This window comes from Streptomyces sp. S07_1.15 (assembly GCF_020739505.1).
Classification (GTDB): domain Bacteria; phylum Actinomycetota; class Actinomycetes; order Streptomycetales; family Streptomycetaceae; genus Streptomyces; species Streptomyces xinghaiensis.
Map to the genome: position 1 here is coordinate 6,258,699 of NZ_JAJBZK010000001.1, position 115,343 is coordinate 6,374,041.

97 protein-coding genes, 1 tRNA gene and 1 pseudogene (2 of these 99 cut by a window edge) are annotated in these 115,343 nt (G+C 73.3%); 64 read left to right on the plus strand and 35 right to left on the minus strand.

What is annotated here, in order from left to right:
* Both LIX60_RS26845 and LIX60_RS26850 read left to right on the plus strand, forming a co-directional pair.
* Window positions 1-1,115, plus strand: the 3' portion of a protein-coding gene (locus tag LIX60_RS26845) for a helix-turn-helix domain-containing protein (RefSeq protein WP_227961400.1). 370 nt of this gene lie to the left of the window's left edge; 1,115 of the gene's 1,485 nt are visible here — the last part of the coding sequence; its start codon lies beyond the left edge, outside the window; the stop codon is at window positions 1,113-1,115.
* Window positions 1,116-1,545: 430 nt separating this feature from the next.
* Window positions 1,546-2,031: an ATP-binding protein gene (locus LIX60_RS26850; protein WP_227961402.1), complete on the plus strand. Its 486-nt coding sequence runs from the start codon at window positions 1,546-1,548 to the stop codon at window positions 2,029-2,031.
* Window positions 2,032-2,185: 154 nt separating this feature from the next.
* Here the strand turns inward: LIX60_RS26850 and LIX60_RS26855 are convergent, their stop codons facing one another.
* Together LIX60_RS26855 and LIX60_RS26860 are read right to left on the minus strand one after the other, a co-directional pair.
* Window positions 2,186-3,028, minus strand: coding sequence for an XRE family transcriptional regulator (locus tag LIX60_RS26855; protein ID WP_227961404.1), 843 nt, complete (start codon window positions 3,026-3,028; stop codon window positions 2,186-2,188).
* Window positions 3,025-3,927, minus strand: coding sequence for a helix-turn-helix domain-containing protein (locus LIX60_RS26860; RefSeq protein ID WP_227961406.1), 903 nt, complete (start codon window positions 3,925-3,927; stop codon window positions 3,025-3,027). The genes LIX60_RS26855 and LIX60_RS26860 overlap by 4 nt, the downstream gene beginning before the upstream one ends.
* Window positions 3,928-4,258: 331 nt before the next feature.
* Here LIX60_RS26860 and LIX60_RS26865 point away from each other — a divergent pair, with 331 nt between their 5' ends.
* Both LIX60_RS26865 and LIX60_RS26870 read left to right on the plus strand, forming a co-directional pair.
* Entirely contained in the window at window positions 4,259-4,606 is a 348-nt protein-coding gene (locus LIX60_RS26865; protein WP_227961408.1) for a hypothetical protein, read from the plus strand.
* 19 nt (window positions 4,607-4,625) lie between these two features.
* Window positions 4,626-5,069 (plus strand): hypothetical protein, encoded by a 444-nt coding sequence (locus tag LIX60_RS26870; RefSeq protein WP_227962992.1) that lies wholly within the window; start codon window positions 4,626-4,628, stop codon window positions 5,067-5,069.
* Between the two features lie 225 nt (window positions 5,070-5,294).
* Here LIX60_RS26870 and LIX60_RS26875 read toward each other — a convergent pair whose 3' ends face one another.
* On the minus strand, window positions 5,295-5,690 hold the full coding sequence (locus LIX60_RS26875) for a hypothetical protein (RefSeq protein WP_227961411.1): 396 nt from the start codon (window positions 5,688-5,690) through the stop codon (window positions 5,295-5,297).
* Between the two features lie 461 nt (window positions 5,691-6,151).
* The gene (locus LIX60_RS26880; protein ID WP_227961413.1) at window positions 6,152-7,165 is read right to left on the minus strand and encodes a LacI family DNA-binding transcriptional regulator; all 1,014 of its coding nucleotides are present in this window, start codon (window positions 7,163-7,165) and stop codon (window positions 6,152-6,154) included.
* A 418-nt stretch (window positions 7,166-7,583) separates the two neighbouring features.
* Between LIX60_RS26880 and LIX60_RS26885 the strand changes: the two genes are divergently transcribed.
* Complete coding sequence (locus tag LIX60_RS26885) at window positions 7,584-8,549, plus strand: glycoside hydrolase family 6 protein (RefSeq protein WP_227961415.1); 966 nt, start codon at window positions 7,584-7,586, stop codon at window positions 8,547-8,549.
* A 106-nt stretch (window positions 8,550-8,655) separates the two neighbouring features.
* Window positions 8,656-9,231, plus strand: coding sequence for an SMI1/KNR4 family protein (locus tag LIX60_RS26890; RefSeq protein ID WP_227961417.1), 576 nt, complete (start codon window positions 8,656-8,658; stop codon window positions 9,229-9,231).
* Between the two features lie 67 nt (window positions 9,232-9,298).
* Here the strand turns inward: LIX60_RS26890 and LIX60_RS26895 are convergent, their stop codons facing one another.
* The 4 genes from LIX60_RS26895 to LIX60_RS26910 all read right to left on the minus strand — a co-directional run bounded on the left by LIX60_RS26895 (window position 9,299) and on the right by LIX60_RS26910 (window position 16,043).
* Window positions 9,299-13,834 carry a hypothetical protein gene (locus LIX60_RS26895; RefSeq protein ID WP_227961419.1) on the minus strand — a complete coding sequence of 1,512 codons (4,536 nt, stop codon included), beginning with the start codon at window positions 13,832-13,834 and terminating at the stop codon, window positions 9,299-9,301.
* A gap of 52 nt (window positions 13,835-13,886) precedes the next feature.
* Window positions 13,887-14,891, minus strand: coding sequence for a hypothetical protein (locus tag LIX60_RS26900; RefSeq protein WP_227961421.1), 1,005 nt, complete (start codon window positions 14,889-14,891; stop codon window positions 13,887-13,889).
* A gap of 89 nt (window positions 14,892-14,980) precedes the next feature.
* Complete coding sequence (locus LIX60_RS26905; RefSeq protein WP_043463492.1) at window positions 14,981-15,436, minus strand: hypothetical protein; 456 nt, start codon at window positions 15,434-15,436, stop codon at window positions 14,981-14,983.
* Between the two features lie 76 nt (window positions 15,437-15,512).
* Window positions 15,513-16,043, minus strand: a complete 531-nt coding sequence (locus LIX60_RS26910) for a hypothetical protein (protein WP_227961423.1) — start codon at window positions 16,041-16,043, stop codon at window positions 15,513-15,515.
* Between the two features lie 419 nt (window positions 16,044-16,462).
* On the opposite strand from LIX60_RS26910, the gene LIX60_RS26915 reads away from it, so the two are divergent.
* Complete coding sequence (locus LIX60_RS26915) at window positions 16,463-16,972, plus strand: hypothetical protein (RefSeq protein WP_125622724.1); 510 nt, start codon at window positions 16,463-16,465, stop codon at window positions 16,970-16,972.
* A gap of 214 nt (window positions 16,973-17,186) precedes the next feature.
* Here the strand turns inward: LIX60_RS26915 and LIX60_RS26920 are convergent, their stop codons facing one another.
* Window positions 17,187-18,146 carry a hypothetical protein gene (locus LIX60_RS26920; protein ID WP_227961425.1) on the minus strand — a complete coding sequence of 320 codons (960 nt, stop codon included), beginning with the start codon at window positions 18,144-18,146 and terminating at the stop codon, window positions 17,187-17,189.
* A 431-nt stretch (window positions 18,147-18,577) separates the two neighbouring features.
* On the opposite strand from LIX60_RS26920, the gene LIX60_RS26925 reads away from it, so the two are divergent.
* Window positions 18,578-19,300, plus strand: a complete 723-nt coding sequence (locus LIX60_RS26925) for a hypothetical protein (RefSeq protein ID WP_227961427.1) — start codon at window positions 18,578-18,580, stop codon at window positions 19,298-19,300.
* Window positions 19,301-19,423: 123 nt separating this feature from the next.
* On the opposite strand, the gene LIX60_RS26930 is transcribed toward LIX60_RS26925, so the two are convergent.
* Window positions 19,424-21,067, minus strand: a complete 1,644-nt coding sequence (locus LIX60_RS26930; RefSeq protein ID WP_227961429.1) for a ricin-type beta-trefoil lectin domain protein — start codon at window positions 21,065-21,067, stop codon at window positions 19,424-19,426.
* A gap of 738 nt (window positions 21,068-21,805) precedes the next feature.
* Between LIX60_RS26930 and LIX60_RS26935 the strand changes: the two are divergent.
* Window positions 21,806-22,723: pseudogene (locus tag LIX60_RS26935) on the plus strand (PHB depolymerase family esterase); the annotation flags it as partial.
* A gap of 168 nt (window positions 22,724-22,891) precedes the next feature.
* On the opposite strand, the gene LIX60_RS26940 reads toward LIX60_RS26935, so the two are convergent.
* Window positions 22,892-22,976, minus strand: a tRNA-Leu gene (locus tag LIX60_RS26940).
* Window positions 22,977-23,216: 240 nt separating this feature from the next.
* Between LIX60_RS26940 and LIX60_RS26945 the strand changes: the two genes are divergently transcribed.
* From LIX60_RS26945 to LIX60_RS26955, 3 genes are all read left to right on the plus strand, one after another.
* Window positions 23,217-24,554, plus strand: a complete 1,338-nt coding sequence (locus LIX60_RS26945) for a M20/M25/M40 family metallo-hydrolase (RefSeq protein WP_227961430.1) — start codon at window positions 23,217-23,219, stop codon at window positions 24,552-24,554.
* A 158-nt stretch (window positions 24,555-24,712) separates the two neighbouring features.
* Window positions 24,713-24,943, plus strand: a complete 231-nt coding sequence (locus LIX60_RS26950; protein ID WP_227961432.1) for a chaplin — start codon at window positions 24,713-24,715, stop codon at window positions 24,941-24,943.
* Window positions 24,944-25,083: 140 nt separating this feature from the next.
* The gene (locus tag LIX60_RS26955) at window positions 25,084-25,884 is read left to right on the plus strand and encodes a chaplin (RefSeq protein ID WP_227961434.1); all 801 of its coding nucleotides are present in this window, start codon (window positions 25,084-25,086) and stop codon (window positions 25,882-25,884) included.
* Between the two features lie 114 nt (window positions 25,885-25,998).
* On the opposite strand, the gene LIX60_RS26960 is transcribed toward LIX60_RS26955, so the two are convergent.
* Window positions 25,999-26,187 (minus strand): DUF5703 family protein, encoded by a 189-nt coding sequence (locus LIX60_RS26960; protein ID WP_039821231.1) that lies wholly within the window; start codon window positions 26,185-26,187, stop codon window positions 25,999-26,001.
* 47 nt (window positions 26,188-26,234) lie between these two features.
* On the opposite strand from LIX60_RS26960, the gene LIX60_RS26965 reads away from it, so the two are divergent.
* The gene (locus tag LIX60_RS26965) at window positions 26,235-26,945 is read left to right on the plus strand and encodes a hypothetical protein (RefSeq protein ID WP_043463357.1); all 711 of its coding nucleotides are present in this window, start codon (window positions 26,235-26,237) and stop codon (window positions 26,943-26,945) included.
* 51 nt (window positions 26,946-26,996) lie between these two features.
* Here LIX60_RS26965 and LIX60_RS26970 read toward each other — a convergent pair whose 3' ends face one another.
* Entirely contained in the window at window positions 26,997-29,288 is a 2,292-nt protein-coding gene (locus tag LIX60_RS26970; protein ID WP_265585832.1) for a helix-hairpin-helix domain-containing protein, read from the minus strand.
* Entirely contained in the window at window positions 29,219-30,199 is a 981-nt protein-coding gene (locus LIX60_RS26975) for an aldo/keto reductase (protein ID WP_227961438.1), read from the minus strand. The genes LIX60_RS26970 and LIX60_RS26975 overlap by 70 nt, the downstream gene beginning before the upstream one ends.
* A 150-nt stretch (window positions 30,200-30,349) precedes the next feature.
* On the opposite strand from LIX60_RS26975, the gene LIX60_RS26980 reads away from it, so the two are divergent.
* Together LIX60_RS26980 and LIX60_RS26985 are read left to right on the plus strand one after the other, a co-directional pair.
* Entirely contained in the window at window positions 30,350-31,399 is a 1,050-nt protein-coding gene (locus LIX60_RS26980) for an LLM class F420-dependent oxidoreductase (protein WP_043463361.1), read from the plus strand.
* Window positions 31,400-31,640: 241 nt separating this feature from the next.
* Complete coding sequence (locus tag LIX60_RS26985) at window positions 31,641-33,074, plus strand: nitronate monooxygenase (protein WP_227961440.1); 1,434 nt, start codon at window positions 31,641-31,643, stop codon at window positions 33,072-33,074.
* A gap of 127 nt (window positions 33,075-33,201) precedes the next feature.
* Here the strand turns inward: LIX60_RS26985 and LIX60_RS26990 are convergent, their stop codons facing one another.
* Window positions 33,202-33,816: a hypothetical protein gene (locus LIX60_RS26990; RefSeq protein ID WP_043463365.1), complete on the minus strand. Its 615-nt coding sequence runs from the start codon at window positions 33,814-33,816 to the stop codon at window positions 33,202-33,204.
* 166 nt (window positions 33,817-33,982) lie between these two features.
* Window positions 33,983-34,963 carry a magnesium/cobalt transporter CorA gene (gene corA, locus LIX60_RS26995; RefSeq protein ID WP_227961442.1) on the minus strand — a complete coding sequence of 327 codons (981 nt, stop codon included), beginning with the start codon at window positions 34,961-34,963 and terminating at the stop codon, window positions 33,983-33,985.
* A 150-nt stretch (window positions 34,964-35,113) separates the two neighbouring features.
* On the opposite strand from corA, the gene LIX60_RS27000 reads away from it, so the two are divergent.
* The 4 genes from LIX60_RS27000 (at window position 35,114) to mshC (ending at window position 38,785) form a co-directional block, all read left to right on the plus strand.
* Window positions 35,114-35,818, plus strand: a complete 705-nt coding sequence (locus LIX60_RS27000) for an MSMEG_4193 family putative phosphomutase (RefSeq protein WP_227961444.1) — start codon at window positions 35,114-35,116, stop codon at window positions 35,816-35,818.
* Between the two features lie 130 nt (window positions 35,819-35,948).
* Window positions 35,949-36,539 (plus strand): DUF3090 domain-containing protein, encoded by a 591-nt coding sequence (locus tag LIX60_RS27005; protein WP_227962941.1) that lies wholly within the window; start codon window positions 35,949-35,951, stop codon window positions 36,537-36,539.
* Window positions 36,503-37,375 (plus strand): SCO1664 family protein, encoded by an 873-nt coding sequence (locus tag LIX60_RS27010; protein ID WP_227961446.1) that lies wholly within the window; start codon window positions 36,503-36,505, stop codon window positions 37,373-37,375. The genes LIX60_RS27005 and LIX60_RS27010 overlap by 37 nt, the downstream gene beginning before the upstream one ends.
* Before the next feature lie 180 nt (window positions 37,376-37,555).
* Window positions 37,556-38,785, plus strand: a complete 1,230-nt coding sequence (gene mshC, locus LIX60_RS27015) for a cysteine--1-D-myo-inosityl 2-amino-2-deoxy-alpha-D-glucopyranoside ligase (protein WP_227961450.1) — start codon at window positions 37,556-37,558, stop codon at window positions 38,783-38,785.
* 82 nt (window positions 38,786-38,867) lie between these two features.
* Here mshC and LIX60_RS27020 read toward each other — a convergent pair whose 3' ends face one another.
* The 6 genes from LIX60_RS27020 to LIX60_RS27045 all read right to left on the minus strand — a co-directional run bounded on the left by LIX60_RS27020 (window position 38,868) and on the right by LIX60_RS27045 (window position 46,222).
* On the minus strand, window positions 38,868-40,169 hold the full coding sequence (locus tag LIX60_RS27020) for a PAC2 family protein (RefSeq protein WP_227961452.1): 1,302 nt from the start codon (window positions 40,167-40,169) through the stop codon (window positions 38,868-38,870).
* A gap of 226 nt (window positions 40,170-40,395) precedes the next feature.
* Window positions 40,396-40,884, minus strand: coding sequence for a LysM peptidoglycan-binding domain-containing protein (locus tag LIX60_RS27025; protein WP_227961454.1), 489 nt, complete (start codon window positions 40,882-40,884; stop codon window positions 40,396-40,398).
* A gap of 211 nt (window positions 40,885-41,095) precedes the next feature.
* Window positions 41,096-42,715, minus strand: coding sequence for a glycerol-3-phosphate dehydrogenase/oxidase (locus LIX60_RS27030; RefSeq protein ID WP_227961456.1), 1,620 nt, complete (start codon window positions 42,713-42,715; stop codon window positions 41,096-41,098).
* 5 nt (window positions 42,716-42,720) lie between these two features.
* The gene (glpK, locus tag LIX60_RS27035; protein WP_227961458.1) at window positions 42,721-44,262 is read right to left on the minus strand and encodes a glycerol kinase GlpK; all 1,542 of its coding nucleotides are present in this window, start codon (window positions 44,260-44,262) and stop codon (window positions 42,721-42,723) included.
* A gap of 157 nt (window positions 44,263-44,419) precedes the next feature.
* Window positions 44,420-45,211: an MIP/aquaporin family protein gene (locus tag LIX60_RS27040; protein ID WP_227961460.1), complete on the minus strand. Its 792-nt coding sequence runs from the start codon at window positions 45,209-45,211 to the stop codon at window positions 44,420-44,422.
* Window positions 45,212-45,457: 246 nt separating this feature from the next.
* Complete coding sequence (locus tag LIX60_RS27045; protein WP_227961462.1) at window positions 45,458-46,222, minus strand: IclR family transcriptional regulator; 765 nt, start codon at window positions 46,220-46,222, stop codon at window positions 45,458-45,460.
* Window positions 46,223-46,458: 236 nt separating this feature from the next.
* On the opposite strand from LIX60_RS27045, the gene metH reads away from it, so the two are divergent.
* The 4 genes from metH (at window position 46,459) to LIX60_RS27065 (ending at window position 54,609) form a co-directional block, all read left to right on the plus strand.
* On the plus strand, window positions 46,459-49,968 hold the full coding sequence (metH, locus tag LIX60_RS27050; RefSeq protein WP_227961464.1) for a methionine synthase: 3,510 nt from the start codon (window positions 46,459-46,461) through the stop codon (window positions 49,966-49,968).
* Window positions 49,969-50,216: 248 nt separating this feature from the next.
* Complete coding sequence (locus LIX60_RS27055) at window positions 50,217-50,921, plus strand: HAD family phosphatase (RefSeq protein ID WP_227961467.1); 705 nt, start codon at window positions 50,217-50,219, stop codon at window positions 50,919-50,921.
* Window positions 50,922-51,363: 442 nt separating this feature from the next.
* Window positions 51,364-52,962, plus strand: coding sequence for an ABC transporter substrate-binding protein (locus LIX60_RS27060; protein WP_227961469.1), 1,599 nt, complete (start codon window positions 51,364-51,366; stop codon window positions 52,960-52,962).
* A gap of 63 nt (window positions 52,963-53,025) precedes the next feature.
* Complete coding sequence (locus tag LIX60_RS27065; protein WP_374117925.1) at window positions 53,026-54,609, plus strand: ABC transporter substrate-binding protein; 1,584 nt, start codon at window positions 53,026-53,028, stop codon at window positions 54,607-54,609.
* Between the two features lie 88 nt (window positions 54,610-54,697).
* Here LIX60_RS27065 and LIX60_RS27070 read toward each other — a convergent pair whose 3' ends face one another.
* Entirely contained in the window at window positions 54,698-55,369 is a 672-nt protein-coding gene (locus tag LIX60_RS27070; protein WP_019708863.1) for a response regulator transcription factor, read from the minus strand.
* Between the two features lie 15 nt (window positions 55,370-55,384).
* Window positions 55,385-56,401 (minus strand): PD-(D/E)XK nuclease family protein, encoded by a 1,017-nt coding sequence (locus LIX60_RS27075; protein ID WP_227961471.1) that lies wholly within the window; start codon window positions 56,399-56,401, stop codon window positions 55,385-55,387.
* 125 nt (window positions 56,402-56,526) lie between these two features.
* On the opposite strand from LIX60_RS27075, the gene LIX60_RS27080 reads away from it, so the two are divergent.
* The 3 genes from LIX60_RS27080 to LIX60_RS27090 all read left to right on the plus strand — a co-directional run bounded on the left by LIX60_RS27080 (window position 56,527) and on the right by LIX60_RS27090 (window position 59,580).
* Window positions 56,527-57,762 carry a site-2 protease family protein gene (locus LIX60_RS27080; RefSeq protein WP_227961473.1) on the plus strand — a complete coding sequence of 412 codons (1,236 nt, stop codon included), beginning with the start codon at window positions 56,527-56,529 and terminating at the stop codon, window positions 57,760-57,762.
* A 91-nt stretch (window positions 57,763-57,853) separates the two neighbouring features.
* Complete coding sequence (locus LIX60_RS27085; RefSeq protein WP_227961475.1) at window positions 57,854-58,762, plus strand: tRNA (adenine-N1)-methyltransferase; 909 nt, start codon at window positions 57,854-57,856, stop codon at window positions 58,760-58,762.
* Window positions 58,763-58,953: 191 nt separating this feature from the next.
* Window positions 58,954-59,580, plus strand: a complete 627-nt coding sequence (locus LIX60_RS27090; protein ID WP_227961477.1) for a hypothetical protein — start codon at window positions 58,954-58,956, stop codon at window positions 59,578-59,580.
* 4 nt (window positions 59,581-59,584) lie between these two features.
* Here LIX60_RS27090 and LIX60_RS27095 read toward each other — a convergent pair whose 3' ends face one another.
* Window positions 59,585-59,908: a ferredoxin gene (locus tag LIX60_RS27095; protein WP_227961480.1), complete on the minus strand. Its 324-nt coding sequence runs from the start codon at window positions 59,906-59,908 to the stop codon at window positions 59,585-59,587.
* Between the two features lie 241 nt (window positions 59,909-60,149).
* Here LIX60_RS27095 and arc point away from each other — a divergent pair, with 241 nt between their 5' ends.
* The 16 genes from arc to LIX60_RS27175 all read left to right on the plus strand — a co-directional run bounded on the left by arc (window position 60,150) and on the right by LIX60_RS27175 (window position 77,161).
* Window positions 60,150-61,916: a proteasome ATPase gene (gene arc, locus LIX60_RS27100; protein WP_019708858.1), complete on the plus strand. Its 1,767-nt coding sequence runs from the start codon at window positions 60,150-60,152 to the stop codon at window positions 61,914-61,916.
* A gap of 215 nt (window positions 61,917-62,131) precedes the next feature.
* Entirely contained in the window at window positions 62,132-63,643 is a 1,512-nt protein-coding gene (gene dop / locus LIX60_RS27105) for a depupylase/deamidase Dop (RefSeq protein ID WP_374117926.1), read from the plus strand.
* Window positions 63,644-63,788: 145 nt separating this feature from the next.
* Complete coding sequence (locus LIX60_RS27110) at window positions 63,789-64,007, plus strand: ubiquitin-like protein Pup (protein WP_019708856.1); 219 nt, start codon at window positions 63,789-63,791, stop codon at window positions 64,005-64,007.
* A gap of 350 nt (window positions 64,008-64,357) precedes the next feature.
* Window positions 64,358-65,203: a proteasome subunit beta gene (gene prcB, locus LIX60_RS27115; RefSeq protein ID WP_019708855.1), complete on the plus strand. Its 846-nt coding sequence runs from the start codon at window positions 64,358-64,360 to the stop codon at window positions 65,201-65,203.
* A 57-nt stretch (window positions 65,204-65,260) separates the two neighbouring features.
* Window positions 65,261-66,025: a proteasome subunit alpha gene (gene prcA, locus LIX60_RS27120; RefSeq protein ID WP_043463404.1), complete on the plus strand. Its 765-nt coding sequence runs from the start codon at window positions 65,261-65,263 to the stop codon at window positions 66,023-66,025.
* A gap of 237 nt (window positions 66,026-66,262) precedes the next feature.
* Window positions 66,263-67,624 (plus strand): Pup--protein ligase, encoded by a 1,362-nt coding sequence (pafA, locus tag LIX60_RS27125; RefSeq protein WP_019708853.1) that lies wholly within the window; start codon window positions 66,263-66,265, stop codon window positions 67,622-67,624.
* A 123-nt stretch (window positions 67,625-67,747) separates the two neighbouring features.
* On the plus strand, window positions 67,748-68,653 hold the full coding sequence (locus LIX60_RS27130; protein ID WP_125624555.1) for an FKBP-type peptidyl-prolyl cis-trans isomerase: 906 nt from the start codon (window positions 67,748-67,750) through the stop codon (window positions 68,651-68,653).
* 64 nt (window positions 68,654-68,717) lie between these two features.
* On the plus strand, window positions 68,718-69,092 hold the full coding sequence (locus LIX60_RS27135) for an FKBP-type peptidyl-prolyl cis-trans isomerase (protein ID WP_019708851.1): 375 nt from the start codon (window positions 68,718-68,720) through the stop codon (window positions 69,090-69,092).
* 126 nt (window positions 69,093-69,218) lie between these two features.
* Complete coding sequence (locus tag LIX60_RS27140; protein WP_043463410.1) at window positions 69,219-70,172, plus strand: YafY family protein; 954 nt, start codon at window positions 69,219-69,221, stop codon at window positions 70,170-70,172.
* Window positions 70,173-70,208: 36 nt separating this feature from the next.
* Window positions 70,209-71,171 carry a YafY family protein gene (locus LIX60_RS27145; RefSeq protein ID WP_043463413.1) on the plus strand — a complete coding sequence of 321 codons (963 nt, stop codon included), beginning with the start codon at window positions 70,209-70,211 and terminating at the stop codon, window positions 71,169-71,171.
* Complete coding sequence (locus LIX60_RS27150) at window positions 71,168-71,425, plus strand: hypothetical protein (RefSeq protein ID WP_227961482.1); 258 nt, start codon at window positions 71,168-71,170, stop codon at window positions 71,423-71,425. Before LIX60_RS27145 ends, LIX60_RS27150 begins: the two co-directional genes overlap by 4 nt.
* Before the next feature lie 43 nt (window positions 71,426-71,468).
* Window positions 71,469-71,672 carry a hypothetical protein gene (locus tag LIX60_RS27155; protein WP_227961484.1) on the plus strand — a complete coding sequence of 68 codons (204 nt, stop codon included), beginning with the start codon at window positions 71,469-71,471 and terminating at the stop codon, window positions 71,670-71,672.
* 274 nt (window positions 71,673-71,946) lie between these two features.
* On the plus strand, window positions 71,947-72,246 hold the full coding sequence (gene tatA, locus LIX60_RS27160) for a Sec-independent protein translocase subunit TatA (RefSeq protein WP_227961487.1): 300 nt from the start codon (window positions 71,947-71,949) through the stop codon (window positions 72,244-72,246).
* 62 nt (window positions 72,247-72,308) lie between these two features.
* Window positions 72,309-73,271, plus strand: a complete 963-nt coding sequence (gene tatC / locus LIX60_RS27165) for a twin-arginine translocase subunit TatC (RefSeq protein ID WP_227961489.1) — start codon at window positions 72,309-72,311, stop codon at window positions 73,269-73,271.
* Between the two features lie 99 nt (window positions 73,272-73,370).
* Complete coding sequence (locus tag LIX60_RS27170; protein WP_227961491.1) at window positions 73,371-74,261, plus strand: diacylglycerol kinase; 891 nt, start codon at window positions 73,371-73,373, stop codon at window positions 74,259-74,261.
* A gap of 80 nt (window positions 74,262-74,341) precedes the next feature.
* On the plus strand, window positions 74,342-77,161 hold the full coding sequence (locus tag LIX60_RS27175) for an RNA helicase (RefSeq protein WP_227961494.1): 2,820 nt from the start codon (window positions 74,342-74,344) through the stop codon (window positions 77,159-77,161).
* Window positions 77,162-77,254: 93 nt separating this feature from the next.
* On the opposite strand, the gene LIX60_RS27180 is transcribed toward LIX60_RS27175, so the two are convergent.
* The 4 genes from LIX60_RS27180 to LIX60_RS27200 all read right to left on the minus strand — a co-directional run bounded on the left by LIX60_RS27180 (window position 77,255) and on the right by LIX60_RS27200 (window position 81,981).
* Window positions 77,255-78,160 carry a 5'-3' exonuclease gene (locus LIX60_RS27180; RefSeq protein ID WP_265585840.1) on the minus strand — a complete coding sequence of 302 codons (906 nt, stop codon included), beginning with the start codon at window positions 78,158-78,160 and terminating at the stop codon, window positions 77,255-77,257.
* A 315-nt stretch (window positions 78,161-78,475) separates the two neighbouring features.
* Window positions 78,476-79,186 carry a gamma-glutamyl-gamma-aminobutyrate hydrolase family protein gene (locus tag LIX60_RS27185; RefSeq protein WP_227961498.1) on the minus strand — a complete coding sequence of 237 codons (711 nt, stop codon included), beginning with the start codon at window positions 79,184-79,186 and terminating at the stop codon, window positions 78,476-78,478.
* Between the two features lie 192 nt (window positions 79,187-79,378).
* Window positions 79,379-80,878, minus strand: a complete 1,500-nt coding sequence (gene eat, locus LIX60_RS27195) for an ethanolamine permease (RefSeq protein ID WP_227961500.1) — start codon at window positions 80,876-80,878, stop codon at window positions 79,379-79,381.
* 320 nt (window positions 80,879-81,198) lie between these two features.
* Entirely contained in the window at window positions 81,199-81,981 is a 783-nt protein-coding gene (locus LIX60_RS27200; protein WP_227961503.1) for a FadR/GntR family transcriptional regulator, read from the minus strand.
* Between the two features lie 133 nt (window positions 81,982-82,114).
* On the opposite strand from LIX60_RS27200, the gene LIX60_RS27205 reads away from it, so the two are divergent.
* The 4 genes from LIX60_RS27205 to LIX60_RS27220 all read left to right on the plus strand — a co-directional run bounded on the left by LIX60_RS27205 (window position 82,115) and on the right by LIX60_RS27220 (window position 87,009).
* Complete coding sequence (locus tag LIX60_RS27205) at window positions 82,115-83,482, plus strand: glutamine synthetase family protein (RefSeq protein ID WP_227961505.1); 1,368 nt, start codon at window positions 82,115-82,117, stop codon at window positions 83,480-83,482.
* Window positions 83,483-83,620: 138 nt separating this feature from the next.
* Entirely contained in the window at window positions 83,621-84,982 is a 1,362-nt protein-coding gene (locus tag LIX60_RS27210; RefSeq protein WP_227961507.1) for an aldehyde dehydrogenase, read from the plus strand.
* 119 nt (window positions 84,983-85,101) lie between these two features.
* Window positions 85,102-85,884, plus strand: a complete 783-nt coding sequence (locus LIX60_RS27215; RefSeq protein ID WP_227961509.1) for a 3-oxoacyl-ACP reductase — start codon at window positions 85,102-85,104, stop codon at window positions 85,882-85,884.
* Between the two features lie 96 nt (window positions 85,885-85,980).
* Complete coding sequence (locus LIX60_RS27220) at window positions 85,981-87,009, plus strand: DUF2510 domain-containing protein (protein ID WP_227962944.1); 1,029 nt, start codon at window positions 85,981-85,983, stop codon at window positions 87,007-87,009.
* 39 nt (window positions 87,010-87,048) lie between these two features.
* Here LIX60_RS27220 and LIX60_RS27225 read toward each other — a convergent pair whose 3' ends face one another.
* Entirely contained in the window at window positions 87,049-88,254 is a 1,206-nt protein-coding gene (locus LIX60_RS27225; protein WP_227961511.1) for an amino acid deaminase/aldolase, read from the minus strand.
* Between the two features lie 421 nt (window positions 88,255-88,675).
* Here LIX60_RS27225 and LIX60_RS27230 point away from each other — a divergent pair, with 421 nt between their 5' ends.
* The 4 genes from LIX60_RS27230 to LIX60_RS27245 all read left to right on the plus strand — a co-directional run bounded on the left by LIX60_RS27230 (window position 88,676) and on the right by LIX60_RS27245 (window position 92,657).
* Window positions 88,676-89,704 carry a hypothetical protein gene (locus tag LIX60_RS27230; RefSeq protein WP_227961513.1) on the plus strand — a complete coding sequence of 343 codons (1,029 nt, stop codon included), beginning with the start codon at window positions 88,676-88,678 and terminating at the stop codon, window positions 89,702-89,704.
* Window positions 89,705-89,862: 158 nt separating this feature from the next.
* Window positions 89,863-91,053, plus strand: a complete 1,191-nt coding sequence (gene mycP / locus LIX60_RS27235) for a type VII secretion-associated serine protease mycosin (protein ID WP_374117993.1) — start codon at window positions 89,863-89,865, stop codon at window positions 91,051-91,053.
* A gap of 65 nt (window positions 91,054-91,118) precedes the next feature.
* On the plus strand, window positions 91,119-91,859 hold the full coding sequence (locus LIX60_RS27240; protein WP_227961518.1) for an SseB family protein: 741 nt from the start codon (window positions 91,119-91,121) through the stop codon (window positions 91,857-91,859).
* 57 nt (window positions 91,860-91,916) lie between these two features.
* Window positions 91,917-92,657: an MIP family channel protein gene (locus tag LIX60_RS27245; protein ID WP_227961520.1), complete on the plus strand. Its 741-nt coding sequence runs from the start codon at window positions 91,917-91,919 to the stop codon at window positions 92,655-92,657.
* Between the two features lie 37 nt (window positions 92,658-92,694).
* Here LIX60_RS27245 and LIX60_RS27250 read toward each other — a convergent pair whose 3' ends face one another.
* Complete coding sequence (locus tag LIX60_RS27250; RefSeq protein WP_019708839.1) at window positions 92,695-93,081, minus strand: DUF1844 domain-containing protein; 387 nt, start codon at window positions 93,079-93,081, stop codon at window positions 92,695-92,697.
* 362 nt (window positions 93,082-93,443) lie between these two features.
* On the opposite strand from LIX60_RS27250, the gene infC reads away from it, so the two are divergent.
* The 10 genes from infC (at window position 93,444) to LIX60_RS27305 (ending at window position 105,247) form a co-directional block, all read left to right on the plus strand.
* Window positions 93,444-94,079, plus strand: a complete 636-nt coding sequence (infC, locus tag LIX60_RS27255) for a translation initiation factor IF-3 (protein ID WP_095757635.1) — start codon at window positions 93,444-93,446, stop codon at window positions 94,077-94,079.
* A 150-nt stretch (window positions 94,080-94,229) separates the two neighbouring features.
* On the plus strand, window positions 94,230-94,424 hold the full coding sequence (gene rpmI, locus LIX60_RS27260) for a 50S ribosomal protein L35 (RefSeq protein WP_019708837.1): 195 nt from the start codon (window positions 94,230-94,232) through the stop codon (window positions 94,422-94,424).
* A 116-nt stretch (window positions 94,425-94,540) separates the two neighbouring features.
* Complete coding sequence (rplT, locus tag LIX60_RS27265) at window positions 94,541-94,927, plus strand: 50S ribosomal protein L20 (RefSeq protein ID WP_071267962.1); 387 nt, start codon at window positions 94,541-94,543, stop codon at window positions 94,925-94,927.
* Between the two features lie 151 nt (window positions 94,928-95,078).
* Window positions 95,079-95,933 carry an RNA methyltransferase gene (locus LIX60_RS27270; protein WP_227961522.1) on the plus strand — a complete coding sequence of 285 codons (855 nt, stop codon included), beginning with the start codon at window positions 95,079-95,081 and terminating at the stop codon, window positions 95,931-95,933.
* A gap of 66 nt (window positions 95,934-95,999) precedes the next feature.
* Window positions 96,000-97,100: an ATP-binding protein gene (locus LIX60_RS27275; protein WP_227961524.1), complete on the plus strand. Its 1,101-nt coding sequence runs from the start codon at window positions 96,000-96,002 to the stop codon at window positions 97,098-97,100.
* A gap of 126 nt (window positions 97,101-97,226) precedes the next feature.
* Window positions 97,227-98,351 (plus strand): phenylalanine--tRNA ligase subunit alpha, encoded by a 1,125-nt coding sequence (gene pheS / locus LIX60_RS27280; protein WP_227961526.1) that lies wholly within the window; start codon window positions 97,227-97,229, stop codon window positions 98,349-98,351.
* On the plus strand, window positions 98,351-100,879 hold the full coding sequence (gene pheT, locus LIX60_RS27285; protein ID WP_227961529.1) for a phenylalanine--tRNA ligase subunit beta: 2,529 nt from the start codon (window positions 98,351-98,353) through the stop codon (window positions 100,877-100,879). Before pheS ends, pheT begins: the two co-directional genes overlap by 1 nt.
* Window positions 100,880-101,540: 661 nt before the next feature.
* Entirely contained in the window at window positions 101,541-103,043 is a 1,503-nt protein-coding gene (locus LIX60_RS31835) for a PP2C family protein-serine/threonine phosphatase (protein ID WP_308101860.1), read from the plus strand.
* A gap of 265 nt (window positions 103,044-103,308) precedes the next feature.
* Window positions 103,309-104,649 (plus strand): transcriptional regulator, encoded by a 1,341-nt coding sequence (locus LIX60_RS27300; RefSeq protein ID WP_227961531.1) that lies wholly within the window; start codon window positions 103,309-103,311, stop codon window positions 104,647-104,649.
* A gap of 58 nt (window positions 104,650-104,707) precedes the next feature.
* Entirely contained in the window at window positions 104,708-105,247 is a 540-nt protein-coding gene (locus LIX60_RS27305; RefSeq protein ID WP_227961533.1) for an NUDIX hydrolase, read from the plus strand.
* Window positions 105,248-105,735: 488 nt separating this feature from the next.
* Here LIX60_RS27305 and LIX60_RS27310 read toward each other — a convergent pair whose 3' ends face one another.
* A complete protein-coding gene (locus LIX60_RS27310; protein ID WP_227961535.1) occupies window positions 105,736-106,596 on the minus strand; it encodes a 3-hydroxybutyryl-CoA dehydrogenase in 861 nt (286 codons plus the stop codon).
* A 187-nt stretch (window positions 106,597-106,783) separates the two neighbouring features.
* Between LIX60_RS27310 and LIX60_RS27315 the strand changes: the two genes are divergently transcribed.
* Window positions 106,784-108,034 carry a glycoside hydrolase family 10 protein gene (locus LIX60_RS27315; RefSeq protein ID WP_227961537.1) on the plus strand — a complete coding sequence of 417 codons (1,251 nt, stop codon included), beginning with the start codon at window positions 106,784-106,786 and terminating at the stop codon, window positions 108,032-108,034.
* 160 nt (window positions 108,035-108,194) lie between these two features.
* Here LIX60_RS27315 and LIX60_RS27320 read toward each other — a convergent pair whose 3' ends face one another.
* Together LIX60_RS27320 and LIX60_RS27325 are read right to left on the minus strand one after the other, a co-directional pair.
* Window positions 108,195-108,398 carry a DUF1918 domain-containing protein gene (locus LIX60_RS27320; protein ID WP_227961539.1) on the minus strand — a complete coding sequence of 68 codons (204 nt, stop codon included), beginning with the start codon at window positions 108,396-108,398 and terminating at the stop codon, window positions 108,195-108,197.
* Window positions 108,399-108,515: 117 nt separating this feature from the next.
* Window positions 108,516-109,607, minus strand: coding sequence for a DMT family transporter (locus tag LIX60_RS27325; RefSeq protein ID WP_265584944.1), 1,092 nt, complete (start codon window positions 109,605-109,607; stop codon window positions 108,516-108,518).
* Between LIX60_RS27325 and LIX60_RS27330 the strand changes: the two genes are divergently transcribed.
* The 3 genes from LIX60_RS27330 (at window position 109,606) to lepB (ending at window position 114,736) form a co-directional block, all read left to right on the plus strand.
* Window positions 109,606-111,099: a PLP-dependent aminotransferase family protein gene (locus LIX60_RS27330; RefSeq protein WP_227961544.1), complete on the plus strand. Its 1,494-nt coding sequence runs from the start codon at window positions 109,606-109,608 to the stop codon at window positions 111,097-111,099. The two genes, LIX60_RS27325 and LIX60_RS27330, sit on opposite strands and share 2 nt — an antisense overlap.
* A 438-nt stretch (window positions 111,100-111,537) precedes the next feature.
* On the plus strand, window positions 111,538-113,847 hold the full coding sequence (locus LIX60_RS27335; RefSeq protein WP_227961546.1) for a SpoIIE family protein phosphatase: 2,310 nt from the start codon (window positions 111,538-111,540) through the stop codon (window positions 113,845-113,847).
* A gap of 223 nt (window positions 113,848-114,070) precedes the next feature.
* Window positions 114,071-114,736, plus strand: a complete 666-nt coding sequence (gene lepB, locus LIX60_RS27340; RefSeq protein WP_227961548.1) for a signal peptidase I — start codon at window positions 114,071-114,073, stop codon at window positions 114,734-114,736.
* Window positions 114,737-114,772: 36 nt separating this feature from the next.
* Here the strand turns inward: lepB and LIX60_RS27345 are convergent, their stop codons facing one another.
* Window positions 114,773-115,343, minus strand: partial view of an RNA polymerase sigma factor gene (locus LIX60_RS27345; protein ID WP_374117927.1) — the final stretch only. Its footprint extends 695 nt past the window's final position; the window shows 571 of its 1,266 coding nt (coding positions 696-1,266); the start codon falls outside the window, past its right edge — the gene reads right to left on this strand; the stop codon is at window positions 114,773-114,775.

Genomic DNA, 115,343 nt, shown 5'->3' on the forward strand with positions numbered 1-115,343 from the left:
TCGGCGCCGTGATGGAGGTATTGCGACGTGCCCGGCGGGCCGACGAGCTCGCCCTCCGCTATCAGCGGGCGGCAGCACGGCTCCGCCTGGCGATTCTCGCAGCCCTGATGACCGGAGAACCGACGCTGGCCCGCCGGATGACGGCAGGCGCCGTTCCGCCGCTGCTGGACGCCGAACGTCTGCGCGTCCACCTGCTGCGCTGCCCGCCCGCGGACCGCGGCAGGCTCACCGACGCCTACGAGGACGAGTCCGGCTATCACGGACGCGGCCTGATGGTGCGGTGCCCCGTCTACGACGACCACCTCATCTGCCTCCTGCCCCCGGACGACGACGCCGGCCGTGCGGACGGCGGCCTGGCCGCGCCCCTGCGGGCACTGGTGCGGGACAACCCGGACTACGCGCTGGGCATCAGCGCCCCCGTGCCCCTGCCGGCCACCGCGCAGGCCTACGACCAAGCCCGCCACGCCCTGGCCGTCGCCCGCCACACGCCCGAACGGGTCGCCGACTACCACGGCCGGCCGCCACTGGCCGGGCTGCTCCCTCGTCAGCAAGCCCACGCCTGGGCCGGCGCCTTCCTGGAGCCGATCAGGGCGGCCCCCCGGCTCACCCTCGACATCGTCAGCCTCGCCCTCCACTTCCCCCGCTCCGGGGTGGCGCGGCTGCTCGACGTCAGCCGCAACACCGTCACCGCCCATCTGGGACGGGCCCAAGACGCCCTCGGCCTCGACCTGCGGGACCCCCGCGGCCGCGCCGAACTGGCCCTGGCCCTGGCGATCAGCGATCTCCCGCCGCCCGACGGCGGCGCCGTGGCCGAGCCGCCGCCGGCGCCCTCGGTGGACGGTCTGCTGTCCACCGAAGCGGCCGTCACCTGGGCCCATGCCTTCCTCCAGCCCCTGCGGTCCGGCACGGACGGCGCCCTGCACCGGACGCTGCGTGCCTGGGTCGAGGCCGGCACCGATGCCCAGCGGACGGCTCGGGACCTCGGCATCAGCCGCACCACCGTCCGCGCCCACCTGCGCACCGCCGAACAGCTGCTGCAGCGCACCCTTCTGACCCCGGGCCCCGGCACCCACGACCTGGTCCACGCCTTCCGCATCGCCGGCCGTGCACCGTGAACAGCCGCACCGCCGGGACTGCGCACCGTGCGCATTGCCCGCCGTCCACGACGCTTCCTAAGGTCTGTCCCACCCCGTCCGGTGTGACGCCGGACAGCGGGGAACGGGGGAGGGCGGGCCGTCGCCACGGGGGGAAGCGGCGCGGCCCGCCCTGGGCCCGGGGCGCCGGCCGGGCCCGCCGAACCGCCACCGGGGCAGCGGCGCATCACGGCGGCCCGCGCCCCGGCGGCGCACGCGCCGTCTGCCGTGGTCTCCTCAAGCGCCGGGCGCGAGCCGGGAGTTCACCGCCGGGTTGAACGCGGGCCCCGCGCACCCGCGACCCGGGTTACGGGACACCGTCGCACGGTCCACCCCGGGTGACCGTACGCGCACGCCGGTGTACGGGGATCCCGGCTCGCCTTCGAGCGGATCCGGCGCCCACTCTGGCGTCATGAACCACGCGCTACCCCAAGTCGGCTCGCTCACCAGTACGTTCACGCAGCTTCTGTCGTCCACGCGGCGCGGCGCCCGGCTCGCCAGGCTCCTCGCCGTGACCGAGCTGCGCTCCTGGGGCGTTCCACAGGAGCTCACGGAGCGTGCCGAGACCGTCGTCGCGGAACTGGCCAACAACGCCGTCCTGCACGGCCGTCTGCCCGGCCGCTGCTTCCGGCTGACGCTCGTCCTCGACCCGCCGTCCGGCCGCCTCCGGGTCGAGGTCTCCGACGCCCGCGGGGAGCTCCGCCCCCAACTCCTCCCGAGGGACAACGAACCGGACGCGCTCAGCACCGGCGGCCGCGGCCTGGCGCTCGTCGCCGCCCTCGCCGACCACTGGGAGACCGTCCCCCACCCGCCCAGCGGCAAGACCGTCCGCGCGGTGCTCCTCGCACCGGCACCGGCACCGGCACCGGCATCCGCGCCCGTGCCCGCGCCCGGGTGAACCGCCCCGGCCGGCGGAACCCCTCGCCGGTGCCGGGGGACCGCTCCCGTCCCGGCGCCGGCAGCGGCGAGCGGAGCCGCGTCCGGGGCCGCCGGCGCCGGGACGACCCCGCGGTGCCGCGGGACCGCCGTACACGCCTCCGCCCGCGTTCGTGTCACGCCGGATAGCACTCGCGGGCCGTGCCGCCGGCCGGCAGGAAGCAGACGCGCAGACCGGTCCGGTCGACGCCGCCCAGCATCGCGGTGAAGCGGTAGACGCGCGTGTCCGCCGCGGTCCGGATGACGGCCCGGCGCGGCGTCGCGCCGGGCACCGAGACCTCGACCGCGTCCCCGACCCGCGTGTGCCAGGCCCGGCCCCACACCGCGTCGCACACCGTGCTGTACCGGATCTCCACCCGTGCGCCGGTGCTGGTGCGGCGGGGCGGACCGAGCGCGTCGGCCCGGCCGGGCAGTCCGCAGGCCATGCGGTCGGGGTCCTGTCCGTCGCAGGCCTCGCCCCGGCAGCCGGGGGCCGGATCCAGCGCCGGGGAGGCTGATGCCCCCGGACGGCCGGAGGGCTGGCCCGGCAGCCACAGCGCGGCCGTGATCACGGCGGCCGCCACGGCGGCTCCGGCGCCGAGAACCGGCAGCCGCCGCGGCCGGGGCCGGGTGGCCGTCCGCCCGGCTCCCGGCGGGGCGGGGCCCGGGGCGGCCGGCGGCGCCGGTGTTCCCGGACCGGGGGTGGCCGGTGGCGGAGCGGCGGAGCGGGCGCGTCCGCTCCACTCGGCGTCAGCCAGCTCCCACAGCGCCAGCAACCGCCCGGGAGGCTCCCCCGCCATCGCGCAGAGCGCCTCGACGGCCTGCCGGGGAGCCGGCAGCTTGCCGTTGAGATAGCGCTCCCAGGACGACTTGCTGTACGGAGTGCGCCGCGCCAGGGCCGCCAGGCTCAGGCCCGTGCGGGCCCGGACCGCCCGGAGCCCTTCGGCCAGGGCTGTGCACTCGGGTGCGGGGGTGGTCATCCGCGCAGCACCTGCCAGGTGTGCGGGCCCACGACACCGTCGGCCGGCAGCCCCGCCTGCTTCTGCAGCCGCATCACGGCCGCGATCGTCTGCTGACCGTAGACCCCGTCGACGATGCCCGGGTCCATCCTGCGGTGCTGGAGCAGGCACTGGGCCTCCACGACGTCCCAGCCCGGCCCGGCGAGGACGGCGGTGCGTGTTGAGCTGTACCCCGCGACCAGGGCGCCGCCGTCCCGGCCGCCGGACCTGCGGACCTCGCAGGGGTAGGACTTGCCCGGCTCGAAGACGTACCGCCCCCGCCCGTTGCCGGCGGACGAGGCCGGGGCGGGGGAACTCGGCTGCGCGGTCGGTGTGCCGAGCGCCGTGCCCGCCGCCCCGCTGTGGCGGTCACCGCTCAGCGGTGTGCCCAGCAGCAGTCCAGCGCACAGCCCGGCGAGCGCGGCGGCCGCGACGGCGGCCGCGGCGGCGGGCCTGGAGATCCCCGGCCGGCGCCCGTCGCCCGCCGGGGCGGCCCGGCCGCGGCGCGTCCCGTTCTGCCCGTTCCGCGCTTCCCGCCCGTCCGGCCCGTCTTTCCGCCCGTCCTCCGCGCCGGTTCCGTCCTCCGTGCCGGCCGACGGCGAGGGCGCGGACCGCTCCTGCCACGCCTTCTCGGCCACCTCGTGCAGGACCAGCAGCCGGGTCGGCTCCGTCCCCGTGATCCGTGCCAGCTTCTCCAGCGCATGACGGGGAGGCAGCGCCTTCCCGTTCAGACAGCGCTCCCACGACGACCGGCTGTACTCGGTCTTGGCCGCGAGCGAGGCGAGGCTCAGCCCGCTGCGGTCCTTCAATCTCCTCAGCTGTACGACCAGTTGCCGGACCCTCTGATCCAGCGAATCCGGCAGTTCCTTCCAGCGCCGCATGGCTTGCTCCGTAGGCGTCGTCCGGGCCCGAGGGCCTTCACCGCCTTCCATGTTCCGGCGGCGGAGAGCCCCGGCGCAGGCTTCCGGCCCACGGTCACCCACGCGCCCATGCCGGTTCGGCCACCCCCACAGCGTTCCGGCGTCCCGGCGATCCGGCGTCCCGCCTGACATCTCCGCAGGTTGGCACCGGGGACGTCCCACGGTGTCCCGGCCGGCCCGGCGCTGCTGACCCGCATCCGGATTGTCCGGCAATCTCGGTGGAGCCGAGCCGGACGGCGGGCGGATCCACCGCCCGCACCGCTCTCCGGCCATCACCGACAAGGGGGAAACCATGAACAGGATGACGTCTGTCGTCGCCACAACGGCCGCGGTGGCCGCGCTCACCGCCGGCCTCACGGGCGGCGCCACGGCCGCGGACCGGGCCGCCGCCGGCCAGGGCGCCGGCGCCGGGCTGGTCACCGCCGCCGGGACCGCACCCGCGTGCATCGAGCGCACGAGTGTCACCAACAATCCCGATGGCGGAGTCCGGGTCCACCTGCGCAACTTCTGCGGCAAGACCATGCGCGTCAAGGTGGTCGTCAAGTACTGGTCGGACAGCGGGTGCACGTCCATGCGGAACGGGTCCGGCTGGCTCTTCCGGACCGTCGGCGGCCGCTACGACCGCACCGTGGTGTGCTGAGCGGGGCGGGGGAGGACTCATGACTGTCACCACCAGGACGTTCCTCGCCGCGGCCACGGCCCTGGCGGCCATGGCGACCCTGGCCGGCACGGCGCAGGCCGCGCCGGCCGCCACCGGCGCGCCCTCGGCCGCCGCGGCGCGGTGCCCGGTCACGGCCTGGGGCCACCAGGGCTACTACAAGTGCGGCACGGACCTGAAGGCCGGCTACGTCGACTGGAACGAGGACGGCCGGACCGACGAGGTCTTCGTGATCGCTCCGAACCGCACGATCTGGCACACGTGGAAGAACGCCGGCGGCTGGAGGGAGATGCCGGGCAACGGCCGTGCCGACAACATGCTGGGCCACAACGGTACCGGCGACCGGCGCCGCTGCATCGTCGTCTACGTGAACAACGCCGACTACCACTACTGGCAGAACTGCCACTACAACGGCCGGTGGCACAAATGGACCACCAGCGGCTGACGCACCGTCATCCGCCCGCCGCGGCCTGCGAAGCGCCGGGCCCCGGAGCTGTCATGACAGCTCCGGGGCCCGGCGGCATGGTGCGGCCATGCGAGGTATATCCGGGTCGTGCGGCACGGCACGCTCGACGGCTTCGCGCCGCGCCCCGGCCGGCCGCCGCCCGTGCCCCTTCGTTCTGGGTTTCGGCGCCGGTCGGGCACGACTCCGGGCGATGACCGGGAGCGGTCAGGCCGACGCCAGTCCCGCGCTGTAGCTGGAGAACTGCAGGATGTAGGAGGTACCGTCCAGGACTCCGGTGGCGGCCTCGATCCAGGTGCTGCCGTAGGCGGTCTTCCAGGAGTTGCACCGGCCGGTCTTGCGGAAGCAGACGCGCACGTCGGTCATGAAGTTGGCCTTGACGTTGATGTCCGCGCAGTACCGGCTCGTCGTCGCCCAGCCGGTGCGCGGCCACCGGTGGAGCTCGCCGCTCCGGACCGTCTCGTAGCCGACGCTGTGGTCGTAGCACGCCTCGGCCCGTGCGGGGGCGGCGGCGGCCGGCACGGCGGTCGCCGCCGTCATTCCCCCGGCGGCCAGAGTGACGGCCAGCAGAGAACGGAGCACCCGCGAACGTGTGTGTGTCACTTTGTCTACCTCTCGTCGAATCCCATGGTGGACGGACACGGGGCGATGCAGATCCGGTCGCCGGAATCCCGCGCCGGCCGGCTGGTCGCCGGTGGTGCGGTGCACCACCCCCGTTCCGCTGTCCCCGGGGCGGTGCTCCTCGGTGCGCTCGGAGATCTGTTCCCGCCGTGTACGGCCGGAGGTGCGACGCGGGTGACCACGCCGCCGGACCGGCACCACAGAGACTGCTGGGCGACCCGGATCGCGGCCAGTGCTGCTCGGCGGGCCGGGAGATCCTGGTACGTCTCCGCGCTGACCTGGTGGGATGTTCGGCGCGATGAGGCATTGCCGGGACGCGGGCCTCGCGTGACCCACAGGCCGACGGGGCCGCACCTTCCGGTTCGTGCTGTCCGGCGCAAGAGGTTCACCACCGGGCGTGAACCCGACGGCGGCGGCACCCCGCTCCGGCGGCTGCCCGGCCGTCAGGCGCTGGCGCGGACGACCAGGCGGGTGGGCAGGATCAGCGGGGTGGGGGCCTGCCCGTTGACGAGGGCGGCGAGCATGCGCGCCATCTCCCGCCCGAGGGCCTGTATCGGCTGATGCACGGTGGTGAGGGGCGGATCGGAGGCCCGCGCGGGGGCCAGGTCGTCGAAGCCGACCACGGCGACGTCGTCGGGGACCCTCCGGCCGGCCCCGCGCAACGTGCGCAGCGCTCCCACCCCCATGTTGTCGTTGGCGGCGAACACCGCGTCCACGTCGGGGTGTTCCGCCAGCAGCGCGGCCATGGCGGCGGCCCCGCTGCTCTCGGTGAAGTCCCCCTCCCGCGGCGGGAACGGGTCGAGACCGGCCGCCAGCATGGCGTCCCGGTACCCGCGGTACCGGGCACGTCCGGCCTCGGTGTCCATGCGCCCGCAGAGCGCGGCCACGCGCGTCCGGCCGAGGGAGACCAGGTATTCGGCCGCCTCGCGCGCCCCGCCGGTGTTGTCGACGTCCACGTACCAGCGGGGCACCGCACCGACCGGCCGGCCGCCGAACACGACGGGCACCGCCGCCTCCTCCGCCATCCGGGCCAGCGGATCGTCCTCGCGCAGTGCCATCAGCATCACGCCGTCGGCGACCTTGGACCGGAAGAGCTCCTCCACCCGCTTGCGTCCCCGGTCGGAGGCGGCCAGACACAGCATCAGATGCAGGTCGGCCTCCTCCAGGGCGGCCGACGCCCCGACGATCACCTGGGCGTAGAACGGATCGGCGAAGATCGAGGGATCCTCTCCGGAGACGACCAGGGCGGCCGCCCCTGTCTGCCGGGTGGCCAGCGCCCGGGCGGTCGGGTTGGGCACGTAACCGAGCTGCCGGACGGCCCGTTCGACGGCCTCGCGTTTGGCCCGGCTGACGTGCGGGGCGTTGTTGAGGGCCCGCGAGGCCACGGAACGGGACACGCCGGCGAGTCCGGCCACCTCGTCAAGCGTCGGCTGCCGACGCGGCGCATCCTCTGCCATGGCCTCGATTCTCTCCCTGCCGACCGGACGGCGTCCCATCCTCGCCCATGCGGGCGCTCCCGTCTCGCGGAGGGGGGCCGGACCCGGGGAGAAGGCCCCGAGGGGCGAAAACTGGGACCGCTTCCAGTCTCGTGCCCTTCCCCTTCGGCCGCATCGCCGGTCCTCGGAGCAGGACCCCTTGACAGGGGAAACGGAGCGGCACAACGATACCGGTCACATGCCGGGGTTCGGCGTTGAAAGCGCTCCCAACTGGAAGCGCTTCCAGTCTTGTTGCCGCATCTCGCGCATGTCGTCCCCGCCGGTCGGCCCGGAAAGCCCGTCGCCGTGCGGGGCCGGCGCACCACCGCACTTCCTTCAGCGCGCCGCACGCTCGGGACGAGGGCGGGCGGCGCATCCCCCACGAAACCGAGGTACAGACATGCGCCGCAGACTCCGCACCCTGGCGGCAGCGCTGTTAGCCCTGCCGCTGGCGCTCACCCTCGCCCCGTCCGCCCACGCGGCCGACCCGACCACCATGACCAACGGGTTCTATGTGAACCCCGAGTCCAGCGCCAAGCAGTGGGTCGCCGCCAACCCCGGCGACGGCCGGGCCGCCGAGATCGACTCCGCGATAGCCAACACCCCGATGGCCCGCTGGTTCGGCTCCTGGAGCGGTGCCATCGGCCCCGCCACCGGCGAGTACGCGGGCGCCGCGGGCAGCCGGGACAAGCTGCCCATCCTCGTCGCCTACAACGTCTACAACCGCGACTATTGCGGCGGGCACTCCGCGGGCGGCGCCTCCTCGCCGTCCGATTACGCGAACTGGATATCCCAGTTCGCCGGCGGTGTCGGGGACCGTCCGGCCGTCGTCATCCTGGAACCGGACTCCCTCGGTGACTACGGCTGCATGAACCAGGCGCAGATCGACGAGCGCGAGGCCATGCTCAGCGGCGCCCTCTCCGAGTTCAGCCGCCGGGCCCCCAACACGTGGGTCTACATGGACGCCGGCAACCCTGGCTGGACCGACGCGACCACCATGGCCCGCCGGCTGCACGAGGCCGGCCTCCCGCAGGCCCACGGCTTCTCGCTGAACGTCTCCAACTACTTCACCACGGGCGAGAACACCGCCTACGGCAACGCCGTCAACCGTGAACTGAGCGCCCGCTACGGCTACACCAAGCCGTTTGTCGTGGACACCAGCCGCAACGGCAACGGCTCCAACGGCGAGTGGTGCAACCCCTCGGGCCGCCGCATCGGCACGCCCACCCAGCTGGGCGGGGGCGCCGAGATGCTGTTGTGGATCAAGGCGCCGGGTGAGTCCGACGGAGACTGCGGCGTCGGAGGCGGCTCCTCGGCCGGCCAGTTCCTCCCCGAGGTGGCCTACAAGATGATCCACGGCTACTGATCCCGGCCGGAGCCCGTACGACCGCCGGACGTGCGGGCTACCGTGGCACGAGGAACTGACGGCTCGGCTGTTGGGCGCGGGAACCACAAGGGACGGGACGAACATCATGCAGGAACTGTGGCGCCGATTCGAGGAGTGGCTTCGGCGGAACGCGCCGGGCGATTATTCCGCACTCCGCCCGGGAGCGTCGGACGCCGAGATATCCCGTCTGGAGAGCGAAGTCGGTTTCCCGCTCCACGGTGAACTGAAGGCGCTCCTCTCGGAACACAACGGTGTCACACCCCGCAGATCCAGCACGGAGCCCGGCGCCTTTCTCCTCGGGTACAGCCTTCTGGATACCGGGGGAATCCTGGAAGGGCATCGGCACCTCTCCTCGATGGCGGGCGAAGCGGTCGAGGAAGGTTACGAGAAGCAAGTGGTCGGGCGCATCGCGCACACCCGGTGGGTTCCGTTCGCCCAGGACCTCACCGGTGATCTGCTCTTCGTCGACCACCGCGCGGGCCACTACGGAGAAGTCGGCGAGATGTCGTTCGGCGACCCCGAGTACGTGCCGCTCTGGCCGTCCACGGCTCTGATGCTGACCGATCTGTGCGAAGCGGTGGAGGGATCGATCCCGCTGCCGACCGCGCGGTACCGTCCATCGGTCCATGAGGGGCGCATGCTGGAATGGGTCACCGGCTGACGCCGGCAGCGAGACGTCCCGCCGGATCACCGTGATCCGGCGGGACGTCTCGTGCGCGGCGCCGCTGTCAGCTGAGGTCGCAGACCGACGTGATGTCGCAGTACTCGAAACCGGTCTGAACGACATACGGGTCACGGTCGAGCAGGCGGATCTCGGAGGTGAACCGTCCGAGGTCGCCACCGGCATCCGTGTTCTGCTTGGCCGGGACCGCGGCGCGGCCGCAGATCTCGTTCCACGTCGGATACGGATAGTTGTTGTCGAGCTTCAGCATCCAGCTCCCATTGGACTGCTTGTCCGCGTAGAACTGTGCGCAGTACTTGCCCGAGGACAGTGTCATCCCGCCGCTCTCACGGGATTTGGCGAACGGGTACTCGTCGCAACTGGTGCCGTCCGCGTTCGGATGGGGGTTCCATTCCGCGACCGCGAGCCTGCACATCTTGCCCCGGTTCTCCTTGGCCTTCGCATCGTCCGCCAGGCGGTGCAGTGGCTTGTTGCGCCGCTCGCTGCCGGGGTGAGAGGCCAGCTTCTCCATGAGCACCCAGTAGTACGCGGCGGCGGCCGGGTACTTCTTGGTGTTCAGCTGAAGCGTCGGCGTGTACCGGGGGAATACGCATCCGGTGTTGCCGCCCACCTTGTTGTCGCAGCGGATGTCGAAGGCGCTGTTGGTCCACTTCGGGACGGCCTGAACACCGGCGCTCGGTGTGGACCAAGCGGTGTCCCACGTGAAGTCCAGTTTCGATTCGCCCCCGGTGGTCTTCTTCCAGGTGTAGGTGTTGGTCCGGGTGGCGACGTGCGTGTCACCGGGGGTCCACGTCGTGCCGCCGGTCCAGGGCCCGGTGCTTTCGGTGCAGTCGCCCGTCGGCCAGCAGTCCTCCGCGAACGACGTCAGCGTGGTGGAGGTGAGCCCCGTCATGCTGACCAAAGACAGTTGGGTCCACGTGGTGAACTCGTTCGACTCGGGATCGAGGTCGATCTCCTGGACGACCTTCATGGTCGCGTTGCCGACAGGGGCGCCGTTGCGGGTCGCCGTCAGCGGAAGCAGGCCGCGCAGACACCCCTGCGTCCTGCTCTGCATGGCCGCGCCGTTGACGTTCGCGCACCAGCCGACGGGGCCCGCGGCCGCTGCTGCGCGCCCCTCCCTCTTCAGGGAGGCGGCCTTCTTCTCGTCCAGCGGCACATAGGAGCCGCACCAGCGGATCCCGTCGCGACCGGTCGCGCACTTCTGGCTCTCCCGCGCGGCGGCCGCCGACGACTTCAGAGCGGCTCCCGCGGGCACTTCCTCGGCATCCTGAGCGGCCACGAAGTCGACCTCGGGTGCGTCCGGGTCCGCCTCGGGGAAGACGATGTCGTTCAGACCGTCGTAGTCCCCGGGTACGAAGGCGATGGCATCGTAGGCGATGTCCTTGGAGCCGTCGCCGCCGTTGAAGTTGTCCAGACTGACCTCGGGCACGCTGTCGTTGAATCGGTACGCCCCCAGGTCCACCCACTTGTTGGACTGGTTGGCGTCCTGGGAGACCGCCTTGACGGTGGTGCCGTGCGCGTGCTTGATGCGGTATTCGGCCTTGGAGGTCTGCGCCCCGTGGTCGGGTATGTGCGCGTACACCTTGGCCTGGCCGTCATGGGAGGTGATCCGGCTCCCGAGCTTCCACGTTCCCGTCACCTTCATGCGGTCGCCGGGCTCCGGGAAGGACTCGGGGGAGCGGGTGTGCGTGAACCAGAAGTGGTTGCCGTACGCCGCGCCGATCTGATGCGTATCGATCTTCCCCGGATAGGTGGTGACCGTCTCCCCGGTATCGGCATCGATGATGTCGGAGGGGCGGTAGGTGAAGGCGAACGTGCCGTCCGACTCGACCGCCCCGCAGCCGCGTGAATCCGATCCCGCCGGGGTCGTGCCGTCCGGCAGTTCGTCCACGATCAGCGCGTTCGAGGGCAGGCCGCTGCTGCAGCGCGGCGGGTAGGAGTTGGCGTCCGGCTGTTCCGGATACGAGGTGTTGAAGCGGTGCACCTGGTGGCCGCACTCGGCCCCGGTGTCGCAGTTCTTCCACTCGGCCGGTTTGTCCCACCAGCAGTGCAGCCAGTGCGGGTTGCTCTTGGAGTCGCCCGCGTCGAGCTTGCAGGCGCCCAGGCCGGGATCGTTGGAGTCGTCGTCACCGATCTTGGACGGCTCGCAGTCGTTGGAGGCGTCGCAGAACAGGTCGAGCGGCGGCTTGACGGTGCTGCGGTCCGCGTTGGTGTTCCACCAGGCGGCCAGGTAGCCGGGCCGGAAGTCGCCGGGAGCGAACATCGCCGAGATCGGGCGGGCCGCCCAGCCAAGGACCTTCTCCTCGTAGGGCCAGTCCTGCGGGTGCGCGGCATGGCTGTAGTCGTCCCCGGCCGGGTTCGTGGCGCTCTGCAGGAAGGGCACGCGGTTGGCCTTCCACAGCGGGTTGGCCGGGTTGTTGGTCCAGCCCAGCCCTTTGTGCCCGCTGGAGTCGGCGGTCGGGTAGAAGCCGGAGTTGTACGCCCACAGGGCGAAGAACCAGTTCTCGATCCACTGCGGATGGCCGTCGTTGACCTTCATGCCGGCCCGGTAGGTCTGGTTCCACTTGTCCGAGAGGATCCGCACGCCGTAGGCGATGTTGGCGGTGTAGTCCAGCGCGACGGCCTCCTGGGTGTAGGTGGACAGCGCCGTCTCACCGTCCTTCTCCTTGCCGGACAGCCGCATGCCGTCCGTGGCCTGTGTGATGCCGTAACCGCAGTCGGCCTCGGAGAAGTTGATGCGCCACGGGTCGGCCTGCGTGCCGTCGGAGGTGTACTGGGTGCCGTAATAGTTGCCGATGAGGCTGTTGGCGGTGACACCCGGGACGGCGAACCGCGTGGCCTGCCACATGTTGGACTCCTGCGCGGTGACGCCGAGCATCACCTGCGAGGGTATGTGCCAGCGGTCGGTGACGTCGGGGTCCTCGTTGTCGAGGGTGCCGTTGGGGTCACCGGCCAGCACCGTCGCCGGGAACAGGCCGCCCTGGGGCTGGTAGCCGCCCATGCCGGTGTTCTTCCAGTTCGGCGAGCGGTAGAAGTTCAGTTCACCGACGACGGCCTGGTCCACGGCCCACTCCACCTGCCGGGGGGTGGGCTGGAACGCCTGCTTCCTGACGTCGTTGCGGGCGACCGCGCAGTAGCGCTCGTCCGTGCCCTCGGACGGGCTGTCCGCCCTGCCGGCGAGGGGCTGGGTGCGCACCGTCTGCGCGGACATGCCGCCCTCGGCGAGCGGCGCTGCGCCTCCCTGCGGCTTCGTTCCGCTGTGCGCCTTCGGCCCGCGCTGCGACGCCACTGGGAGCCCCAGGGCCGGTGAAGGGGCGCGTCCGGTGCGGGCGTTGCCGCCGGCGGCCTTCGGGGTGACGTCCAGGGTGACGGTCTTCCCGGTGGCGAGCACGCGCAGCGTGGTGCGGGCGTCGCGGACCGCGTCGGCTTCGCTGGGGGTGATCAGGCTGGTCTTTCCGTCCGCCCAGGTGGTGGAGACGGCGGCGTGGCCGAGGCTGGACATGCGGGCGCCCTTGGCGAGGCGGCCCGGGTTCTTCACCGTGTCCGGCAGGCTCCCCTTCTCCGCCGCCTTGCCGGTGATGAAGACCTGGCCCGACGGGGTGCCCGTCAGGTCCCAGTCCCGCAGGTGCCCGGAGGCGACGGTGACCGGCGTGGCCTTCTCGCCGGCCTTCACCTGCGGGCGGGCCAGGTGCTTGGCCCAGCTGACCGTCTCGGTGTCCGTCTTCTCCGGCTGCCGGTCGATGAAGGTGACGCCGCCGTCGCTGTCGGCCGTGATCTGGAACGGCACCGCCGTGGTGGCGGCGAGCACCCGCTCCCTGCTGCCGTTGATCCGCACCAGCTTGTCGCCGTGCGCCGCGACGATGCCGTCCCGGGTGGGGACGGCGGAGGTGACCTGCCCGGGAAACGACACCGGCCGGGAGGGCTTGCCCGTGGCCGCGTCAACGCTGATCAGCCGGGTCTTCTGCTCGGCGTCGCCGTCCCAGGAGAGCTGCGTGAACACCGTCTGCCGGCCGTTGCCGCAGCCGGGGGAGAAGTGGGCCAGGGACGCGGTGAAGGGCAGCTTGGTGACCTCGCCGCTGCCGAGATCGACGATGGCGGTGAACGCTCCCCGCACCATCAGCTCGGGCTTGTTGGTGAAGGTGCGGGGCGCGTACGCGACGGCCGCGTACTTCCCGGACCCGGTCAGACAGGCGTTGCCGATCCAGGTGTCGGCGTCGAAGCCGTCCTCGGAGAGGGTCGCGGCGGTCTTCCACGTGTAGCCGCCACGCTCGTCGGCGACGAGGAGATGAAAGCCGGTGCCGTCACCGGACGTGGTGAACGCGGTGTCCTTCGACGATGCGTGGCCCGAACCGAGAACCGCCGCACGGTCGCCCTTGGCGACGGAACGCGGCTTCGGCTTCGGCTTGGACTCCGGCTTGGATTTCGACTTGGCGTCGGCTTGCCCGGCCCAGCCCTGGGCCGCGCCGTCCGGCGGTGTGGGGCCGGCCGCTTGCGCGGGCAGGCTCAGGGGTAACGCCAGCGCGATCGCCATCACGGTGGTGACGGGAACACGCCAGTGCTTGTACGCGTGTCTCACAGACATCCTTTGTCGTCTACTGCGGGGTCTCTACTGCGCGGTGTCCATGCCGCGTTGGCTACTGCGCGTCGGCCTCGGCGAGCACGGCCTTCTTCGACTTCTTCGCCGAATCCAGCTGCGCCCTGTTGTCCTCGATCTGCTGTCGCTGGATCTTCGACTCCTCGTCGAACCAGACCTTCACCAGGTCCGTCTTCTCCTTGCAGGCGATGTCGTCCAGGGCCATCCGGATGGACTCGGCGGTCGCCTTGCCGTCCTTGTCGAGGGCAAGGCCCGCGTCCATCGCCTTGTACGGGTCGGCCAGGCCCGCGTGCCCCTTGGTCTTCATGCACGACGACCAGTCCTTGAAGACGTTCTGGACCGGCTCGGACTGCTGGGACCGAACCAGGCTGTCGCCGTTCAGGTCGCTCACGGTGAACGCGTCGGCCTGCTGCTTGGCCGCGCCGAGCTGCTCGTCGCTCCAGCCGGCGCAGCCTCCCTCGCGGAGCTTCTTGCCGTTGTGCTCGGCCCGCGCGGGCTTCGTCCTGGGTGCCGCGGCGAAGTACGGCTCACCCGCCTCGGCATCCTTCGGCGGCGCGGCCTTCTCGGGCTTGGTGTGCCCGGTGAGCACCTCGACCTCGACATCCGACAGCTCCTGCATGCGCTGGTCGGTGTGGTGAGTCAGCTCCTCGGGGATGCCGTAGCCGTACGTCTTGGCCACCGTCTCGTCGGTGATGCCGTAGCGGCGTTCGATGTTGGCGTCGTTGTTGCTCGGCGGCGGGTTCGCGCCGGGCGCGGGGAAGTCGACGGTGAACCCGTACTCGGCCATGCACTGCTTCTGAAGGGCGTTCTTGGCCTCGTCGATGGCGACGGTGTCCGCGTAGGAGAGCATGTAGTCCTCCAGCGGCAGTTTCAGACCCTTCGTCAGGCCTCTGACGGGGGTCTCCTCGGGCCAGATGCTCTTGTCGACGATCTGTCTGTCCGCCCCTGCCGGCGAGGCGTCCGTGGTCGCGTTCGAGGAGCAGGCGGATATCAGGCCGGTGGCGGCGACGGCCACGACGGCGAGTGCCTTCTTGGTGGGAGTCATGCAGTCTCTTTCCAGGCGGGTTTCCGGGCCCGGGCGGATTCCCGGGCGGGTTTCCGGGCGGGTTTCCGGGCGGGTTTCCGGGCCGATGTCTAGGCGAAGTGCTGGGACGCGTTGTTGTTCTTCAGGGCGGATATCAGGTCGGTGTGGTTGCAGTCCCCGTACGGGCCGTTCTTGCCGAAGTACTGGGAGGTGCCGCCGTAGCCGGAGTTGTAGTAGACGCGGTAGTTGTCGGCGGGGGCGCAGTTCATGACGGATGCCGCGTTGTTCTTCATGTACTGCCAGGAGCCGCTGCCGTTCCCGTTGAACACGTAGCGGTAGGTGCTCAGGCTGGAGCCCTGGTACCGGCTGGTGCCCCAGTAGTCGCTGACGTTGCCGTAGAAGATCGACCAGCTCGTCACGTAGCGCGAGCCGTCCGCGTTGTACGAGTACGCCTTCGAGTTGTAGAAGAGGAAGATGTCCCCTTCGGTGCAGTTGATCCACGGGACATCGCAGTTGTCCGTCACCTTGTACTCCGCGGCCTGCGCGGGAACAGCCGCTGCCAACACGGCGGAGGCGGAAACGAGGACGGCGCAGGAAGCCCTGTAGGCAGGGCGAAAGGAAAGGTTCTTCACCGGTTCCTCTTCAGTAGGTCGGGATTCTGTCGATGGAGATCTTCGGTCGCTGCGGAATGGGTCCGAGATGCGTTCCTCCCACGGTTGAGGCTTCGCTCTCGCTGCCGTGGGCGGGGACGCCATGGATACGGAAGGTGCCGGTTGCGACCCAGTCGATGTCGTTGCCGATGTGGACAACGATGTCGTAATGCGCGGATTCATCCGTGTCGTTGTGCACGGTGACCGGGGTGACGGCGCCGTTCTCCTTGGGGGTTGCCTTCACTTCCACATCGCCGTACCGCGGAATCCGCGTCGTGCCGTCCTGGGAGAAGGACGGCACCGGATCCGGATCCGGTGGCGGCGCGCCGGGCGTCTCCCCCGAAGGCGTGACAGCCGCCTCCGCGGACCCGGTCGCCGCGGGGGAGGCGCCGGGAGTGCCGCCGTTCCCGCCCTCCGTGCTGCACCCTGCTGCCAGTAGGGTCAGCGGCAGCGGCGACTTGAAGCGCGGTACGTAAGTGCACGGATCCCCCGGTGTGTTTGAGCAGTCCATGCCAAATCGCACGACCGCTGCACTCTAGCCACGGGCCGACACGGCTTCAACGCATTATCTGCCGCGGGGGATCAATTCAGGACGCCGGTCCGAGGGCGGCCCCGCGGCGCCGGTTGGCCGGTTGGTCCGTGCCCGGCGGGTCAGCGGGTCGGGGGGCGAGACTGAGGTGGGAGACGACGCGGCGCGGTCTTTCGGCCACAGGACGAGGCGCCGGGGAGCGGCCGGTGCCGGTGTTCGGGGCAACGGCGCAGGCCGGTGTCCACTTCGCGACCGGCCGATCTTCGACGGTGGCGGGGGAGGGGCACTTGCCGGTGGACGGTGCGCCTGCGAGCATCCCATCGCGTTGCGGCGGCCGGAGCACAGGACGGACTCCGGTCGGCCCCCCACCCGTTGGTTCTGTCCGCAGGACGACCAACCAGGAGTGCTGTTCCATGCTGCGATCGAGACTCCGCTCCCTGCTGCTCGGCGTCGGCTCCGCCGTCGTCATGCTGGGCGCCGCCCTGGCCCCGAGTACGGCGTCCGCCGCGCCGCCCGCCGCCCCGGCTCCGGCGGCGGCCGGGACCGCGGCCCCGGCCGAGAACTCTGCCGCCGCCGGGTACTGGTCCTGCACGATCCCGCCCGGCTATACGTACACCAACACGCAGAACACGCTGAGCTGTTCGACCAGTGGCGGCTTCCGCACCATGTACTACGTGCAGCCCCCTGCGGACGGCCTGTGGGCGTGCACCACCATGCCCGGCTACACCTACAGCAACACGCAGAACACGCTGAGCTGCTCGACCAGTGGCGGCTTCCGCACCATGTACTACCTGCGCGCCCCCCGGACAGGGCTCTGGGCCTGCACGGTTCCGCAGGGCTTCACGTACACCAACACGCAGAACACGCTGAGCTGTTCGACCAGTGGCGGCTTCCGCACCATGTACTACCTCCGGGAACTCTGACGGGCTGACACGCTTCGCGCCCGCCCGGCCCCGGGCGGGCGCGACGACGCCGGGGCCGCGCGGAGGGCCGGACGGCCGGAAAAGGAGCCCCTGACCCCCCGACCGTGAGCAGGTGACCGCCGGTGCGGCGAGTGGCGTTCGCGGCAGACGATCCCCGGGCCGCCCCGGCTGTTCCGTGTCTTGAAGTCCGCATGTCAGAGCTCCGGCGCCCACCTCACCTCCGCCACCCGGGCTGGTCGAGCCCGCGCACGGCATCGCCGTACAGCAGGCGCAGGACCGCCACACCGCGCTGATCGTCGGCGCCCGCGGCGTTGATCGTCCGCACCGCCGGATAGCCGCGCAGGCCGACCTCGGTCGGCCGCCCCGCGGCGATGATCGTGTAGATCTCGCGGACCGGGTACGTGTGGACGGCCGTGACGTGTTCGGCGAGTTCATCGGCGACCGCGCCCCTCAGGAGATCGCCGGCGACGCCCTCGTCGCGCACCGCCAGCTCGATCCAGCCGAGATAGGTCTCGTCCGCCGGCCACCGGTGCGGTACCCCGGGCGAGCTCATGGCCGAACGGCCGTACGGGGGCAGCGGCTCGACACGCAGACGCAGGACGCCCGGATGCCCGCTCCAGGGGCGCGCCACACGCTCCGTCAGGTGGCGGTGGAACGCCCCGGCCGGCGCGGCTCCCGCTCGTGGGACGAAGCAGAGCACGAAGGTCGGCACCGCGGGAGCCCCCTGCGGGGCGGGGTCGTTGACGCGGTCGACGAGCGTGCGGCCGCCGCCGGGAGGCGAGAGCTGGGCGCCGATGCGGCTGATGAAGGTGCGGGTGTCGTGGGGGATGGTCTCCCTCGCGAGCGGATGACTGCCGAACGCGGCCAGATCGGCCTCGGAGAGGAAGAGTCCGTGCGGCATGCCCTGGGGCTGTGCTCCGTCCGGCGCGTCGAAGGAGACGCCCGGGACCGCCGGCCAGAGGTCGGGACGGTTGGCGGCGAGCCGAAGCTGCCGGTACTGCCAGAGGCCCGGAGCGCGGGCGAACATGATCCCGTGCACATCGCGCCAGTAGTCCTCGCACACGTCCTGCGGGAGGTCGGTGCGCCACCAGCAGAACGCCGTCAGGGCGATCTCCGCGGCGTTCTCGACGAGACCGTCCGCGTCCGCCACATCACCCGATCGCCTGTTCTCCATCGTGGTCCCTGCCCTGCCTCGCCCGGTTCGCTCTCTCTCGCCGCCGCACCGCTTCGGCCGCGGAGCCCGCGCCGATGACATGACCGCTCTTCAATCGACGGTAAGCATTCCCACGCCATCTCCAGGACTCGCAGGGCGGCTCATGGCGGCTCACGCCTTCCGCGCGGACATCGCGGCGTGTCCTCTGCTGGTGGATGAGCAGATGGCCTGTCCCGGTCCGAGCGACTCGGCCGACGGCCGCACGGGCGGCAGGTGCCCGCGGCTTTCCGGGGAAGGAGCCCATGGGATGACCCGGCCGGGGGAGCCCTGATGGATCACTCCGGACGTCCTGGGGTTGAGGTCCGGCAGGTGTTCCGGTGTCGTGGTGAAGTGGTGACGTGGTGGGTCCCGTCGCGCCGCGCGGGGCGGGTTCGCAGCGGAGGTGGCTCAGCGTGGTACGGCGCCGTCCGGAACGGTGGGATGCCGGCTCCCGTGATGTGCTGGCGCACGACCTGCTGGAGCGCCTCACCCCGGTGATGAGCGGCCTGGGGCTGCTGTTCCTGCTGGTCGTCGTCGGCGAGCGCATGGCGGAGCCGGGGAGCGGGGCGGCCACCGCCCTCTCCGTGGCCGGGTGGCTGCTGTGGGGGGCCTTCGCCGCCGAGTTCGCGGCCCGGCTCGCGCTCGCCTCCCACCGCGGCCGCTTTCTGCGCAGGAACGGGTGGCAGATCATCTTCCTGGTACTGCCGTTCCTGCGGGTGCTGCGCCTGCTGAAGTCGTTGCGGCTGCTGCGCACCGGCAGAGTGCTCTCCTCCACCCTGCGGTCCTCCCGCTCGGCCGGGCGGATCCTCGGCGACCGGGCGGTGTGGCTGTCCATGGTGTCGCTGATCGTCGTCGTCGCGGCCAGTGAGCTGCTGTGGGAGTTCGACGGCGCCCACGGCTCCTACGCCGCCACGCTGCACGCGACCGCGCTGATGACGATCAGCGGCGAGCCCGTCCGCACGGTGAGTGCCTACGGCAGGGTCCTGCAGGTGCTGCTGGCGATGTACTCGGTGGTGGTCGTCGCCGCCCTGGCGGGCACCTTCGGCGCCTACTTCGTCGAGAAGCGCGCCACGGAGGCGTCGCGTGAAGGCGCCCCACCGCCGGTACCGGGGGCCGGGCCGCCCGGCACCGGCTGAGGAAGCGGGCCGGGCGGTGGCCGGACCGGCGTGCGGCAGAAGCCCCTCCGTCCATCCGGGACGGCGCGACCGTACCGCCGGTACGCATTCACCGGACGGGCGGGCTCAGGACCCGCCGGATGCTCACACGCGGGTCCACCGCTGGCCGGCCCGGCCGTCGCAGGTCCACAGGACGAGCGGAGTCCCGTTCGCCGTGCCGGCCCGGTCGGTGTCCAGGCACAGCCCGGCGTGGACATTGCGGATGGATCCGTCGGGATCGAGAGTCCACTTCTGGTTGTCCTGCCCGTTGCAGGGCCAGGTGACGACGCGGGTGCCGTTGGCCGTGCCCTGCTCGTAGGCGTCCAGGCACTTGTCGCCGAAGACCCGGATCTCGCCGCCGGCCCAGGTCGTCCAGAGCTGGTTCGCGGCCGTGTGGCAGTCCCAGATCAGCGCCGTCGCCCCGGCCGCGGTGGAGGCGTTGGCCACGTCGAGGCAGCGATCGGATCCGGCGGTGCGCAGCCGGGAGGTGGTGGCGGTGAGCGGGCTGCCGCCGGTCACCCGGTACACGGCCACCCCGTGTGCGGGAACGCTCGCCGAGATCCGGCCGGACGTGCTCGACGTGCCGCCGGTCCACAGGTCGGTGAGGGTGAACGACCCGCCGGCCAGACCGGCTTCCGCGGCCGTGGTGGTGACGGTCGTGGCGCCGTTCCCCCGGTTGAACAGGCCCACGGCGACCGATCCGTCGGACAGGGCCTTGGCGAACACCTCGGTGTCGCCGTCGTCGCGTACTCTGCGGCCGCCCGCGCCCAGTGGGTCCTGGTTCACCGCCAGCAGGCGGGGGTTGCGCAGGATTTCGCTCACGTCGGCGGACATGGTGCGGATGTCGTTGCCCGCCATGAGCGGGGCGGCCATCAGTGCCCACAGGGCGAAATGGGAGCGGGACTCGGTCAGGGACAGGCCGGGGCGGCCGACGACGAGCATGTCGGGATCGTTCCAGTGGCCGGGGCCCGCCTGGGCGGCCAGGGGCGCGGTGACGTCCAGGACGTTGCCGACGCCCATCGGGTAGCTGTTGGTGTTGCCGTTCTGCCAGATGTCGAGCAGGTCCTCGGTCGTCCGCCACAGGTCGGCGACCTCGCCCCAGTTGTACGTGTCGCCCGTGATGGCGTGGAAGCTGTTGGGGTTGATGCTGTAGACGATGGGGCGTCCGGTCGCGCGCAGGGCGTCGCGCATGAGGGTGAACCGTGCGACCTGTTCGTCACGGGTGCCGCTGGAGGAGCACCAGTCGTACTTGAGGTAGTCCACTCCCCACGAGGCGAACGTGGCGGCGTCCTGGCGCTCGTGCCCCTTGCTGCCCGTGGATCCCGGGTAGGTGCCCACGCCCTGCGCGCAGGTCTTCTCGTTCGGCGCCTGGTAGATGCCGAACTTGAGGCCCTTGTCGTGGATGTAGTCGCCGAGCGCCTTCATCCCGCTGGGGAACTTCGCCGGGTTGGCCCGCAGGTTGCCCGCGGCGTCGCGCTGCGGGTCGAACCAGCAGTCGTCGACCACCACGTACCGGTAGCCGGCGTCCCGCATGCCCGAGGACACCATCGCGTCGGCGGCCTGGCGGACCTGTGCCTCGGTGATGCCGCACCCGAAGCTGTTCCAGCTGTTCCAGCCCAGCGGCGGGGTGACCGCGGGGCTTCCGGGCGCGGCCCGGGCGGCCGGGGCCGGGGCCGTGACGCATGCGGTGACGGTCAACGCGGCGGCCGCACAGAGGCCGAGCAGTCGTCTGCCTGATCGTAGGGGCACCGTCCGTTCCTTTCGCACGAGGGACAGGGCACGGCACAGGTGGTGCGGGGATCCAGAGAGCATTCGATATGCCGAACGGCATTCGAAGTGTCAGACATTCATGGATGGTAGGGAGGCTTCGGGTGGTGTCAAGACCTCCGGTGTGCAAGGAGGGGGACTCCGGTGCCCCCGGCCTGCTGGGGCGCCATCCGCTGGCGGGTCGGGCCGCGCGAGGGTCGCGTTCCGCGGCCACGGGTTCGCGGGTGCTCGGTGGCCTGTGCCCAAGTCGCTGATTCCGCAGGGGTGTTGACGAATGCCGTGTGTCTCCTAACATGCATGACGTCCGACTAGTCGATTGATGATCGAAATATCGAACATTCATCGACGTCCCCGGTCGCGCGCCCCGCGGCCGGCATCGCAGCCCCCGCATTCCGCACCGCCCGCATGTGAGTACCGCTGAGGCTCCCGCCACGCCACTGCGAGGAAGACCGGAACGCTTGGTGAACGCGGGATGAGCCCCGGCGAGGAGCCGCACAGCCTGCACCGCCGGGCACGGGTACCAGCCCGCACCCGCGGCGGCAGCCGATCCACCCCCGCTCACCCGACCGCGTCGCCACAGAGGGGCGAGACACGTCCTGGTCAGATCACGATGTCAGCCGGCGCGGTCCGAGCTGTCCACTCCCTGAGACGGCCCACCAGGGCCCTCTGAAACAGCCCGCAAGGAAAGGAAGGAGAACCATGAGACGCGCCTCCCTCGTCATGTCCGCCCTGCTCGCGGCACTTCTCGTCATGGCCCCTGCCGGTACCGCGCTGAGCAGCGGCCTCGGCACGGCAGCGCCGCCTCCGAGCGTCCCCGCCGCCTCGGGGACCGCCGGATGCGGCAAGGCTCCGACGCTCACCAGCGGTACGCACACGATCTGGAGCGGTGGCCAGAACCGCAGCTACATCCTCAGGATCCCGGCCGGTTACGACAACAACCGCCCCCACCGGCTGATCTTCGGGTTCCACTGGCTGAACGGCACCGCCCAGGACGTCGACTCGGGCGGAGCCGACGGCTACAACTGGTCCTACTACGGACTGAGAAGGCTCGCGGAGAGCTCGGGCAGCCCCACGATCTTCGTCGCGCCGCAGGGCCTCAACAACGGCTGGGCCAACTCCGGCGGTCAGGACGTGGCCCTCTTCGACGCCGTGCGCCAGCAGGTCGAGGCCGATCTGTGTGTCGACGAGACACAGCGGTTCTCCACGGGATTCAGCTACGGCGGCGCGATGACGTACGCGCTGGCCTGCACCCGGGCCTCGGTGTTCCGGGCCGTCGCCGTCTACGCCGGTGCGAACCTCAGCGGATGCAGCGGCGGCACCGAGCCCGTCGCGTACATGGGGCTGCACGGCGGCAGTGACAACGTGCTGCCCATCTCCCTGGGACGGTCGCTGCGCGACACCTTCGTCAGGAACAACGGCTGCGCCCAGCAGAACCCGCCCGAGCCGCCCAACGGCAGCCGGACCCACATCGTCACCGCCTACTCCGGCTGCCGGGACGGATATCCCGTCGTCTGGGCCGCGTTCGACGGAGGCCACACCCCGGCGCCCCTGGACGGGTCCACCGGGCAGGGCTGGCAGACCTGGACGTCGGCAGAGGTGTGGAAGTTCTTCACCCAGTTCGAGTCCACCGCGTCCACCGGCGGCCGGTAGGCCGCGGACCGGCGCCCGGCGCGTGCCGGCCCGCCGCGGGACACCCGCCGCGGCCGGTGCGCCGCCGGGGCGGCTCCGGGGGCCCGGCTCCGGACAGCGGAAAGCCCGTGCGGTGCGCGGCTCACGCCGCCCGCACGGGCTGTTTCCCGACTTCGGTGTCCGAGGGGGGACTTGAACCCCCACGCCCGATAAAGGGCACTAGCACCTCAAGCTAGCGCGTCTGCCATTCCGCCACCCGGACGAGGTGTCCGCCGCCGTGGCCGTGGCCTGTGGCGACGGGAAAACCATAGCAAACATCCGGGAGCCCTCGATCAGCCACCCGATCAACCGCTCCCGGCCGCCCGCCCGGACGGTACGGGAGCGGCGGCCCTCCGGCGGGGACCTTGGGGAGAGCGCCTGGGCGCGGGAGGATGGTGGGGAATCCCGCCCGGCGACGGCCGTGACCCGGCCGGCCGGGACGCACTCAGAAAGGCAGGCCAGCGTGAGCGAGTCGCATTCCGCCGCGGCGACCACCGGCAAGGTCACCGGCGAGGACGAGGTCGTGGATCTCTGCCGGGACCTGATCCGGATCGACACCAGCAACTACGGGGACCACTCCGGGCCGGGCGAGCGCGCCGCCGCCGAGTACGTCGCGGAGAAACTCGCCGAAGTCGGCCTGGAACCGCGGATCTTCGAGTCGCACCCGGGCCGCGCCTCCACCGTGGCGCGGATCGAGGGCGAGGACCCCTCCCGGCCCGCGCTGCTCATCCACGGCCACACCGACGTCGTCCCGGCCAGCCCGGAGGACTGGACGCACCACCCGTTCTCCGGCGAGATCGCCGACGGCTGCGTCTGGGGCCGCGGCGCCGTCGACATGAAGGACATGGACGCGATGACGCTCGCCGTCGTCCGCGACCGGCTGCGCAGCGGACGGAAGCCCCCGCGCGACATCGTGCTGGCGTTCCTCGCCGACGAGGAGGCCGGCGGCGTGTACGGGGCGCGCCATCTCGTCGACCGCCACCCGGACCTCTTCGAGGGGGTCACGGAGGCCATCGGGGAGGTCGGCGGCTTCTCCTTCACGGTCAACGAGAACCTCCGCCTCTACCTGGTGGAGACCGCGCAGAAGGGCATGCACTGGATGCGCCTCACCGTGGACGGCACCGCCGGCCACGGCTCGATGACCAACACGGACAACGCCATCACCGAGCTCTGCGAAGCGGTCGGCCGGCTCGGCCGGCACCGGTTCCCGGTGCGGGTCACCAAGACGGTGCGCTCCTTCCTCGACGAGCTGTCCGACGCGCTGGGCACCCCGCTCGACCCGGAGGACATGGACGAGACCCTCGCCAAACTCGGCGGCATCGCCAAGATCATCGGCGCGACGCTCCGCAACACGGCGGCCCCCACCATGCTCGGGGCCGGCTACAAGGTGAACGTGATCCCCGGGCAGGCCACCGCGCACGTCGACGGACGCTTCCTCCCCGGATACGAGGAGGAGTTCCTCGCCGATCTCGACCGCGTCCTCGGCCCGCGGGTGAAGCGCGAGGACGTGCACACCGACAAGGCCCTGGAGACCGGCTTCGACGGTTCCCTGGTCGACGCCATGCGGTACGCGCTGAAGGCCGAGGACCCGATCGCGCACGCCGTGCCGTACTGCCTCTCCGGCGGAACGGACGCCAAGTCCTTCGACGACCTCGGCATCCGCTGCTTCGGCTTCGCGCCGCTGAAGCTCCCGCCGGAGCTCGACTTCGCCGGCATGTTCCACGGCGTCGACGAGCGGGTGCCGGTGGACGGCCTCACCTTCGGCGTCCGGGTGCTCGACCGCTTCCTCGACCGCTGCTGACGCCGCTGAACTCCGGCCGCACGCCGGAAAATCAACGCGGTGTGCGGGTCTCGCCGGAAAGAGTGAAGCGCCGCGGCGGCTCGTTCCCCCTTTACTCCTTCCTCGTTACAGGGAGTGCGATCCGAGGTCGGGTTCGCACTGCCAACTAGGAGGAACAAATGATCAAGAAGGTCGTGGCCGTCGCCGCTGCCGCCGGCGGACTCATGCTCGCCGGTGCGGGTGTGGCTGCCGCCGACTCCGGTGCCCTGGGCTCCGCCACGGACTCCCCGGGTATCGCTTCCGGCAACGCGGTCCAGGCTCCGGTGAACGTGCCGGTGAACGTGTGCGGCACGACGGTCTCCGTGGTCGGCGTCCTGAACCCCGCCTTCGGCAACGCCTGCTCACCCTGACGCTGAACGACGGCCCGGAAGGGTGCGAGCGCCGGGCAGCCCCGGAGCGCACACCATGCACTCCGGGGCCGTCCGTTTTCCGGCGGGCGGGAGACAAGCCCGCGCGCTTTTCGAATGGCAGAGACAGAGGAAACACATCCATGCGACATGTCGCGAGGAAGAGCCTGATCACCGCAGCGGCCGCGGGCGGCGTACTCGCCGCCACTGCCGGCTACGCCTGCGCTGACTCGAGCGCCGAGGGAGGCGCCGCGAACTCGCCGGGGATCCTCTCCGGCAACTCGGTCCAGGCGCCGGTCAACGCGCCCGTCAACATCTGCGGTACCACCGCAAGTGTCGTCGGCCTGCTGAACCCGGCCACGGGCAACGACTGCGGCGGCTCGGGCAACGGTCCGCAGGCCCAGGGGGCCACCAGTGACTCCGGGGGCATCGCCTCCGGCAACTCGGTCCAGGTCCCGGTCAACGCCCCGGTGAACGCCTGCGGTACCGGTGTGAGCGTCATCGGCGTGGGAGACAGCGTCCGGGACAACGACTGCACCGGGAGCTCGGGCTCGGGAGTCCCGGGCAGCCCGGGGACTCCGGGCGGTCCGGGCGGTCCGGGCAGCCCCGGTGGGCCGGGCGGTGAGGAGCCGGGCGGCCCGGGTGAGCCGGGAGACCCGGGCACCCCGGGTGAGCCGGGAGACCCGGGCGGGGAAGACCCGGTCGAGCCGGGCAGCCTCGATGAGGACTGCCCGGGCGGTGAGGGCTGCCCCGGCGGTCCGGAGACCGCCGAGGGCGGTGGCGAGACGCCGGCCGACGAGGAGACCACCCTGGTCGACCAGCCCGAGGGCATCGAGACCCTCGCCGAAACGGGCAGCGACTCGCTGGCGGTCACCCTGCCGCTCAGCGCGGGGCTTCTCCTCGGTGGCGCACTGCTCTACCGGCGGTCCCGGGTCAAGGCCTGAGACCGACGCGTCCGTGTGCCCGGCCCGCCGCGGGCCGGGCACACCCATGACGGCACAACAGGGGAGCGGGTCCCGTTTCGGGGCCCGCTCCCCGCGTGTGTGCGGAGGCCGGGTCTACCAGGTGGCGCGGACCTGACGGATGATCCGGCGGCGCAGCCGCACCCTGCGGCTGCCGTCGCGCATGAGCAGAAGTCGGTCCAGTTCCCAGTGCCCGTACTCGGCGTGGTCGGTCAGCAGGCGGGTCGCCGCGTGGCGGGAGACCCCGCGCGGCACATACACGTCACGAAATTCATATTCCGGCATCGCATCTATTGTGCGGGCAAGGCCCATGTACGGATAGCGTCTGCACTATGTCTGATGCTGCCCAGCCATCCGCTTCCGAGGTACGCGCCGCCGCCGAGGCGGTCAAAGCCGCGCTGGACCGACACCTCGACGCGGTCGAGCGCCGGTCGGGTGAGGACGACCCGGCCGTCTTCGCCGCGTTCAACGAGCTGGCCGCGGCAGCCGAGGAGTACGACGAACTGCTGTACGAGGCGTACGACGAGGTCACCCCGTTCGAGATCCCCGGCGACGGCTCGCTGCCCGCCTACACGGGCCCGGAGAATCCCAGTGCTCTGAGCGTGCTGATCCGGCGCGACTACTCCGTGGCCGAGTCCCGCCGGCTCTTCGCCCAGGCCGAGCGGATCGTCGAGCTGGACCCGGACGCGGAGCCCGCCGTGAACGGGGCGCGCGCCGAGATCGCCGGAGTGGGCAGCAGTGTGCACACCGCCCTCGGGGTGCTGTTCGGGGAGTTCGAGCCCGACGAGATCGCCTCCCGGCACAAGGAGTTCGGACTCGAGGAGGGCGACTCCACCCTCTGGGTGACGGCCGCCGACGAGCCCGCCGAGCCGGGGGAGTGGCTGAACGCCCCCTTCGACGACGTGGACCCGCAGCGCGTCCTCTGCCGCTTCGACGTCAGCTCCGTCTTCGACGAGGAGGAGGACGAGGAGGACGAGGCCGAGGAGGCCCTGCCCGACGGTCTGGAGATCCTCGCCCCGGACACCCCCGACACGAGGCGCTGAGCCGTCTCCCGGCCGGGCCGCTCGCCGTGGCGCCCCGGCCGGTGAGCGGTCTCAGCCCTGGGCGGGCGGTGGGGTGAGGGCGCGCAGCAGCGTCCGCAGCCGGGTGGTGCGCTCCGTCACCGGCACCTCGGCCACCGCGCGGGGCAGCGCCTGCTCCACGCCGTGCACCACCGACAGATGGCGCTCGGCCCGCCCGAAGGCCGTGTAGACCCAGGCCCGGGTCAGCGCCCGCGCGGCGTCCCCGGGCAGGACCACCACGGCCGCGGGCCAGGTGGTTCCGGCCGCCTGGTGCGCGGTGAGGGCCCAGCCGTGCCGCACGGCCCCGGCCGCGACCCGTTCGCGCGGTACCGTCATCCGGCCGCCGTCCCACTCCAGCCGCAGGCCCTCGGCGTCGGCCGAGACCACGGTGCCGGTCAGGGCCCGGCCCGGAGCCCGGGTGTACACCACCCGGTCGCCCGGGTCGAAGCCGCCGAACCGCCCCGGCCCCGGGTTGAGCCGCTCCTTGAGGGCCGCGTTCAGCGCGCGGGTGCCGGCCGCTCCGGCGTGGCCGGGGGTGATGACCCGGGTCTGCTCCGGGGGCACCCCGATCGCGCGCGGTACCGAGTCGGCGACCAGTTGCACGGTGCGGTGCACGGCCTCCCCGGCGTCCCGGACCGGCACGATCACCACCTCCTTGCCGGGTGCCTCCACCGAGGGCAGCTCGCCGATGCCGATCGCCGACACCAGCTCGCCGACCGGGCCCGGGTCCGGGGTGCGGGAGGTGACGCGGGGGCAGAAGCCGGAGGACAGCAGATCCGCGAACACCTTGCCCGGACCGGCCGACCAGAGCACGCCCGGGTCACCGCTGAGCACCAGCCGGGCGCCGTCCGGCAGGGACTCGGTGAGCATCGCGGCCGTCTCCACATCGAGCTGCGGCGCGTCGAGGACGACGAGCAGGTCCAGCTCCAGCGCTCCCTCCGGATCCCGCCCCGGGCCCTCACCGCCCGCGAGCAGCCCGGCGACCGTCACCACGGCTCCGTCCGCGTCCGCGTCCTCGGCCGCGCCGTCCGCGCCGTCCGGCCCCTCCGGCTTCTCCGTCACATCGGGGGCGGGGGACGCGCCGAGCAGAGCGGCGGCCCGCCGGCATCCCGCCGGGCTGTGCACGGCGGCCCAGGCGCGCAGGCCCAGGGCGCGCGCGGCCGCGACCAGGGCCAGCGGCTCGGCGCGCGCCGTCTCCCCGCCCGTGTGCGCCACCAGCCCGTGGCCGGCCGCCGCCCGGATCAGCTCGGCGGCGGACGGCGACGGCGCGGCCTCCGCGGCCGCCTCCCAGGCGGCGGCGTCCGGACCGGAGCCGGGGGTGCCGTCCGGGGCGAAGCCGCCCGCGATCCGGCCCAGGCCGTCCGCGAGGCTCTCCTCGGCCAGGGCGTAGCGGTCGAGCCCCAGCAGCACCCGGACCGGCTGCTCCGCCTCCTCGCCCTCCGGCGCGGCCGCCGGGCCGGGCGGGGCGCCCGGGCCCGCCGGGCCGGAGGCGTCGAGGGCGTCCTGGAAGACGAGCACCGCGCCGCCCGCGATCGCCTCGTGCAGCGCCGCCTCGGGGTCGGGCACCGCCTGCCGGGCCAGGGCCTCGCTCAGCGCCGAGGGCTCCAGGGCCGTGTGCCCCCGGAGCGCGGCCCGCTCCAGGAGCCAGGCGGTCAGCGCCTGGGCCCGGCGCTCGTCCCCCGGTCCGGCCTCCGGTCCCAGCAGGGCGCGCGCGAAACCGTCCGCCTGCTCCGGCTGGACGCCCGGCACGGCGAGCAGCTGCCAGGGGTCCTCGCGGAGGGCGTCCGCGGCCCGCTCTCCGAGGAGATCCGCCACCGGCTCCGCCAGCGTCTCCGGGGCCCCGCCCGCGGCCAGCACCTCCCGCACCATGGCGCTCCGGGCCGCCCGCTCCGCCGAGGGCGGCCGGGCGCCGGGCACCCCGGCGGCGCCGGGCACGGGCCCGCCTCCGCCGCTCTCCGGCGGTACGGGCCCGGAGCGGCCGGGCCGCGCGGCGGGGCCGGGCCGGGCCGCGGGGCCGAGCCGCTCCGCGGGGGCGGGAGGCCGGGCGGCGGGGCGGGGTTCGCTGAAGAAGGCGGAGGCGGGCCGCTCCCCGCTCTCCACGGCCCGCACGGCGGCGGCCAGCGCCTCGGCCGACGGCGACCGCTCGGCGGTGCCCTCCCCGGCGGGCGGTGCCGGTGCCGGTGCGCCGGCGGACGCGGGGGACTCCTCCGGTGCCGGGGCGGCGGCAGCGGTCTCGCCGGCGGGGCGGTCCGTGGTCACAGCGTGCTCCAGTCCTGGTCGGGATAGCGGTGCAGGGGCGCCGACACGTCGTCGAGCGCGCGGCAGATCTCGTCGGGAAGACTAAGCGCTTCCACTGACAGCGCCGCCGTGAGCTGCTGTGCCGTCCGGGCGCCGACGATCGGGGCCACCACACCGGGCTGGTCACGGACCCAGGCGAGGGCGACGTGCAGCGGGGTGGTGGCCAGGCCGTCGGCCGCGATGGCGACCGCGTCCACGATGCGCCCCGCCGACTCGTCGAGATACGGCGCGACGAAGCCGGACATGTGAGCCGAGGCGCCGCGCGAGTCGGCCGGTGTGGTGTGCCGGTACTTGCCGGTGAGCACGCCCCGGCCCAGCGGCGACGAGGGCAGCAGCCCCACCCCGAGGTCCCGGGCGGCGGGCAGCACCTCCCGCTCGACGCCGCGCTGCACCAGGGAGTACTCCATCTGCGTGCTGGCCAGCCGGGTGCGGCCGGGGACGCCGAGCTGCCAGGTCGCCGCCTTGGCGAGCTGCCAGCCGCTGTAGTTGGAGACGCCCACGTACCGGGCGCGTCCGCTGGTCACCGCGAGGTCCAGGGCCTGCAGCGTCTCCTCCAGCGGGGTCGCCGGATCGAAGGCGTGGACCTGCCACAGGTCGACGTGGTCGGTGCCGAGCCGCTCCAGCGAGGCGTCGAGGGCGGCCAGCAGATGGCCGCGCGAACCGTCGAAGCGCCGCTCCGGATCGGGGACGCTGCCGGCCTTGGTCGCGATGACGAGGTCGCGGCGCGGGACGAGGTCCGCCAGGAACTGGCCGAGGAGATACTCCGCCGCGCCGTCGGCGTAGACGTCGGCCGTGTCGACCAGGGTCCCGCCGGCGTCCCAGAACGCCTTGAGCTGCTCGGCGGCGTCGTGCTCGCCGGTGTCACGACCCCAGGTGAGGGTGCCGAGCCCGATCCGCGATACCCGCAGGCCGGTTCGGCCGAGATGCCTCTGCTCCATGGCCGGAGAGAGTACTGGCCGCCGGCCGGGCCGCGGTGACGCGAGTCATACCCCCGGGACGGCCGCGGGCCCGCTCCGGCACTGCCGGACGGCGGTGCCCGCGCGCTACAGTCCGCCGGAGAGACGTTACCGACCAGTAAAGGGAGCGATATGCGGCTTGGGATCAACCTCGGCTACTGGGGCGCCGGCATGGACGCCGACAACCTCGCGGTCGCCCGCGAGGCCGACCGGCTCGGCTACTCCGTCTGCTGGGCGGCGGAGGCCTACGGTTCCGACGCCCCCACGGTGCTGGCCTGGGTCGCGGCGCAGACCGAACGGATCGACATCGGCTCCGCGATCCTCCAGATACCGGCGCGCACCCCCGCCATGACGGCGATGACGGCCGCCACCCTGGACTCCCTCTCCGGCGGCCGCTTCCGCCTCGGCCTGGGCGTCTCCGGCCCGCAGGTCTCCGAGGGCTGGTACGGCGTGAAGTTCGACAAGCCGCTGGCCCGCACCCGCGAGTACGTCGAGATCGTCCGCAAGGCGATGTCCCGCGAACGGCTGACCCACGAGGGCGAGCACTGGACGCTGCCGCTCCCCGGCGGCCCCGGCAAGGCGCTCAAGCTCACCGTGCACCCGGTGCGCGAGGAGGTGCCGCTGTACATAGCGGCGATCGGCCCGAAGAACCTGGAACAGACCGGCGAGATCGCCGACGGCGCCCTGGTGCTCTTCTTCGCGCCGGAGCACGCGGAGGAGACGACGCTGGGCGCGCTCCGCGCGGGCCGTGAGAAGGCCGGCAGGACCCTGGACGGCTTCGACCTGGTGCCCACCGTCCCCATGGCGCTCGGCGACGACGTGGACGCGCTGGCGGACATCTTCCGCCCCTACACCGCGCTCTACGTCGGCGGCATGGGCAGCGCCAAGCAGAACTTCTACAACAAGCTCGCCCGGCGCATGGGGTACGAGAAGGAGGCCGCCGAGATCCAGGAGAAGTACCTGGCCGGCGACAAGCAGGGCGCCGCCGCGGCCGTCCCGCGCGAACTCATCGACTCGACCTCGCTGCTCGGCCCCGTCGAGCGCATCGCGGACCGCATGCAGGCCTACGCCGCGGCCGGGGTCACCACCCTGTCGCTCACCCCGGCGGGCTTCACCCTGGACGAGCGGATCGCCGCCCTGCGCGCCGGCGTCGAGGCCCTGGAGCGGGCCGGACTGGCCTGACGGTGCGGAACGTGACCCGGTGAGGGCCCGCCGGGGGACGGGCCCCGCCCGGGGCGGACCGGAGTGACGCACCCGGAGGGCGGCCGGTAAGGGGACCGAAGGTCCCAAGGGGACGCGACCGTACTTACGCTAGCGTAGGTTCCGGTGGCGGAGGCTGAGGGCCCCGGCCCCGGCGACCCCTGGAGGAACCGTGCACATCCCGACGTCCGGCCGTCCCTGGTTGATCCAAGGCGGGATGGGGGTGGGGGTGTCCGGATGGCGGCTGGCCCGCGCCGTGGCGCGGACCGGGCAGCTCGGAGTCGTCTCGGGCACCGCGCTGGACACCGTGCTGATCCGCACCCTGCAGAGCGGTGACCCCGGAGGGCACCTGCGCCGGGCGCTGGCCGCCTACCCCGTGCCCGGCACCGCCGGGGCCGTACTGGAGCGGTACTTCGTCGAGGGGGGCGTCGGGGAGGGCGGGCGCTTCCTCACCACGCCCCCGCTGACCGCCGACCCCGGCTGCCCCGCCCGCGCGCTGACCGTGGTCGCCAACTTCTGCGAGGTGTGGCTCGCCAAGGAGGGCCACCGCGGGCCCGTGGGCGTCAACTACCTGGAGAAGGTCCAACTCGCCACCGCCCCCGCCCTGTTCGGCGCGATCCTGGCCGGTGTGGACTACGTCCTGGTCGGCGCCGGGATCCCCGCGCACCTTCCCGGCCTGGCCACCCGGCTGTCCCGCCTGGAGCCCGTCACCACCGATCTGACGGTGGAGGGGGACACCGAGCCGCTGCCGGTCCCCTTCGACCCCGCGGCGGAGCTGGCCGGAGCCGCGGTGGGCGGGCTGCGCCGCCCCGATGTGCTCGCCATCGTCTCGCTGCCGGCCCTCGCCGCGTACCTCCACCGCTCCGAGCGGACCCGGCCGGACGGCTTCGTGGTCGAGGGCCACCGCGCGGGCGGCCACAGCGCCCCGCCCCGCGGACCGCTGCGGCTGGACGAGGGGGGCGACCCGGTCTACGGACCGCGCGACACCCCCGACTTCGCCAGGATGGCCGCCCTCGGCCTGCCGTTCTGGATCGCCGGCGGCGCGTGCGGACCGGAGCAGGTGGCGCGGGCACGGGCCGCGGGCGCGGCCGGCGTGCAGGTCGGCAGCGTCTTCGCGCTCTGCGAGGAGTCGGGGCTCGAACCGGGCCTGCGGCGGCAGCTGATCGAGCGCCGGCTGGGCACCGCGCTGACCGTGCGGAACGACCCGGCGGCGTCCCCGACGTCCTTCCCGTTCAAGGTCGCCGACCTGCCGGGAACGCTCGCCGATCCGGCCGTGGCCGCCGCCCGCCCCCGGGTCTGCGACCTCGGCTATCTGCGCACCCCCTACCGGGCCGCGGACGGCGCCCTCGGCTACCGCTGCCCGGCGGAACCCCTGGTGGCCTACGAGCGCAAGGGCGGCGACCGGGCCGACACGGAGGGGCGGCAGTGCCTGTGCAACGGGCTGACGGCCGCCATCGGGCTGGGGCAGCGCCGCCCGAAGGGCCGGGTGGAACCGCCGGTCGTCACCATCGGCCAGGATCTGGACTTCCTCCCGCGCATCGCTCCCGGCGGCGAGCCGTACAGCGCCGAGTCGGTGGTGCGGTGGCTGTCGGAGGGCCTGGACGAGACCGCCGGGGCGGACCCGGCGCGGACCACCGCCGGGGCGAAGGCGCTCTGACCCCCCGCCCCGCACCCTGCGGGCGAGCGGCGGCACGACGGGACGGGGCGGCCGCACGGGAAGGGCCACCCGGGGCGGCTCGGTACGGGGCCCGGGCCGGCGTGGTACGGAGCCGGCCCGGCGCGGCTCAGCGCGGGACCAGGCGCCCCAGCAGCCGGCCGAAGGAGATCAGCCGCGCTATCTGCCCCGGGCCGCCGTCCTCCAGCGACTTGCTGAACCGGAACGCCTCGGGGCGGAACCGGGCCGAGGCGATCGGCGCCTCCGGGTCGCCGCCCGGCACGGGGTTCAGCTCGTGCGGCGTGGACGTGGCCAGCACCAGATGCACACCGCGGTCCACCCGCCGGCCCGCCGCGTCCCGGCCGACCATCGTCCGCATCCCCACATGCCGGATCGACTCCAGCGGCAGCACCTGGACCGAGGAGTCGAGGACGGTGCCGCCCGGCGCCTGGTCGTCGGCGACGTCCTCGCTGTGCCACAGGATCAGCCGCCGGCCGTCGCAGATCGCGGCCTCCTGCCAGACCGAGGCGCCCGACTCCGTGAGATCCACGACGCGTTCCAGCGTGAAACCGCGGACCCGGCGCCGGCCCAGCACACCGCCGACCGCCTCCAGCGCCACGTCGGCATGGAGGAAATACGCCCGCGCCGCCTCGTCGAACCGCTCGTACGGCGACCAGTCCGAGCCGGCGGGACCGAGGCGCGGCCGCGCGAGACCGCCGCGCGCCGCTCTGCCGAACAGACTCACCCACTACCCCCTCCGGTCCGCTGTCACCCTACCGAGGGTGGCGGACAGCGGGCGGACCGGCCGGGGAGAAACGATCAGCGGGGGAGGGCCCGCACCGGGACGGACACCCCTGCTCCGCCCGGCGGTCGCCGGGCCTCCGGGTCTCCGGGCACCCGGACACCCGGGCTCAGAGCCAGCCCTGCCGCTTGAACGCCCGGAACAGACCGGCGATCGCGAGACCCATGAGCACCAGTACCACCGGATAGCCCCAGGCGCTCTCCAGTTCCGGCATGTGCTCGAAGTTCATCCCGTAGATGCCCGCGACCATCGTCGGGATGGCGGCCATCGCCGCCCACGCCGAGATCTTCCGCATGTCGTCGTTCTGCCGCACCCCGGTCTGCGCGAGATGCGCCGCCAGGACGTCCGACAGCAGCCGGTCCAGCCCCTCGACGCTCTCGTTGGCCCGGGTCAGATGGTCGCCGACGTCACGGAAGAACGGCCGGGCGGACTCGTCGACGAACGGCAGCGCGGCATGGGTGAGCTGCGTCATCGGATCGGTGAGCGGGACGGTGGCCCGCCGGAACTCGACGATCTGCCGCTTGAAGGTGTAGATCCGCGCCGCGGCGCTCCGGTCCAGGGCCTCCGGCGCGAACACCTGCGTCTCCAGCTCCTCCAGGTCGATCTGGAGTTCGCCCGCCACATCGATGTAGTGGTCCACGACCGCGTCGCTGATCGCGTACAGCACCGCCGTCGGCCCCTGCCGCAGCACCTCGGGCTCCCGCTCCAGCCGGTGGCGCACCGCGGCCAGCGGGGTGCCCTCGCCGTGCCGCACGGTCACCACGAAGGAGTCGCCGAGGAAGACCATCAGCTCCTCGGTGGTGACGGTGTCCGCGGCGGCGTCGTAGACCACCGGTTTCAGCACCAGGAACAGCGAGTCGTCGTACACCTCCAGCTTCGGCCGCTGGTGGGCCTTGAGCGCGTCCTCGACCGCCAGCGGGTGCAGCCCGAACTCCCGGCTGACCTTGTCGAACTCCTCCGGGGTCGGCGCGTTCAGCCCCAGCCAGAGGAAGGAGTGGCGCTCGGTGCGCGCCTCCCGGAGGGCGACGGTGACGTCCGGCGCGCCCTCGATACGGCGTCCGTCCTGGTAGATGGCACAGTCCACGATCACTCGTTGCGTATTCCCCGTCTGCGGGAGTCATGCGCACGCGACCGCCGGGGGAGCGGAGGACGCGAGCCGGGCCGTCCGGGCGGAGCCCGCCCCGCTCCCCGCACCGGAGGCCCGCGGCCCGCCACCCGCCGCACGCCCTAGGCTGGCGCCATGCCCACGCTGCTTCTCGTCCGGCACGGCCGGTCCACCGCCAACACCGCCGGGATCCTCGCCGGATGGACCCCGGGCGTCGGACTCGACGAGCGCGGCGCCGCCCAGGCCGCCGCGCTGCCGGCCCGGCTCGCGGGACTCCCGCTGGCCGCCGCCGTCACCAGCCCGCTGCAGCGCTGCCGGGAGACCCTGCGCCCGCTGCTGGACGCCCGGCCCGGCCTGCCGCTCCACGCCGACGAGCGGATCGGCGAGTGCCACTACGGCGACTGGTCCGGCCGGAAGCTGGCCGACCTCGCCGAGGAGCCGCTGTGGACCACCGTGCAGCGGCACCCGTCCGCGGCCGAGTTCCCCGGCGAGGAGGGGGAATCCGTACGGGCCATGCAGGCGCGCGCCGTTGACGCGGTCCGCGACTGGAACGCCCGGATCGAGGCGGAACACGGCCCCGAGGCCGTCTACGTCATGTGCTCGCACGGCGACGTCATCAAGTCCGTCGTGGCCGACGCCGTCGGACTGCACCTCGACCACTTCCAGCGCCTCGCGGCCGAGCCCGGCTCCGTCACCGCCGTCCGCTACACCCCGCTCCGCCCCTTCCTGCTGCGGCTCGGCGACACCGGTGACCTGGCCGGTCTGGCACCCGCCGCCACCGGCCCGGACAGCACCGCGGCGGGGGACGCCGCGGTCGGAGGCGGTGCGGGCGCACCGTGATCGCCGGCCACAGTAGGGTGGACAGCCCGCGGGTGGGCGGCCCTCCGCGCGACCGCCCGGCACCCGCGGCGGCGGCCGCGGCCGGGTACCGCCGACATCCCGAGACCACCGAGCAGACATGGAGCAGGACGTGCCCCGTCAGGTGTTCCTCTACGACCAGCCGGACCGGTTCGTCGCCGGTACGGTCGGACTGCCTGGGCGCCGGACCTTCTTCCTCCAGGCAAGCGCGGGCAGCCGGACCACGAGCGTCGCTCTGGAGAAGACCCAGGTCGAGGCGCTCGCCGAACGCATAGACGAACTGCTGGACGAGGTGGTGCGCCGCACCGGCGGCAACGCCCCCGTACCGGCCGTCGCCCCCGCCGAGGAGGCCGACACCGAGCCGCTCGAAACGCCGGTGGAGGAGGAGTTCCGCGTCGGCACCATGGCGCTGGCCTGGGACGGCGAGGACGAGTGCATGATCGTGGAGGCGCAGGCCCTCGTCGAACTGGAGGCCGGGTCCGAGGAGGATCTGGCCGAGGCCGAGGAGAAGCTCCTGCAGGACGAGGAGAACGGCCCGCCCGTGCTGCGGGTGCGCCTCACCGGGAACATGGCCCGCGCGTTCGCCAAGCGCGCGATGGACGTGGTCAACGCCGGACGGCCGCCCTGCCCGCTGTGCAGCCTGCCGCTCGACCCGGAAGGACACGTATGTCCGCGCCAGAACGGATACCGCCGGGGCCTGTGACCTCTGCGGAGACGGCCGGCCCGGCGGACGGGGCGCCCGCCGGCGGCCCGCCCGGCGCCCTCGCCCTGCTGGCGCGCGGCGAACTGACCGTGGACGGCCGGGTCTCCGGCGCCTCGAACGCCGTGCTGCGCTGCACCGCCGAACTCGACGGGCGGCGCGCGGCCTGCGTCTACAAGCCCGTCGCCGGTGAGCGCCCGCTCTGGGACTTCCCCGACGGCAGCCTCGCCCGCCGCGAGACGGCCGCCTACGAGGTCTCCCGGGCCACCGGCTGGGATCTCGTCCCGCCGACCGTGCTGCGGGACGGCCCCTACGGCGAGGGCATGTGCCAGCTGTGGATCGAGGCGGACCCGGAGGCCGCCCTGCTGGCCCTGGTCGAGGCCGAGGAGCCCGGGCCCGGCTGGCGGGCGGTCGGCTTCGCGGACGTGGGGGAGGGGCGCACCGCCCTGCTCGTCCACGCCGACGACCCCCGGCTGCGCCGGCTCGCCGTGTTCGACGCGGTCGTCAACAACGCCGACCGCAAGGGCGGCCATCTGCTGCCCGACGCGGGCGGCCGGCTCCACGCCATCGACCACGGCGTGACGTTCAACGCGGAGGACAAACTCCGCACCCTGCTGTGGGGATGGGCCGGGGAACCGCTGCCCGCGGAGGCGGTCGGGGTGCTGGAGCGGCTGGCGGAGGAGCTCGCCCCCGGCGGCCCGCTGGCCGCCCGGCTCGGCGAGCTGATCACCCCCGCCGAGACGGACGCCGTCCGGGCGCGGGTGGCCCGGCTGCTCCGTACGGGGCGCCACCCGGAACCCGGCGGCGACTGGCCGGCGATCCCCTGGCCGCCGATCTGATCCCCGGCCGGCCCGCCGGGCCGATGTGCCGGGCGGGGCCACCGAACCGGGGTGTACCGGCGGGTCGTAGCGGCGGGCCGTACGGGAGGGCATCCCGCCGGCCCGCGCGCAAGACGGCCTATCCGGCCAGGTGCGGCGGCCGGTTCGTATCCGGACAGTGCATCCGGTTACGCTCATGACATGTATGCCTGGCCCGCTTCCGAGGTCCCCGCCCTGCCCGGCCGTGGCCGCGACCTCCGGATCCACGACACCGCGACCGGGGGGACGATCACCCTCGACCCCGGTCCCGTAGCCCGCATCTACGTCTGCGGCATCACCCCGTACGACGCCACCCACCTGGGTCATGCGGCGACCTACACCGCGTTCGACCTCGTCCAGCGCGTATGGCTCGACACCAAGCGGCAGGTCCACTACGTCCAGAACGTCACCGATGTCGACGATCCGCTGCTGGAGCGGGCCGTCGCCAACGGTGACGACTGGACCGAGCTCGCCCGGCGCGAGACCGCCCTCTTCCGCGAGGACATGACCGCCCTGCGGATGCTGCCGCCGCGCCACTACATCGGCGCCGTCGAGGCCATACCCGGCATCCTGCCGCTGGTCGAGCGGCTCCTGGAGACCGGCGCCGCCTACGAGCTGGAGGGGGACGTCTACTTCTCGGTCCAGGCCGACCCGGACTTCGGCGAGGTCGCCGGGCTCGACGCGGAAACGATGCGCCTGCTCTCCGCCGAGCGCGGCGGCGACCCGGACCGCCCCGGCAAGAAGGATCCGATCGACCCGATGCTCTGGATGGCCGCGCGGGAGGGCGAGCCCAGCTGGGACGGCGGGAGCCTCGGCCCCGGCCGGCCCGGCTGGCACATCGAGTGCGTGGCCATCGCCCTGGACCACCTCGGTATGGGCTTCGACGTCCAGGGCGGCGGCTCCGACCTGGCCTTCCCGCACCACGAGATGGGCGCCTCGCACGCCCACGCGCTCACCGGCGAGCGCCCCTTCGCCAAGGCGTACGTCCACGCCGGGATGGTCGCCCTGCACGGCGAGAAGATGTCCAAGTCCAAGGGCAACCTGGTGTTCGTCTCCGCGCTGCGCCGCGAGGGCGTGGACCCGGCGGCGATCCGGCTGGCCCTGCTCGCCCACCACTACCGCTCCGACTGGGAGTGGACCGACGGCGACCTGGCCGAGGCCACGGCCCGGCTGGACCGCTGGCGCGCGGCCGTCTCCCGGCCGGACGGGGCACCGGCCGGCGCCCTCGTCGAGGAGATCCGCGCGGCGCTGGCGGACGACCTGGACGCCCCGGCGGCCCTGGCGGCAGTGGACCGCTGGGCCGCGGGCCAGGAGGCCACCGGCGGCACGGACGAGTCGGCGCCCGGACTGGTGTCCCGCGCCGTGGACGCGCTGCTGGGCGTGGCCCTCTGAGGCCGGCCGCCCGCTCATCCCGCTCATAAGGAACGGGGCGCCCCCGGTACCGGGAGCGCCCCGTTCTCCGGCGGGCCCGCCGCTACTCGTCCTCGGAGCCCGGGCCGTCCTCCGTGCCGTCGCCGCTGCCGGAGTTCCCGCCGCCGGAGTTCCCGGAGCCGGCGCCGGACGGGCCGCCGTCCGCGTCCCCGTCCCCGTCCTTCTCCCGGTCCGTGCGCTCCCGGCCCGCGCCTCCGCGGCCGCGCGGGCGGCTCCGGCCTCCGCGGCCCTTCCCGGTGCCGCGGCCACCGGTTCCGTCCTCCCCGGCCTCGTCCTTCCCCGGGTCACCCCGGCCGGGCCCGCCCTCCGCGGTGCCGCGGCCGCCGTCCGTGCCCTCCCCGTCCGCCGGGCGGCCGGGCGCGTCACCGGCCGTGTCCTCCGGCGTGACGGGCTTCGCCGGGCGCCCGGTTCCCGCCCCGGGGTCCCGCAGATACGAGCCGCTGTCCCGCCCCTCCGGCGCGGAGCCGGTCTCGGTGGCGTGGCCGCCCGGCGCGGTGCCCGGCCTGCCGTCCCGCCGCCGCAGATAGCGTTCGAACTCCCGCGCGATCGCCTCGCCGGACGCCTCCGGCAGTTCGGCGGTGTCCCGGGCCTCCTCCAGCGACTGCACGTACTCGGCGACCTCGCTGTCCTCGGCCGCCAGCTGGTCCACGCCGAGCTGCCAGGCCCGCGCGTCCTCCACCAGTTCCCCGGTGGGGACGCGCAGCCCGATCAGGTCCTCCAGCCGGTTGAGGAGGGCGAGCGTCGCCTTGGGGTTGGGCGGCTGGGACACGTAGTGCGGCACCGCCGCCCACAGGCTGACCGCCGGCACCCCCGCGTGGGTGCACGCCTCCTGGAGGACGCCGACGATGCCCGTGGGGCCCTCGTAGCGCGTCTCCTCCAGATCCATGGTGCGGGCCAGCTGGGGGTCGGAGGTGACGCCGCTGACCGGAACCGGACGGGTGTGCGGGGTGTCACCCAGCAGCGCGCCCAGGATCACGATCATCTCGACGCCCAGCTCGTGCGCGAAGCCGAGAAGCTCGTTGCAGAACGAGCGCCAGCGCATGCTCGGCTCGATACCGCGGACCAGCACCAGATCGCGCGGTTTCTCCCCGCCGACCCGGACCACGGAGAGCCGGGTGGTGGGCCATGTGATCTTGCGGACCCCGTCTTCGAGGAAGACGGTCGGACGGTTGACCTGGAAGTCGTAGTAGTCCTCGGCGTCGAGCGCCGCGAAGACCTCGCCCTTCCACTCCCGGTCGAGGTGGACGACCGCGGCGGAAGCGGCGTCGCCCGCGTCGTTCCAGCCTTCGAACGCGGCCACCATGACCGGGTCGATCAGCTCGGGAACCCCCTCGAGCTCGATCACCCAGCGCCTCCTTCCGCCGCGGCCGGGGGCGCGTCCCCCGGCACCCCGGCTGCTGTTCCGTCACGTGCGGCACCCAGCCTACGGCTTCCGGCGCGGCCGTCGGCAGGCCAGGCCGGGGGACACGGAATCCGTCCGCGTCCCGGGCCGGACGGACGCCGCACCCCGGCCCGCGCCGGGGTGCGGCGTCCGTTCCGCACGGGGGAGAACCTGCCCGGCGGGAGGGCGTTCACGCACCGATGGGTATCCGCAGCAGCTGCCCGGGGACGATCACGTCCGGGTCGGTGAGCTGCGGGTTGGCCCGTACGATGCGCGGGAAGAGGCGGGCGTCGCCGTAGTGGGCCCGGGCGATGGCCGACAGGGTCTCGCCCCGCACCACGGTGTGCTCGCGGTAGCCGATGTAGCCGGGCACGATCCGCGGGCCGTAGATCACGGGGACGGTCACCAGGTTGATCTCCTCGCCGTCCGCGGCGCTGACCTCGAAGACCTGGACGTACAGCCGGTCCAGGGTGAAGGCCGCCTTGCCGACGTCGGCCCGGACCTGGAACTGCCCGTGCTCGCCGGTTCCGCCGCCGACCGTGAAGTACCCGGTCACCTCGTCGTGGCCCTCGCCGACCCGGTAGCTCAGATTCGCCTCGAAGCCGGTGCCGACTCCCGCGATGAGGACGGGGTCGCCGACCAGGTCCCACTCCCGCGGCTGGTCGATGCGGTTCGTCATCGTCGAACGCCCCCCTCTGTCGTGGTGATGGGCCTTCACCCCTGGAGTACCGAACCCACGGGCGGTCAAACGCCGTCCGTGCCACGGCTGTTCGAGGGGCGCACGCCGCGGGTCCGCCGGGAGCCGGACGGGGACGTGGCAGAGGGAAGACGGAGGGGAGGCGGTGGGAGGCCCGCGCCGTGCGGCCGCCTCCCCTCCGGTCGCGGCCCGCTCAGCCCGCGCGGGCGGCCAGGATCTCCTCCACCCGGGCGCGGATCTCCGGGGTGTCCAGACCGCGGACCGTGAGGGTGGTCCGGCGGCGCAGCACGTCGTCGGCCGTCTCGGCCCACTCGTGGTCGCGGGCGTAGACGACCTGGGCCCAGATCTCCGGCCCGTCCGGGTGGATGCGCTCGCCGAGCGCCGGGTCCTCGTCGGCGAGCCGGGCGATGTCGAGCGCCAGCGAGCCGTAGTGCGTGGCCAGCTGGCGGGCCGTCAGCGGGTCCATCCGGGAGCCGGGCTCCCGGCTGACCAGCAGCCGGTGCGCCACCGCGTTCGGATTGGCGATCCCCGGCAGCGGCACCCGGCGCGGCAGCTGCGACAGCGGCTCCATGTCCTCGGCGAGCGCCCCGTCCGGCAGCGAGGCCAGCTTGCGCATGACCACGCGGCCGATGTGGCGGTACGTCGTCCACTTGCCGCCCGCGACGGACAGCATGCCGCCCCGGCCCTCGGTCACCACCGTCTCCCGCTTGGCCTGCTCCACCCCGCCGGGGCCGCCGGGCAGCACCCGCAGGCCGGCGAAGGCGTAGGTCAGCAGATCGGGTGAGAGGTGCTCGTCGCGCACCGAGTGGGCGGCCTCGTCCAGGATCTGGGCGATGTCGGCCTCGGTGGCCCGGACGTCCGCAGGGTCGCCCTCGTACGGCTCGTCGGTGGTGCCGAGCAGCAGCTGGTCCTCCCAGGGGAGGGCGAAGGTGATGCGGTACTTGTCGATCGGCGTGGCCATGGCGGCCCGCCACGGCGCCTTCCGCCGCAGTACCAGATGCGCGCCCTTGGAGAGCCGGATGCTGGGGTCGGAGTTCTTGTCCTCCATCCGCCGCAGCCGGTCGATCCAGGGGCCGGTGGCGTTGAGGACGAGACGGGCGTCGACGCCGAACTCGGTGCCGTCCAGCCGGTCCCGCAGCTCGGCGCCGGTGACCCGGCCGCGGGTGAAGCGCAGACCGGTGACCTCGGCGTGGTTGAGGACCGCGGCACCGGATCCGGCGGCCGCCCGTACGGTCATCACGGCGACCCGGGAGTCGTTCATCTGGTGGTCGCCGTAGACCGCCACGGCCTTGAGGTTCTCGGTGCGCAGCGCCGGGTTGGCGGCGGCCGCGCGGGCCGGGGATATGACCCGGCCCACGCCGTCGCCGAAGGCCGAGAGCGCGGAGTAGGCGAAGACGCCCGCGCCGAGCTTGGCCGCGCCGTGCGGACCGCCCTTGTAGACCGGCAGGTGGAAGGTGAGCGGGTTGACCAGGTGCGGGGCCACGTCCTTGGCCAGCACCCGCCGCTCGTGGTGGTTCTCCGCCACCAGCTTGACCGCGCCGGTCTGCAGGTAGCGCAGACCGCCGTGGACGAGCTTGGAGGAGGCGGAGGAGGTGGCGCCGGCGAAGTCGCCGGCGTCCACCATCGCCACCCGCAGACCCGACTGCGAGGCGTGCCAGGCGACCGAGGTGCCCAGGATGCCGCCGCCGATCACCAGCAGGTCGTAGGTTCCCCGGGAGAGCCGGTCGCGGGTCTCGGCGCGGCCGCCGGGCCGCAGGGCCGCGGCCGGGGAGTCTCCGGTGGCCGGAGGGCTCTGCGGGATCGGGATCGTCATCGGACTCAGTGCTCCTGTTCGTCTTCGTCGTTCTCGAGCCAGCCCATGGTCCGTTCCACGGCCTTGAGCCAGTTCTTGTACTCGCGGTCGCGGTCCGCCGCGTCCATCCGGGGCGTCCACTCGGCGGCGCGGCGCCAGTTGGCGCGCAGCGCGTCGGTGTCCGGCCAGTAGCCGACGGCGAGTCCGGCCGCGTAGGCGGCGCCGAGGCAGGTGGTCTCGGCGACGAGCGGGCGCACCACGGGGGCGTCCAGGACGTCGGCGAGGGTCTGCATCAGCAGGTTGTTCGAGGTCATGCCGCCGTCGACCTTGAGGGAGGCCAGCTCGGTGCCGGAGTCCTTGCGCATGGCGTCGGTGATCTCCCGGGTCTGCCAGGCGGTGGCCTCCAGGACGGCGCGGGCGATGTGGGCCTTGGTGACGTAACGGGTGAGGCCGGCGATCACACCGCGGGCGTCGTCGCGCCAGTACGGCGCGAAGAGCCCGGAGAAGGCCGGGACGAAGTAGGCGCCGCCGTTGTCCTCGACGGAGCTGGCGAGCGTCTCGATCTCCGCCGCACTGTTGATCAGCCCCATCTGGTCGCGCATCCACTGGACGAGCGCGCCGGTGATGGCGATCGAGCCCTCCAGCGCGTACACGGGCGCCTGGTCGCCGATGCGGTAGCCGACCGTGGTGACCAGCCCGTGGTACGAGTTGACGGGCTCCCCGGCGGTGTTCATCAGCAGGAACGTTCCGGTGCCGTAGGTGGACTTGGCCTCGCCCTTCTCGAAGCAGGTCTGGCCGAACAGCGCCGCCTGCTGGTCGCCGAGGGCCGAGGCCACGGGCACCCCGGCGAGCGCGCCGCTCCTCGCCTCGCCGTACACCTCCGCGGAGGAGCGGATCTCCGGCAGCACGGCGGCGGGCACGCCCATCGAGTGCAGGATCTTCGGGTCCCACTCAAGGGTGTGGAGGTTCATCAGCATGGTGCGGGAGGCGTTGGTGACGTCGGTGACGTGGACGCCGCCGTCCGGGCCGCCGGTGAGGTTCCAGATGACCCAGGAGTCCATGGTGCCGAAGAGGATCTCGCCGGCCTCGGCGCGCTCCCGCAGGCCGTCGACGTTGTCGAGCAGCCAGCGGATCTTCGGGCCGGCGAAGTAGGAGGCCAGCGGCAGGCCGGTCTCGCGGCGGAACCGGTCCTTGCCGACGTTGCGGCCGAGCTCGCGGCAGAGCGCGTCGGTCCGGGTGTCCTGCCAGACGATGGCGTTGTGCACCGGCTCACCGGTGGCCTTGTCCCACAGAAGAGTGGTCTCGCGCTGGTTGGTGATGCCGATCGCCTTGACGTCGGCGGCGGTGATCCCGGCCTTCTCGACGGCGCCGTCGACGACCTGCCGGACGTTGGTCCAGATCTCGGCGGCGTCGTGTTCCACCCAGCCCGGCTTGGGGAAGATCTGCTCGTGCTCCTTCTGGTCGACCGCGACGATCCGGCCGTCGGTGTCGAAGACGATGCAGCGGCTGGAGGTGGTGCCCTGGTCGATGGCGGCGATGAAGGGGCCGGCGGTGTGCGCGTCGGTCACGGTGTGCTCCTGGAGTCCGATGGCGGGAGGGGCATGCGGGACGGGGGGTGGCTCAATGCTCCGGTGCGTGTGGTGCGTGTGGTGCGTGTGGTGCGTGTGGTGCGCGTGGTGCGTACGGCGCCCGCGGTGTGTGCGGCGCCCGTGGTGCGGACGGGGATCAGGCGAAGGCGAGCTGGTAGATCCCGCCGGCGAGGGCGCCGCCGAGCAGCGGGCCGACCACCGGGACCCAGGCGTAGCCCCAGTCGGAGCCGCCCTTGTTCGGCAGCGGCAGCAGCGCGTGCACGATCCGGGGACCGAGGTCGCGTGCCGGGTTGATGGCGTAACCGGTCGGACCGCCGAGCGAGAAGCCGATACCGGCCACGACGAGGGCGACGATCAGCACGCCGGTGCCCGACACGCCCAGACCCTCGGTCAGGCCCAGGGTGAGGATGGAGAGGACCAGCACGGTGGTGGCGATGGTCTCGGTCATCAGGTTCTGCACGGCGTTGCGGATCTCCGGGCCGGTGCAGAAGATGCCGAGCACGGGTCCGGCGGACGGGGCGTTGTCCTGCTCGACCAGGCCCTCCGGGCCGGTCCGGGCCTCGGCCAGGACCTGCGGGTCGGTCAGGTGGTCACGGAAGTGGCCGTAGTAGGTCAGCCAGACCAGGGCGGCGCCGATCATCGCGCCCAGCATCTGCGAGGCGAAGTAGAGCGGCACGTCCGACCACTCGGTGGTGCCCTGGATGGCCAGGCCGAGGGTGACCGCCGGATTGATGTGCGCGCCGGATACGCCGACCGCGATGTAGGCGCCGGTGAGGACCGCGAAGCCCCACCCGAGGGCGATGGCGATCCAGCCGGCGTTGAGGGCCTTCGAGCGCTTGAGGGTGACGGCGGCCACGACGCCGCCGCCCATGAGGATGAGTACGGCGGTCCCGATGGTCTCGCCGATGAAGATGTCGGAGCTGGACACCCGCGACTCCTTTGTCCTTCGTCCAGGGGGCAGGACGGGCCCGGGGTCCCACCCCTGGCCCGTGCCCTCGGTGAGGGCGGTCACCGGTCGGCGGCTGGCGGCACCGTGATCAATATTGTCGTTAGGTGTTCGACAATGCCGACCGGAGAACGGCAGTTTTCTTCACGGGTCCCAGCACGTCAAGAGCCCGCGGGCGAAAAAGCCGCCGATTCGACCCGTGCGTAGAGCAAGGGTGACAGAGGGTGTTCAGAATCGCCCGGCGCCGAGATCCCGGGAAACCGCCCGGGCGCAATCCCGCACCGCTGCGACCAGCCGCGATCGCAGTTCGGCACCGTCGCAGACCCGCTCCACCGCTCCGGTGACGCCCACCGCTCCGACGGGCATCCGCCGCCGGTTGTGGATGGGTGCGGCCACGGAGGCCACTCCGGCCCAGGTCTCCTCGATGTCGGAGGCCCAGCCCCGGGCCCGGGTCAGGTCGAGGACGGCCTCGAACTCCTCCGCACCGGTCACCGTGCGGCCCGTGAAGGCCTCCCGTTCGCCCTCCACGGCCTCGGCGTGCGCCACCGGGTCGTAGGCCGCCAGCACCTTGCCCAGCGCCGTGCTGTGCAGCGGCTGCATGGCGCCGACCTCCAGGACCTGCCGGCTGTCGTCCGGCCGGAAGACGTGGTGCACGATCAGCACGCCGCTCTGGTGCAGCACCCCCAGGTGGACGCTCTCCCCGCTGGACCGCGCCAGGTCGTCGGTCCACACCAGGGCCCGCGCCCGCAGCTCGTTGACGTCCAGATAGCTCTGGCCCAGCCGCAGCATCTCGGCGCCGAGCTGGTAGCGGCCCGAGGCCGGGTCCTGCTCGACGAAACCCTCCTGCTGGAGCGTGCGGAGGATGCCGTGCGCGGTGCCCTTGGCCAGTCCCAGCGCGGCGGCCGCCTCGGACAGGCCGAGCCGGCGTTCGCCGCCCGCCAGGAGCCGCAGCATCGCCGCGGCCCGCTCCAGGGACTGGATGGTCCGAGCCATCGGGCAACCTCCATCGTTGCGGATTCGGCAATGCTGAACAGTATCGGCCTATGCCGACCCGGGGGTACCGCACCGGGAACCCCCCGGCGGAATCCCCGGCGGCTGCCCGTGGCCGGAACATAGTCCGCCCAGTGGAACGCCCCGGACCCCGGGCACCATCACGGCTACGCTGACCGGGTGCGCTCTCCGCATGAAGGGCGCAAAGCCGACAGCCGTCGCACCTCAGGGAGTTTTCCATGGGCTCGATCCAGCCATCCACCAGCAGCACCGACCGCGTCTCCGCACTGAGGGAGGCACTGGCCACCCGGGTGGTCGTGGCGGACGGGGCGATGGGGACGATGCTCCAGGCGCAGGAGCCGACCCTGGAGGACTTCGAGCAGCTGGAGGGCTGCAACGAGATCCTGAACGTCACCCGCCCCGACATCGTGCGCTCGGTCCACGAGGCCTACTTCGCGGTGGGGGTGGACTGTGTGGAGACCAACACCTTCGGCGCCAACCACGCCGCGCTCGCCGAGTACGACATCGCCGACCGCATCTTCGAGCTCTCCGAGGCCGGGGTGCGGATCGCGCGCGAGTCGGCCGACGCCTTCACCGCCGGGGACGGCCGCCCGCGCTGGGTCCTGGGCTCGATGGGCCCGGGCACCAAGCTCCCCACCCTCGGCCACGTCCGCTACGGCGTGCTGCGCGACGCCTACCAGCAGAACGCCGAGGGCATGATCGCCGGCGGCGCCGACGCGCTCCTGGTGGAGACCACGCAGGATCTGCTGCAGACCAAGGCCGCCGTCCTCGGCGCCCGGCGCGCCCTCCGGGAGACGGGCACGGACCTCCCGGTGATCGTGTCCGTGACGGTGGAGACCACCGGCACGATGCTGCTGGGCTCCGAGATCGGCGCGGCGCTCACCGCCCTGGAGCCGCTCGGCATCGACATGATCGGCCTGAACTGCGCCACCGGTCCGGCGGAGATGAGCGAACATCTGCGCCATCTGGCCCGCCACGCGCGGGTCCCGCTGTCCTGTATGCCCAACGCCGGGCTGCCCGTGCTGGGCAAGGACGGCGCCCACTACCCCCTCACCCCGGCCGAACTGGCCGACGCGCAGGAGACCTTCGTCCGCGAGTACGGGCTGTCGCTGGTCGGCGGCTGCTGCGGCACCACCCCCGAGCATCTGCGCCAGGTCGTCGAACGCGTCCGGGACCTGACCCCCGCCGCGCGGGAGCCGCGTCCCGAGCCGGGCGCGGCCTCGCTCTACCAGAGCGTGCCGTTCCGGCAGGACACGGCGTACCTGGCGATCGGGGAGCGCACCAACGCCAACGGCTCCAAGAAGTTCCGCGAGGCCATGCTGGACGGCCGCTGGGACGACTGCGTGGAGATGGCCCGCGAGCAGATCCGCGAGGGCGCCCACCTGCTGGACGTCTGCGTGGACTACGTCGGCCGTGACGGCGTCGCCGACATGGAGGAGATCGCCGGCCGCTTCGCCACCGCCTCCACCCTGCCGCTGGTGCTGGACTCCACCGAGCCCGCCGTCATCCGGGCCGGGCTGGAGAAGCTCGGCGGCCGCGCCGTCATCAACTCCGTCAACTACGAGGACGGCGACGGGCCGGAATCGCGCTTCGCCAGGATCACCCAGCTCGCGGTGGAGCACGGGGCGGCGCTGATCGCCCTGACCATCGACGAGGAGGGCCAGGCCCGCACCCCCGAGCACAAGGTCGCCGTCGCCGAGCGCCTGATCGCCGACCTCACCGGCACCTGGGGCGTGCACAAGAGCGACATCCTCATCGACTGCCTCACCTTCACCATCGCCACCGGCCAGGAGGAGTCCCGCAAGGACGGCCTGGCCACCATCGAGGCGATCCGCGAGCTCAAGCGCCGCCACCCGGACGTCCAGACCACCCTCGGCCTGTCGAACATCTCCTTCGGGCTCAACCCGGCCGCCCGTATGGTGCTCAACAGCGTCTTCCTGGACGAGTGCGTCAAGGCCGGGCTCGACTCCGCCATCGTCCACGCCTCCAAGATCGTGCCGATCGCCCGGCTGGAGGAGGAGCAGCGCGAGGTCGCCCTCGATCTGATCTACGACCGGCGCCGCGAGGGCTACGACCCCCTGCAGCGGTTCCTGGAGCTGTTCGAGGGCGTGGACAGCAAGTCGATGAAGGCGGGCCGGGCCGAGGAGCTGGCCGCCCTGCCGCTGGACGAGCGCCTGCAGCGCCGCATCATCGACGGCGAGCGCAACGGCCTGGAGGCCGACCTCGACGAGGCCCTGCGGGAGCGCCCCGCCCTGGAGATCGTCAACGACACCCTGCTGGCCGGCATGAAGGTCGTCGGCGAGCTGTTCGGCTCCGGCCAGATGCAGCTGCCGTTCGTGCTGCAGTCCGCCGAGGTCATGAAGACGGCCGTGGCCCATCTGGAGCCGCACATGGAGAAGGCCGAGGGCGAGGAGGGCAAGGGCACCATCGTGCTGGCCACCGTCCGCGGCGACGTCCACGACATCGGCAAGAACCTGGTCGACATCATCCTCTCCAACAACGGCTACACCGTCGTCAACCTCGGCATCAAGCAGCCGGTCTCCGCGATCCTGGAGGCGGCGCAGGAACACCGGGCCGACGTCATCGGCATGTCCGGCCTCCTGGTCAAGTCCACCGTGATCATGAAGGAGAACCTGGAGGAGCTCAACCAGCGCAAGCTGGCCGCCGACTACCCCGTCATCCTCGGCGGCGCCGCCCTCACCCGCGCCTACGTCGAGCAGGACCTCCACGAGATCTACCAGGGCGAGGTCCGCTACGCCCGGGACGCCTTCGAGGGCCTGCGGCTGATGGACGCCCTGATCGCCGTCAAGCGCGGCGTCCCCGGCGCCACCCTCCCCGAACTGCGGCAGCGCCGGGTCCCGCGGCGCGACCTGGAGATCGCCGAGCCGGAGCCGGCGGAGGGCGTCCGCTCCGACGTCGCCACCGACAACCCCGTGCCCACCCCGCCGTTCCGCGGCACCCGGGTCGTCAAGGGCATCCAGCTCAAGGAGTACGCCTCCTGGCTGGACGAGGGCGCGCTCTTCAAGGGGCAGTGGGGGCTCAAGCAGTCCCGCACCGGCGAGGGCCCCACCTACGAGGAGCTGGTGGAGAGCGAGGGGCGTCCCCGGCTGCGCGGCTGGCTCGACCGGCTCCAGACGGAGAACCTCCTGGAGGCCGCCGTCGTCTACGGCTACTTCCCCTGCGTCTCCAAGGGCGACGACCTGATCATCCTGGGGGAGGACGGCGCCGAGCGGACCCGCTTCACCTTCCCCCGCCAGCGCCGCGGCCGCCGGCTCTGCCTGGCCGACTTCTTCCGCCCCGAGGAATCCGGCGAGACCGATGTGGTCGGCCTGCAGGTCGTCACCGTCGGCTCCCGGATCGGCGAGGAGACGGCCAAGCTCTTCGCCGCCGACGCCTACCGCGACTACCTCGAACTCCACGGCCTCTCCGTCCAGCTGGCGGAGGCCCTGGCGGAGTACTGGCACGCCCGCGTGCGCGCCGAACTCGGCTTCGCCGGGGAGGACCCGGCGGCCATGGAGGACATGTTCGCGCTCAAGTACCGCGGTGCCCGCTTCTCCCTGGGCTACGGGGCCTGCCCCGACCTGGAGGACCGGGCGAAGATCGCCGGACTGCTGGAGCCCTCGCGGATCGGCGTCGAGCTCTCGGAGGAGTTCCAGCTCCACCCCGAGCAGTCCACCGACGCCATCGTCATCCACCACCCCGAGGCCAAGTACTTCAACGCCCGGTAGGGCGGGGAGGGCCCCGCACGGCCCCTCCCCGCCCGCCGCCCGTACCCGCCCCGCGCCGCCCGGGGGCGGGTACGGGCGGCGGGTGACCCGGAGTGGCGCACGGACGCCTCGCCGCGACGCTCGGTAGCGGCTCGTCGTACACTGGTCGGTCCGGCACGGCCGGTCGCACCCCCACCCGGGGCCGCGGCCGGCCCTCTTTGGCCTCCGAGGCCGGACACGGCCGGCGACCTTTCACGAGAGGGGCAAGGATGACCAGCAGCATCCCCGCGCTCGGCACCCGGACGGCCGAGGGAACCACCACCCTGCAGGCCGTGCTGCTCGACATGGACGGCACACTCGTCGAGACCGAGGGCTTCTGGTGGGACGCCGAGGTGGAGGTCTTCGCCGAACTCGGCCACATCCTCCACGACCACCACCGCGAGGTCGTGGTCGGCGGCCCCATGAGCCGCAGCGCCGGCTACCTCATCGAGGTCACCGGCGCCGACATCACCGTCCCCGAGCTCTCCGTGCTCCTCAACGACCGCTTCGAGGAGATGATGGGCCGCGGGGTGCCGCTGATGCCCGGAGCCGGCCGGCTGCTGGCCGAGCTGGCCGCGCACCGGGTGCCGACCGCGCTGGTCTCCGCCTCGCACCGGCGCGTCATCGACCGGGTCCTGGAGTCGGTCGGGGCCGCGCACTTCGACCTCACCCTGGCCGGGGACGAGCTGGAGCGGACGAAGCCGCACCCGGACCCGTATCTGATGGCGGCCGCCAAGCTGGGAGCCGACCCCGCGCGCTGCGCGGTGATCGAGGACACCCCGACCGGCGTGGCGTCGGCGGAGGCGGCGGGCTGCCCGGTGGTGGCCGTGCCCTCGGTGGTCCCCATCGAACCGGCCCCGCGGCGCCCCGTCGTCAGCTCTCTCGAAGAAGTCGACCTTCCCTTTCTGCACGGATTGATCACGGGAATGCACTGAACCGCACACGGTGCGTATGGTGGCGGAAAGAACACGACCGTCGGCGCCTGTCCGGTCATTTTCCGTAACGAATGCGCGGGGGAATTCCCGGTGATCCGGCCGTGATCCCGCGGTGATCCCGCCGGAAATCCACGACGTGACCTTTCTCACGCCTGTGCCGGTCGACAAGGCTGGACAGGAGTGTTCTACCGCGCCCGTGGCGGCCCGGATGCGCACCCTTCTGTCCCCATAGGTCAGTGAACGCGGCAATCATTCCGGCGTCCGGATAGTGGACGGGGCTCGGCTGTTATCAGCGTGTTATGGAGCGTCAACTTCGCCCCGTTCCAGCATCCCTGGCAGTGCCGACTAATGTTTCGCCAGAACTTCACCACAGCCCCTGTGACCAGCGTGCCGAGGTCGGTATGGTCCCCGGGACGGATCGCAATGCAGGAGAACCCCGACGATGAATCGCAAGACTCTGGCACGGCCGGCCGCCATCGGGTTGCTGGTGCCGGTCCTGGCCGCTTGCGGTGCCACGGGGGGATCCGCGGCGGACGACGCGATCGTCGTCGGCACCACGGAGCAGTTCGTCCTCACCAAGGACAACCCGGCGCCCTTCGACCCGGCGCTGGCCTACGAAATGGCCTCCTGGAACGTCCTGCGCAACACCTTCCAGACGCTGATGGCCCTGCCCCGCTCCGGCAGCGAGCCGGTCCCCGAGGCGGCCACCAAATGCGGCTTCTCCGACCGGCGCAACGAGCAGTACCGCTGCACCCTGCGCGAGGGCCTGAAGTTCTCCAACGACAACCTCCTCACCGCCGAGGACGTGAAGTTCTCGGTCGAGCGGACCCTGGGGATCGAGGACCCCAACGGCCCGGTCTCCCTGATCTCGAACATCGACCGGATCGAGACCCTCGGGGACCTGGAGGTCGTCTTCCACCTCAAGAAGCCGGACGCGACCTTCCCGTACAAGCTCGCCACCCCCGCCGCCGCCATCGTGGACTCCCAGAGCTACAAGCAGGGCGCGCTCCGCGACGGCTTCGAGGTGTCCGGCTCCGGCCCCTACACCCTGGAGACGAAGGAGAAGGACGGCTCCGTCCAGTCCCTCACCTTCACCAGGAACCAGAACTACCAGGGCCAGCTCAAACTCCGGAACGACAAGGTCGAGCTGCGGATCCTCCAGGACTCCACGGCCATGGAGAAGGCCCTCAAGGCCGGCGAGATCGACCTGATGACCCGCAGCATGTCCCCCGAGCAGATCGCCCGGCTGGCGAAGGGCGAGGACAAGGACATCGAGCTGGTCGAGATGCCCGGCCAGGAGATCCGCTACCTCGTCTTCGACACCGAGCACCCGGTGGCCGGCCGGAAGGCCGTACGGCGGGCGGTCGCGCAGATCGTCGACCGCCAGGAACTCGCCCGCGATGTGTACGCGCGCAGCGCCCAGCCGCTCTACTCCATGATCCCGAGCAGCGTCGACGCGCACGTCAACTCCTTCTTCAACCAGTACGGGGAGCCCGACGCCGACGCCGCCCGCAGGACCCTGGCGTCCGCAGGTGTCGAGACCCCGGTGAAGCTGGAGCTGGCCTACACCACGGACCACTACGGCCCGGCCACGGCCATGGAGTTCGAGACCCTGCAGAAGCAGCTGAACAGAACGGGTCTCTTCGACGTAACGATCAAGGGCGTCCCGTGGAAGACGTTCCGCCCCAGCCAGACGGAGGGCGAGTACGCCGTCTACGGCATGGGCTGGTTCCCGGACTTCCCCGACCCCGACAACTTCACGGCCCCGTTCTTCTCCGAGGACAACTTCCTCAACAGCCCGTACGACAACAAGGAGATCCACAGCCAGCTGATTCCGGAGACCCGGCAGCAGGCCGAACGGACCGGCGCCACCAAGAGTTTCGAGGAGATCCAGGACATCGTCGCCGAGGACGTGCCACTGCTGCCGCTGTGGCAGGGCAAGCAGTACGTCGCCGCCCGGGACACCGTCACCGGTGTGGAGTGGGCGCTGAACTCGTCGTCGGTCCTGCAACTGTGGGAACTCGGCCGCACGGTCGGCTGACCTGACCAGTCGTGGCACCGACGGGGGCCGGTGCCGATCGAGAAGAGTGTGAGGAATGTGCGCGTGAGGATACGTCATCACCTGCTCGCGGTCCCCATCGCGATGGGACTGCTGGCCGGTTGCGGCGGGGGGGACGCCGACTCGGCCGGCACGGGTGAGCCGATCGTCATGGGAATGACGGACGAGATCGCGGCGACCGACCCGGCCTCCGGCTACGACCCCGGCTCCTGGCTGCTGTTCAACAACGTCTTCCAGTCCCTGATGAGCTTCCCCCGGGGCGGTACGACACCGCAGCCGGAGGCGGCCGAGCGCTGCGGCTTCGACGACGGAGCCAGCAAGGTCTACCGCTGCGAGCTCAAGGACGGGCTCACGTTCAGCAACGGCAACAGCCTGACCTCCGAGGACGTGGCGTTCTCCTTCCGCCGGACGCTGAAGATCAACGACGAGAACGGCCCGGCCGTCATGCTGACGTCGATCGACAAGGTCGAGACCCCGGACGAGAAGACCGTCGTCTTCAAGCTCAAGTTCCCCGACGCCACCTTCCCCATGAAGATCGCCTCGGGCGCCGGCTCGATCGTGGACCACCGCGAGTACGAGATGGACAAGCTCCGCACCGACGGCAAGGCCATCGGCTCGGGCGTCTACAAGCTCGACTCCTACACGGCCGAGAGCGAGGCGAAGTTCTCCGTCAACCCGGACTACAAGGGCCCCGCCAAGGTCAAGAACTCCGGCATGACGATGAAGCTCTTCAACGGCGACCAGGCCGCCCTGAAGAGCGCCCTGCAGAAGGGCGAGGTCGACCTCGCCTACCGCGGTCTCTCCATCAAGGACATCAACGAGCTGGAGACCGCCACGACCGACGAGAAGAACGGCCTGGAGGTCATCGAGGGCACCAGCGCCGAGGTCCAGCACCTGGTCTTCAACGTCGACGACCCGGTCATCGGCAAGGAGGGCGTGCGCAAGGCCATCGCCTATCTCGTCGACCGCAGCGCCCTGGTCCGCGACGTCTACAAGTACACCGCCAAGCCGCTGTACTCGATCGTCCCGGCGGGCATCACCAGCCACAACACGGCCTTCTTCGACGTCTACGGCGACCGTCCGCAGCGGGACAAGGCCGAGGAGGCGCTCCGCGGGGAGGGCATCACCGGCCGGCTCAAGGTCACACTCTGGGCCACCCCCACCCGCTACGGCCCCGGCACCGTCCCCGGATTCCAGAAGCTCGCCCAGCAGCTCAACGCCAGCGGGCTGTTCGACGCCGATGTGAAGAGCGTCGAACTGGACGAGTACGAAGAGGGCATCAAGAACGGCGACTACGGCATCTACGTCAAGGGCTGGGTGCCCGACTACCCGGACCCGGACAACTTCACCGCGCCGTTCTTCGGCGAGGGCAACGTCCTCTCCAACAACTACGAGTCCAAGCGCATCGTGAAGCAGCTCATCCCGAGCACCGCCGCGGAGGCCAACCGGGCCGCGACCGCCGCGAACTTCGGCGAGCTGCAGGACATCGTCGCCGAGGAACTGCCGGTGCTGCCGCTCTGGCAGGGCAAGCAGTACGCCGTGGCGCACCGGGACATCGCCGGCCTGGAATGGTCGCTGGACGCCTCGACCGTCTTCCGCTTCTGGGAGATCAGCAAGATCCAGGACTGACCGCGGCGCCCCGCCGCACCACCCGGCCCGACGCGGGAGGGGCCGGCCCGGACCCGGGCCGGCCCCCCTCCGTCTCCGCGCGAGCCGCTCACCCGGCGCCGGGCCGCACCAGTCCGCTCTCGTAGGCGTAGACCGCCGCCTGCACCCGGTCCCGCAGGCCGAGCTTTGTCAGCACATGCCCCACATGGGTCTTGACCGTGGTCTCGCTGACGAACAGGTCGGCCGCGATCTCCGCGTTGGAGAGCCCCTTCGCGACCAGCTTCAGCACCTCGACCTCGCGGTCGGTCAGGGTGTGCAGCGTGTCGGGCACCGGCTCCTCGCCCGAGGGCAGCTTCGCCGCGTATTTGTCGAGCAGCCGGCGGGTGATGCTCGGCGCCAGCATGGCCTCGCCCGAGGCGACCACGCGGATCGCCTGCACCAGCTCCTGGGCGGGGGCGTCCTTGAGGAGGAAGCCGCTCGCCCCGGCGCGGAGCGCCTCGACCACGTACTCGTCGAGGTCGAACGTGGTCAGAACCAGCACCTTCGCCGGCCCGTCCCGCCCCGGGCCGGTGATCTGCCGGGTGGCCTCGACCCCGTCCATCCGGGGCATCCGGATGTCCATCAGCACCACATCGGGCTGCAGGGCCCGGACCTGGTCCAGGGCCTGCAGCCCGTCACCGGCCTCGCCGACCACGGCGATGTCCTGTTCCGCCTCCAGGATCATCCGGAAACCGGTGCGCAACAGCGGCTGGTCGTCGACCAGGAGGACACGGATGGCCACAGCAGGACTCCTTCGTTAGACGCCGCCCATTCTGCCCTGGCCCGGTACCCGCGGGCCGCCCGGTTCCCCGGACGGGACCGCCACGGGCAGCAGCGGGTAGGGCGGGGGCGTACCGCCGAACTCCGGGCACACCGCCCGGTGATCGCACCAGTCGCACAGCCGGTTCCGCCGGGGCCGCCAGTCCCCGGAGTCCGTGGCCCGGCGGATGGCGTCCCACAGGGCCAGCAGCTTCCGCTCGGTGGCCCGCAGGTCCTCCTCGGCCGGGTCGTACGTCAGGACGTCCCCGCTGCCGAGGTAGACCAGCTGCAGCCGGCGCGGCACCGTGCCCCTCAGCCGCCAGAGGACCAGCGCGTAGAACTTCATCTGGAACAGCGGCCCGGCAGCGTACTCCGGGCGCGGGGCCTTCCCGGTCTTGTAGTCGACGATCCGCACCTCACCGCTCGGCGCGACGTCCACCCGGTCGATGATGCCGCGCAGCCGGAGGCCGGAGTCCAGCGTGGTCTCCACGAACAGCTCCCGCTCCGCCGGTTCCAGCCGGGCCGGGTCCTCCAGCGTGAACCACCGCTCCACCAGCCGCTCCGCCTCGGCGAGCCACCCGGCCAGCCGCGCGGGGTCCGGAGACCCGCCGTCCCCCTCGCCGCCGGGAGCGTCCTCCGCGCCGCCGTCCTCCGCGCCGCCGCCCTCCGCCTCGCCGTCCTCCCGGAACAGCCCGGCCAGCTCCGGCCGCGCCGTCAGGAGCCGCTCCCACTCGCCGGGCACCAGCGCCCGGGCCCGCGGCGCCGTCCGCTCCGCCGCCGGGGCGTCGAACAGCCGCTCCAGCACCGCGTGGACCAGCGTCCCGCGGGCGGCCGCCTCGCTGGGCTTCTCGGGCAGTCTGTCGATCACCCGGAAGCGGTAGAGCAGCGGGCAGGTCATGAAGTCGGCGGCGCGCGACGGCGACAGCGACGCAGGCGGCGCGGCCGCCGCGCCGCGCCCGCGGCCGGTCCTCCGGCCGCCCCGTCCGGCGCCGGCGTGCTCGGTGCTGGTGTCCATGGCGTACGACCCTACGGCCCGGGACCGACACCGGTCCGCATACCATCGACGGCAGACCTCCTCGGGCCGCCCGTTCGCGGGACCGGACGACCGCGGCGCGGGGGAACGAGCGACGAAGGGACACCGTGGACGAGAGCGGCGAGAGCGGGAAGCCGCAGTCCGGCGGCGGGGGAGCGGCGGGCGGCGGCGGCGAGCCGAAGCGGCCGCGCGGAACGGGGGGCGGCATCCTCATGGGCCGCCCGTTCGGGGTGCCCGTCTACGTCGCCCCCAGCTGGTTCCTGGTGGCCGCCCTGATCACCTGGGTCTTCGGCGAGCAGCTCGAACGGGTGCTGCCCGAACTCGGCAGCCTCCGCTACCTCGTCTCGCTCTTCTTCGCGGTCGCCTTCTACGGCTCCGTGCTCGTCCACGAGCTGGCGCACACCGTCGTCGCGCTCCACTACAAGCTGCCGGTCCGCCGCATCCAGCTGCAGTTCTTCGGCGGGGTGTCGGAGATCGAGAAGGAGTCCGAGACCCCGGGGCGGGAGTTCGTGCTCGCCTTCGTCGGCCCGCTGCTCTCCCTCGCCCTCGCCGGGGTCTTCTATCTCGGCATGTACGCCGTCGAGCCCGGCACCGTCCCCGGCGTACTGCTGGCCGGCCTGATGATCTCCAATCTGATCGTCGCCGTCTTCAATCTGCTGCCCGGACTCCCCCTGGACGGCGGCCGGATGCTCCGCGCCGTCGTCTGGCGGGTCACCGGCAGGCCGATGACCGGCACCGTCGCCGCCGCCTGGACCGGCCGGGCCCTCGCGGTCGCCGTCCTGGTCGGCCTGCCGCTGCTCACCCACTCCGGCAGCCTCGGCAACCCCCCGGAGGACATCGGCGGGGTCGACACCATCACCGACGCGCTGCTCGCGGCCATCCTCGCGGCGATCATCTGGACCGGCGCCGGCAACAGCCTGCGCATGGCACGGCTCCGGGAGCGCCTCCCCGAGCTCCGGGCCCGCAACCTCACCCGGCGCGCGGTCCCCGTCACGGCCGACACCCCGCTCTCCGAGGCGCTGCGCCGCGCGAACGAGGCGGGGGCCCGGGCCCTCGTGGTGGTCGACGGCCAGGGCGAGCCCACGGCCCTCGTCCGGGAGGCCGCGATCGCCGGGGTGCCCGAGCACCGCCGCCCCTGGATCGCCGTCGGCGGCCTCGCCCAGGACCTCAAGCCCGGCCTGCGGGTCTCGGCGGACCTCGCCGGGGAGGACCTCCTGGAGACCCTGCGGGCCACGCCCGCCACCGAGTACCTGGTCGTCGAGGAGACCGGCGAGGTCTACGGCGTCCTCTCCACCGCCGACGTCGAACGCGCCTTCGTCTCGGCGATGGCCCGCAACCCCTGACCCGCCCGGGCCCCGTGGCCGCCGGCGCGGGCCCGCCGCCCGCCGCACCGCCGTGGCAGAACGGCCCCGCGCCGACCGGTAGGCTGGTCACATGTCCGAACCGACCGGTGCCGCCCGCCGCCGCGGGCCCTTCAAGGTCGGGGACCAGGTCCAGCTCACCGACCCCAAGGGACGCCACTACACGTTCACGCTCGAAGCCGGGAAGAGCTTCCACACCCACAAGGGTGCCTTCCCGCACGACGAGCTGATCGGCGCTCCCGAGGGCAGTGTTGTCCGTACCACCGGGAACGTCGCGTACCTCGCGCTGCGCCCGCTGCTCCCCGACTACGTCCTGTCCATGCCCCGCGGAGCCGCCGTGGTCTACCCCAAGGACGCGGGGCAGATCCTGGCGATGGCCGACATCTTCCCCGGCGCCCGCGTCGTCGAGGCCGGGGTCGGCTCCGGCTCCCTCAGCACTTTCCTGCTGCGCGCCATCGGCGACCAGGGCATGCTGCATTCCTACGAGCGCCGCGCGGACTTCGCCGAGATCGCCGCCGAGAACGTCCGCCGCTACTTCGGCGGCGAGCATCCGGCCTGGCAGCTCACGGTCGGCGACCTCCAGGACAACCTCTCCGACACCGAGGTCGACCGGGTCATCCTCGACATGCTCGCTCCCTGGGAGTGCCTGGACGCCGTCTCCAAGGCCCTGGTCCCCGGCGGCATCCTCTGCGGTTACGTGGCCACCACCACCCAGCTCGCCCGCACCGTCGAGGCGATCCGCGAGCACGGCACCTTCAACGAGCCGACCGCCTGGGAGACCATGGTCCGCACCTGGCACGTGGAGGGCCTCGCGGTCCGCCCCGACCACCGCATGATCGGCCACACCGGCTTCCTGCTCACCGCCCGCCGCCTCGCGGACGGCGTGGAGCCCCCGCTGCGCCGCCGCCGCCCCGCCAAGGGCGCGTACGGCGAGGACTACACCGGCCCGGGCTCCTCCAGTGGCGGCGCCGGCCGCGGCTGACGCCCCACCCCCCGCCCCGACGAGACCCCTCCGCCGCCCGCTTCCCACCGGGAAGACCGGGCGGCGGAGTTTTGGGTAAACCTTTGGCCACGCTTAACGGCGTGCTGTGGCCCCGCCGTTCCCGGCCGGTGTGAGATATGGCACGATGCAGGCCATCCCCATCCGCTCCGGATTCCAGGAGACACAAGCGCGTGCAGGCCCCGGCATGCCCTCAGCCGTCAGCGCCCCCGTCCTCGCAGCCCACCGCGGAGCTTCCGCACACCCGCACCCGGCCGGTGCACTGGCTCACCACGGCCACGGCCCTGGCCGCCGTCCTGGGAGCCGCCGCCCTCGTCCAGCCGCCGGACGCCACCGCCACCCCGCCGGCCGCCGCCCGGCAGGCGGCGGGTGAGCCCGCCGCCGGCGAGCCCGCGGCCGCCCCCGACGCGAAGGCCGCCGACTACCCCCTGGAGTGCGGCGGCGGGGAGACCGAGGTGGTCGACGAGGGCTCCGCCGACCTCGACGGCGACGGCCGCCCGGAGACCGCCGCGGTCGTCCGCTGCGCCGCCGGCATGGGCACGCCTCCGCACGGTGTGTACGTCCTCGGGTCCGGCTCCCGCGGCGGGGCTCCCCGGGTGCTGGAGACCCTCGTGGACCCGGCGGAGAAGATGAACATCACCGACTTCGCGGTCGGCGGCGGAAAGATCTCCGCGACCCTGCTCGGCTACTCCGCCCCCGACGTCCCCCGCTGCTGTCCGGATCTGGAGCGGAAGGTCGCCTGGCACTGGCGCGACGGGACGTTCCGGCTGACCGCCCTGCCCGTTCCCGGACGTGTGTGAACGGTCACTCAGCGTCAGGACCGTACAACTCAACCTTGTCCGAAATCCGCCGTACGTGAATACAGTCGCCGGGACATTCCTTGGCGGAATCGACCACTTCGCGGAGGAGCGGCAGCGGCACGCGCGTGGTGGCACCGGCCTCCGTGAGCAGCTCGTCGCCGGCGTCCTTCACATACGCGAGCCCGTCGATGTCGAGTTCGAAGACTTCGGGTGCGTACTGGGCGCAGATGCCGTCGCCGGTGCACAGATCCTGGTCGATCCAGACCTCCAGCTCCGGCTGAGCCGTGTCCGCCGCGGACTCGGCGGCCGTCTCTTCCTGCACGCTCATCTTGTCTGCCGTTCCCTGCGTCGGTGAATCAATTGAAGCCAGCTCTGACGGGTGTTGACCGTCCCGACGATACAACCGGCCGCTTCCGGATGCTGTTGGGTGGGTATTCCCTGGCGTGAGGGAGTACGCAAGGGTGAAGATCGGACACACCCCTACCGTCTTTGTGATCTAGGGGTTTCAACCTGCACCGGCCCAGGTAGGGTCAGGAAGCGTCCAGCTCCCCTTGGAGGAGGTGAGGACCGTGGCAGCCCACGACGACGACATCAACCGCGGCTTCCGGCCGGGGCGAGGGTCCGAGGACCCCGCCGGCCAGGTTGCCTATCTCGAGCAGGAGATCGCCGTCCTGCGCCGCAAGCTCGCCGACTCTCCGCGCCACACGAGGATTCTCGAAGAGCGGATCGTCGAGTTGCAGACCAATCTGGCCGGGGTGTCCGCCCAGAACGAGCGGCTCGCGGGCACGCTCCGTGAGGCCCGCGACCAGATCGTGGCCCTCAAGGAGGAGGTCGACCGGCTTGCCCAGCCGCCGGCCGGCTTCGGGGTCTTCCTGCACGCGAACGAGGACGGCACGGCCGACATCTTCACCGGAGGCAGGAAACTCCGGGTCAACGTCAGCCCGAGCATCGAACTCGACGAGCTCCAGCGCGGCCAGGAGGTCATGCTCAACGAGGCGCTCAACGTGGTCGAGGCCATGGAGTTCGAGCGCGCCGGGGACATCGTCACCCTCAAGGAGATCCTCGAGGACGGCGAACGCGCGCTGGTGATCGGCCACACCGACGAGGAGCGGGTGGTCCGGCTCGCCGAGCCGCTGATGGGCATCACCATCCGCGCCGGTGACGCGCTGCTGCTCGAACCCCGCTCCGGCTACGTCTACGAGGTCGTGCCCAAGAGCGAGGTCGAGGAGCTCGTCCTCGAAGAGGTCCCGGACATCGACTACGACCGGATCGGCGGCCTGGGCAACCAGATCGAGCTGATCCGGGACGCGGTCGAGCTTCCGTACCTCCACCCGGACCTCTTCAAGGAGCACGAGCTGCGGCCGCCCAAGGGCGTCCTGCTCTACGGCCCGCCCGGCTGCGGCAAGACGCTCATCGCCAAGGCCGTGGCCAACTCCCTTGCCAAGAAGGTCGCCGAGGTCACCGGCCGGCCCGCCGGCAAGAGCTACTTCCTCAATATCAAGGGCCCCGAGCTCCTCAACAAGTACGTCGGCGAGACCGAGCGGCACATCCGCCTGGTCTTCCAGCGGGCCCGGGAGAAGGCGAGCGAGGGCACCCCCGTCATCGTCTTCTTCGACGAGATGGAATCCCTCTTCCGCACCCGGGGCTCCGGCGTCAGCTCGGACGTGGAGAACACCATCGTCCCCCAGCTGCTCGCCGAGATCGACGGTGTGGAGGGCCTGGAGAACGTCATCGTCATCGGCGCCTCCAACCGCGAGGACATGATCGACCCCGCGATCCTGCGCCCCGGCCGCCTCGATGTGAAGATCAAGATCGAGCGCCCGGACGCGGAGGCCGCGAAGGACATCTTCCGGAAGTACCTCAAGCCGTCGCTCCCGCTCCACTCGGACGACGTCGCCGAGCACGGCGGCTCCCCGGCCGCGGCCGTCGACGGCATGATCCAGTCCGTCGTCGAGCAGATGTACGCGGAGTCCGAGGAGAACCGCTTCCTGGAGGTCACCTACGCCAACGGTGACAAGGAGGTCCTGTACTTCAAGGACTTCAACTCCGGCGCCATGATCCAGAACATCGTGGACCGGGCCAAGAAGATGGCGATCAAAGCCTTCCTCGACCACAACCAGAAGGGCCTCCGGGTCTCCCACCTGCTCGCCGCCTGCGTCGACGAGTTCAAGGAGAACGAGGACCTCCCCAACACCACCAACCCCGACGACTGGGCCCGCATCTCCGGAAAGAAGGGCGAGCGGATCGTCTTCATCCGCACCCTCGTCACCGGAAAGCAGGGCGCCGACACCGGCCGTTCCATCGACACCGTCGCGAACACCGGTCAGTACCTGTAAACCACGCCCCGGCTGCGGATGCCCCCGGCGGGCATCCGCAGCCGAGTGCGTTCCGGCAATGAATGAAATGATCTCCCCACCACCCTCACGGCGTTCTAGGCTTTCGGTACCGCCGAGCCGCGCGGTGCGGGGACGGGCACCGCACGCGCATCGGAGAGGCAGCGGTACTTGAGCGCCGACCCCGTCCGGGGGCGGTGCCGGGCAAGGAGGGCCGCATGACCGTACGGCGAGTAATGGGCATCGAGACGGAGTACGGGATCTCCGTTCCGGGGCACCCGAACGCCAATGCCATGCTCACCTCGTCCCAGATCGTCAACGCCTACGCGGCGGCGATGCACCGGGCGCGCCGCGCCCGCTGGGACTTCGAGGAGGAGAACCCGCTGCGGGACGCCCGCGGCTTCGACCTCGCCCGCGAGACGGCGGACTCCAGCCAGCTGACCGACGAGGACATCGGCCTGGCCAACGTCATCCTGACCAACGGCGCCCGGCTCTACGTGGACCACGCGCACCCGGAGTACAGCTCCCCGGAGATCACCAACCCGCGCGACGCCGTGCTCTGGGACAAGGCGGGGGAGCGGATCATGGCGGCCGCCGCCGAGCGCGCGGCGCAGCTCCCCGGGGCCCAGCCGATCCACCTCTACAAGAACAACACCGACAACAAGGGCGCCTCCTACGGCACGCACGAGAACTACCTGATGAAGCGGGAGACCCCGTTCTCGGACATCGTGCGGCACCTGACGCCCTTCTTCGTCTCCCGGCAGGTCGTCACCGGCGCCGGCCGGGTCGGCATCGGGCAGGACGGCCACGAGCACGGCTTCCAGCTGAGCCAGCGCGCGGACTACTTCGAGGTCGAGGTCGGACTGGAGACGACCCTCAAACGGCCGATCATCAACACCCGCGACGAGCCGCACGCGGACGCCGAGCGCTACCGCCGGCTCCATGTGATCATCGGGGACGCCAACCTCTCCGAGCTCTCCACCTATCTCAAGCTCGGCACCACCTCCCTGGTGCTGTCCATGATCGAGGACGGCTTCATCGCCGTGGACCTCGCCGTCGACCAGCCCGTCCGCACGCTCCACCAGGTCTCCCACGACACCTCGCTGCGCAAGGCGATCACCCTCCGCAGCGGCCGGACGCTCACCGCAGTCCAGCTCCAGATGGAGTACTACGAACTGGCGAGCAAGTACGTGGAGGACCGCTACGGCTCCGACGCGGACGAGCAGACCCGGGACGTGCTCACCCGCTGGGAGGACGTCCTGAACCGTCTGGAGCGCGATCCGATGAGCCTGGCCGGGGAGCTGGACTGGGTGGCCAAGCGGGAGCTGCTGGAGGGCTACCGGCGCCGGGACAGCCTGGACTGGGACGCCCCCCGGCTCCACCTCGTCGATCTGCAGTACGCCGACGTACGGCCCGACAAGGGCCTGTACAACCGGCTGGCCGCCCGCGGCAGGATGAAGCGGCTGCTGGACGAGAACGAGGTCGAGCGGGCCGTGGCCCAGCCGCCCGAGGACACCCGGGCCTACTTCCGGGGCCGCTGCCTGGAGCAGTACGCGGACGACGTGGCCGCGGCCTCCTGGGATTCGGTGATTTTCGATCTGCCGGGTCGGGACTCGCTTCAGCGGGTACCCACCCTGGAGCCCCTGCGGGGCACCCGGGACCACGTCAAGGAACTCCTGGACCGCTGCCGCACCGCGGAAGATCTGGTCCGGGTGCTCTCCGGCGGCTGAAACGGCCCCGGCCAGGGAACCATGGGTATGACACCCGGCTCTCAGGAGAAGCGCCGGACAGCAGAGAGCCGATGTCGGACCCGCCTTGTAGGGTCTGATCTTGACCGTCCGATCAAGCTGGGTCGAACCGAGCGGGGTGAGGGATATGGCGACGAAGGACACCGGCGGCGGCCAGCAGAAGGCCACGCGTTCCACACAGGAGACCGAGGAGACCACGCAGGAGGCGGAGGCCTCGGAGGATCTCAAGGAGCGCCAGGAGAAGCTGTCCGACGACGTGGACTCCGTCCTGGACGAGATCGACGACGTCCTGGAGGAGAACGCCGAGGACTTCGTGCGCAGCTTCGTGCAGAAGGGCGGCGAGTAGGCCGCACCCGGCACCGGAGGCGCCACGCCGCGTGGCGCCTCCGGTGCGCACGGGCACACCGCGGCGTACGGCGCGTGCCCCGCAGCCCCAGCGGGCCGGAGGGCCTCCTGGGGCTGCGGCGGGCGCCTCCGTCCGCGGCGGCGGACGGCCGCGGGCGTTCCCGGTGAGCGGCGCCGCACCGGACGCCGCTCACCGGGATCCGCTTCTCCCGCGGAACATGTGGATCACGGCCGGGAGACGGGTAAGGTCCGGGACGTGCCGGGTTCTCACCGAACGACGCCCGGTGCAGGGAAGTTCAGGGACCGGCCCGAGGCGATGTGCCGGGCCGCCGCATCTGTGGAAGGAAACGTGTGGAAGCCAACCCTCGCAAGCCCGGGCGTCTGCCGGCTGCCTTCCTGACCCCGGGGTCCTCCTCCTTCATGGACTTTCTCGCCGAGCACGAGCCGGAGCTGCTCCCCGGCCGCCGGCCGCTGCCGCCGGTGCAGGGCGCGATCGAGGCCCCGCACGGCACGACGATCGTCGCGGCGTCGTTCCCCGGCGGCGTGGTGCTCGCCGGTGACCGGCGGGCCACGATGGGCAACATCATCGCCCAGCGCGACATCGAGAAGGTCTTCCCCGCCGACGAGTACAGCGCCGTCGGCATCGCGGGCACGGCCGGGCTCGCGGTCGAGATGGTCAAGCTCTTCCAGCTGGAGCTGGAGCACTTCGAGAAGGTCGAGGGCACGCAGCTCTCCCTGGAGGGCAAGGCCAACCGGCTCTCCACGATGATCCGCGGCAACCTCGGCATGGCCCTGCAGGGCCTGGCCATCATCCCGCTCTTCGCCGGCTGGGACACCGACCGCGAGAAGGGCCGGATCTTCAGCTACGACATCACGGGCGGCCGTTCCGAGGAGCGCGGCTACGCCGCCACCGGCTCGGGCTCCGTCTTCGCCCGCGGCGCCCTCAAGAAGCTCTACCGTGAGGACCTGACCGAACGCCAGGCCCTCACTCTGGTCGTACAGGCTCTCTACGACGCCGCGGACGACGACTCGGCGACCGGCGGACCGGACATGGCCCGCCGCATCTACCCCGTTGTCACGGTCATCACCGACGAGGGCTTCCGGCGGCTCCCGGAGGACGAGTCCTCCGAGATCTCGCGCGCGGTCCACGAGCGCCGGCTCGAGGAGCCGGACGGCCCCCGGGCCGCGCTCCTCTGAGGCCGGAGGACCGGAATGCACTTGTCACCGACACGGACAGAAAGGGACGGATAGCCGGTGTCGACACCGTTCTATGTCTCACCCCAGCAGGCCATGGCCGACCGCGCCGAGTACGCCCGCAAGGGCATCGCGCGCGGCCGCAGCCTCGTCGTCCTGCAGTACACCGACGGCATCGTGTTCGTCGGCGAGAATCCGTCCCGCGCGCTGCACAAGTTCAGCGAGATCTACGACCGGATCGCCTTCGCGGCGGCGGGCAAGTACAACGAGTACGAGAACCTCCGCATCGGCGGTGTGCGCTACGCCGACCTGCGGGGATACACCTACGACCGGGCCGATGTGACGGCCCGCGGGCTCGCCAACGTCTACGCCCAGACCCTCGGCACCATCTTCTCCAGCGCCGGTGAGAAGCCGTACGAGGTCGAGCTGGTGGTCGCCGAGGTGGGGGAGACCCCCGAGGGCGACCAGATCTACCGGCTGCCGCACGACGGCTCGATCGTGGACGAGCACGGCTCCGTCGCGGTCGGTGGCAATTCCGAGCAGATCAGCACCTTCCTGGACCAGCGGCACCGGGACGGCATGACCCTCCCCGAGGCGCTCAAGCTGGCCGTCCAGGCACTCTCGCGGGACACCAACGGCGGCGAGCGGGAGATCCCCGCCGAGCGGCTGGAGGTCGCGGTCCTCGACCGCACCCGCCCGCAGAAGCGGAAGTTCCGCCGCGTCGAGGGCCGCCGGCTCTCCCGTCTCCTGGAGCCGGGTGGCGGCGCGTCCGCGGGTGACGCGGATGCCGCCGACGAGCCGGAGTCCGGCGACGACGGGGAGTGACCCGCGCCCCGTGGCGCCCTCCGTGCCCCGGCGGACCCCTTCCGGTTCCGCCGGGGCACGGCCGTGTCCGGCCCCGCCGGGCGGGCGGATTCCCCGTGCCGCCCGGCGCCCGCGGCGTCCTCGCAGCTCGCGTGGGGGAGCGATCACGCGCCGATGGCGGAAAGTGATCGGGAAAATGATCGGAACGGTGCCGCCGAACCCGGTTTCAGAGCGGGCCGCAAGGCGTAATGTTCAGGCATGGACCGCCGCATTTTCGGGCTGGAGAACGAGTACGGCGTCACGTGCACGTTCAGGGGACAGCGCCGGCTGTCTCCTGACGAAGTGGCGCGCTACCTCTTCCGCCGTGTCGTTTCCTGGGGCCGGAGCAGCAATGTCTTTCTGCGCAACGGTGCCCGCCTCTACCTGGACGTGGGTTCGCACCCGGAATACGCGACACCCGAGTGCGACAACGTGATCGAACTGGTCACGCACGACAAGGCGGGCGAGCGCATTCTCGAGGGACTGCTCGTCGACGCCGAGCGCCGCCTGCACGAGGAGGGCATCGCGGGCGACGTCTATCTCTTCAAGAACAACACCGATTCGGCGGGAAACTCCTACGGCTGCCACGAGAACTACCTCGTGGCCCGGCACGGGGAGTTCTCCCGGCTCGCGGACATCCTCATCCCGTTCCTCGTCACCCGGCAGATGATCTGCGGCGCCGGCAAGGTGCTGCAGACGCCGCGCGGCGCCGTCTACTGCGTCAGCCAGCGTGCCGAGCACATCTGGGAGGGCGTCAGCTCGGCGACCACCCGGTCCCGGCCGATCATCAACACCCGCGACGAGCCGCACGCCGACGCCGAGCGCTACCGCCGGCTCCATGTGATCGTCGGCGACTCCAACATGTCCGAGACGACCATGCTGCTCAAGGTCGGCGCCACCGACCTCGTGCTGCGCATGATCGAGGCGGGCACCGTCATGCGCGACCTCACCCTGGAGAACCCGATCCGGGCGATCCGCGAGGTCAGCCACGACATGACCGGCCGCCGCAAGGTGCGGCTCGCCAGCGGGCGGGAGGCGTCCGCCCTGGAGATACAGCAGGAGTACTACGAGAAGGCCGTCGACTTCTGCGAGCGCCGGGGCATCCGCACCGGCACCGTCGAACGGGTGCTGGAGTTGTGGGGCCGGACCCTGGAGGCCATCCGGGACGAGGACCTCGACCGTGTCGGCACCGAGATCGACTGGGTGATGAAGTACAAGCTCCTGGACCGCTACCGGGCCAAGAACAACATCACCATGTCCCACCCGCGGGTCGCCCAGATAGATCTCGCCTACCACGACATCCACCGCCGCCGCGGGCTCTACTACCTGCTGGAGCGGCGCGGCCAGGCCGCCCGGGTCTGCAACGACCTCAAGATCTTCGAGGGCAAGTCGGTGCCGCCGCAGACCACCCGGGCCCGGCTCCGCGGCGACTTCATCCGCCGCGCCCAGGAGCAGCGCCGTGACTTCACGGTGGACTGGGTGCATCTCAAGCTCAACGACCAGGCGCAGCGCACGGTCCTCTGCAAGGACCCGTTCCGCTCCGTGGACGACCGGGTGGAGAAGCTGATCGCCGGGATGTGACGGCGGGCGGCGGCACGGCGGCGGAGAGGTCCGGCTCATCCGGACCTCTCCGCCGGTGTGCCGCCCGTGGTTAGAGTGGCACCATCCGTTCCGTTCCCACCGCAGCCCCCCAAGGAATTCACAGTGCGCCGAATCGCAGCCCTGCTGGCTGTTCCCCTGCTGCTCGTCTCCGTCGCGGCCTGCGGCGACGACGACCCGAAGTCCAACGGCAAGTCCGGTGCCGTCCCCGCCGTCTCCGGCGAGGACGGCAAGAAGCCGAAGGTCGCCAAGGGTGAGGGCGACCCGCCCAAGGGCCTGAAGGTCAAGGTCCTCAAGGAGGGCAAGGGGGCGGAGGTGAAGAAGGGCGAGGCCCTGAACGCCCACTACCTGGGGCAGACGTGGGAGGGCGAGGTCTTCGACAACAGCTACGACCGCGGCGAGCCGAGCACCTTCCAGATCGGCACCGGCAAGGTCATCAAGGGCTGGGACGAGGGCCTGGTCGGGCAGAAGCTCGGCAGCCGCGTCGAGCTCGTCATCCCGCCGGACAAGGGGTACGGAAAGCAGGAGCAGGCGAAGATCCCCGCCAACTCCACCCTCGTCTTCGTGGTGGACCTCAAGAAGGTCATGCCGACCCGGCCCGAGGGCAAGGAAGTCCCGCAGACCGACGCGGAGCTGCCGAAGGTCGGCACCGAGACCGACGACAAGGCGCCGAAGGTGACCATCCCCAAGGGGAAGGACGCCCCCGGGAAGGTCGTCACCAAGACGATCATCGAGGGCACCGGCAAGGAGGTGGGCGCGAAGGACACCCTGAACGTCCACTACGGTCTGACCCTGTGGAAGGACGGCAAGCCCGGTGGCGACACCTGGGCCCAGGGCACTCCGCAGGACGTCCCGATCGCCCAGATGCCCGGCTGGAGCGAGGGCCTCAAGGGCCAGAAGGCCGGGAGCAGGGTCATGCTCGTCGTCCCGCAGGACGAGCTGACCAAGGAGCAGCAGAAGCAGATCAAGTCCGACCTGGTCTTCGTCGTGGACATCCTCGGCATCGCGTGATCACGGCCTCTCCGCCGGACTGTTACGGTTTCGCCGACAGAAATTCTTTCTAGGAGCAACTTCAGTGAGCATCGAGAAGCCCGAGATCGACTTCCCGGGCGGCGAGCCGCCGGCCGACCTGGAGATCAAGGACATCTGGGAGGGTGACGGCCCCGTCGCCAAGGCCGGGGACACCGTCTCCGTCCATTACGTGGGCGTCGCCTTCAGCACCGGCGAGGAGTTCGACGCCAGCTGGAACCGCGGCACGCCGCTGCAGTTTCAGCTCGGCGTGGGCCAGGTCATCAGCGGCTGGGACCAGGGCGTGCAGGGCATGAAGGTCGGCGGCCGCCGCCAGCTGACCATCCCGGCGCACCTTGCGTACGGCGACCGCGGCGCCGGTGGCGGCCGCATCAAGCCGGGCGAGACGCTGATCTTCGTCTGCGACCTCGTGGCGGTCTGACACACCGGCCGCTGCCAGGCCGTATCCCCGAGGGCCCGTGCCGTCAAGGCATGGGCCCTCGCTTTTGCCGGTGACCTCCGGAGCGGTACGGTCATCGGTCGGGGAGCACAACGAGAAAGGGCGTCGATGGCCATTGCCAAGGCCGAGCGGCTGATGAACCTGGCGCTGTGCCTGCTGGGCACCCGGCGTCCGCTCAGCAAGCGCGAGCTCCGGGCCTCCATCGAGGCGTACATCGAGGCCGCCACGGACGAGGCCTTCAACCGTATGTTCGAGCGGGACAAGGACGATCTGCGCGAGCTCGGCCTGGTCATCGAGACGGTCGAGGGCTTCGACGGCGACATCGGCTACCGCGCGCACCGCGACAGCAACCGGCTGCCGCCCGTCGCCCTCGACGCCTCCGAGGCCGCCGCCCTGGGCCTGGCCGCCAAGGTGTGGCAGCAGGCCCGGCTGGCCGGCGCCGCCAGCGGAGCGCTGCAGAAGCTGCGCGCGGCCGGGATGCCGCTCGCCGAGGACGCCTACACCGGCCAGAGCGCGCTGGAACCGCGGATCCCGGCCCAGGAGCCGGCCTTCGAACCGCTGATGCTGGCCTGCCGCGACCGCCGCCCGGTGGTCTTCGACTACCGCAAGGCCACCGCCGCGCGCCCCGGGACCCGGCATGTCGAGCCCTGGACCCTGGAGTGCTGCCGCGGCCACTGGTATCTCGCCGGCTGGGACCGCGACCGGGGCGCCGAGCGGGTCTTCCGGCTCTCCCGGATCACCGGCCGGGTCAAGTCGCGCGCCGGTGCCTTCACCGCCGCGGTGCCGGACCACGTCACCGTCCGCGAGACGGTGGAGCGCTGGGCCGGAGAGGTCGCCACCAGTACGGCCCGGATCCGGCTGCGGACCGGCGCCGGTTATCCGCTGCGGGCGCGGGCCCTCTCCGTCCGGGAGGCGGGGGAGGGCTGGGACGAGCTGGAGATCCCGTACGGGCACGGACTGGACGCCTGGCTGGTGGAGTTCGGGCCCGACGTGGTCGTCCTGGAACCGGCCGAGCTGCGGACCGATGTGGTCGAACGGCTGCGCGCCGTGGCCAAGGGCTGAGAGACGCCGAGAGAACGAGGGACGACGAGACCGCCGATGGCCACCAACGCGATTGACCAGACCCGCCGGATGCTCTCCCTGGTGACCTATCTGCGCGAACGCCCCGGCGCCCGCGTCAGCGACGTCGCCCGCGCCTTCGGCATCACCGAGGACGAGCTCATCGCCGACCTCAACGTCCTGCCGATGTGCGGCACCAGCTTCCGCGGCGGCGACCTGCTGGACATCGACACCGACGGCGACCGCATCTGGTGGCGCAACCCGGACGCCGCCGGCAGCAGCTCCGGCGCCCCGCTGCGGCTGGCCGCCGACGAGGCCACCGCCCTGCTGGTGGCCGCCCGCGCCGTCGCCACCCTCCCCGGTCTGCGGGAGAGCGACCGGCAGGCCCTGCTGCGCGCCACCGCCAAACTGGAGGCGGCGGCCGGCGAGGCCGCGGGGGCCAGCTCCCGGCTGTCGGTCACCTTCGAGTCCGAGGGCGGGGTCTTCGCCGATGTCGACCGCGCCATCTCCGAGCGGCGCCGGCTGTGGCTGCGCTACTACTCGCCCGCCCGCGACGAGCTCACCGAACGCGAGGTCGACCCGATCCGGCTGTTCGCCGTCGGCCACACCTATATGGAGGCCTGGTGCCGGACCTCCGAGGCCCGGCGCACCTTCCGCCTCGACCGGGTCGCCGAGATCCGGCTGCTGGACGAGCCCGCGGACCCGCCGCAGCTCGAGCTCCGCGACCTCTCCGAGGGGCTGGTCCAGCCGTCCGCCGAGGACCCGGAGGTCGTCGTCGAGGTCGGCCCCGGCGGGCGCTGGGTCGCCGAGTACTACCCGCACGACAGCGCCGAGGAACTCGACGACGGCGGGCTGCGGATCACCCTGCGCACCCCCGACCCCGCGAGCCTGCGCCGGCTCGCGCTCCGGCTGGGCGGTGACGGCCGCATCGTCTCGCCCGCCGACCTCGCCGAGAGCGCCCGGCTGGCGGCGGGGCGGGCCCTGGCGGCCTACGGCGGATGACGAGACGGAGGACGGGGATGGAGACGGTGACCACCGCGGTGCTCTACAAGGCCGCGTGCCCGGACTGCCGGGGCCGGTTCGAGCTGGCATCCGAGGCCATACGGCTGGCCATCGGCGCCAGCGACCGGACGACCTTCTACTCCTTCACCTGCCCCGACTGCGGGGCGGCGGTGCGCAAGCCGGCGGGGGAGCGGATCGTGGCACTGCTGACCGGTGGCGGTGTCCGCACGCTGCGGCTGCACTCCACGGTCTGACCGGCCCGGCGCCGCACGGTCCCGCTCGGCTAGGCTCCCCTCCATGTTCTGGCCCATGACCGCCGTCGCCCTCGCCTTCTGCGGGATCGCCGTCCTCGGCGTCCTGGCCGCCCGCGTCTTCACCGAGGTGCGCCGGCTGTCCCGGCAGGTGGCGGAGGCCTCGCAGCGCATCGAACGCGCGGCCGGGGACCTGGAGCGCGCCGCGACCCCGCTCGCCGCCCGGCCGGGCGCGCCCGACGGCGGCTGAGCACGGTCCGGGCAGGCGTGTCCCCGGCCGCGGCGGCTCGGCGCCGGCAGGCTCGTCCCCCCCCGGTTTCCCGGCCCTCTTTCCCCGGGCGGCGGGGGAGGTACGCTGGCGTGTGCGGTCTCTATGCAGAGGCGGGGCCGCAACCGGGAGTGCGCGGAGGGATTGCCCGCCGTTCACCCTTGCGCGTTACGATGCTGTGCGCGGGAGGTCGGGCGTCCCCGATTCCCCCGGCAAGACCCCACCAGACGCCGCCTCGGGGAGTAGGTACACGCACATGTTCGCCAACCTGAAGCCTCTTGAGATCGTACTGATCATCCTTGTCATCCTGCTGCTGTTCGGCGCCAAGAAGCTCCCCGACATGGCCCGTTCGCTCGGCAAGTCGGCCCGCATCCTCAAGAGCGAGGCCAAGGCGATGAAGAAGGACGGCGAGACCCCGGCCGGCGGGCAGGAGCCCGCCGCCCCCGAGTCCGGGCAGACGGCTCCTCCCGCGCCGCGCACCATCCAGGCCGCCCCCGGTGATGTGAGCAGCTCCCGTCCGGTGTCCGAGCCGGGCCACGCCTCCCAGCAGAGCTGACACCGTCGTCGTAGAGCCACTCCCGGCGGCCACGGCTGCCACACAAGATGAGGAACGTGGGGTTGCTGAAGTCTTCCCGCAAGCGGGAGAAGGACCCAGAGGGGCGGATGCCGCTCGCGGAGCATCTGCGTGAGCTCCGCGACCGGCTGCTCAAAGCCGTGCTGGCGATCCTCGTGGTCACCGTGGCCGCGTTCTGGTTCTACGAGGAGATCGCCGACTGGCTGACGGCCCCGATCCGGGAATCCGTGGGCTGTACGGCGAGTTTCACCGATCTCGCCGAGAAGGGCGACAACTGCGCCCAGCTGACGGTCGACGGTCTCCTGGGCCCGTTCACCATCATGATCAAGGTGGGGCTCATGACCGGTGTGGTGGCGGCATGCCCGGTCTGGCTCTATCAGTTGTGGGCGTTCCTCGCGCCGGGCCTCCACAAGAACGAACAGAAGTACGCCCTCATGTTCGCGGGCGTGGGCCTCCCGCTGTTCGTCGGGGGCGGCTACTTCGCGTATCTGATCCTTCCCACCAGCGCCGCGGCCCTCATCGGGCTGACCCCGGACGGCCTGGGACTCAGCAACCTCGTCCGCCTGGACGACTACCTCGACATCGTCACCCGGCTCGTGGTCGTCTTCGGACTCGCCTTCGAGCTGCCCCTGCTGCTGGTCATGCTGAACTTCGGCGGAGTCATCTCGGGCCGCCGCATGGCCGGCTGGTGGCGGTGGATGGTCATGAGCATCACGGTCTTCGCCGCGTTCGCCACCCCCACCGGCGACCCGCTGACCATGCTGGCGCTCGCCGCACCGATCGTCCTGCTGTACTTCCTGGCGGTCGGCATCGCGCTCGCCAACGACCGCCGGCGCCGCCGCAGGAACCCGGACGCGGAGCTGAGCGACGACGAGGCCTCCCAGCTCGATCTGACCCCCGAGGCCATCGACGAGATCGAGCCGGTCGGCTCCGGCCGGGCCGCGCTGCCGCAGCAGGCCCGGGAGGAGAACAGCCCCCGGGTGAACGGCTACGACGACGCCACGTAGCACCCTTCGCGGGGCCCCGGAGCGGCGGCCCGGCCCTCGGAAGGAACTGCTTCCGTACCAGCGGTTACGGCGGTGCGGCCGACCGGATACAGTCCCGGCGTGACCAGCGAGATCACCCTGTTCGTCAACCCCGCCGCGGGGCGCGGCCGCGGTGCGCGCGCCGCCCGCCCCGCGGCGTCCGCCCTGCGGGACGCCGGCTTCTCCGTACGGACCGTGCTCGGCACCGACGCCGCCGATGCGCTGGACCGCGCCCGCGCGGCCGTCGCCGCCGGCACCGGCGCCCTGATCGCCGTCGGCGGGGACGGCATGGTCTCCCTCGCCCTGCGGGCCGTCGCCGGAACCGACGTGCCGCTGGGCGTCGTCGCCGCCGGCTCCGGGAACGACTACGCCCGCGCCCACGGCCTGCCGGTCCGGCAGCCGGCCGCCGCCGCCGTGGTGGCCGCCACCGCGCTCAAGGAGCACGGCGGGCGCCCCACGGACCTCGGCCGGGCCGGGGACCGCTGGTTCGGCACCGTGCTCGCCTCCGGCTTCGACTCCCGCGTCAACGACCGGGGCAACCGGCTCCGCGGCCCCGTCGGGCGCTTCCGCTACGACCTGGCGCTCCTCGCCGAACTGGCCGCGCTGCGCACCGTCCCGTACCGGATCAGCCTCGACGACGGGCCCGCACGGGAGATCGAGGCGACCCTCGTCGCGGTCGGCAACGCCCCCTCCTACGGCGGCGGCATGCGGATCTGCCCCGGGGCCCGGACCGACGACGGGCTCTTCGACATCACGGTCGTCGGCCCCTGCACCCGCACCACGCTGCTGCGGGTCTTCCCCCGCGTCTACCGGGGCAGCCATCTCTCCCACCCGGCCGTGACCGCCCTGCGCGCCCGGAGCGTCACCCTGGAGGCGCCCGGGGTCACCGGCTACGCCGACGGGGAACCGCTCGGTCCGCTGCCGCTGACCGCCGCCACCGTGCCGGAGGCGGTGCGGCTGCTCGTCCCCTGAGCGGGCGGGCCCGGCTCCGGCCCGGGCTCCCGCAAAAGATCGCTGGGATGTCCGAGGCGGCCGGTAGGCTCGTGAATACGATGACCGACGACATGTCCCCAGCCGAGCGCTACGCCGCCGCCCGGAGCCGCGCCGCCGAGCAGGCCACCGCGCTCCTCCCGTTCCGCGCGATGTACGACTTCGACCTGGACCCGTTCCAGATCGACGCCTGCCGGGCCCTGGAGGCGGGGAAGGGCGTCCTGGTCGCCGCGCCCACCGGCTCCGGCAAGACCATCGTCGGCGAGTTCGCCGTCCACCTGGCCCTCGCCCAGGGCCGCAAATGCTTCTACACCACGCCGATCAAGGCGCTCTCCAACCAGAAGTACAACGACCTCGTGAAGCGCTACGGCGCCGCCAAGGTCGGCCTGCTGACCGGCGACAACAGCGTCAACAGCGAGGCCCCGGTGATCGTCATGACCACCGAGGTGCTGCGCAACATGCTCTACGCCGGCTCCCAGTCCCTGACGGGCCTCGGCTATGTCGTCATGGACGAGGTGCACTACCTCTCCGACCGTTTCCGCGGCGCGGTCTGGGAGGAGGTCATCATCCACCTCCCCGAGTCCGTCACCCTCGTCTCCCTCTCCGCGACGGTCTCCAACGCCGAGGAGTTCGGCGACTGGCTGGACACCGTGCGCGGCGACACCGAGGTGATCGTCTCCGAGCACCGCCCCGTACCGCTCTGGCAGCACGTCCTGGCCGGCCGGCGGATGTACGACCTCTTCGAGGAGAAGAGCGGGCGGGACGGCGCCGGGCGCCGCGAGGTCAACCCCGATCTGGTCCGGCTCGCCCGGATGGAGAACAGCCGCCCCACCGGCCCCCGCGACCGCCGGCGCGGCCGCGTCCTCCGCGAGGCCGACCGCGAGCGCGAACGCCGCCAGCGCAGCCGGATCTGGACGCCCAGCCGCGTCGAGGTCATCGACCGGCTCGACGCCGAGGGCCTGCTGCCCGCCATCACGTTCATCTTCAGCCGCGCCGGCTGCGAGGCCGCCGTCCAGCAGTGCCTGGCCGCCGGCCTGCGGCTCAACGACGAGCCCGCCCGCCGCCGGGTCCGGGAGATCGTCGAGCGGCGCACCGCCACCATCCCCGACGAGGATCTGCACGTCCTCGGCTACTTCGAGTGGCTGGAGGGCCTGGAGCGGGGCATCGCCGCGCACCACGCCGGCATGCTGCCCACCTTCAAGGAGGTCGTGGAGGAGCTGTTCGTCCAGGGCCTGGTGAAGGCCGTCTTCGCCACCGAGACGCTGGCCCTGGGCATCAACATGCCCGCCCGCTCGGTGGTGCTGGAGAAGCTGGTCAAGTGGAACGGCCAGCAGCACGCGGACATCACGCCGGGCGAGTACACCCAGCTCACCGGCCGGGCCGGGCGCCGCGGCATCGACGTCGAGGGCCACGCGGTGGTGCTCTGGCAGCGGGCCATGGACCCGGAGGCGCTGGCCGGGCTGGCCGGCACCCGCACCTATCCGCTCCGCTCCTCCTTCAAGCCCTCGTACAACATGGCGGTCAATCTGGTCTCCCAGTTCGGGCGGCACCGCTCCCGGGAACTGCTGGAGACCTCCTTCGCGCAGTTCCAGGCGGACCGCTCGGTCGTCGGCATCTCCCGTCAGGTGCAGAAGAACGAGGAGGGTCTGGAGGGCTACCGCGCCTCCATGACCTGCCATCTCGGCGACTTCGAGGAGTACGCCCGCCTCCGCCGCGACCTCAAGGAGCGCGAGACCGAACTCGCCAAGCAGGGCGCGGCGCAGCGCCGGGTGGCGGCCGCGGCCGCCCTGGAGAAGCTCCGGCCGGGTGACGTCATCCATGTGCCGACGGGCAAGTACGCCGGGCTGGCGCTGGTCCTCGACCCGGGCCTGCCCGCCGGGCGGTCCAACGGCCACCGCGGCTTCGACCACCACGACGGGCCCCGCCCGCTGGTGCTCACCGCCGAGCGGCAGGTCAAGCGGCTCGCGTCGATCGACTTCCCGGTGCCCGTCGAGGCGCTGGACCGGATGCGCATCCCCAAGTCCTTCAACGCCCGCTCCCCGCACTCCCGCCGGGACCTGGCCTCCGCGCTGCGCACCCGCGCCGGGCACATCACCCCGGAGCGGCACCGCAGGGGCCGCGCCCCGGCGGCGGACGACGCCGAGATCGCCCGGCTGCGCACCGAGATCCGCGCCCATCCCTGCCACGGCTGCTCGGACCGGGAGGACCACGCCCGCTGGGCCGAGCGCTACCACCGGCTGCGCCGGGACACCCGGCAGCTGGAGCGCCGTATCGAGGGCCGGACCAACACCATCGCCCGCACCTTCGACCGGGTCTACGCCCTGCTGTCGGACCTCGGCTATCTCCGAGGCGACGAGGTGACGGAGGACGGCCGCCGGCTGGCCCGGCTCTACGGCGAGCTGGACCTGCTGGCTTCCGAGTGCCTGCGCGCGGGGGTCTGGAACGACCTCAAACCGGCCGAACTGGCGGCCTGCGCCTCGGCGCTGGTCTACGAGGCCCGCTCCGCCGACGACGCCCTGCCGCCCAAGCTGCCCACCGGCGCCGCCCAGCAGGCGCTGGGCGAGATGGTGCGCATCTGGGGGCGGCTGGACGCGCTGGAGGAGGAGCACCGGATCAACCAGACCGAGGGCGTCGGGCAGCGGGAGCCGGATCTGGGCTTCGCCTGGTCCGCCCACCGCTGGGCGTCCGGGCACGGGCTGGACGAGGTGCTGCGCGAGGTGGAGATGCCCGCCGGTGACTTCGTCCGCTGGTGCAAGCAGGTCATCGACGTCCTGGGACAGATCGCGGAGGCGGCGCCGGACGGCACCCCGATCCGCCGCAACGCCCGGCGCGCGGTGGACGGGATGCTCCGCGGGGTGGTGGCCTACTCCTCGGTGGGCTGAGGCGGGCTTCGGCGGGCTCAGGCGGGCTGAGACGGGCCGACGGTGCGGGGCGGCCGCGGTCCCGCGGGCCGCCCCGGCGCGGCGGGACCCGCCTCAGCTCTCCAGAGCGGTGAGCAGCCGCTGGAGGGAGCCGCCGAGGCCCCAGCGTTCCGCGAGACGGCCGAGCGCGGCCGGGTCGCGGGGTGTGCGGGGGAGCGCCGGGTCGAACTCGGGCAGCGGCACGTCGGAGGCGACCCGTACGACCGCGGGCGCCACCGCCAGATACTCCCGGGCCTCGTCCAGCCGTCTGCGCTGCGCGGGGCTGATCTTCGACGCCGGGTCCCCGACGGCGGCCATGATCCCGGCGAGATCGCCGTGGGCGGCGAGCAGCTTGGCGGCGGTCTTCTCCCCGATACCGGGGACGCCCGGCAGGCCGTCGCTGGGATCGCCCCGCAGCAGCGCCAGCTCGGCGTAACCGGCGCCGTCCACCCCGTACTTCTCGCGGAGGGCGGCCTCGTCGACGAGTTGCAGGGTGCCGACGCCCTTGACGGGGTAGAGCACCCGAACCCCGCGGGCGTCGTCCACGAGCTGGTAGAGATCGCGGTCCCCGGTGACGATGTCCACCGGGCCCCGGGCGCGGGCCGTGAGGGTGCCGATCACGTCGTCCGCCTCGTAGCGGGGGACGCCGACGCGGGCGATGCCGAGGGCGTCCAGCACCTCCTCAATGACGGGCACCTGCGGGGAGAGGGTGTCGGGCACCTCCTCGGTGTCCGGGCCGCCGGGCTTCTCCTCGGCGACCCGGTGCGCCTTGTAGGTGGGGATCAGCTCGACCCGCCACGCGGGCCGCCAGTCGGCGTCCATACAGGCCACGAGGTCGTCCGGGTGGTGGTCGTGGACGAGCCGGGCGATGAAGTCCAGCAGTCCGCGCACGGCGTTGACGGGGCTGCCGTCGGGGGCCCTCACCGAATCGGGCACCCCGAAGTAGGCGCGGAAGTAGAGGCTGGCGGTGTCGAGAAGCATCAGGCGTCGGGTCACGCACCCGATGATGCCCCAGGGCACCGACAGCGCCGGGCGGCGCCGGGCGGTGCCCGGGCGGTGCGGGCGGCCCCGGGTCCCCCGGGAAGGGTCCGCCTCCGGCCGCGGCGCGCGGTTCCCCGTCCGGTGGGGGCGGTCCGAGTCCGGCGGCTCCGGTCCGCCGGGGCCCGGGGCGCGGAAATCCGGTTGGGTCCGCCGCCGCCCGCGGGACAGAATGCCGGAGGCGGGCCGGCGCGGCCCGGCCCGTCCGGCCGTTCACGGGGGTGCGGCCGGACGGGGATGCCGGGCGCGCGGGCCCCTTCAGCGGGCGGCCCGGACCAGGGTCTCCATCACGCGCGGATCGTCACCGGCCTCCGGGTGCCACTGCACGCCGAGCACCAGCCCCGGGGCCCCGGGCAGTTCGACCGCCTCCACGGTGCCGTCCTCGGCGTATGCGCCCGGAACCAGCCCGCGGCCGAGCCGGTCCACCGCCTGGTGGTGGTAGCTGGGCACGGTGACCGCCTCCGGCAGGGCCCGGGCCAGCGCGGTCCCCGGCACCGGCTTCACCACATGCGACCCGAAGACCCCGGGCGGCCCGCCGTGCGCACAGCCGGGCCCGGCGGTCTCGGGCAGGTGCTGGACCAGGGTGCCGCCCAGCACCACGTTCAGCAGCTGCATGCCCCGGCAGATGCCGAGCACCGGCGTGCCGGACTCCAGCGCGGCCTCCAGCAGCGCGCTCTCCCAGGCGTCCCGTTCACGCGCGGGCGGCCCGGTCATGGGGTGCGGGGCGGCCCCGTACCGCACGGGTTCCACATCCGGGCCGCCCGCGACGACGAGGGCGTCGAGCCGGGCGATCACGGCGGCGGCCGCGGCCGGCTCGTCCGGCGGCAGCATCGCGGCGAGGCCGCCCGCGCGCTGGACAAGCCGGTGGTAGCCGGACGGCAGCAGGGCCGCGCTCTGCTCCCAGACGCCCCAGCGCGCCACGGCTTCGAGATAGGTGCTCACGCCGATCAGCGGCCTGGGCTCGGTCACGGTCGGGCTCCTCCCGTCGGTCGCGGTCCGGGTCTCCGGCTCGCGGGTCCGGGTGCGGTGTACGGGGCCCGCGCCGGGCCCGTACCGCCCCCGTCTCCGTTCCCGCCGCCGGTTCCGTTCCGCTCCTGCTCGTGTATCGGTCTCCGTCCGCGTCCCGGCGCGCCTGCGGTTGCTGCGGCCGGGCGGCCGGCGTCAGTCGCGTTCCAGTTCGGCCTCGGCGGCGGCCAGTGCGGCGAACTCCTCCTCCGGCGCGGCGGCGACGAGCCGGTGGCGGCTGTAGAAGGCAAAGTAGGCCACGGCGACCGCGTACACCCCGAGGGTGATGAGCGCGGCGTCCTGGTCCACCAGGAAGGTCGCGACCAGCGCCGAGCAGGCCAGGACGAACGCCACCGCGGAGGTGGCCGCGCCGCCCGGCGTGCGGTACGGCCGCGGCAGGTCCGGCTCGCGGCGGCGCAGCACGATGTGCGAGAGCGACATCAGGGCGTAGGAGATGGTGGCGCCGAGGACGGCGACGTTGAGCATCCGGGCGCCGTCGCCCGTCGCCGCGGCCAGGGAGAAGCCGATCGCGCCCGGCACGAGCAGGCCGAGCCAGGGGGCCTTGCGGCGGCTGGTGAGGGAGAGGAAGCGGGGGAGGTAGCCGGCCCGGGAGAGGGCGAAGAGCTGCCGGGAGCCCGCGTAGACGAGGGAGAAGAAGGAGGCGACCAGGCCGGCCAGTCCCGCGTAGTTGACGAAGCGGCTGAGCGGGGTCGGCCCGCCGTCCCCCTGCAGGGCGGCGACCAGCGGGTTGCCGGCGTCCTGGATGGCGGCTGAGCCGCGTGCGCCGGTGGCGGCGAGGAAGGTGATCAGCGCGAGCAGCAGCAGGATCCCCATGGACAGGGCCATGGCCCTCGGCAGGGTGCGGGCCGGGTCGCGGGTCTCCTCGGCGGCCAGCGGCACGCCCTCCACCCCGAGGAAGAACCACATGCCGAACGGGAAGGCGGCCCAGATGCCCAGCAGCCCGAACGGCAGCCAGGAGCTGGAGCCGAAGGCGTCCGGGTCGGCCGGGATGTCGTTGAGGCCGGAGGCGTCGAACTCGGTGAACGCGCCGACGGCGAAGATCAGCAGAGCGGCCACGGCGATCCCGGTGACGACGAAGCTGAACCGCAGGGCCTCGCCGACGCCCCACAGATGGATGCCGACGAAGACCACGAAGCAGGCGAGTTGCAGCGGCCAGCCGGACTCCAGGCCGAACAGGCCGAGGGATTCCACGTAGTCGCCGATGAAGATGGAGATGGCCGCCGGGGCGAGGACGTACTCGATGAGGATCGCGGTGCCGGTGAGGAAGCCGCCCCAGGTGCCGAGGGCCCGCCGGGCGAAGCCGTAGCCGCCGCCCGCGGTGGGCAGGATCGCGGCCAGTTCGGCCAGGGCGAAGACCATGCAGGTGTACATCAGGCCCATGAGGACGGTGGCGACGGCGAGTCCGCCGAAGCCGCCCTCGGCGAGGCCGAAGTTCCAGCCGGAGAAGTCGCCGGAGACGACGTACGCGACGCCGAGGCCGGTCAGCAGCAGCCAGCCGGCGCTCCCCTGGCGCAGCGAGCGCCGCTCCAGGTAGCCGTGGTGCGGGTGGTGTCCCTGCGTGCCGGTGCCGGGGGAGCCGCCGCCCGGCGGTGCGGTGGTCGGGGTTGCGGGGCGCGAGTCGATGCCATCGGCCATGAGCCGCTCCTGCCTGGGGGCAATGGTTTAGCGCCATACCATTGCCCCGGTGGGCGGCCGTGCGCAAGGGGTGTGCGTTAACCGCCGGTAAACACCTGGCGGCCCGCGCTCCGCGACGGGCCATGTCTTCCCCGCCCGGTGGGCCCCATGCCGTACGGGGACGGGGCCGTCCGTACGGGGGCCGGGCCGGTTGTCCGAGTCCGGCCGGCTGTTCGGAGGCGCGCCGGCCGTGCGGACGGGCCCGCGCCGGGGCCCGGGTGCCGGGTGCCGCGCCCCGGGCGCCCGCTCCGGCCCGGACCGCGGCGCCGCCCCCGCCCGGCTCAGGCCAGGAACCCCCGCAGCAGCGACGCCGTGCCCGCGCAGTGCTCGCGCATCACCTCGCGGGCGCCGTCCGCGTCGCCCTCCAGGACGGCCTCCACCAGCGCCGTGTGCTGCCGCTGCGAGTGCTCCAGGTTCCGCACGAGCAGCGGGATGCGGTCCAGCAGGTCGTTCAGGGAGGCCCGGACGGCGGCGTACTGGGCGGCCAGGGTGGGGGAGCCGCTGAGCTCCGCCAGCGTCAGGTGGAGCAGGGTGTCCAGCCGCCGGTAGTCCGCCGGGGTCGCGTCGCGGGTGGCGGCCAGCGCGGCGCGCAGCCGGTCCGCCGAGCGGCCGGTGAGGCCGTCCTCCGCGCACAGGCCGGCCGCCCCGACCTCCAGCACCTCACGGAACCGGAGCGCGTCCTCGACGTCCACCTCCGCGATCCGCCGCCGCAGTCCGGCCTCCGCGCCGCCGCCCGCTCCGGGGCCCGGCAGGACGAACGTTCCGCCGTAGCGGCCGCGGCGGCTCTCGACGAGCCCCTGGTCGGCGAGCACCTTCAGCACCTCCCGGAGCGTCACCCGGCTGATGCCCAGCCGCCCCGCCAGCTCCCGCTCCGACGGCAGCCGCCCGCCCTGCGGGACCAGGCCCAGGCGCAGCACCTGGAGGATCTGCTCCAGCGCCTCCTCGAAGCCGTTGCCCGCCCGGACCGGGCGCAGCACCGGCGCCAGCCGGTCCGCGCTCCCGGGCTCCACGCCACCGGGCTCCACATCACCGGACTCCGCGCCCGGCGCGCCGTCCCCGCTCATGGCCACCTCTTCCCAGCCAATGGTCTCAGCGGCTACCTTATGGCCTCCGGTACCGCGGCGACACGGCGGGAGACCTCCTGCCCGCTCCGCCCGCGCGCCCCGGACCGGCTCCGGACCCCAGGGAGGACACACCGTGGCAGGACGCACGCCCCCGCTCTCCGTCGCGGAACTGCGACGGCTCGCCGGCAGCGGCGAGATCGACACCGTCGTCCTCGCCTTCACCGACATGCAGGGCAGACTCCAGGGCAAGCGGTTCGCCGCCCCGTTCTTCCTCGACGAGGTCCTGGAGCACGGCTCCGAGGGGTGCAACTACCTCCTCGCCGTGGACGTCGACCTCAACACCGTCGACGGCTACGCCATGGCCTCCTGGGAGCGCGGCTACGGCGACTTCCGCATGACCGCCGACACCTCCACCCTGCGCCGCACCCCGTGGAACCCGGGCACCGCCCTGCTCACCGCCGACCTCTCCTGGCACGACGGCACCCCCGTCGCCGCCTCGCCGCGCCAGGTGCTCCGCCGCCAGCTCGACCGGCTCGCCGAGCGCGGCTGGACCGCCCAGGTGGGCACCGAGCTGGAGTTCATGGTGTTCAGGAACTCCTACGAGGAGGCCTGGGACGGCGGCTACCGCGGGCTGACCCCCGCCAACCAGTACAACGTGGACTACTCCGTCCTCGGCACCGGCCGCGTCGAACCGCTGCTGCGCCGCATCCGCACCGAGATGGCCGCCGCGGGCCTGGTCGTGGAGTCCGCCAAGGGCGAGTGCAACCTCGGCCAGCACGAGATCGCCTTCCGCTACGACGACGCCCTCACCACCTGCGACCAGCACTCCGTCTACAAGACCGGGGCCAAGGAGATCGCCGCCCAGGAAGGAGTGGCCCTCACCTTCATGGCCAAGTACGACGAACGCGAGGGCAACTCCTGCCACATCCATCTCTCCCTGCGCGACGGCGCCGGCCGCCCCGTCCTCGCCGACGACTCCGGCCCGTACGGCATGTCCGCGACGATGCGGCACTTCCTCGCCGGACAGCTCGCCGCGCTGCGGGACTTCACCCTCCTCCACGCCCCCAACATCAACTCCTACAAGCGCTTCCGCCCCGGCTCCTTCGCGCCCACCGCCGTCGCCTGGGGGCCGGACAACCGCACCTGCGCGCTGCGCGTCATCGGCCACGGCCGCTCCCACCGGCTGGAGAACCGGCTGCCCGGCGGGGACGTCAACCCGTACCTCGCCGTCGCCGGCATGATCGCCGCCGGGCTGTACGGCATCGAGAACGAGCTGGACCCGGGTGAGCCCTGCACCGGCAACGCCTACGCGGGCGACGCCGAGCACGTCCCCACCACGCTCCGCGAGGCCGCCGACCTCTGGGAGGCCAGCCCGCTCGCCCGCGCCGCCTTCGGCGACGAGGTGGTCGAGCACTACCTCACCATGGCGCGCGTCGAGCAGCGGGCCTACGACAGCGCGGTCACCGACTGGGAGCGCTACCGCTCCTTCGAGCGGATGTGACGCGCGCCGGACCCGCCCGGGACCCGGCACCGGCCACCATGGGCGCCGGAGACCGCGGCGGGCGAGAACGGCACACGCCGGCAGACCACACCAGCACAGCACGACAGGGGCGACCGGGCCCCGGGGAGAGCGGACAGCGTGCACCAGCTTCGCGTGATCAACCCCGCGACCGAGGAGACCGTCGCGACCGTCCCGGCCGCCACCGCCGAGGACGTCGCCACCGCCGTGACCCGGGCCGCCGCGGCCCAGCGCACCTGGGCCGCCCTCGCGCCCGCCGACCGGGCCCGGCTGCTGCGCCGCTTCGCCGCCGCCGTCGACGGGCGGCTGGAGGAGCTGGCGCGGCTGGAGGTGACCGAGGCCGGGCACCCCCTCGGCAACGCCCGCTGGGAAGCCGGCAATGTGCGGGACCTGCTCGACTACGCCGCCGGGGGAGTGGAGCGCCTCACCGGCAGCCAGATCCCGGTCGCGGGCGGGGTGAACCTCACCTTCCGGGAGCCGCTGGGCGTCGTCGCCGTCATCGCACCGTGGAACTTCCCGATGCCCGTCGCCGCCTGGGGCACCGCCCCCGCCCTGGCGGCGGGCAACGCCGTCCTCCTCAAGCCCGCGGAGACCACTCCGCTGACCGCGCTGCGCCTGGCCGAACTGGCACGCGAGGCCGGACTGCCCGAAGGGCTCTTCCAGGTGCTGCCCGGCACCGGACCCGTCGCCGGCAACGCCCTCGTCGAGCACCCGGACGTCGCCAAGGTCGTCTTCACCGGCTCCACCGCCGTCGGGAAGTCCGTCATGGCGAAGTGCGCGGCGCACGTCAAGCGCGTGACGCTCGAACTGGGCGGCAAGAGCCCCAACATCGTCTTCGCCGACGCCGACCTCGAACGGGCCGCGGCCGCCGCCCCCGGCTCCTTCCTCGACAACACCGGCCAGGACTGCTGCGCCCGCAGCCGCATCCTGGTGCAGTCCTCCGCCTACGACCGGTTCATGGAACTGCTCGAACCCGCCGTGCACGCCTTCACGGCCGGCGACCCGGCCGACCCCGCCACCCTCATGGGCCCGCTGATCTCGGCCGCCCAGCGGGAGCGCGTACGGTCCCACGTCCCCGAGGACGCGCCCGCCGCCATCCGCGGCACGGCCCCCGCGGGCAGGGGCTTCTGGTACCCCGCGACCGTCCTGGATGCCGCCGGGGCGGGCAGCGCCGCCGTCGAGGAGGTGTTCGGGCCCGTCGCCGTCGTCCAGCGCTTCGAGGACGAGGCGGAGGCGGTACGGCTGGCCAACGCCACCCGCTACGGGCTGTCCGGCTCGATCTGGACCCGGGACACCGGACGGGCCCTGCGGGTCTCCCGCGCGGTGGCGGCCGGCAACCTCTCCGTCAACTCGCACAGCAGTGTGCGCTATTCGACCCCGTTCGGCGGCTACAAGGAGTCCGGGATCGGGCGGGAGCTGGGCCCGGGGGCGCTGGCCGCCTTCACCGAGACCAAGAACGTGTTCATCAGCACCGAGGACTGAGGGCGCCCGGGGGCACGCCCGTGCGCCCGGCGTCCGGGAGCGCCGGCCCCCGCCACCCGCCACCCGCAGCCCGCCACCCGCAGCCCGACCCCCGGCACCGACCAGCGAGGAGAACCGCCGTGACCGATCAGCCCCTGTGCCGCCGCCTCCCCGGGCGCACCGCCGTCGTCACCGGAGCGGGCAGCGGTATCGGCCTCGCCGCCGCCCGCCGGCTCGCCTCCGAGGGCGCCAACGTCGTCTGCGCGGACCTCGACGAGCGGGCCGGCAAGGCCGTCGCCGAGGAGACCGGCGGTCTGTTCACCGCCGTGGACGTCACCGACGAGAGCCAGGTCGAGGCGCTGTTCCGGACGGCGTACGAGACGTACGGCTCGGTCGACGTGGCCTTCAACAACGCCGGGATCTCGCCCCCCGACGACGACTCGATCCTCACCACCGGCCTCGACGCCTGGAAACGCGTCCAGGAGGTCAACCTCACCTCCGTCTACCTCTGCTGCAAGTACGCCATCCCGTACATGCGGCGGCAGCGGAAGGGCTCGGTGATCAATACGGCGTCCTTCGTCGCCAGGATGGGCGCCGCCACCTCCCAGATCAGCTACACCGCCTCCAAGGGCGGCGTGCTCGCGATGTCCCGCGAACTGGGCGTGCAGTTCGCCCGCGAGGGCATCCGCGTCAACGCCCTGTGCCCCGGGCCGGTCAACACCCCGCTGCTGAAGGAGCTGTTCGCCAAGGACCCGGAGCGGGCCGCGCGCCGGCTGGTGCACATCCCCGTGGGCCGTTTCGCCGAGCCGGAGGAGATCGCCGCGGCCGTCGCCTTCCTCGCCAGCGACGACTCCTCCTTCGTCAACGCGGCGGAGTTCCTGGTCGACGGCGGGCTCGCGGGCGCGTACGTCACCCCGCTCTAGCGGGGCGGGGCGGTACGGGCACGGTGGTACGGGGGACGCCGGCTGCGAGGACTGGTGTACGAACCGTAACCGTCGCCGTAGGCTGATCGCGTGAGCATGACGACACCCCCCGGCTGGTACCCGGACCCCGGACACACGGGCGGCGGCCCGGCCCTGGAACGCTGGTGGGACGGTTCCGGCTGGACCGACCACACCCGGCAGGCACAGGCCGCCGCCCCGGCCGCGGCCGCCCCGCCGGGCGGTTTCGGCGGCATGGCCGGCTTCGGCCCGCCCGAGCCGCCGGACCTGCCCCCGTACGACATCCGGGACCGGCCGCCGTCCCCCGGCGCCTCGCGCGGCACGAAGCTCGCCGTGCTGGTCACCGCGGCGGTGGTGCTGGTCGCGGCCATCGCCGGCGGCATCGTCCTGCTGGACGACGGCGACGGATCCGGCACCGCGTCCTCGCCGGGGCCGGGCCTCTCCGCCCCGCCCGCCCCCACCACCCCCTCCCCGTCCCCGCCGGACGGCGGCGACGGCAGCCCGGAGGCCTCCCCGGACGACTCCCCGGACGGTGGCGGGGGGCTCCCGCCCGAGTCCGGCGACCGTGCCATGGACGCCGTCAACGGCATCTACCTCCCCGTGCCCGAGGGCTGGGAGGGCCGCAGCGGCGCCAACGGGGCGGGCCTCACCACGGGCCCGTACCCCTGCCCCGGCGACAAGAAGCTCAAGTGCGTCCGCGGCGGCGTCAACTCCCAGGCGGCGGAGGGCCACAAGGCCACCACGGCCAAGGGCGTCGCCGAGGAGGACATCGCGAAGAACGCCGAGGCCTCCTACGGCAAGAGCCCCAGCAGCGGCAGCGACGCCTACGGCGGCATCACCTCGCGCAAGGAGGTCAAGTCCGAGCCCGTCACGGTCGCCGGCGAGCAGGGGCATCTGGTGCGCTGGAAGCTCTCCACGGCCGAGGGCGCGGGCGGCTATGTGCAGTCGGTCGCCTTCCCCTCGCCGCTGGACCCCGAGAAGTTCGTGGTCATCCGCTTCGGCTTCGACGCCGGTGAGAAGGCCCCGGACCTCTCGGAGATGGACGCGATCACCGCGGGCGTCGAACCGCTGACCGCGCCCGGGGGGACGGCCGGACGCGAGGTCTGAGCCGGCAGCCGGGCCCGCCCGCGGGCCCGGCGGGAACGGTCAGAGGAAGGTCTGCCCCTCGCCCCGGTAGGTCGGCACCGAGGCGACCACCCGGTCGTCCTCGACCAGCAGCAACTCCTCGAACCGTTCGCACAGTTCACCGGCCTTGGCGTGCCGGAACCACACCTTGTCCCCGATCGCCAGCTCGTCCGCCGCCCGGCCCAGCAGCGGCGTCTGCACCTCCCCGGCGCCCTCCCGCGGCTCGTAGCGCAGCCCCTCCGGGAGGTGGGGTACGGGCAGCCGGTCCCGCCCCGCCGCGCCGGACGCCGGATAGCCGCCGCCCAGCACGGTCGCGACCCCGGGCCCCGGGCGGCGGACGACGGGCAGCGCGAAGAGCGCCGCCGGGCGGCCCCGGAACGAGGTGTAGTCGTCGAACAGCCGCGGCATGAACAGACCCGAGCCCGCGGCGATCTCCGTCACCGCGTCCTCGGCCGCCGTGTGCTGCACGCTGCCCGTGCCGCCGCCGTTGACGAACTCCAGCTCCGGCGCCACGTCCCGTACCGCGCGCACCGCCTCCGCCCGCCGGGCCGCGAGCTCCCGCCGCGCCGCCGCCTGCATCAGCCGCACCGCCCGGGAGCGCAGCGGCCGGCCCGCGACCGCGTCACCCACCCCGGCCACATGCCCCTCGTACGCCATCAGCCCCACCAGCCGGAAGCCGGGACGGCGGGCGACCGCGCGGGCCAGCTCCGCCAGCTGCTCCGGCGCGTGCAGCGGCGAGCGGCGCGGACCGATGCGGACCCGCCCGCCCAGCAGCCACAGCGAGGTGTCCAGCTCCAGGCAGACCCGGACCTCCTGGCGGCCGTCCCCGCCCCGCGCCGCGTCGATCAGATCGAGCTGACGGGTGTCGTCCACCATGACGGTCACCGCCCCCGCGAGCTTGGGGTCGGCCGTCAGTTCGGCGAACCGCGCCCGGTCCGCCGACGGATACGCCAGCAGCACGTCCGCCGTTCCGGAGCGGGCCAGCCACAGCGACTCGGCCAGGGTGAAGGACATCACCCCGCGGAAACCGTCCAGCGCCAGCACCCGGTCCAGCAGGGCCCGGCAGCGCACCGACTTGGAGGCCACCCGGAGCGGTTTGCCCCCGGCGCGGCGGACGAGATCGGCGGCATTGGCGTCGAAAGCCGCCAGGTCGACGATCGCCAGAGGGGCGTCGAAACGGTCGGTGGCCCGGTCGTAGCGGGTCCTGTCTCGGTGCGGGGCGGCCATGCGGTCACCCTGCCAGACGGCATTACCGCTGGGTAGGGGGACGGCTCGGGCAAACCGGCCAAGCAGCCGCTTCGGTTGCCGCGCCGGTGGTTCCGCGTCGTAGAGTGACGCCCATGCCACGGCCTTCCGGTTGCCGGTGGCATGACCGACGATGAAATGGCCTGCCCCGCAAGGTGACCAGCGGCCCGGGCGAGCACGAACCGAAGGGGGGCGGATGAGCGCCGAGGCCCCACGCGCGTCCGCCCGCCGGTCCGAGGACTTCCCGCCCCCACCGCCCGGCAGCCCGCCGCCCTGGCCCGGCCCGCCCCCGCACCCGCCCGCCGCTCCGCCGGGACCCGCGGACGCCACCGCACCGCCCCGGGGGACACCACCGCGGCCCCCGGTACCTCCGCGCCCGGCCGGTGCCCCGCCCCGGCCGGCCGTGCCCCCGCAGCCCCAACAGCCGCCGCCCGCACCGCAGGAGAGCTGGTTCGCCCCGGCGCCCCCCGCGTTCGGGCACGGCGGCACCACCGGGACGGACCGGACGGACCCGGCCGGCGGCGCGCCCCGCCCCCGCTTCGCCTGGGAGGACTGGGAGAACTGGGACGGCGGCCGGCAGGACGGACGCGACGGGCGCGGCCGCGAACTGCCCCGCCTCCCGCTCCGGCAGCGGCTCCGCCGCCTCACCCCCCGGGCGGTGATCGAACGGCTGGCGCGGATACGGCCGCCGGTGCGCACCGCCGGCATCGCCGGCTGCCTCGTCCTCGGCCTCGGCCTGCTCGGCGGGGCCGCCGCGGGAAGCTGGCTGACCGGTGGCACCGGCGAACAGACCGCCGCGGGCAGCGAGTTCACCCGCGCACGCGACCTCTGGCACAGCGTCCCGGTCGACGAGATCTTCCCCCGCTCGCTCTCCGGCGACGGCGCGGGCCCCGGCGGCACCGACCGCACCTGGGTCCGGATCGCCGTCGCCCCGGACGGCGACTGCGCCGCGGCCTTCGACCCGCTGCTGGCCAAGGTCCTCTCCCCGGCCGGCTGCGAACGCCTGCTGCGCGCCACCTACGTGGACGTGACCAGCAGCAGCGTCACCACCGTCGGACTGGTCGTCACCCGGACCGACCGGGCCGCCATGAAGGCGCTCCACGACCGCTTCGAACGGGAGAACCTCGGCGACCGCGCCGATCTGATCCCGCGTCCGTACGCCGCGCCGGACACCCCGGCCGAGGACTTCGGCGACGCACAGCGCGCCTCCTGGACCGTCCGCGTGCTGCCGGACCTCCCGGCCGTCGTCTACGCCGTCTCCGGCTTCGCCGACGGCCGTACGGTGAGCGACCGGCTCTCCGCCGAGGAGGCCACCGCCGACGGCGCGACCGCCGCCCCCGCCCAGGCCGGCCTCGGCCACGACGCCCGGGGCGTCGCGGACCGCGTGGAACGCGGCTTCCGCGACGCCGCCACCGAGGAGGAGCGCGGATGACCCCGGACCCCGCCACCCCGCACGACGGCCCGCAGCACCGGCCGGCGCCGCCCGCCGCCCCGGGGCGGCGCCCCGCCCCGTCCGCGCGCGGCCGGGCGCGGTGGCGGGCGCGGTGGCGGGATGCCGCCGGACCGGCCGCCCGCCGGCCGGCCGGCCGGGTGCGCCGGGCCGCCGCCGCGCTTCTCCTCGCCCTCGCGGCCACCGCCGCGGCCTCCGGCCTGTCCCCGGCCCACGCCGACGCCATACGCGACCAGGAGTGGGCCCTGGACGCGCTCCGCACCGAGCAGGCCTGGCGGACCACCCAGGGGGAGGGCGTCACCGTCGCCGTCCTCGACACCGGCGTCGACGGCGACCACCCGGATCTGACCGGCCAGGTGCTGCAGGGCAAGGACTTCATCGGTTTCGGGGCGCGGCCCGGCGACCGCGCCTGGGCCCGGCACGGCACCGCCATGGCCGGGATCATCGCGGGCCACGGACACGGCCCCGGCAACGGCGACGGGGTCCTCGGCGTCGCCCCGCGCGCCAAGGTCCTCCCGGTCCGGGTCATCCTGGAGGACAGCGACCCGGCCCGTAAGCGGGCCCGCGGCAACCGCGGCGGCGCGCTCGCCGAGGGCATCCGCTGGGCCGCTGACCAGGGCGCCGACGTGATCAACCTGTCCCTCGGCGACGACAGCGAGTCCGCACACCCCGAGCCGGGCGAGGACTCCGCCGTGCAGTACGCCCTCGCCAAGGGCGCCGTGGTGGTCGCCTCCGCCGGCAACGGCGGCGAGGACGGCGACCGGGTCTCCTACCCCGCGGCCTATCCCGGCGTCATCGCCGTGACCGCCGTCGACCGCTTCGGCGCCCGTGCGCCCTTCTCCACCCGCCGCTGGTACGCCACCGTCTGCGCCCCCGGCGTGGACGTCGTCATAGCCGACCCGGACCGCCGCTACTACGAGGGCTGGGGCACCAGCGCCGCCGCGGCGTTCGTCTCGGGCTCGGCGGCCCTGGTCCGCTCGGCCCACCCCGGGCTGAGCCCCGCGCAGGTCAAGAAGCTGCTGGAGGACACCGCCCGGGACTCGCCCCCCGGCGGCCGCGACGACGCCCTGGGGAGGGGCATGGTCGACCCGGCCGCGGCGATCCGGGCGGGCGGCGACCTCACCCCGCGCCCGCAGAAGCCGAGCCCCGTCCCGTACCACAAGCGCTACTTCGGCGCGGGCCCGGCCGGCGACGGGGACGGCGACGGCGGCGGTGCCCTGCCGGCCACGTCCGCCGCCGTGGCGGGCGGCGCCCTCCTCGCCACCGCGGGCGTCCTCTGGCACGCCGGACGCCGCAACCGCGACCCGGACCTCCTCTTCCCCCTGCGCTGAACAGGGTCTTCGCGGGGCGGCGGACCCGGGCCGGGGGCCGCCGCCCCGGCCGATACCCTCGACCCGTGGCCCTCAAGAACATCCCGGAATCCCCCTTCTCCGACGACGACGGCTCCGCCGACCCCCGGCTCGCCGCCGCCCTCACGGCCTACGCCGGCGACCGCGCGGCCGAAGCCGCGGTGCTGTCCGCGCTGCCCGGTACCCGGCTGCTGGTGCCGGTCGTCGCCGTGCTCGGCGAGACCGAGACCGGCGCGGACGGCCTGCGCCGCGAGAAGACCAGCGACATGGCCGTGCCCACGCTCCGGGCCCCCGGCGGCCGCCGCGCCCTGCCGGCCTTCACCTCCACCGAGGCGCTGGCCCGCTGGGACCCGGAGGCCCGGCCGGTCGCCGTACCGTTCCACCAGGCGCTGCGGGCCGCCGCCCACGAGCAGGCCGACACCGTGGTCCTGGACCTGGCCGGCCCGGTGCCGTACGAGCTCACCGGCCCGGTGCTGCTGGCGCTGGCCGAGGGCCGGGAGAGCGCCGACCCGCTCGCGGACCCGGCCGTCCGGGACGCGCTGCGCGCGGTGCTCGCCGCCGAGCCGGACGTCGTCCGGGCCCGGCTCGTCCCGGCGCGGGAGACCGACGGGACCCTCGCGCTCGTCCTCGCCCCGGAGGCGGACGCCCGCGAGGCCACCCGGCGGGTGGCGGGCGCGCTCGCCGCCGACGAGGTGCTGCGGGCCCGGCTGGTGCGCGGGCTGGACCTGGCGCCGCTCCCGGTGGGCACCCCGCTGCCGGGGGAGCCGCTCTTCACCCGGGAGGCGTAACGTCCGGAAACGCCCCACAATGCGGAGAGTCGTCATGATCTCTGTGAGGAGGGCGTCATGGATGCGCGCAAAGCCGTGTCCGAGTTCCTGGGCACGCTGCTGCTGGTGTTCTTCGCGGTGGGTTCGGCCGTACTCGGCGCCGAGTACATCGGCACCGTCGGCATCGCCCTGACCTTCGGCTTCACTCTTCTGGCCCTGGCCTACGCGCTGGGCCCGGTCTCCGGCTGTCACATCAACCCGGCGGTCACCCTCGGCATGCTGATGGCCGGGCGCCTCTCCCCGCGCGCGGCCGTCGAGTACTGGGTGGCGCAGGTGCTGGGCGGCATCACCGGAGCGCTGCTGCTGTTCATCCTGGCCAAACAGGTACCGGGCCTGGAGACGAGCGGCGCCTTCGGCAGCAACGGCTACGGGTACCGCTCCCCGGTCGGCGTCAACACCTTCGGCGCGCTGGTCGCCGAGACCGTCCTGACCTTCCTGCTGGTCTACGTGATCCTGGACGTCACCCACCGGGTCGCGGTGGTCGGCTTCGACGGCCTGGCGATGGGCCTGGCGCTGGCCGCGGTCCATCTGGTCGGCATCCCGCTCACCGGTACGTCCGTGAACCCGGCCCGGTCCATCGGCCCCGCGATCTTCGCCGGCCCGGACGCCCTGGCGCAGCTCTGGCTGTTCATCCTGGCGCCGCTGGCCGGCGGGGCGCTGGCCGCGGTCGTGCACGGGGTGACGCACCCGGCCGGGGAGCCGCGGCAGATCGCCGACGAGGCCGCGGCCGCGGACGCCGGGGGCGGCGGCCGGCGGTGACCGGCCCGGGCCCCGGCCCCGGCCCCCGCTCCCGGCCTCAGCCGAGGACGGGCCCGGTGAACTTCTCGCCCGGGCCCTGGCCCGGCTCGTCCGGCACCACGGACGCCTCGCGGAAGGCGAGCTGGAGCGACTTGAGCCCGTCCCGCAGCGGTGAGGCGTGGTACGAGCCGACCTCGGTGGCGCCGGCGGTGACCAGCCCGGCCAGCGCGGTGATCAGCTTCCGGGCCTCGTCCAGGTCCTTGTGCTCCGGGCCCTCCTCGGCGAGGCCGAGGTTGACCGCCGCGGCGCTCATCAGGTGCACCGCCACCGTCGTGATCACCTCGACGGCGGGGACCTCCGCGATGTCCCGGGTCATGCTGTCGAAGTCGGGGCCGGGCTCGCCGGGTCCGGGGGAGGCGGGCTGCTGCGGAGGAACGTCACTCATGGCTCGGCTTCACTTTCGGTGGAGGGGACGCCCTCAGCCTAGAGCCCGCCGGAGCCGGTGCGACGGGCGGCCCGGGCGCTGGTATATTGGACGCACGACCGGTCGGACACTCATGTGACCGACCCGCAAGTGGAGGCTCCGTTCTCCCACCTGACCGGCTTCGCGGCCGGCGGGTCACCGGTCAGGCAGTGCTCTTCGGCTCGCGGTCGCGGCCGGGCGGCACCGCCGATGCGCCCCACGGTGAACCGTGGCGGTGCTCCCGGTTTCCGCGGAGCTCCGCCTGTGTCCCGTCCGGGGCGTTTTTGCGTGCCGCGCGGTGGTCGTCAGATCAGACGTTACGCGGTTGTCCGCCAGACGGTCGCGTGGGTGCTAACCGAGGAGGCCCCATCAGCGCCGAGCCCCGCATCAACGACCGGATCCGAGTCCCCGAGGTACGACTCGTCGGTCCCAGTGGCGAGCAGGTCGGCATCGTGCCGCTTGCCAAGGCACTGGAGCTCGCACAGGAGTACGACCTCGACCTTGTCGAGGTGGCGGCGAACGCCCGTCCCCCCGTGTGCAAGCTCATGGACTACGGGAAGTTCAAGTACGAGTCGGCCATGAAGGCCCGTGAGGCGCGCAAGAACCAGGCGCACACGGTCATCAAGGAGATGAAGCTCCGGCCGAAGATCGATCCGCACGACTACGACACCAAAAAGGGTCACGTCGTCCGGTTCCTCAAGCAGGGCGACAAGGTCAAGATCACGATCATGTTCCGCGGGCGCGAGCAGTCCCGCCCCGAGCTGGGCTTCCGGCTGCTCCAGCGGCTCGCGGAGGACGTCCAGGACCTGGGCTTCGTCGAGTCCAATCCCAAGCAGGACGGCCGGAACATGATCATGGTTCTCGGTCCGCACAAGAAGAAGACCGAGGCGATGGCCGAAGCCCGCGAGCTGAAGGCGGCCCGCAAGGCCGAGGCCGCCGGCGAGCAGCAGCCCGCCGAGGAGCCCGCCGAGGCGTCGTGACCCCCGGGCACCCGCGGCCGCGGGCCCGGTGGGTCCGCGCGGGAACCCCGTCCGGGACGGCCGTCCCGGACACCAACCGAACCAACTGACGCTTCCGCAGGCCGGTCCTCCGGACCGGGGAGGCGCCACCTACGAGGAGAGAACGGCGACATGCCGAAGAACAAGACGCACAGTGGTGCACGCAAGCGCTTCAAGCTCACCGGCTCCGGCAAGGTGATGCGCCAGCGCGCCGGTCGCCGCCACCTTCTCGAGCACAAGCCGTCCACCCTGACGCGCCGTCTTGCCGGCAAGACCGAGATGGCCCCGGCCGACGCCAAGAAGATCAAGAAGCTTCTCGGCAAGTGACGCAGACCGCCCCGGGCGTCCCCAGGGACGCGGACCGGGGCGGTGCGCCGCAGAACCGGGACCCGTCGATCCGGGCCGTGTGACCATCCCGCGGCCCCGTACAAGGAGTTAAACAAGTGGCACGCGTCAAGCGGGCAGTCAACGCCCACAAGAAGCGCAGGGCGATCCTCGAGCAGGCCAGCGGTTACCGGGGCCAGCGGTCCCGCCTGTACCGCAAGGCCAAGGAGCAGGTCACCCACTCCCTGGTCTACAACTACAACGACCGCAAGAAGCGCAAGGGCGACTTCCGGCAGCTGTGGATCCAGCGGATCAACGCCGCGGCCCGCGCCAACGGCATCACCTACAACCGCTTCATCCAGGGTCTGAAGGCCGCCAACATCGAGGTGGACCGCAAGATCCTGGCCGAGCTCGCGGTGAACGACGCCAACGCCTTCGCCGCGCTGGTCGAGGTGGCCCAGAAGGCGCTGCCGAGCGACGTCAACGCCCCGAAGGCCGCCGCCTGATCCGCAGGCGCCGGCCGAGAGGCTTCAGCGGACCCGCAGGCCCTGCCTGCGGGTCCGCTGTCGTTGGCACCGCACGACCGCCGGGCACCGCACCACCGCACGCACCGACCGCACGCACCGACCGCACCGAGAACGAAGCGAGCCGCCGCCCATGGGCACCCCCGAGCTGATCTCCCCGCGCTCCCCCCGCGTCGCCGCCGCCCGCCGGCTGGCCCGGCGGACTTTCCGGAGCAAGGAGCGCCGGTTCATCGCCGAGGGCCCGCAGGCCGTGCGGGAGGCCGTGGCGCACCGCACCGGCGGTGAACCCACCCTGACCGAGCTGTTCACCACCGCCGAGGCCGCCGAGCGGTACCCGGACCTCGTCGCCGCCGCCCGCGCTTCCGGGGCCCGGGTCCACACGGCCTCCGCCGAGGTGCTGGCGGACCTCTCGCAGACCGTCACGCCGCAGGGGCTGGTGGGGGTCTGCCGCTTCCTGGACTCGCCCTTCGAGGAGATCGCGGCCGCCCGGCCCCGGCTGGTCGCCGTGCTGGCGAACGTCCGCGACCCCGGCAACGCCGGCACCGTGCTGCGCTGCGCGGACGCCGCGGGCGCCGACGCCGTCGTCCTCACCGACGCCTCCGTCGACCTCTACAACCCCAAGGCCGTACGGGCCTCGGTCGGCAGCGTCTTCCACCTCCCCGTCGCCGTCGGCGTGCCGGTCGAGCGCGTGGTGAGCGGGCTGCGGGACGCCGGGCTGCGGGTTCTGGCCGCCGACGGCGCGGGGGAGCGGGACCTCGACGGCGAGCTGGACGCCGGCACCATGGGCGGCCCCACCGCGTGGATCTTCGGCAACGAGGCCTGGGGCCTGCCCGAGGAGACCCGCGCCCTCGCCGACGCGGTGGTACGGGTCCCGGTCCACGGAAAGGCCGAGAGTCTGAACCTGGCGACCGCCGCGGCCGTATGCCTCTATGCCTCGGCCCGTGCGCAGCGTGCTTCCGGAGGGTGCCGCTCCGTCACTTTCAGCTAGTAGGGTTGCGGCCCGGGGCCGACTTCAGGGGGTGCGGTGAGGGACGTCAGGACTTCGGGGCGGCCGGTGCCGGACACCGGGCCGCCGGTCTCGGCGGCCGACTGGACCCCCGGGCTGACCGCCCTCGGCCTCGACCCGGACGACCTGCCCGACGGCCTGGCCGTCGCCGACGAGCACGGCCGCGTCATCTGCTTCAACGCCGCGGCCGGGAGGATCACCGGGCTCCGGCCCTCCCAGGTGCTGGGCCTGCCGCTGGAGCGGGCGCTGCCGCTGGAGGATCTGGAGGGCCGCCGCTGGTGGGCGTGCACCGACCCGTACGGCGGGCTGGCCACCCGGGTCGGCCAGCCCGAGCGGAACCTCTTACTCCCGGGCGGCCGCGAGGTGCTGGTCTCCGCCCGCTACATCCGCCGCCGCCGGCTGGGCCCGGTGCACCGGCTCGTGATCTCCCTGCGCGGCACCGAGGCCCGGCGCCGCACCGAGCGGAGCCACGCCGAGCTGATCGCCACCGTCGCCCATGAGCTGCGGTCGCCGCTCACCTCCGTCAAGGGCTTCACCGCCACCCTCCTCGCCAAGTGGGAACGGTTCACGGACGACCAGAAGCGGCTGATGCTGGAGACGGTCGACGCCGACGCCGACCGCGTCACCCGGCTCATCGCGGAACTGCTGGACATCTCCCGGATCGACTCCGGCCGGCTGGAGATACACCGGCAGCCGGTGGACATGGCCGCCGCCGTCCGCCGCCATGTCGCGGCGCACGTCGGCGCGGGGGAGCCGGAGGACCGTTTCACCGTCCGCGTCGCGGGGCCGCTGCTGGCGCTCTGGGCGGATCCGGACAAGGTGGACCAGGTCCTCGGCAATCTGCTGGAAAATGCCGTGCGCCACGGCGAGGGAACCGTCACCATCGAGGTGTCAGCCGCCGACCCGCCGAACGAGGGAACGTCCGTCACCGTGAGCGATGAGGGCCCCGGGATCCCCGAGGAGTCGATGAGCCGCGTCTTCACCCGCTTCTGGCGGGGCAGCAAGCGCGGCGGCACCGGCCTGGGCCTGTACATCGTCAAGGGGATCGTGGAGGCCCACGGCGGGACGATCGAGGTCGGCCGCGCCCCCGGCGGCGGCGCCCGCTTCCGATTTACCCTGCCCGTCGCCGTTCCGTCCTTCCTGGCCTGAACGGCCGCGGGCTTCCCCGTCCTCCGCGCCCCGTAGACTCGGGCGGTGGCACCCAGGGCTGCTCCGGCAGCCGGCAAGCCACCGAGCACGGGCCGCGCAGCCAGCCAATCGGAAACACGGGAAGAGATGTCGGCACCCAATAAGTCGTACGACCCTGTCGAGGTCGAGGCACTGAAACCGGAACAGATCACCCGGATGCGGGACGAGGCGCTCGCCGCCATCGCCGCCGCCGGGGATCTCGCGGCCCTGCACGAGGCGAAGGTGGCCCACGCCGGGGACCGCTCGCCGCTGGCCCTCGCCAACCGCGAGATCGGCGCCCTCCCGCCGCACGCCAAGGCCGACGCCGGCAAGCGCGTCGGCGGCGCCCGCGGCGAGGTGAAGCGTGCGCTGGTGGCCCGCCAGGAGGAGCTGGAGGCCGAGCGCGACGAGCGTGTGCTGGTCGAGGAGGCGGTGGACGTCACCCTCCCCCACGACCGCGAACCGGCCGGTGCCCGGCACCCGCTGACCACGCTCATGGAGCGCATCGAGGACATCTTCGTGGCCATGGGCTACGAGGTCGCCGAGGGCCCCGAGGTCGAGTCGGAGTGGCTGAACTTCGACGCCCTCAACATCGCCCCGGACCACCCGGCCCGCACCATGCAGGACACCTTCTTCGTGGAGTCCGCCGCCCGGGGCCGCGACGAGTCCGGCGTCGTGCTGCGCACCCACACCTCCCCGGTGCAGATCCGCTCGATGCTCGACCGCGAGCCGCCGGTCTACGTGATCTGCCCCGGCCGCGTCTACCGCACCGATGAGCTGGACGCCACCCACACCCCGGTCTTCCACCAGGTCGAGCTGCTCGCCGTGGACGAGGGCCTGACCATGGCGGACCTCAAGGGCACCCTGGACCACATGGTCCAGTCCCTCTTCGGCGAGGGCATGACGACCCGGCTGCGGCCGAACTACTTCCCGTTCACCGAGCCCTCCGCCGAGATGGACATGGAGTGCTACGTCTGCCGCGGCGCGTCCGTGGGCAACCCGGACCGCCCCTGCCGCACCTGCGGCAGCGAGGGCTGGATCGAGCTGGGCGGCTGCGGCATGGTCAACCCGCGGGTGCTGACCGCCTGCGGCGTCGACCCGGAGAAGTACAGCGGATTCGCCTTCGGGTTCGGCATCGAACGGATGCTGATGTTCCGCCACAACGTCGAGGACATGCGAGACATGGTCGAGGGTGACGTGCGCTTCACCCGGCCCTTCGGGATGGAGATCTGATGCGGGTCCCGCTCAGCTGGCTGCGGGAGTATGTCGACCTCCCAGCCGGCCAGACCGGTCGTGACGTCCAGGCCAGGCTCATCGACGCCGGCCTGGAGGTCGAGACCGTCGAACAGCTCGGCACCGGCCTCAAGGGCCCGCTGGTGGTCGGCGAGGTGCTGGCCATCGAGGAGCTCACCGGGTTCCGGAAGCCCATCCGCTACTGCCAGGTGAACGTCGGCGGCGCCAACGGCACCGGCGAACCGCAGAACATCGTCTGCGGCGCGCGGAACTTCGCCGTCGGCGACAAGGTCGTCGTGGTGCTGCCCGGCGCCGTGCTCCCGGGCGACTTCGCCATCTCGGCGCGGAAGACCTACGGCAAGGTCTCCGAGGGCATGATCTGCTCGGCCGCCGAGCTGGGCATGTCCGACGACCACGAGGGCATCATCGTCCTCCCGCCGGGGCACGAGCCGGGCAGCGACGCCGTCGAGCTGCTCGAACTCGTCGACGAGGTGCTGGACATCGCCGTCACGCCCGACCGCGGCTACTGCCTGTCGATGCGGGGCATCGCCCGCGAGACGGCCACCGCCTACGGCGTCCCGCTGCGCGACCCGGCCCTGCTCGACGTCCCCGCGCCCAACGAGCACGGCCACCCCGTCGAGGTCGCCGACCCGCGCGCCTGCGACCGCTTCACCGCCCGCACGGTCACCGGCCTCGACCCCGAGGCGCACTCACCGGTCTGGCTCCGGCGCCGGCTGCAGAAGGCCGGGATGCGTCCCCTCTCCCTGGCCGTGGACATCACCAACTACGTGATGCTCGAACTCGGCCAGCCGCTGCACGCCTACGACCGCGCCCGGCTCGACGGGCCCGTCGGCGTGCGCCGCGCCGAGCCCGGCGAGAAGCTCACCACCCTCGACGGCGTCCAGCGCGTCCTCGACCCCGAGGACCTGGTCATCACCGACCGCCGCGGCCCCATCGGGCTCGCCGGTGTCATGGGCGGTGCCGACACCGAGATCGGTGACGCGGAGGCCGACCCGGAGACCGGCACGGTCACCGGCGGCACCACCGAGGTCGTCATCGAGGCCGCCCACTTCGACCCGGTGACGGTCGCCCGGACCGCCCGCCGCCACAAGCTGTCCTCCGAGGCGTCCCGGCGCTTCGAGCGCGGCGTCGACCCCGAGGCCGCCTCGGCCGCCGCCCAGCGCGCCGTCGACCTGCTGGTGCTGCTCGCCGGCGGCTCCGCGGAGGCCGGGGTCACCGAGGTCGTCACCCCCTCCGGTCCGCACACCGTCAGGATCGCCGCGGACCACCCCGACCGCGTCGCGGGCGTCGCCTACGGCCGCGAGACCGTCGTCCGCCGCCTCCAGGAGATCGGCTGCGACGTCTACGGGCAGGACGAACTCACCGTCACCGCGCCCAGCTGGCGGCCCGACCTCACCGACCCCAACGACCTCGCCGAGGAGGTCATCCGGCTGGAGGGCTACGCCAATCTGCCCTCCACCCTGCCCAGGCCGCCCGCCGGCCGGGGCCTGACCGAGCGGCAGCGGCTGCACCGCCGGGTGGGTCGGGCCCTGGCCGGCACCGGCTTCACCGAGGTGCTCAGCTACCCGTTCCTCGGGGAGAGCGTCTTCGACCAGCTCGGCCTGGACGCGGACGACCCGCGCCGCGCCGTGGTGCGGCTGGCCAACCCGCTCGTCGACACCGAGCCCGCGCTGCGCACCACCCTGCTGCCCGGTCTGCTGGCCGCGCTGCGCCGCAACGACGGGCGCGGCGAGCACGATCTGGCGCTCTTCGAGACCGGTCTGGTCTTCCGGCCGACCGGCGCGGAGCAGCCCGCCCCGCGGCCGCCCGTCGACCGCCGGCCCACCGGAGAGGAGCTCGCCGGTCTCACCGCCGCGCTCCCGGACCAGCCGCGCCGCGCCGCGGTCGTCCTTTCCGGCGCCCGCCGGCTGGGCGGCTGGTGGGGCACGGGGTCCGCGGCGAACTGGGCCGACGCCGTCGAGGCCGCCCGCACGGTCGCCCGCGAGGCCCGGGTCGGGCTGACGGTCCGCCAGGACCGGCACGCCCCCTGGCACCCCGGCCGCTGCGCGGCGCTGCTCGCGTCGGTCGACGGCGAGGAGCGGGTCGTCGGGCACGCCGGCGAACTGCACCCCCGGGCCGTCAAGGCCCTCGGGCTGCCCGAGCGCACCTGCGCCATGGAGATCGACCTCGATCTGCTGGAGCGGGCCGGCACCGGCCCGCTCCGGGCTCCCCGGGTCTCGGCCTTCCCCGTCGCCACCCAGGACGTCGCCCTGGTCGTGGACGGCTCGGTGGCCGCGGCCGACGTCGGCACAGCACTGCGCGCCGGTGCCGGGGAACTCCTGGAGTCCCTGCGGCTGTTCGACGTGTTCACCGGCGAGCAGCTCGGCGAGGGCCGCAAGTCCCTCGCGTACACGCTGCGCTTCCGCGCCCCGGACCGCACGCTGACCGCCGAGGAGATCTCCGCGGCGCGCGACGCGGCGGTGGCGGCCGCGGCGGACCGCACGGGGGCGGTGCTGCGCGGCGCCTGACGGCGCGCGGCACCAACGCCCGACGGCGAGGGGGCGTTCCGGAGCTCATGGCTCCGGGGCGCCCCCTCACCCGTTCCGGACTCCGCTCCGGTCCCGTCACCGCTCACCGGCCCGAGTGGCCCGAACGGACCGAACGGACCGAGTGGCCCGAACGTGCCGGGGCGGGCCGGGGCGCGGGGCGGGCGGGTCCACCGGGCGCGAGCCCGCGCCCAGGCGCGTGCTCCGGCGCGGTGAGCGTCAAGCCGCTGTGCCTTCTCACTCGTTGCCCCAGCACACAGGCTGCTGCGGAACCGGCCCGGTGGTGTAGGCCGCCGGCCGGTGAGAGTCGTCCGGGCCAGTGGAGAACAACTGGTCAGACGAGTGCGGAGGGATCGGTCGGCGGTCGGTCCGCCGAGCCGGACCGTTCCGTTACTCGTTCGCGTACGGGAACCGAACAGCTCGCCCGATCGGGTGAAGTCGGCACAACGGGGTTCGCATCGCCTCCCCGAGTCGAAAGACTCGACGCGTTCCGCCGTGGGCACCGCAGAGCAACAACCGGAGCCCGTCCGCCGGGAGACCACCCGGGGGCGCCCGCAGGAGAGACCCGGTCACGGCGCATCCCGCCGCCCGGCGGCTCCGACCGGCCGGGCCGGCGGACGGACCACGAGGGGAACCCGCCGGCATGAACAGTCACCGGACCACGCACGTCCCCGGCCGCCGCACCCGAGCCCTGCGCGCAGCCCTCATCGCCCTGCCCGGCCTGTGGGTGCTGTCCGTCGCGGGGTGGGAACTGCTGCGCCCGGCCGGACCGGACCTGACACCGCTGCTCGCGGCGGCGCCCGCCCTCGCCTGCGCGGGCAGCGGGCGCCGGTGCTGCGTCCTCGTCAGCGGCGGCGGTGCGCTCCTCGTCCTCGCCCTTCTCGGCTTCCTGGACGGCGGACGGGCGACGGGCCTCCACCTCGGCGTCTCCTGTGCCGTCGTCACGGCGCTCGTGGCCGCCTGCCTCTCGACGGGCCGCGGCCGGCGGCTGCTGCGGGAGCTGGAACGCACCCGCGCGGTCGCCGTCGCCGCCCAGCAGGTGCTGCTCCGCCCGCTGCCCGCCGCGGTCGGGGGGTTCACCACCGCGGTGCGGCATCTCTCCGCGACCCGCGGCGCCTCCGTCGGAGGTGATCTGTACGAGGCGCTGGTGACCCCGTACGGGGTGCGGATCGTCGTGGGCGACGTCCGCGGGCACGGCCTGGCGGCGATCGGCACCGTCGCCGCCGTCCTCGGCTGCTTCCGCGAGGCCGCGCACGCCGAACCGGATCTGGCCGGAGTGCTGCGCCGGCTGGACCGCGCGCTCGGCCGGCATCTGCGCGAGGGGCCGGGGGAGGAGGCCCGGGACCCGTACGGGCCGGACGGGTCCGCCGAGGAGTTCGTCACCGTCCTGCTGCTGGAGCTGCGCCCGGAGGAGGAACTGTCGGTGCTCAACTGCGGCCACCCCTGGCCGTACCGGCTGCGGACCGACGGGTGCGGCGGCAGGCGCGGCGGGGCGGAGACGGTAGAGGGGGAGGAGCGCGCGGGCGCGGCGGGCGCACCGGCCGGGCCCGGGGCGCGCACGGGCCCCGGCTGCCGTGACGACGGCACCGAACAGCCGGGGAACCGCCGTGCATCGGGTGGAATAGGGCGCAGTAACAAGCCCTTGGCCTCTCCCGGTCCGGAGGAAACCCCCAGCCCGGCACCCACGGGGAAAGCCGGAAACGCGGCACCCGCGGAGGAGCGGGAAGAGGACACCGCGCCCCCGCCGGGCGGCTCTCCCGTCCGGCCGCTGAGCGACGCCGGCCCCCTGCCGCCGCTCGGCGCGTTCCCCCTGCCCGACCGCTTGCCGGCGGAACGGCTGCCCCCGCTCCGCCCGGGAGAGCTGCTCCTGCTGCACACCGACGGGGCGGAGGACGCCCGCGACGCCGCCCGGCGCTTCTTCCCGCTGGCGCGCACCCTGGAAACCGCCGTGTCCTCCGGTGCGGTCCGCACCCCGGAGGAGCTGGTCGACCGGGTGGAGGCGGCGCTGCTGCGGCACACCGGCGGCCGGCTGGCGGACGATGTGGCGCTGCTCGCGATACGTCGCGGCGTGCCCCGCGTTCCGTCCGGCCGGACGGCGCCGGAGAGCACCGGCGGAGCCGTCGCCCCGCCGGCCGCGGCGGGCTGACCGGCGCCGGGCACCGGCCGGCCGCGAGCCCCGGCCGGGCATCCGCCGAGCCGCCGGCCCGTCACCTCCGGCCGCCGCTCCGTGATGCCGTCCGGGCTCACCGGAACCAGGGCTCACCGGAACCAGGGCTCACCGGAACCAGGGTTCACCGCCGCATCAGGGGAATCGGGGCGGCGGCCCCCGCCGGTACCGGTGGTGGCCGGTTCCCACCCCGCTCCGCCGCCACTCCATTACGCTGTTGATCCCGAGCGCACCGGGAGGGCACGTGGAGCCCAACACCCTGCTCGACGCCGTCCTCGACGAGGCGGGCATCTCGCACGCCGGGCTGGCCGCGCATGTCAACGAGGCCGGGCGGGCCCGGGGCCTGACCCTGCGCTACGAACACACCGCCGTCGCCCGCTGGCTGAAGGGCCAGCGCCCGCGGGGCCAGGTCCCGGACATCATCTGCGAGGTGCTCGGCGAGCGGGTGCGGCGTGCGCTCACCCTCGACGACATCGGGCTCGGCCCGCCCGGTTCGGGCCACGCGCCGCACGGCACGCCGCTCGCCGGATTCGTCGACCGGGCCACGGCCCTGTGGCGGTCCGACGAGCAGCAGCGCCCGCATGTGGTCGGTGCCCCCGCGGTCACCGGGACCCCGGCCGTGATGCCCGTCTGGGAGTGGGAGAACCCGCCCGAGGACGCGGACGTCTCGCGCCGCGGGCAGGTGCGCGTCGGCCTTCCGGACATCGAGATGCTGCGCACGGCCCGTACCCACTACGAGCAGATGTACCGCAAGACGGGCGGGGTGGCGACGAGGTCGCGGATCGTGGGCTTCCTCAACGCCGAGACGGCGCCGCTGCTGCGCGGCGGCTACACCGATGCCACCGGGCGGCTGCTGCACCGGGCGGTCGGCGGGCTGGTGGCCGTCGCGGGCATCTGCGCCTACGACTCGGACGCGTACGGGCTGGCGCAGCGCTACTTCCACCAGGCGCTGCGGCTGGCCAAGGCCAGCGGTGACCGGGGGCTGGGCGCCTACACGATCGCGCTGCTGGTCAACCAGTCGCTGCACATGGGGGAGTTCCGGCAGGCGGTGGCGTTCGCCGAGACGGCGCTGCGCGCGGCCGGGCCGCACATCACCCCGGCGCTCTCCGCCGATCTGTACGCGATGCAGGCGAAGGCGTACGCGAAGCTGGGGGACGGGCGGGCGGCGCTGGCCTGCATCGGGCGGGCGGAGCGGGAGGCGGAGAGCATCCGGCGCGGTCAGGAACCGGCCGAGACCGGCTATGTGCAGCCGGGACTGGTGAATGTGCAGGTGGCGGAGGCGCTGCTGAGTCTGGGGGATCTCGGGGCGGCGCACGAGCACGCGGTGGCGGCGGTGGACAGCCCGGCGCACGACCGGGGGCGGGTGCACCGGCTGGCGCTGTTCACCCAGATCGAGCTCTGCCGGGGCGACGCCGATCAGGCCGTGGCCACCGCGGTGGAGATGACCGAGCGGGTGCGGGGCATGGAGTCGCGGCGGCTCCGGGACCGGCTCCGCGCCGTACGGGAAGACCTCGTGGCGAGCAGGTGTGCCGCGAGCGCCGAGGCCGCCGAACTCATCGACCGGACTCTGCGCGTACCGCTCTGAGGGCCCCGGACGACGGGCCCGTTGTGTCGGCTGGACGGGGGCGGAAGGTGGCGGATTCGTGCGATGGAAGAACACCGGCGAACGCACCGTGTACGAGAATCGCTGGTTCCGGGTGAACCTCGCCGATGTCGAACTCCCCGACGGGCGCCGTCTCGACCACTATCTGATCCGGCTCCGCCCGGTGGCGGCCGCCACGGTCGTCAACGAGGCGAACGAGGTGCTGCTGCTGTGGCGGCACCGCTTCATCACGGGGACGTACGGCTGGGAGCTGGCGGCCGGGGTGGTCGAGGAGAGCGAGGACTGCGCGTTCGCCGCCGCGCGGGAGATGGAGGAGGAGACCGGCTGGCGGCCCGGCCGGCTCCGGCATCTGCTGTCCGTGGAGCCGTCCAACGGGCTGACGGACGCGCGGCACCACATCTACTGGACGGACGAGGCCGAGTACATCGGGCAGCCGGCGGACGCCTTCGAGTCCGACCGGAGGGAGTGGGTGCCGCTGAAGCTGGTGCCCGACATGGTGGCGCGGGGTGAGGTGCCGGCGGCGAACATGGCGGCGGCGTTGCTGATGCTCCATCACCTCCGGTGCGGGGGGCGGCCGTAGGCTCCGGGGCCGCTCGGCCGGGGGCCTGCGCCGGGGGTTGCCGGACGGCACGGGGAGCGGTGGTGCGCCGGGGGTGCCGGGGGTGTGGCGCGGGTCGGGGCGGGGAGGCGGAGGGGCTGTGCGCGGGTGCTGTGCGCGGGGCGCGACGGCCGGGCGGCCGGGGCCCGTTGTGCCGGAGGGGGCGGGCGTGAACGGTGATGCGGGCGGCGCACACCCCGTGTGAAGTGCGCACCCTCATCGCGCCCGCGCACACGCTCCCCCCGGGGCCGTGCGCCGTGATGGAGTCGGAGATGGTCCGGAGCCACCCCGGTTACCGGGACGCGGGGCTTCCCCCCTGTTCCCGCGTCCCGCCGCCGCCCCGCTCGTCCGTCCTGGCGAACGGGGCGGCGGGCCGTCCGGGGTGTGGCGGGCCGTGTGTGTGGCGCGCGGCCCGGCCGTCGCTCTCCGTACCGGTGCCACCCGGTTCGTCTCCGCTCACGCGTTTCCGTTCACGTGTACGGGTAGAACCCCGAACCCGTCTTGCGGCCCAGGCGGCCGGCGTCGACCATGCGCTGGAGCAGCGGGGGAGCGGCGTACAGGGGCTCCTTGTATTCCTCGTACATCGAGTACGCGACCGAGGCGACGGTGTCCAGGCCGATGAGGTCGGCCAGTTTCAGCGGGCCCATCGGGTGGGCGCAGCCCATTTCCATGCCGTTGTCGATGTCCTCGCGGCTGGCGATGCCCGATTCGAACATCCGGATCGCGGAGAGCAGATACGGGATCAGCAGGGCGTTGACGACGAAGCCGGAGCGGTCCTGGGCGCGGATGGCGTGCTTGCCGAGGACGGCGGTGACGGCCTCCTCGGCGCGTTTGATCGTCTCGTCGCTGGTGGTCAGCGCGGGGATCAGCTCGACGAGGCGCTGCACCGGGGCGGGGTTGAAGAAGTGGACGCCGATGACCTGCTCCGGTCGGGAGGTGGCGACGGCCAGCCGGACCAGGGGGATGGAGGAGGTGTTCGAGGCGAGTATCGCGTCCGGCCGGGTCACGACCTGGTCGAGCACCTGGAAGATCTCGGTTTTGACCTGCTCGTTCTCCACGACGGCCTCGACGACGAGGTCGCGGTCGGCGAACTCGCCGAGGTCGGTGGTGAAGCTCAGCCGGTCCAGGGTGGCGTCCCGCTCCTCCTTGGTGATCTTGCCGCGGCCGACGGCCCGGTCCAGGGAGGAGGTGAGCCGGGTGCGGCCCAGTTCCAGAGCCTCGCCGGTGGTCTCGGCGACCATGACGCCGAGGCCGGCCCGGGCGCAGACCTCCGCGATCCCGGCGCCCATCTGTCCGCAGCCCACCACTCCGACGCGTTCGATGTCGGTCACATCGTGCCTTTCGCTGATCTTCCTCGGACGGGCGGCCTCCGGGGTCTCCGGTGGCGGGCCCGGCTCAGACGTTACCCGCCGCTCCGGTGTGGCGCGGTCGCCGGGGCGGAATGCTGGCCACGGGCGCCGTGCTGACACGGGGGCGGAGCCGGAGAGAGGGCGTGGAGCGATGCGGAGCGGGGATCGGATGAGCCGGCGGCGGTTCGCGGCCGTGGCCGCGGGCAGCCTGCCCCTGCTGGTGTCGGGTGACGCCCTGGGCACGGAGGCCCGGTGGCGCGCGGAGGGCGCCGGGGGAAGCGGGGGCCGGGCGGTGCCGGAGACGCGGGGGATGTGGGTGGCCTCGGTGGCGAACCGGGACTGGCCGTCCCGTCCGGGCCTGCCCGCGGCCGAGCAGCGGGCCGAACTGGCCGAGGTGCTGGACCTGGCCGTGCGGCGGCGGCTCAACACCGTCGTCCTGCAGGTCCGGCCGACCGCCGACGCGCTGTGGCCGTCCCGGTACGAGCCGTGGTCCGAGTACCTCACCGGCGTCCAGGGCCGGGACCCGGGCTGGGATCCGCTGGGCTTCGCGGTCCGCGAGGCGCACCGCCGGGGGCTGGCGCTGCACGCCTGGTTCAACCCGTACCGGATCGCCAACCACGCTGATCCGGGGCGGCTGGCGGAGCGCCATCCCGCCCGCCGGAACCCGGGGTGGGTGGTGCGTTACGGCGGCAAGCTCTACTACAACCCGGGGCTGCCGGAGGTGCGGCGCTTCGTGCAGGACGCGATGCTCGACGCGGTGCGCCGCTACCCGGTCGACGCCGTGCACTGGGACGACTACTTCTACCCGTATCCGGTGGCCGGGGAGCGCTTCGACGACGACGCGGCCTACGCGGCCCACGGTGGCGGCTTTCCCGACCGGGCGGCCTGGCGGCGGGACAACACCGACCGGCTGGTGCGGGAGACGGGGGCCCGGATCAGGCGGCTCAGGCCGGGGACGCGGTTCGGCATCAGCCCGTTCGGGGTCTGGCGCAACCGGTCCTCGGACCCGGCCGGTTCCGACACGAACGCCGGGGTGCAGACCTACGACGACCTGTACGCCGACACCCGCGCGTGGGTGCGCAGGCGCTGGATCGACCATGTCGTCCCGCAGGTGTACTGGCACCTGGGCTTCGACGCGGCCGACTACGCCACGCTGGTGCGGTGGTGGGCCGGTACGGTCCGGGGGACGGGCGTCGGGCTCCACATCGGCGAGGCGCTCTACAAGGCCGGGGACCCGGCGCAGCCGGCGGCCTGGCAGGACCCGGCGGAGCTCTCCCGGCATCTGGCCTTCGCCCGGGACGTCCCGGAGGTGCGGGGGCATGTGTTCTTCTCGGCGCGGGAGGTCGGGGCCGACCGCATCGGCGCGATGAACCGGGTCGTCGACGACCATTACCCGGCGGCGGAGCCGCTGTGGCGCTGAGCCGCGCGCCCAGCCGTCCACTCGTCCATCCCGTCCGCCCGTCTGCGGTCCGGCGCCGTGCGCGGCCGTGCCCCGGTACGCGGGCCGGCGGGGAGCCGTCCGCGTACCGGGGCACCGGCACTGTCACGCCCGGGCCGCGCCGGAGGGGCGCGGTCGCCGTCTAGGCCGGTTCGGTGCCGCGCCGTTCGTGCTGTACGACGCTGTCCGGGCCGGGGGACATCAGCGCCTCGCGCCCGTCGTCGAACCGCACGCGGTACGGAGGTTCGCCGCGTGTCCCCAGGACTTCCACGATCTGTGCGGTCCGGTCGTGCTGGCCGACGCTTCTGCCGTGCATCACCAGTGTGTCGCCCACTTTGGCTTCCATCAGCGGTCCTCCCTGTTCGCGAGGGCGATGGCATCGCGATTTCCGCGGGTTCCCTCCGAGTCTAGGACCGGACGGGTCCGATGGCCCCTGCACGGTCCTGCGCCGGCCGGACGGGCCTCAACCGGAGCCGCCGGCCGCCCCGCGGCGGTTCGTGGCGTGTGGCTTCCGCGCGGACGGGGCCGCGGACAGGGCCGCGGGCGGCCCGTCCGCCCGCTGGGTGACGGCGATGCAGACGAGGACGGCGGCCGCGGTGAGCGGTGCTGCGGGATCGAGTTCCTCGCCGAGCAGCAGCACCGCCCAGACCAGCGTCAGCAGCGGCTGGGCGAGCTGGAACTGGCCGGCCCGGGCGACGCCGATGACGCCCATGCCCCGGTACCAGACGACCAGTCCCAGGAACTGTGAGCCGACCCCGAGCCAGAGGAGTCCCGCCACGGCGTGTCCGGTGAGGACCGCCGGCTCCCGTGCCGACGCGACCGCCAGCCACGGCACCGTCAGCGGAAGGCAGGCGACCAGCGCCCAGGCCGTCACCTGCCAGCCGGGCATCACCCGGGCGAGCCGTCCGCCCTCCGTGTAGCCCGCGGCGCACACGAGCAGGGCGGCGGCGAGGTAGGCGTCGCCCGTGGAGAGCGCGCCGCCCCCCGTGGTGAGCGCGAAGAGGCAGACGGCCGCGGCCCCGGCGACAGCGGCGGCCCAGAACGCCCTGGAGTGCCGGGTCCGGGTCCGTACGGCCGCGAAGACCGCGGTGGTGAGTGGCAGCAGCCCGACGACCACGGCGGCGTGCGAGGCCGTCGACGTGCGCAGGGCGAGTGTGGTGAGCAGCGGGAAGCCGAGGACGACTCCGGCGGCGACGGTCAGCAGGCCGGGCCAGTGGCGGCGCTCCGGCGCCGGTACGCGCAGGGCCGTGAGGCAGCCGCCCGCGATCAGTCCGGCGAGCACGCCGCGGGCGGCGGTGACCGTCCACGGGCCGAACCCCTCCAGGGCCCAGACGGTGCCCGGGAAGGTGAGGGAGAAGGCGGCGACACCGAGGACGGCGAGGGCGGTGCCGGCGGCGGGGGAGTCGCGCACGGGCCGGCCGGAGGCGCGGGGGGCGGTCCGTGCGGGGGAGCGCCCGGGCGCGGGCCCGGGAGCCGGTCCGGACGGCGTCCCGGCGGGGCGGCCGCCTCGGAGCGCTATCCTCGGCGCCTCGGTAGCGCTATCGTTGTCTCTCATGCATGAGCGTAGCAGTGTCGGTGAACTGGCGGAAACTCTCCGCTCCGAGGTCAGGCGCTACTCTCCCGGTGAGAAGCTGCCGTCGAGCCGGGCCCTCGTCGAGCGGTACCGGGTGAGTCCGGTGACCGTCTCGCGGGCTCTGTCCGCGCTCGTCGCCGAAGGGCTGGTCGTCACCCGTCCCGGCGCCGGTGCCTTCCGGGCCCGGCCGGCCGGGCCCGCGTCGCGTCCCGCCGACACCTCCTGGCAGGAGGTGGCCCTGAGCGCCGAACCGGCCGGCAGCGCCCCCGGAGAGCCGCTGCCCCGGGCGGTGGACGCCTCCGGGCTGCTGGCCACCCTGGCCGCTCCCCCGTCCGGCGTCATCGAGTTCAACGGCGGCTATCCGCACCCCTCGCTCCAGCCCGAACGCGCGCTCGCCGCCGCCGTCTCCCGCGCCGGCCGGCGCCCCGGCGCCTGGGGGCGGCCGCCGATGGAGGGCCTGCCCGAGCTGCGCGAGTGGTTTGCCCGGGAGATCGGCGGGCCCGGCGGTGCGCTCGCCCCGTCCGACGTGCTGATCGCCGCGGGCGGGCAGAGCGCGCTCACCACCGCGCTCCGGGCGCTCGCGCCGCCCGGAGCCGCGGTCCTGGTGGAGTCGCCCACGTACCCGGGGCTCCTGGCCGTGGCCCGGGCCGCCGGGCTGCGGCCCGTCCCGGTACCGGTCGACACCGGGGGCGTCCGGACGGGGCTGCTCGCCGACGCCTTCCGGGCCACCGGCGCCCGGGTCTTCGTCTGCCAGCCGCTCTTCCAGAACCCGACGGGCGCGGTGCTCGCCCCCGACCGCCGGGCCGGTGTGCTGCGGGCGGCACGGGAGGCCGGGGCGTTCGTCGTCGAGGACGACTACGCCCGCGGTCTCGCCCACGAGGACGCCGGGCCGCTGCCACCGCCGCTGGCCGCCGACGACCCGGACGGCGTCGTCGTCCACATCCGCTCCCTCACCAAGACCACCTCGCCGAGCCTGCGGGTCGCCGCTCTCGCGGCCCGGGGGCCGGTGATGCGGCGGCTGCGGGCCATCCAGGTCGTCGACAGCTTCTTCGTGCCGCGCCCGCTCCAGGAGACGGCGCTGGAACTCGTCGGCTCGCCCGCCTGGCGCCGCCACCTCCGCTCCATCGGGGCGGCGCTCCGGAGCCGGCGGGAGGCGCTGGCCACCGCACTGGCCCGGGAACTCCCGGAGGCCCGGCCGGTGCTGCTGCCCTCGGGCGGCGGCCATCTGTGGCTGCGGCTGGAGCAGGGACTGGACGACGAGACGGTGGCCGCGGAGGCGTTCCGGGCCGGTGTCGCCGTGGCCCCGGGACGGCCCTACTTCGCGGCCGAGCCGCCCGCGGCGCACCTCCGGGTCGCGTACGCCGCGGTGGCGGGCACCGGGGAGATCGCCGAGGGGGCCCGGCGGCTGCGGGCGGCCTTCGGCAGCGCGCGGGCGGCGGGCGGCGTCGACGCCGCGGCCGCGTTCTCCGGCTGACGGCCGCCCCGCCGCCCCGCAGCCCCGCCGACCGGTCGGCGGGCGCCCGCCGTCCCGCCGAGGGGGCGCCCCCGTCCCGCGAGCGAGCCCCGGCCCGGCGCGCCACCCGCGTGCGCCGGCCCGCTGTGACGGCCCGCCGTGACCGCGCGACCGCAGGGTGCCGCCCCGCGGCGTACGGCCCGGCCCGTGCCGCCCCGCGCCGCACGCCGCGGGGCGGCGGCATTCCCCGGCCGGGTCCGTACGGGCCCGCCGCGGGCCGGGGTCCGCCACCCCCGCCCGGGTGTGCTCCGGCGGCCGTCCGTGGTGCCGGAGCGGCGGGTGCCGGAGGCCCGTCGGCGACCCGCCGCGAAAAGCGGGGACATCCTTGATGCGATTCCGGCCATTGTGGCGGACCATGGACCGTGGGACCGGGGTGCGACGGAAGGCAAGGGGGCACGTGTGACCGTGGAGCCGGAACTGGTGCCCTCACCGGTCGATCCCTCCTGGGCCGGTGTGGTGATCGGCCTGCTGAGCCGCACCAGCGCGTCCGGCCTGCTCACCCTGGCCAAGGAGGCCGCCCTCGCGGCCGTCGGCTCGCGGGCCGGCGCCGTCTACATCCGGCAGGACGACGGCCGGCTGCGGCTGGCCACCACCACCGGCTACGGCGAGTACATCGTGGAGCGCTACGGCTCCGTGGACGCCGATGCCGATCTGCCGGTCGCGGAGGCCGCCCGGGAGCGCCGCCTGGTCTGGCGGCCCACCCGCGAGTACAGCGGACTGGGCAGCGACGCCGCCCGCTTCCCGAGCCCCAGCGCCTACGCCTCGGTGCCGCTCATGCTGGAGGACCGCTGCCTGGCCGTCCTCTCCCTCCAGCTGGACCGCCGCGAACCCCTCTCCGAGAGCGAGGAGGGCACCCTCAGCCTGATCGCCGCGGTCGCCGCCCAGCGGCTGGAGTACCTCCTCTCCCGGGAGACCAAAGTGCTCACGGCGGGGGTCCCCCGCCTCGACCAGGCCGTGCGGCTGGTGGAGAGCCGCACCCGGGCCGCGCGCCTCGAACTGGCCATGGCCAGCGCGGACATCGGCGCCTTCGACTGGGACTTCGCCTCCGGCCGGCTGGTCTGGGACGAACGGACCTGCCGGCTGTTCGGCGTGGAGTCCGACACCTTCGACGAGCGGATCGACACCTTCTACGCCCACATCCACCCCGAGGACCGGGCCGCCGTCCACGCAGCGGCCCGCACCAGCATGCGGACCGGCTTCTACTCGGCCCTCTACCGGATCATCCGGCCGGACGGGGTGGTCCGCTGGATCGACGCCAAGGCGAGCGTCGTCAGGGACGCGGAGGGCAACCCGCAGGGCATGGTCGGGGTCGCCCAGGACCGTACCGAGGAGCGCGAGCACGAGGAACGCCGCCATGCCCGGCGGGAGTTCGTCCTCAATCTGACCGCGGCCTTCGGCGCGGCGCTCTCCACCCAGGACGTCGTGGACACCATGACCGGCACGGTGCTGCCCGCCCTCGACGCGAAGGCGCTGGCCATTCATCTCGTCCAGGACGGCGACGTGGTGCTGGCCGGTGCCGCGGGCTACCCCGAGGAGGTCCTGCGGCGGCTGGGCGAGAGCAGCATGGGACAGGCCGACAGCCCCATGTCCGCCGCCCTCCGCGCCGGCAGCCCGCTCTTCTTCGAGTCCCGGGAGGAGTTCCTGGCGGCCTTCCCGGACGAGAGCTTCCGCCCCGCGGTCCGGCACCACGCCTGGGCGCTGCTGCCGCTCACCACCGCCGACGGCACGGTCGGCACCTGCATCCTCTCCTACGCCGACCGCCGGGTCTTCACGCCGGACGACCAGATCGTGACCACCGCCATCGCCGGCATCCTGGCGCAGTCCCTGGCCCGCGCCCGTCTCTTCGACCAGCGCCGGCAGGCGATGACGGAGCTCCAGCGGGTGATGCTGCCCCGCAGCCTCCCCCGGCTGCCGGGCGTGGAGGTCGCCGTCCGTTACCAGCCCGGCTCCGAGGGGCTGGACGTCGGCGGCGACTGGTACGACGTCGTCCGGCTTCCCGGCGGCAAGGTCGGGCTGATGATCGGCGACGTCCAGGGGCACAGCGCGCAGGCCGCCGCCGTGATGGGCCAGCTCCGCACGGCCCTGCTCGCCTACGCCGACGACGGTCACGGCCCGGCCGACCTGATGGCCTGCGGCAACCGCATGCTCTGCGGACTGGACACCGAACTCTTCGCCACCTGCTGCATCGTGGAGCTCGACCCGGCCACCGGCGTCCTGCGGATGGCACGCGCCGGGCATCCCTACCCCCTGCTGCTGGAGGCCGACGGCACCGTGCGGGAGCTCGACTGCCCCGGCGGTCTGCCGCTGGCCTGCAAGCTCGACGACGAGTACCCGGTGGTGACCGCCGAGCTGCCGCGGGGCGCGACCCTGCTGCTCTACACCGACGGCCTCGTCGAGAGCCGGGAGCACAGCTACGACGAGGGGGTGGCCGAACTGGTGCGCTCCCTCTCCCGCTGGTCCGCCGGCGACGGCGCGGAGAGCGGCGGGGGCCCCGGGAGCGACCGGGGCCCGGACGGCGAGGGGGCCGGGCCGGAGACCCGGGCCGTGCGGAACGGGCGCCCCGCGCGCAACGGCCCCGCGCGGGGTGCTGCGTCCGGAGCCCGGGACCGGACGGACCTGGACGTGCTGGCCGACCGGATAGCGGCCCCGGCCGCGGGCCGCACGGCCCAGGACGACATCGCCGTCCTCCTGGTCCGCCGCACGGACTGACCCGCGGGGCGGGCGGGGCGGCGACAGCACGACGGCGCGGGCGGGGCGGCGACCGCGCGGGCGCCGGACCCGCCGTGCGGCCCGCCGGGGCCGGTGCCTAGTCTCATCCGCACACAGCACGGCTGCACGGCTCCGCCTGCACACGTCGGGACGAACACGGCAGCACCCTCGGCACACGACGACACGACGACACGACGACACGACGACAACGGAGAACAGCACTGTGCGCGACGCGGAAGGAAGACCCGGCCGGAAACTGGCGATCGCCGCCCTGGCCCTGATCGTGGCCGGCCTCGGCACCCTGGTGGCGGGTGTGGCCTGGCTCCGCGCCGACTACATCACCACCACCATGCCCAGCGACCACATGGCCCCGACCCACCGGCGCGGTGACCTGATCGTGGCGGAGCGCACCGACGGCTCCGGGGTGCGCGCCGGCGATGTCGTCCTCTTCGAGGAGAAGCGGTGGTTCCCCGGCGGGCAGCTGACGATGCAGCGGGTCATCGGCACCGGCGGCGACCGGGTGTCCTGCTGCGAGGGGGACACGGTCTCGGTGAACGGCGAGCCGCTCGCCGAACCGTACGTCCTGGGCGACGACCCGGTCGGTGTGCCGGACCGGACCTACGACGTGAAGGTCCCCGAGGGCCGGCTGTTCGTCCTCGGCGACTACCGGGCCAATTCGGAGGACTCCCGCTTCCATCTCTCCGAGCGGTCGGGCACGGTCGCGGCGAGCACGGTGCGCGGCCGGGTCCTCGACGACGGCCCGTCCGCGCTGCTGTGGCCGGCCACCGTCGCGGTGCTCGGGGCGCTGATGACGTCCGCCGGTCTCGTCCTCGGGATGACCTCGTGGATCGTGCGGCGCCGCGCCAGGATGGTGCCGCCGCCCCGGTGAGCGCCGGACGCCCGGCCCACGGGCGCCGGCGGCGGTTCAGCCGTCCCGCGCGGGGCCGGAGGGGGAGCGCGCGGCCCGTGCCAGGAGCAGCTCTTGCTCCCGGGCGTTGCGGGTGAGCGAGGCCGCGCGCCGGAACTCCGCGCGCGCCTCCTCGTCCCGGCCCAGGCGGGCCAGCAGATCCCCGCGGACGCTCGGCAGCAGGTGGTAGCCCCGGAGGACCGGCTCGGCCACCAGGGCGTCGACGAGACGCAGCCCGGCCTCCGGGCCCTCCGCCATCGAGACGGCGACGGCCCGGTTCAGCTCGACCACCGGGGAAGGGGCCAGCTCCAGCAGCCGCCCGTACAGCGCGGCGATCGCCGCCCAGTCGGTGTCCTCGTAGCGGACCGCCCGCGCGTGGCAGGCGGCGATCGCGGCCTGGACGGAGTACGGGCCGCGGCCCGCCCGGAGCAGGGCCTCGGCGCCGCGGAGGATCAGCATCCGGTTCCACCGCGAGCGGTCCTGGTCGGCGAGCAGCACCGGCTCGCCGCCCGGACCCGTACGGGCCGCGATACGGGAGGCCTGGAACTCCAGCAGCGCCAGCAGGCCGTGCACCTCCGGTTCCCCGGGC

Coding starts and splice junctions, on each gene's coding strand:
- LIX60_RS27145 (WP_043463413.1), top strand. CDS start 70,209: ATGGCCACCAACGCGATTGACCAGACCCGCCGGATGCTCTCCCTGGTG.
- LIX60_RS26850 (WP_227961402.1), top strand. CDS start 1,546: ATGAACCACGCGCTACCCCAAGTCGGCTCGCTCACCAGTACGTTCACG.
- LIX60_RS27315 (WP_227961537.1), top strand. CDS start 106,784: ATGAGCCGGCGGCGGTTCGCGGCCGTGGCCGCGGGCAGCCTGCCCCTG.
- LIX60_RS27095 (WP_227961480.1), bottom strand. CDS start 59,908: ATGAGCGTGCAGGAAGAGACGGCCGCCGAGTCCGCGGCGGACACGGCT.
- LIX60_RS27085 (WP_227961475.1), top strand. CDS start 57,854: ATGTCCGAACCGACCGGTGCCGCCCGCCGCCGCGGGCCCTTCAAGGTC.
- LIX60_RS27330 (WP_227961544.1), top strand. CDS start 109,606: ATGCATGAGCGTAGCAGTGTCGGTGAACTGGCGGAAACTCTCCGCTCC.
- LIX60_RS27150 (WP_227961482.1), top strand. CDS start 71,168: ATGACGAGACGGAGGACGGGGATGGAGACGGTGACCACCGCGGTGCTC.
- pheT (WP_227961529.1), top strand. CDS start 98,351: ATGCGGGTCCCGCTCAGCTGGCTGCGGGAGTATGTCGACCTCCCAGCC.
- LIX60_RS27045 (WP_227961462.1), bottom strand. CDS start 46,222: ATGGCTCGGACCATCCAGTCCCTGGAGCGGGCCGCGGCGATGCTGCGG.
- LIX60_RS26960 (WP_039821231.1), bottom strand. CDS start 26,187: ATGCCGGAATATGAATTTCGTGACGTGTATGTGCCGCGCGGGGTCTCC.
- pafA (WP_019708853.1), top strand. CDS start 66,263: ATGGACCGCCGCATTTTCGGGCTGGAGAACGAGTACGGCGTCACGTGC.
- pheS (WP_227961526.1), top strand. CDS start 97,227: ATGTCGGCACCCAATAAGTCGTACGACCCTGTCGAGGTCGAGGCACTG.
- LIX60_RS27220 (WP_227962944.1), top strand. CDS start 85,981: ATGACGACACCCCCCGGCTGGTACCCGGACCCCGGACACACGGGCGGC.
- LIX60_RS27025 (WP_227961454.1), bottom strand. CDS start 40,884: ATGACGAACCGCATCGACCAGCCGCGGGAGTGGGACCTGGTCGGCGAC.
- LIX60_RS26920 (WP_227961425.1), bottom strand. CDS start 18,146: ATGGAGAACAGGCGATCGGGTGATGTGGCGGACGCGGACGGTCTCGTC.
- LIX60_RS26955 (WP_227961434.1), top strand. CDS start 25,084: ATGCGACATGTCGCGAGGAAGAGCCTGATCACCGCAGCGGCCGCGGGC.
- LIX60_RS26880 (WP_227961413.1), bottom strand. CDS start 7,165: ATGGCAGAGGATGCGCCGCGTCGGCAGCCGACGCTTGACGAGGTGGCC.
- LIX60_RS26860 (WP_227961406.1), bottom strand. CDS start 3,927: ATGCGGCGCTGGAAGGAACTGCCGGATTCGCTGGATCAGAGGGTCCGG.
- LIX60_RS27225 (WP_227961511.1), bottom strand. CDS start 88,254: ATGGCCGCCCCGCACCGAGACAGGACCCGCTACGACCGGGCCACCGAC.
- dop (WP_374117926.1), top strand. CDS start 62,132: ATGACCGTACGGCGAGTAATGGGCATCGAGACGGAGTACGGGATCTCC.
- LIX60_RS26855 (WP_227961404.1), bottom strand. CDS start 3,028: ATGACCACCCCCGCACCCGAGTGCACAGCCCTGGCCGAAGGGCTCCGG.
- LIX60_RS27325 (WP_265584944.1), bottom strand. CDS start 109,607: ATGAGAGACAACGATAGCGCTACCGAGGCGCCGAGGATAGCGCTCCGA.
- LIX60_RS27010 (WP_227961446.1), top strand. CDS start 36,503: ATGTCCGCGCCAGAACGGATACCGCCGGGGCCTGTGACCTCTGCGGAG.
- tatA (WP_227961487.1), top strand. CDS start 71,947: ATGTTCGCCAACCTGAAGCCTCTTGAGATCGTACTGATCATCCTTGTC.
- LIX60_RS26890 (WP_227961417.1), top strand. CDS start 8,656: ATGCAGGAACTGTGGCGCCGATTCGAGGAGTGGCTTCGGCGGAACGCG.
- LIX60_RS26895 (WP_227961419.1), bottom strand. CDS start 13,834: ATGTCTGTGAGACACGCGTACAAGCACTGGCGTGTTCCCGTCACCACC.
- LIX60_RS27175 (WP_227961494.1), top strand. CDS start 74,342: ATGACCGACGACATGTCCCCAGCCGAGCGCTACGCCGCCGCCCGGAGC.
- LIX60_RS26975 (WP_227961438.1), bottom strand. CDS start 30,199: ATGGAGCAGAGGCATCTCGGCCGAACCGGCCTGCGGGTATCGCGGATC.
- mshC (WP_227961450.1), top strand. CDS start 37,556: ATGTATGCCTGGCCCGCTTCCGAGGTCCCCGCCCTGCCCGGCCGTGGC.
- eat (WP_227961500.1), bottom strand. CDS start 80,878: ATGGCCGATGGCATCGACTCGCGCCCCGCAACCCCGACCACCGCACCG.
- LIX60_RS26980 (WP_043463361.1), top strand. CDS start 30,350: ATGCGGCTTGGGATCAACCTCGGCTACTGGGGCGCCGGCATGGACGCC.
- LIX60_RS26950 (WP_227961432.1), top strand. CDS start 24,713: ATGATCAAGAAGGTCGTGGCCGTCGCCGCTGCCGCCGGCGGACTCATG.
- LIX60_RS31835 (WP_308101860.1), top strand. CDS start 101,541: ATGAACAGTCACCGGACCACGCACGTCCCCGGCCGCCGCACCCGAGCC.
- rpmI (WP_019708837.1), top strand. CDS start 94,230: ATGCCGAAGAACAAGACGCACAGTGGTGCACGCAAGCGCTTCAAGCTC.
- metH (WP_227961464.1), top strand. CDS start 46,459: ATGGGCTCGATCCAGCCATCCACCAGCAGCACCGACCGCGTCTCCGCA.
- LIX60_RS27110 (WP_019708856.1), top strand. CDS start 63,789: ATGGCGACGAAGGACACCGGCGGCGGCCAGCAGAAGGCCACGCGTTCC.
- LIX60_RS27250 (WP_019708839.1), bottom strand. CDS start 93,081: ATGAGTGACGTTCCTCCGCAGCAGCCCGCCTCCCCCGGACCCGGCGAG.
- LIX60_RS27140 (WP_043463410.1), top strand. CDS start 69,219: ATGGCCATTGCCAAGGCCGAGCGGCTGATGAACCTGGCGCTGTGCCTG.
- LIX60_RS27320 (WP_227961539.1), bottom strand. CDS start 108,398: ATGGAAGCCAAAGTGGGCGACACACTGGTGATGCACGGCAGAAGCGTC.
- LIX60_RS26900 (WP_227961421.1), bottom strand. CDS start 14,891: ATGACTCCCACCAAGAAGGCACTCGCCGTCGTGGCCGTCGCCGCCACC.
- LIX60_RS26870 (WP_227962992.1), top strand. CDS start 4,626: ATGACTGTCACCACCAGGACGTTCCTCGCCGCGGCCACGGCCCTGGCG.
- LIX60_RS27060 (WP_227961469.1), top strand. CDS start 51,364: ATGAATCGCAAGACTCTGGCACGGCCGGCCGCCATCGGGTTGCTGGTG.
- LIX60_RS27055 (WP_227961467.1), top strand. CDS start 50,217: ATGACCAGCAGCATCCCCGCGCTCGGCACCCGGACGGCCGAGGGAACC.
- LIX60_RS26865 (WP_227961408.1), top strand. CDS start 4,259: ATGAACAGGATGACGTCTGTCGTCGCCACAACGGCCGCGGTGGCCGCG.
- LIX60_RS27155 (WP_227961484.1), top strand. CDS start 71,469: ATGTTCTGGCCCATGACCGCCGTCGCCCTCGCCTTCTGCGGGATCGCC.
- LIX60_RS27000 (WP_227961444.1), top strand. CDS start 35,114: ATGCCCACGCTGCTTCTCGTCCGGCACGGCCGGTCCACCGCCAACACC.
- LIX60_RS27180 (WP_265585840.1), bottom strand. CDS start 78,160: ATGCTTCTCGACACCGCCAGCCTCTACTTCCGCGCCTACTTCGGGGTG.
- LIX60_RS26965 (WP_043463357.1), top strand. CDS start 26,235: ATGTCTGATGCTGCCCAGCCATCCGCTTCCGAGGTACGCGCCGCCGCC.
- LIX60_RS27245 (WP_227961520.1), top strand. CDS start 91,917: ATGGATGCGCGCAAAGCCGTGTCCGAGTTCCTGGGCACGCTGCTGCTG.
- LIX60_RS27075 (WP_227961471.1), bottom strand. CDS start 56,401: ATGGACACCAGCACCGAGCACGCCGGCGCCGGACGGGGCGGCCGGAGG.
- LIX60_RS26915 (WP_125622724.1), top strand. CDS start 16,463: ATGCTGCGATCGAGACTCCGCTCCCTGCTGCTCGGCGTCGGCTCCGCC.
- LIX60_RS27030 (WP_227961456.1), bottom strand. CDS start 42,715: ATGACGATCCCGATCCCGCAGAGCCCTCCGGCCACCGGAGACTCCCCG.
- LIX60_RS26885 (WP_227961415.1), top strand. CDS start 7,584: ATGCGCCGCAGACTCCGCACCCTGGCGGCAGCGCTGTTAGCCCTGCCG.
- LIX60_RS27270 (WP_227961522.1), top strand. CDS start 95,079: ATGGGCACCCCCGAGCTGATCTCCCCGCGCTCCCCCCGCGTCGCCGCC.
- LIX60_RS27200 (WP_227961503.1), bottom strand. CDS start 81,981: ATGAGCGGGGACGGCGCGCCGGGCGCGGAGTCCGGTGATGTGGAGCCC.